Here is a 108,833-nt window from a genome sequence, read left to right on the forward strand (position 1 = left end):
CCGGCGCGACCGCCGCCCGTCAGGGGCGGTCCAGCACCACCCGGGCCAGCGAGTCCAGCGCGAACCCGATCAGGCCGATCACCACGATCACCGCCATCACCTGGTCGTAGGCGAGCTGGTCGCGGGCATTGAGGATCTGATAGCCGAGGCCGGACCGCACCCCGAGCATCTCGGCCGGGACCAGCACCACCCAGGCGATGCCGAGCCCGACGCGGAATCCGGTCTGCACCGGCCCGCGGATCGCGGGCAGGATCACCGAGGTCAACTGCTCGCGCCGGGTCGCACCGAACGACCGCGCCACCAACAGCAGACCCGGGTCGATGGATCGCACACCCGCGGCGGTGTTCAGCACGATGGGCCACACCGAGGCCGCGGCCACCAGGAAGATCACCGGCTGGTGCCCGATCCCGAACAGCGCCACCGCGATCGGCGCCCACGACAGCGGTGAGATCATGCGCAGGAACTGCACCACGGGCGCGACCGCGGCTTCGGTGGCGGCGTGCAGTCCGAGCAGCAGCCCCAGCGGAACACCGACGGTGACCGCGATCAGCAATCCCACCAGCAGCCGCCACATACTCACCGCGATATCGGGAAGCAGCACACCCCGATCGAGCAGTCCGGCAATGGCCCCGGGCACGTGCTGCGGCCCGAATTCGCGCAGCAGCGACTGCGGTCCGGCCACCAGATCGGTGAGCACCCACCACAGCAGGATCGCGGCGCCGAGGGCGGCCAGGCGTGGTAACCAGGCCGCGACGCGGCGACGTGGGCGGGCGGCGACGATAGTCACGATGGATCGATCTCCTCGATGCGAGTGAGCCCCGCGGGCAGTCCGAAGGCAGCGGGCCCGCCCGCGCGGTCCAGGGCGGAGCGGACGAAGCGGTCGTCGACGAGTTCGCCGTGCGCGCTCGCCGGATCCAAGCGGGACAGGAAGCGGGTGTCACCGTCGACGACGGTGTCGTGCATGGCGGTGGCGAGCGCGGCGGTGAAACTCGGAAAGGGGAAGGGCTGGAAGCCGATTCGCTGCGGATGCCAGCCGGGATGCCGGACCGGGATCCGGTCGGAATAGGTCAGTGCCTTCGTGATCGCGGGCAGCGGTTGCGGAAGATATCTTCCCGCGAGCTGTTTCGCCGCCGCGGGGCGGTCGGCGCCGATCCGCAGCTGCGCGGCGACCACCGCGTCCACCACCGCCTGCGCTACGGCGGGCCGGCTGTCCAGAAGGTCCTGATGCACCACCAGCGCGCAGCAGGCGTGGTCGCGCCACAGGTCGCCGAGGAAGCGGTGGATATGCCCGACGCCGCGCAGTTCCGCTCCCGCGTTGAACGGGTCGGCGACGGTGAAGGCGCTGATCGACCCGTTGGCCAGGGCCGGAATCATATCCGAGGGACTCATCACGATCAGCTCCACGGTGCCCGCCGAGCGCGAGGCCGAACTCCGGATCACCGGCCGTAAACCGTTGGCGCGCAACCACTGCTGGATCACGATGTTGTGGATCGACCACCAGAACGGGATCGCCACCTGCGTACCGGCCAGTTCGCCGGGTTCGGTGATGCCGGGAGCGACGGTCAGGGCGGAACCGTTGGTGTGGTTCCAGCCGAGAATCCGAGCCGGGGCACCCAGGCCGAACCGCAGCTGAATCGCCATCGGCATCAGCAGGTGCACGATATCGACCTGGCGGGTGAGAAACGCCTCCGCCAGCGCGGACCAGCTGCGAAACAGGACGGGCTGGGCGAATTCGGGGCCGCGCTCGGCGATCAGCAGCGGGGCCGCGTCGGTGATCGGCAGATATCCGATACGCAACCGGTCACCGCCGATGCCGCGGCGGTCGGCCGCGGCCACGCCCAGATCGGCCAATCCGGCCAGCCCACCGGCGGCGACGAGTCCGGCGCAGCCGCACAGCAGGCCACGCCGCGAGATCGAGGGCGGCCTCATACTGTCACCGACACATCACGATAGCGGTCGATGATGCTGTGCCGCAGCGTGTTCCGCTCGTCGTCGGAGCCAGGGCGCGGGAACTGGGCCCGCACGGTGCCGCCGTGGCCGATCAGGACGATCCGGTCGCCCAGTCGCAGCGCCTCGTCGACGTCGTGGGTGACCAGGACGGTGGTGCAGCCGAGGTCCGCGACCAGCGCGGCGAGCCAGTCCTGCAGGTCGGCGCGCACCGCCGGATCCAGGGCGCTGAAGGGTTCGTCGAGCAGCAACAGCTGTGGCCGCACCGCGACGGCACGCATCACCGCGACCCGCTGCGCCTGCCCACCGGAGAGCTCATCGGGCATCCGTCCGGACAGCCCGGCCAGGCCGAACCGCTCGAGCAGCGCATCCGTGCCCGCGGGATCGAAATCAGCACGGTGACGAGCGAACCGGCCGCCGAACCGCACGTTGTCGCGCACGGTCAACCACGGCATCAGCAGCGGCTGCTGGAATACCATGCCGGTCGCCGGATTCGGCTGCCCGTCGCCCCAGCCGATACTGCCGCCGTCGAGCCGGTCCAGCCCGGCGATGATGCGCAGCAGCGTCGATTTGCCGCTGCCGCTGGGGCCGAGGATCACCAGCAACTCACCCGCCGCGACCTCCAGATCGACGCCGTCGAGGACCGGTGTGCCGTGGTGGGCGTAGCTCTTGCGCGCGCCCGCTAGTCGTACTGCGACAGTTCCCATCGCAATTGGCCTTCCGAGGGAGATTGAACGGGCAGGAAGGCGGCCTCGCGGAACCGCCGATTGGTATCGCAGCCACGCGCGAATCCGGCGCCGCCGCGCAGCGTCGATTCCAGCCGGGTGGCATCCACCGCGATCCGGGACGCGTCGAGCCGCACCCGGATCAGATCGGCCGGCGCGACCCGGCCCGGATCGGTGGCGAAGTCGTAGAGCCGCGCGCGCACCGATTCCTGCCGGGCCGCCAGACCGGTGTGCTCGCCGCGGAATGGGGCGCCGAGGCCGTCGAGCAAGCCCGCGGCCTCGGCCACCGATCTGCCCGCGATGCCGCTGCAGAACGCGGTCTGCAGGAGCAGGAATATCGGCCGGACGGCGGCGCCGAAAAGAGGCAGATCCGTGGTCACGACCTGCTCGTCGGGCACCTCGACGTGGTCGAAGATCAGCGCGGTCGAACCGGTGGCGCCCAGTGCCAGTAGTTCCGGCGCGGGTCGCACCCGCACGCCGTCGGCATCGGCGGCGACGACGGCGACACACCCCGATCCCTCCCGATCGCGGTAGGGAAACACGATCAGCGCGTCATCGAAGACGTTGGAGGCCCAGGCGATCGGCCCCGAGACCGAGCGGGTGGCACCCTCGTCGGCCCGCAGCGGCAACTCGCCGAGGCCGGCGAGATGTTTGAGTGCCGCGGCCATCGCGGTGACGCCCACCCGGCGCCCGGACGCGAGGTCGTCCAGGTACCGCGCCTGCACCGATTCCGGTGCACGCCGGACGTATTCGAGGGTCATCCGCTGGGCCCACAGCGAGAATCCGGCGGCGAGGCTTTCGGCGGCGACCTCTTCGACCACGGCCGCGAACTCGCGAATATCGCTGTCGCCCAATCCGATCGAGAGCAGATCCCGGGCCCCGATCTCGGCGATATCGGCCCGCACGTCGGTGGTGGCGGCATCGAGCGCGGCGGCGCGATCGCGCACGAAGGCGGCCACCGCCGCCCGGGCCGGTGCGGTGACGGTCATGTCCGCGGATCCGCGAGCGTGTGCAGCCGGTCGACCGGGGTGCTGACCGCGGCGCGCGCCCGCCGCACCGCCGCCTCGTCGGGCGCGTCGTAGAAGCACAGGCATTTGGCCGTGTCCTCGCGCACGTAGGTGCGCAGGAAGCTGACCTCGGGGACGTCAGCGTATTTCGGCGCATTGGCCTTCTTGCGCGCCAGGTAGGTGTCCATGTCGATCTCGGCGGGAATATCCCATTCGACCAGGTATCCGGCGGCGGGACGGGCGGCTTTGACGGTGGCGAGGTCGGCGCCGACCAGCCGCACCTGGTGGGGACCGTCGATCGCGGCCGCGAACACCTGGTCCGCGGCCAGTGCGGGAGCGGCGCATCCGGCGAATTCGGCGATCGCGAAGATACGGCCCGCACCGGCGGTGACCTGCGCCTCGATGAGTTCACCGCCCGCCTTGTCGGCGTGCGCGCCGAATTCGCCGATGGTGCGACCGGGCTCGCCGGTGGGCACGAGTTCGTACAGATACAGGGACATCGACAGCCGCCTTTCGGGACAGGCTCGGGGAAGGGCTCGACGGCCGCGCGGACACGGCGGCCGGAGATGTGCGCGAACGTACGACGTCTCGCGGGAAACGCGGACGCCTCAGCGTCGCCGGCGACAGGCAGCGCCCGCCACGCGCACGAGATCCACGTGCAGTCGGCGGGTGAGGTTGCTGCGGGTCACGCATTCAGACTAAACATGTACAGAACGTTCTGTCTACTCCGAGGGGTGGTTATGGTGGAAGGCGTGGCCACAACAACGGAGCCGGCCGAGCGGCAGCAGTCGACCCGGCGCGGCAAACCCGCGCCGGCGCAGCGCCTCCTGGACACCGCGACCGACCTGTTCTCGCGCTACGGCATCCGCGCGGTCGGCATCGACCGGGTGCTGGCCGAGGCCGGAGTGGCGCGGGCGAGCCTGTATCAGAGTTACGGCTCCAAAGACGCTCTGGTGCAGGCTTATCTGGAACACCTCGACCGCCGCGACCGCAGCCGCTGGGACGAGGCGGTGGCAGCGGTGCGCGAACCGGTGGACAAGGTGCTGACATTCTTCGATCTCGCACTGGCCTCGGCGCCCACCAAGGGGTTCCGGGGCTGCCAATACGCCAACGCGGCCACCGAATTCCCCGATCAGGCACTGGAACCGGTTGTGGCCCACCGCCGCTGGATGTTCGACACCCTGACCACCCTGCTCCGCGAATGCGGCAGCACCGACCCCGAGGAACTGGCCGTGCGCCTCCAGCTCGTCTACGACGGCGCGCTGTCGGGATCGAAATTCGCTCACTCGCTCGAACCGCTGCGGACGGGCCGCAGCCTCGCCGCGCAATTGATCGCCCAATCACTGCCACGATGACGGCGCGCCGAATCCGGCACCCAGCGGTAACATAACGCTCGTACGGTTTGCACACCTTCGGCGAGTGGGAGCGGCCCATGTGGGATCCCGAGAAGTACCGCAGTTTCGGCGACCATCGCTCGCGGCCGTTCTTCGAGCTGGTCGCGCGCATCGACGCGGAGAAACCGCGCCGAGTCGTCGACCTGGGGTGCGGGCCCGGACAGCTCACCGGCGCGCTGGCCCAGCGATGGCCGGAGGCGCGGATCGACGCGTTCGATTCCTCACCCGAAATGGTCGCGGCGGCACGGGAATCCGGTATCGACGCCGAAGTGCGCTCCGCCGAGGAGTGGCAGCCCGCCCCCGATACCGACGTCGTGGTGACCAATGCGGTGCTGCAGTGGGTGCCGACACACACCGCGCTGCTGCCGCAGTGGGTGGCGGCGCTACCGTCCGGGGCGTGGCTGGCGTTGCAGGTGCCGGGCAACTTCGACGCACCCTCCCATGTCGCCATCCGCGAACTCGCCGCGCGCGACGAGTGGCGGCCGCGCTTGGAATCGAGCGGCATCCTGCAACCCCGCGACGTCCTCGATCCGAGCGGATACGCGACGCTGCTCACCGCGGCCGGAGGCACGGTCGACGCCTGGGAAACCACCTATCTGCAGCGGCTGACCGGCACGGATCCGGTCCTCGAATGGGTGAGCGGAACCGCACTGCGGCCGGTCCGAAGCGCACTCGACGACGAAGCGTGGGCGGAGTTCACCGCGCAGCTCGCCCCGCTCCTGCGCGCGGCCTATCCCCAGCGCGCGGACGGGACGACCTGGTTGCCGTTCCGGCGGGTCTTCGCCGTGGCGCACAAATCCGGCGACTGACACCGCCGAATGGCCTGTGCCGCAACGCATGCCGCACCGGACGGACAACCCGGGTAGCATCGGTGCGACGATTCCGAAGGGGGACATCATGTCGTCGAACAGTCACCCGGAGCAGGCCGACGATCCACGTGCCCGGTGGCGCCGCCTGCCCGCCGAACCCGCCTACTACGTCGAGGAAACCGACGTCGACGGGAGTTCGTCGAGCTACTCGGTGCCCGCCGTCGACCCGGCCCAGGACTTCGTCCGGCTCTACGGCGCCTGATCCCGCTACCTGCCGCACCGGACGGCACTAAGTCAGGTAGCGGCGTACCGCGTCGACTGCGCGCCGGGCGCTCTCGGCGGCGGATTCCATGGTGGAGGGCAGTTCGGTGCGCGTCCAATCACCGGCGAGGAACAGGCCCCGCACCGGGGTGGTCTGGTCCAGGCGCAGGGATTCGAAGCCCGGATGCGCCGAGAAGGTGGCCTGCGGTTGGTGAATCACCTTGGTGCGCAACACTCTCGCCCTGCGCGCCTCGGGGTAGTGGGTGCGCAGCGATTCGAGCGCGGCCGCGACGAACGCCTCCCCGGGCAGGTGCACGACTTCCCAGGACGCGCTGACCGCCAGCGAATAGCAGTAACCGTCGCGGTGGTCGCCGTCGTGCATCCCGCTGGTGTCGAACACCCACTCGATGGTGGTGTCGCGCAGATTCTCGGCCAGCCGCACCATCCGCAGCGGACTGTCCAACCAGACGTAGACGCTCGAGATCGGCGCGGGCTCGATCTTGCGCGCGGGTGCGAAGAATTCGTGGCTGCCGAGCGCGCTGCGGTCCAGCAGGGTGGTCAGCGACCAGGGCGGCAGCGTGAGAATCGCGGCGTCACAGTCGATTCGCCGCCCGTCGGCGAGCCGCAGCCCGGTCAGCCGATCCCCATTCGGGCCGGCGTCGAGTTCCACATCGACCAGTTGCGTCCCGGTCACGATGCGCGCGCCGCGCTCCCGCAGATACCGCTCGGCGGGAGCGACGAACAGCTCGTGCAGGCTGACTCGCGGCCACACCGCGTCGCCTGCGCGGATGTTGCCCGCCAGCGCCCGCCGTCCGATGAAATGCAATGCCTGCGCGAAGGTGAAAGCCGAGACCCGGTCGGGCTTTTCGTTGAGCAGACCGATCACCAGTTGGTCCAGGCTCAGCCGCCGCAGGGAATGCGGCACGTCGAGCTCCCGGAACCACCGGTCGACGGTCATCCGGTCCAGCTCCGGCGACGGATTCCAGGCGGCGGCACCGATTCGCAGCCAACTGCGCAGCGCCGGAAGGCGATCGCGCAGCGGGATCGGCGGCCAGGCCATCCACGCCAGGCCCACGGTATTGCGGACCAGGGCCGGCAACCAGCGCGGTCCCCGGGTGGTCAGCAACCGGCCGGGACCGGTTCGGATCGCGAAAGGTGGCGCGTCCCAGCGTAATTGATCGGCGGTGCCGATGGTGTCGACGTAGCGCAGCAGGGCGTCGTAGCAACCGGCGAACAGATGCTGACCGTTGTCGACCAACTCGCCGACCCCGGCGACGTCGAAGGAGAATGTCCGCCCGCCGAGCCGGCCCCGCTTCTCCACGAGGGTGATGTCGAATCCCTGCTCGGCCAGCCACACGGCGGCGGACAGCCCCGCCAGGCCGCCGCCCACCACCGCGACATGCCGCGCACCCGGTACCTGATCGACGAGAGACTGAGTATCTATTTCACTCATCCGCTCATGCTACGAGGAACCGCTACCGGGCGCCGGGTTATCGAGCCCCGCCCCGGAAGCACTACCGCCCGCGTCCCGGCACGAGGCGCGGCCGTAGCATCGAATGAGCTCCATCCCTGTCTGATAGCCCCGACCGAACCGGAGGACATCATGACCACACCGGGCGATTTCACGTTCGAGAACGCATACCAGGGCGAGAGCGGCCCCTTCTCCGGCGCCAAACCGCCCTGGAGTATCGGCGAGCCGCAACCGGAGCTGAAAGCGCTTGCCGAACAAGGCAAATTCCACGGCGACGTCCTCGACGTCGGCTGCGGCGAGGCCGCGATCTCGCTGTATCTGGCCGAGCGCGGCTTCACGACGGTCGGACTGGACTCCGCCCCGACCGCCATCGAACTGGCCCGCGCCGAGGCCGAGCGGCGCGGACTGACCACCGCCGGCTACGAGGTCGCCGACATCACCTCGTTCACCGGCTACGACGGCCGCTTCGGCACCATCGTCGACAGCACCCTCTTCCACTCGATCCCGGCCGACCAGCGCGACGCATACCAGCGAGCCATCGTTCGCGCCGCGGCGCCGGGCGCGTCCTACTTCGTGCTCGTCTTCGACCGTAAAGCGCTACCGAATCCCCCCGAGGGTTTCGGCCCCAGTCCGGTGACCGAAGACGAACTGCGCGACGTGGTGGCGAAATACTGGGTCATCGACGACATCCGCCCGGCACGCATCCACGGCAACGATCTCCCTCGCGACGAGCGGTCACCGGTCCGATTCGACAACATCCGCGACGAGCCCGGCGGCCGCGTCTCGGTTCCCGCCTGGTTGCTGCAAGCCCACCTGGCTCTGGCCTGACCGGCGCCGGCCTACCCGCCCTGCGGCACGAACTTCGGTTCGGCGAGGGCCTGGTAGTCCGGCAGCTGGGCCGCTTTGTCCAGGGAACCCTGCGATTTCGCCCAGCCGGCCAACGTCGTCAGGGTGGCGGCGAGATCGGGTCGCAGCTGCAGGCGGAAGTCGAACTCGGGCAGGATCTTCCGGATGAGGTCCGCCGACAGCTGAGTCGATGCGGCAACCGCGGCGATCGCCGGCTCGGCTCCGGAGGTCAGCTGGGTTCCCGCCTCGCCCAGGGCCGCGAAGAAGGCGGTCAGCGCATCGGGTTTGCCGCTGACGGCGTTGTCGGTGGCCAGGTACAAGCTGTGCTGGCTGTAGGTGCCGCCGGCCAGTTCCACCGCGTCACCGCCGAGCGCGTCGATCACCTGGGCCTGGTACGGCTGGAAGATCGCGACCGCGTCCACGTTGCGCTGTCCGGCCGCGGTCACCATCGCCTGCGGTGCCACCTGCACCAGCTTCGCGCCGACATTGCTGTGCGACAACGCGTTCGACGCGAAGTACGCCGCACTGGTACCCAGCGGCGTCCCGACGGATCGGCCGCCGAGATCCGACAGTGACGCGATTCCCGCGCTGCGCCGGGCGACGATTCGTGAACCCTCCCAGCGAGATCCGTCGCCGACGATGCGCAGCGCGGGCGAACGGGTCAGCGCCGCCGCGGCCGGGACGTCCGCGGCGGTGGCGATATCGAGTTGGCCGGCGGCGAGCGCCTGCAGCGCCTCGACCCCGGTGGAGAAGTTGACGACCTTCACCTTCACCCCGTGCCGGTCGAAATATCCGCCCTGCTGTGCCACCGGTATCTGCGCCCAGGAGGGATCGACGACGAAACCGACGGTCAGGGTATGCGGATCGGAGTCGTCGGCGCCGGTGCATGCCGCCAGCGGGACGATCAGCGCGACGAACGCGAGGACTGCGATCACGGCGCGGGACATCAGTGTTTTCACGGGCTTCTCTTCATCTGCGGAGGGACGTAAAACGTTGTGATACAGGGGTTTCGAGAATGCGTCAGGGAACCGAGCGCACGATTCCGAGTTCGTGGTGCAGGCTGCGCCGCAGACCGCTGTACCCGGGCTGGTCGGCGAGCGTATCGGCGGGCCGCGGGCGGGGCAGCGGATTCGAGATCAGGTCGACGATCCGCCCGTCGCGCAACACGCCGATGGTGTCGGCCAACCGGATGGCCTCGTCCACGTCGTGGGTGACGAAGACGACGGTGCGTTGCAGCCGGGTCCACACATCGATCAGCAGATCCTGCATGTTGAGCCGGGTGAGTGCGTCGAGGGCGGCGAACGGTTCGTCCATCAGCATGATCCCGGGTTCACCGGCGAGCATGCGCGCGATGCCGACGCGCTGACGCATACCGCCCGACAAGTGACTCGGCCGCAGTCCGCCGACATCGGCGGGCAGACCGACGAGGTCGAGCAGTTCCGCGATGCGGTCCCGCCGCTCCCGTGTGGCGACTCCGTGTGCGCGCAAGGCGAATTCGATATTCGCCGCGACGCTCATCCACGGGAACAGCACATCGCGCTGGAACGCCACGCCTCGACGCGGATCGGGACCGGTTACCCGCTCCCCCGCGTCGGTGACCGTGCCGGAGGTGGGTGGCAGCAGGCCCGCGAGGCAGTGCAGCAGAGTGGATTTGCCGCTGCCGGAGGCGCCGACGAGGACGGTGAACGAGCCGTCGGGCACCGTCAGATCGATACCGCGCAGCGTGGGTCGCTCCGCGTTCGGGAAGCGCACCACCAGATCGTGTGCGGCGATCGCCATCTCAGTTCGCCTCCTTCGCCCAGCGCACCACTGGAGCCGTCACCGCCGCGATCGCCAGATCACAGGCCGCGCCGAGGACACCGAGCACGATCAGGCAGAAGATCAGCCGGTCGGCCTGGGAGAACAGCTGCGCCTGATAGATCCGATAGCCGATTCCCGCTGTGGTTCCGGTCATTTCGGCGACGACGATCAGCACGAACGCCATGGCGGCACCGACCCGGATCCCGCCCACCACGTCCGGCGTCGCCTCGGGCAGCACGATCCGGGTGAGCGTATGCCATCGCCTCGCGCCGAGACAGCGCGCGGCCTGCAGATAGTGCTCCGGCGTGCCGGCGAATCCGGAGTGGCTGTTGATCCAGACCGGGACGAACACGCCCAACGCGATGACCAGCACCTTGCTGTTCTCGCCGAGCCCGAACCACAGAATGGCCAGCGGAACCAGCCCGATGGTCGGGATCGGTGAGAGCAGCCGCAGCACGGGCTGCAACACCGCGCGGCCGACCCGGGTGGTCGAGGTGGCGATCGCGGCGAGTACGCCCGCGGCCACGCCGACCACGAGACCGAACAGCGCGCGCTGCAGACTCGCGGCGATATCGGGCAGCAGCAGACCGTCGCTACACAGCGCCTGCCCCGCGCGGGCGATCTGCGGCACGGTCGGAAACAGCTGGCGCGGAAAGCTTCCCGATGCGGCCACCAGCGACCACACGAGTGCGGCCAGCACCAGCCCGGCCGCGGTGCCGCCGACGGTCCGCCAGTGCCGCGGCAGCCGTGCGAGACGGATGCGATCGCGGCGCGGCGATGCCGGGGCGGGTGGCCCGGCGGTGTCCGGTGTGGTGCGCAGACTCGATGTCATGGGTCGAACTTCCTCGAGTGGATGACCGGCGGCCCGGCCGGTGAGAACCGGACTAGGCGCCCGGAGGAACAGTGCCGCGCAGGTCGACGGCGACCGGGGCGGACCGCGGCGCGCCGATCGGCACCCAGTCGAACGGAACCGCCTGCGCCCGATAGACCATCGGCGTCGCACTGAGGCGGTCCACGCCCGGCACGCGGGGCTCCCGGACCTCCGGTTCGCCCGCGACGCCGAGCCCCTCGTAGGGCGAGACGTACTCCCAGACCACCTGGCCCTGCGGCGTCACCTGGAAGATGCGCCCCTGCATGCCCTCGGTGATCAAGGTGTTGCCGTTGGGCAGCCGCTGCGCGTTGCTGACGAACGAGCTGAAGAAGGTCCACGACGGCAGACCCGAATCCTCGGCGGTGTACTGCCAGACGATCTGGCGCGTCGACGGATCCACTTCCAGCACACGGGATCCCGCGTAGATGCCCAGCGGTACCGGCGGATAACCGGCCCCGCCCTGGTTGTCGAAGATCAGAATGTTCCCGGCGCCCGGCAGGCCGTCGGCGATGAGGTGCGGATTGTGCTGCCCGGAGATCTGATCCAGCGGCCGCGGCACCTTGTGTGCGTTGATCCGCTGGTGTTGCGCTCCGGGCTCGGCGTCGAAGTACGGGCCCAGCCGCCACACGACGGCTTTCGTGGTCTTGTCGATCAGGGCGACGACATTGGCCTTGCGGCAGCTGATGAGGATGTTGTCCGGGTGGAAGACCGTGTGCGGGTCCGCGCGGTGCCAGTGATTGGGGCCCAGCGATTTCGCGCTGTTGATCTCCAGGTAGCCCCACGGATCGTCCGGATCGCGAAGCACCGTGGCGCGCAGCGCATCCCATCCTGCCTCGGAGAACCCCAGTTCGTGCAGGTGGTCGCCGGCGCGCCACTCCCACACGATCGCCCCGTCGGGGTCCACCTCGTAGAGTCCTTGATCGCCGATCGGATCGGAACCCAGACCGGGCACGATACGTGGGATGGTGACCAGCAGCAGCCGGTTGCCGTTCGGCAGCAACTCCCAGTCGTGATTCTGCCGCGCGGCGCCGCCGGGCGCCTCCCGTCCCCATTCCCACACCTTCTCCCCCGACCAGTCCAGTTGTCCCACAGTGCGATTGGCGTAGATGCCGCCGCGCGGATCGTCACCGGGCTCGAGTTGCACTCCGACGTCGCCGAGCCGGCCGTTGTTGAGTCCGGGGTCGAGGATGCGCGGCGGCACCCCAGCGAACGGCCATTCCCGGTGCACGTCGCCAGTGAGATCGATCAGCCGGGTGACACCGTCGGCCCCGGTGAAGAGGATGTAACTGTCGTGCGCCGCCTCCGGGTCGTGGTAGGTGACGCCGGTGAGTCGTACGAAGGCCATGCAGTTCACTCCATCAGTCACAGGTTGAGCGGGCGTGTCGCCGATGTTACGAATCTAATCGATTTGCGCCGCAGATCAGCCGTCCGCAGACTGTAATGATCCGGATGATTTCAAGTCTGGCCGAGCGAGGACGAACCGTTGAGGATGGAGCGAATGTGACTGTCAAACGCGCGACTCTCGCCGATGTGGCCCGCCGTGCGGGCACCTCCACCGCTGTGGTCAGTTACGTGCTCAACGACGGCCCGCGGCCGGTCTCGGAGTCGACACGCGCCCGGGTGGTGGCCGCGTTGGACGCGCTCAACTATCGGCCGGATCGGGCCGCGCGTGCGCTGCGCCGGCCGCGACGGTGGCGCCATCTCGGACTGCTCGTGCCGGATGTGCGGATGCCGCTGTTCGCCACACTGGTCGGGCACATCGAGGCCGAGGCGCGCCGACGCGACCACCTGACCCTGATCGGCAATACCGGTTACGACCCGGAGCGGGAAATCGAATTCGCCTCCGCCTTCACCGATTCCGGCATCGAGGGGCTCATCGTGGTGGGCGGCGCCAACGGCCGTGCCACCGCGGACCTGTGCCGCCACGCGCGCATCCCGATCGTGTGGGTCCACAACAACCGTGACGAGGTCGAGCCCGACGTCGTGGGCGCCGACCACATCCGGGCCGGCGCGTCGGCGACCCGCCATCTGACCGACACCCATCGCCGCGGCGACGTCGTGTTCGTCGGCGGCTTCACCGCCGGCGAAGTGGCACACGGCGACCGCGAGACGGTCGCGCAACGATACGAGGGGTATCGATCGGTCGTCGGCTCCGAGCGGGCGCGGCGGATCGCCACCGATCTCACCCCCGCCGGCGCCTATCACGCCGTCGGGCGCTACCTGGCCGGCAACCCGGCCCCGGACGGGCTGGTGGTCGGCACCTACGCGCAGGCCGCCGCGACCCTGCGCGCCGTCGCCGACGCGGGGTTGCTCGTCCCCCGGGACCTCTCCGTGGTGGGCTACGACACCGATACGGCCGACACCTACGCGGCGGTCACACTCACCGCCGTACGGCAGCCGATCGACGTCATCGCACGCCTGGCGCTGTCGCGCGTCCTGGATTCGGATGAGACTTCGAATCGGACACAGCCACCGGGCCCACCGGAACCGATCGTGACCCACCTGGCGATCGGCGAAACCTGTGGCTGCGCAACCCGATAGGGCCGGGCCCGGTCCGGGCCCGGCTCACACCATCAGTGGTCAGCGTTCGTCCGGGTAGCGGCGATCGTCGTAGCGCCCCGGATCGGTGCCCTCGGTGTCGATGCGCTCCTTGCGCACGGTGTCGCCGACGGTCTCCTGTTCCTCGACGTCGTCGACGGCCAAGCGCACCCGCTCGACCGGCACCGTCTCCTTGTCCACGGTCACCCGGTCACGGTGCAGGGTGACTTCCCGTTCCTCGTCGCCCAGAGAGGTCTGCCCGTACGCACCGGCGTCGGTGACCGGTTCGCGTTCCACCCGGACCTCTTCGTGGCTGGTGGGCACCGTCACGGTCTGATCCTCGGTGACGACGTACTTGCGCAGGCGCGCGGTGCCGACCTCCTCACGCTGCGTATCGACGTTCAAGCGCTCCTCGGAACGGATCAGGCCCTGGTCGCCGGTGGGATCGGTGGCAGCGTGGCGTCCGGACGGGGCGGCATCGGGACGCGCGGTCCCCTGCCCGTCGCGCATGGCACGGCCGTAGGCGTCCCAGCCGGAGTGGTTCGGGTCGACGTGGTAGTGGCGGAACAGCTGTTCCTCGCCCTCGCGGCTGATGTGCCCGTCCTGTTCGACGGCGGGCGCGGATTTGACCATTTCCTTGTCCACATTCACCCGCAGCGCGTCGGACTGCGGATTGTGCTGCGCCCCGACCAGCGGGACCAGCGAATCGTGGCGGAACAGTCCCGTGGACACCGATGCCCAGGTCGGCGAACCGGTTTCGTTGTTGACGTAGATGTTCTTGACCTTGCCGATCTTGTCGTCGTGCGAGTCGTACACGGTGCTGTCCATCAGAGTGTCGAGCTGTCCGGTCATGGTTGCTCTCCTCTCGATCGGATGGGATGGATTCATCGGGGAATACGCCGGCGTGGGCCGGCTGTCGCCCCCGGCAGCCCAGCATGTTCGGCTACACCTCGGCAGGTACCCGGCAATCTTTCAGCGAAACCAGTCGGACAGCCATGAAATGCGATTCGACCACCCTCACGCGGGCCGATCGCGGACCGGCGCCGCCCTGGCCGCATACGACTTCGCGACCGAATCCGGCTTGTAGCACCGTCGGATCCGGTCGACCAGCCGCCGAACACAGGGTCAGAGCGTCCGGGGCCAGCGCCGGGTGCAGGCGCGTCGCCGCCGGAAAGACCGGGGCGCATGTCTGCACATTGGTGACCGCCCAGCTACCAGAGGGCGGGAGGTGGACGATATCGCTACCCTTGCGGCAACCAGTAGGAGTCGGGCGACTCGGCGACTTCGCGACAAGGGATACCGCACCACATATCCGTCGCCGTCACAATGCGAATCCCTTGGCCGCCAGCATTTTCCCTCCCGTGCCGCTGCTGCGGCCCTGGCGCGTCACATCCGCCGGCAGGTAACGACCCGAACCGCCTCCACCACCCCTCTCGATGGCGAATACTGATCGGTGCCCCGGTGGCGTCATCACCGGGACACCGATTGTGTGTGGAGTTGCGATGAGGCTGCGAGCTTCGACCCTGACCGTCCTCGCCGCCGTGGGCATCGCGGCCGCCGCCTTCGCTCCCGCCGCCGCGGGGCCACCGCTGCCGGGCACCGTGGACCTGCCCTGCGCGGCGGCGACCCTACACCAGGACGCCGCGTGGTATCGGCCCGCGGGCACGCCGCGCGGCATGGTCTGGCTACAGCACGGCTTCGCCCGCACCGAGGGCAACGTCGCCGCGCTCGCCGAAACACTGTCCGACGCAGGATATCTGGTCTTCTCACCCAGTCTGCCGTTCCTGAACCCGGACGGCTGCACCCTGCAGAACCTCGGCGACAACACCGCGTTCCTGGATCAGGTGGCCCGGCTGTTCGCCACCGCCGCCGATCCCACCGGCCCGCTGGCCACCTCCGCGGCCCGCGCCGGAGTCGGCCTGCCCGCGCTGCCGCGCCGGGTGGTGTTCATCGGCCATTCCGCCGGCGCCGAAGCCGTCGAATACGTCGCCCACCGCCTGCACGCCTCCTATCCGGACGCGTGGGCGAACCTGCGCGGACTCGTCGTGCTTGATCCGGTGAAATCCTTCCTCGGCACCAACACCGACACCGCACTCATCGATCTCGCCGCCACCGACCTTCCCGTCCTCACCGTCTCCGGTCCGCCCGCGCTGTGCAACAACTTCGGCAGCGGAACCGGCGCCCTGCGAACACATCTGCACCGGCCCTTCCTCGGCGTGCGCCTCACCACCGGCGAACACACCGATACCGAAGGCGCCTCTACCGATACGCTGGGCGAATTGTTGTGCGGCACACCGCAACCGGACAATGTGGCAGCACTCCAGCAACTCACCGTCCGCTGGACCGGCGACTACTTCGACGGCAGCACCGACTATCCGGCCGATGCCGCCGTGGCCGCCGCCGAACCTCTCACCGGAACCTGACCGCAACCGGCGAGCCGCCGCGGCCCGGACGGATTCCGCTCGGCGCCAACCGGTTCCGACGATGCGCCCGTCACCCAGTCGAGCGTCCAGATTATTCCTCACCTGCGAAGACATATGCGAGAACAAGACGGCCGTAAGGCGTTAACGGTATGATCACAGTGGGTTTACGGTCACGCCACAATGCCCTCGGTACTCTGAAACGGACTACAGCGACGTACGAATTCACGCTCACCGCAAAGCAATTCATGCTACAAGGGGACGCTACGTGTCGAATCCTGTGTACGCCCGCGTTCTGGGCCCTTTGACCCTCGCCCTCGACAATCGCAATGCGACGCCGACTGCTCAGAAGCAACGGCAATTGCTGGCGCTGTTGTTGATTCGGCATTCGACGGTGGTTCCGGTCACGACACTCATCGAAGAGCTGTGGAACGACGATCCGCCACGCAGCGCGATCACGGTCGTGCAGACCTATGTTCTGGGTATCCGAAAGAAGATGGCGCAATATCTGGAGGTCGATCAGGGCGAGATCGCGGACCGATATCTCCGCACCTGGAGCAAGGGATACATGTTCGACGCACAGGACTGTGTCCTGGATTTGCGCGACTATCGCACGATGACCGACGCCGCGCGGTGTGCGTTGAATGCCGGTGACGACGTGCGCGCGGTGGATCTGTTCACCGCGGCCGAAGCGCTGTGGACCGGTCCGGCGCTGCTGGACGTCGAGTGCGGCCTGCCCTTGTCGGCGGAGTTGTCGCATCTGGAACAGGTGCGGCTGACCGACCTCGAGCTGCGCATCGAAGCCCAGCTGCGGCTGGGCCGGCACCGGGAAGTCTGCCCCGACCTGGCCCGACTGACCGCGGAACAGCCTCTGCACGAACGACTTCAGGCGTACTACATGTACGCGCTGTGCCGTTCCGGCCGTCGCCATCGCGCCCTCGAGTCCTACCACGAATTCGCCCGTTCCCTGCAGCGGGAGCTCGGCCTGGATCCGTGCGTCAAATTGCGCCGATTACACAGCGACATCCTCAACGCCTCCGACGAATCGGTGACCCTGATGCTCGAAAGCCGGCACGCCGGATATCTGATCGGCTGGCAGGCGGGCGCGCAACGCTCGGCCACGCCCGCCTGATCCGGCACTCTCATTCCGGGGCGGTACCCTCGAACATTTCCTCCACCAGGGCGGTCGTATGGGTACCGGCTCGGAATTTCGGCTGATCGAGGACGTCCAGCAGGAATTCGCGCGTGGTGCACAATCTTTCGCCACCGACCCGGAATTCGGCCAGCGCCCGGTTCATCCGCGCTATCGCGGCATCGCGGTCGGGCGCCCACACGATAACCTTCGCGAGCAGTGAATCGTAGTCCGGCGGCACCGAATAACCCGCCCGGATATGCGTATCGACGCGCGTGAACGGACCGCCGGGCGCGGTGAATTCGGAAATCCTGGCGGGCGTCGGCGCGAATCCGGCCGCCGGATTCTCGGCATTGATCCGGCATTCGATCGCGGCGCCCTTCGGCTGAATCCGATCCTGGGTCCACGCCAGCGGTTCGCCGGCGGCGATCCGGATCTGCTCGGCGACCAGATCGATACCGGTGACCATTTCGGTGACCGGATGTTCCACCTGAATTCGGCAGTTCACTTCCATGAAGTAGTAGTTGCCGGCCGAGTCGAGCAGGAATTCGACGGTGCCGGCTCCGGTGTATCCGGCAGCGAGGACCCCGTCGACCGCCGACCGGCCGATCCGGGCGGCCAGCCCGTCCGGCAGCCGCGGCGCCGGCGACTCCTCCACCAGCTTCTGATGCCTGCGCTGCACCGAGCAATCCCGCTCGCCGAGATGCACACCCGCGCCGAAACTGTCGCACAGCACCTGCACCTCCACGTGCCGGGCGCGGTCGAGATACCTCTCGACATACACCCGGCTGTCACCGAAGAGCATGCGGGCCGTGGCCCGGGTATCCCGGTAGGCCCGGGCGAATTCGGCGCCGTCGTGCACCACCGCCATCCCGCGCCCGCCACCGCCGGCGACGGCCTTGATGATCACCGGATACCCGATCCGGTCCGCGAGAGCCTGCGCCTCGTCGAATTCCAGCGCGTCGAGGCTGCCCGGAAGCAGCGGCAGCCCGGCCTTGGCCATCAGCGTGCGGGCCGACTGCTTGTCACCCAGCTCGGCCATGACGTCGGCGGGCGGTCCGATCAGCGTGACCCCGGCGGCCCGGCAAGCGTCGGCGAAATCCGGTGACTCCGAAAGGAATCCGTAGCCGGGGTGGATGGCGTCGGCGCCGGTGATCTCGGCTGCCGCCAGAATCGCGGCCGCGTCGAGATAGCTGCGTTTGGCCGCGGCCGGACCGATCCGCACGGCCTCGTCGGCGAACTCCACGACCGCCGAATCGTAGTCGGCCGCCGAATAGACCGCCACCGTGGGCACGCCCATCTCCCGGCAGGTGCGGGCCACCCGCAGCGCGATCTCACCCCGGTTGGCGATCAGAATCTTGTCGAACATCGCGCCTCCCTCACGCCGCCGTGCGGGCGGCCACCGGAACACCGAAGCGACGGAACCGGGCTCGCCGCTCGGCCGCCAGCTCCTCGCCGCTGCGCCCGATCAAGGCCCGCAGCGTCTCGGCCAGGGCCCGGTGCAGCCGCTCGGCCGCCACGCGTGGCGCCGCGGCGGCGTCGTGGCCGGGCAGTACACCGTCGACGATGCCCAGCCGCAGCAACTCGCGAGCGGTGATGTGCAGTGCCGCAGCGGCTTCGGCCGCGGCGCTCGGATCGTTCCACACGATGGCCGCACATCCTTCGGGGCTGATCACCGAGTAGACCGAGTCGGCCAGCATCAGCACGCGGTTGGCGACCGCGAGCGCCAGCGCGCCGCCGCTGCCGCCCTCGCCGATCACCACACTGATCACCGGGACGCGCAAGGCCGACATCAGGCGAATGTTCTCGGCGATGGCCACGGCCTGGCCCTGCTCCTCGGCGGTCGCTCCCGGATAGGCGCCCGGGGTGTCGATGAGTGTGACGACCGGCAGCCCGAGCTTTTCGGCCAGGCGCATGAGCCGCGCGGCCTTGCGATATCCCGGCGGCGTGGGCATGCCGAAGTTGCGGGCCATGAGCTCCTTGGGGTCGTGGCCCTTCTGCTGGCCGATCACCATCACCGGCCGGTCGCCGAGCCAGGCCGGCCCGCCGACGACGGCGGGACAGTCGGCGCCGATGCGGTCGCCGCGCAGTTCGATGAATCCGTCGAACGCGAGGGCCACATAGTCCAAGGCGGTGGGCCGGGTGATCTCTCGCGCCCGCCGGACCTGGTCCCAGGCCTCGGTCTCGGGCAGCGAGTGCGGATCGGTGATGATCTCGGCCGCCGCACCCGGTGCGCCGGTCGGGTCGACCGGCCCCGCGATGCGCAACAGCGAACCCAGCGTCGCGCGCAGGCCCGAACGGGGCACGATCATATCGATGAGGCCGTGCTCGAGCAGGAATTCCGCGGTCTGGAACCGCGGTGGCAGTTCCTGGCGGATCGTCTGCTCGATGACCCGGCGCCCGGCGAAGCCGAGCCGCGCGCCGGGTTCGGCGATCAGCACGTCGGTCAGCGTCGCGAACGACGCGGCGACACCGCCGTAGGTCGGATCGGTGATCAGGCTGACGGTGAGGATGCCCGCGCGGTCGAGCTGCTCGAGCGCGGCACTGGTCTTGGCCATCTGCATCAGCGACAGCGGCCCCTCCTGCATGCGGGCGCCACCGGAGGCGGTGACCAGAAGCAGCGGAATACGTTCGGCCAGTGCGTATTCCGCCGCCACGGTGATCATCTCGCCGACCGCGGTGCCCAGGCTGCCGCCGAGGAAGCGGAAGTCCATCGCGACGACGACGACCGCGGCGCCCTCGATGCGCGTGGTCGCGCACACGACCGCGTCTCGCAGTCCGGTGCGCGCCCGCGCACCGGCCAGCCGGCCGGCATAGGGCACGACATCGTGGAAGTTCAGCGGATCGTCCTCGGTGCCGGCCATCGGCAGCGGCTCGAACCTGCCCTCGTCGGCCAGCTGGCGCAAACGCTGCTCGGCGGACAGGGTGGTGTGCCGGCCGCATTCACCGCAGACGCCCAGGTCGCGTTCGAAACGCTTGCGATACAGCGGAATCCGGCAGCCCGGGCACAGGACCCAGTCCGCGGTGTGGGAGCTTGGCGGCGTCTTCACGGGGTGTCTCCTGTGCTCGATCGGCCACGGTCAGCCGGACCGCAGCGTCCGGTGTGCTCAGGTTCGCCCCGCGCGCTCGAGGACAGCTCGATCGCGGTGCTCGAGCGGGGCTAGAGCGGCCCGCTTCACCCTGATCGTGATCTCGGGGACTTTCGGGACTCTTCGGCGAGAAGGGACAACAGCTGTGTACGCCAATGCATTCGGAGGTTCGTTATGAACCGTCGCGTCGTCGTGACCGGGCTCGGGGTGCGTGCGCCCGGCGGCAACGGCAAGGACGAATTCTGGAAGTTGCTGTCGGACGGGCGCACCGCCACCCGCCGGATCAGCTTCTTCGACGCCTCCCCCTATCGGTCCCAGGTGGCGGGCGAGGCCGATTTCGACGCGGTCCGGGAAGGGTTGTCGCCCAGGGAGATTCGGCGCATGGACCGCGCCGCGCAGTTCGCGGTGGTGTGTGCCCGCGAAGCGGTGGCCGACAGCGGTCTCGGCGTCGACACGCTCGATCCGCAGCGTATCGGCGTCAGCCTCGGCAGTGCCGTGGCCGCGGCGACCAGCCTGGAACAGGAATATCTGGTGCTGTCGGACTCCGGCCGCGACTGGGTGGTCGACGAGAAGCACGTCTCGCCCTACATGTTCGACTACATGGTGCCGAGTGTGATGCCGGCCGAGGTGGCATGGAGCGTGGGCGCCGAAGGGCCGGTGGCCATGGTGTCCAACGGGTGTACGTCGGGACTGGACTCGGTCGGGCACGCGGTGCAGTTGATCCGCGAGGGCTCCGCCGACATGGTGCTGGCCGGCGCCGCCGATACCCCGATCACGCCGATCGTGGTGGCCTGCTTCGACGCGATCAAGGCGACGACGCCGCGCAACGACGACGCCGAGCACGCCTCGCGGCCGTTCGACAACTCGCGCAACGGTTTCGTCCTCGCCGAAGGCGCGGCGATGTTCGTGCTCGAGGAGTACGAGAGCGCCCGCCGGCGCGGCGCGCACATCTACGCCGAGATCACCGGCTACGCGACGCGCTGCAACGCTTACCACATGACCGGTCTCAAGGCCGACGGGCGCGAGATGGCCGAGGCGATCCGGGTGGCCCTCGACGAATCGCGGGTCGATCCCACCGCCGTGGACTACGTCAACGCGCACGGCTCGGGCACCCGCCAGAACGACCGCCACGAAACCGCCGCGGTGAAGCGCAGTCTCGGCGAGCACGCCTACCGCACGCCCATGAGCTCGATCAAATCGATGGTGGGTCATTCGCTGGGCGCCATCGGTTCGGTGGAGATCGCGGCCTGCCTGCTCGCGCTGCAGCACCAGGTGGTGCCGCCGACGGCGAATCTGCACGAGCCGGATCCGGAATGCGATCTCGACTACGTCCCCCTCACCGCCCGCGACCACCGCATCGACACCGTACTGAGCGTCGGCAGCGGATTCGGCGGCTTCCAGAGCGCCATGGTGCTGCGCCGGCCGCAGGGGGTGCCGGCATGAGCGTCGTGACGGGAATGGGCGTGGTGGCGCCCAACGGGCTGGGCCTGGACCACTTCTGGGATGCCGTGCTGGCCGGCCGCGGCGCGATCGCACCGCTGACCCGCTTCGACACCACCGGATTCGGCGCCACGCTGGCCGGCCAGGTGGCCGAGTTCGACGCCGGCAAATACCTGCCGAGCCGGCTGCTACCGCAGACCGACGTCTCCACCCGCATGGCACTGGTGGCCGCGCAGTGGGCCCTCGACGACGCGAAGGTCGACACCACCGCACTCACCGACTACGGCATGGGTGTGGTCACCGGAAACGCTTCCGGCGGTTTCGAATTCACCCATCGCGAATTCCACAAACTGTGGTCGCGCGGCTCCGAACACGTGAGCGTGTACGAATCGTTCGCCTGGTTCTATGCGGTGAACACCGGCCAGATCTCGATCCGCCACGGCATGCGCGGACCGAGCAGCGCGCTGGTCGCCGATCAGGCCGGTGGCCTGGACGCGGTCGGGCACGCCCGGCGCACCGTGCGGCGCGGCACTCCCCTGGTGGTCACCGGTGGCGTCGATTCGGCGCTGGACCCGTGGGGCTGGGTCTCCCATATCGCGGCCGGAACCGTCAGTACCGCAACCGATCCCGCGCGCGCCTATCTGCCGTTCGACGCGCACGCGGCGGGGAACGTGCCCGGCGAGGGCGGGGCCATGCTGGTACTCGAGGACGCCGCGGCGGCCCAGGCTCGGGGTGTGCCCGACTGTTACGGCGAAATCGCCGGATACGCGCAGACTTTCGACCCGCCGCCGGGTTCGCCGCGCCCGCCGGGACTGCAGCGGGCCATCGAGCTGGCGCTCGCCGATGCCGGACTGCGCAGCGACGACATCGATGTCGTCTTCGCCGACGCCGCCGGTGTGCCCGAGGCCGACCGCGCCGAGGCCGCGGCCCTCGAGGCCGTCTTCGGTCCCGGCGGGGTTGCCGTGACCGCCACGAAACCGCTCACCGGGCGGCTGTTCTCCGGTGCGGGCCCGCTCGACATCGTCACCTGCCTGCTGGCCATGCGCGACGCGGTGATCCCGCCGACCGTGGCCACCACCGAACTCGCCGAAGGATGCCGGATCGACCTGGTCCGCGGCGAACCGCGCTCGGCCGACCTCGGCGCCGGGCTCGTCCTCGCCCGCGGGCGATGGGGTTTCAACTCCGCGGTGGTCGTTCGCGCGCACCCGCGCTGACCCCGCACAGCAATCGCAGTATCCCTCCGAACGCACTCAGGAGCACATCATGACCATCACCATCGACACCCTGCGCCGAATTCTGGTGGCCTGCGCCGGCGGCGACGAGGACGCCCCCGAACTCGCCGGTGACATCGCCGAGGTCGAGTTCGAGGAACTCGGCTACGACTCGCTGGCCCTGATCGAAACCGCCTCGCGCATCCAGCGCGAGTTCGGGGTGACGGTCCCCGAGGAACAGCTCATCGACGTCAAGACCCCGCAGGAGCTGATCGACATCGTCAACCAGCAGCTGGCGGGTGTGGCATGACGATCCGCACGACGCACACCCGGGTCGTCGACGCGCCCGCGGACGAGGTCTACGGGCTCGTCGCCGACGTCGGCCGCTGGCCGGTGATCTTCGAACCGTCCGTGCTGGTGCGGCATCTGCACCGCGGCGCCGACGAGGAGCGGTTCCGGCTGTGGGCGACGGTGAACGGTCAGGTCACCGACTGGACCTCGCACCGCACCCTGGACCCGGCCGGCCGGCGCATCACCTTCGAGCAGGAACGCAGCCGGGCGCCGATCGCCTCCATGGGCGGGCAGTGGAGTTTCGACGAAACCGGCCCGCGCACAACGACTGTCACACTCGATCACCACTTCACCGTGGCCGACGGTGTGGATCCGGAGGTGATCACCGGCGCGGTCGACCGCAACAGCGTCACCGAACTGGCGGCGCTGGCCCGCATCGCCGAGCTGGGGCATCCGGTCGACGACGTCATCGTCACGTTCGAGGACCGCGTGACGCTGGACGCGACGGCGGCCGAACTCTACGACTTCGTCTACCACAGCGACCGCTGGCCCGACCACGTTCCGCACGTCGGCCGGGTGGATCTGACCGAGGATGCGGACGGGGTGCAGCTGATGGAGATGGACACCGTCACCGAAGGCGGTATCCCGCACACCACCCGCTCGATCCGGATCTGCGTGCCGGCCGAACGCATCGACTACAAACAGCAGCTGCCGCCCGCGATGCTGTTCGGGCACAGCGGCGCATGGGAATTCGCCGACGATCCCGCCGGCGTGGTGGTCACCGCGCGGCACACGGTGGCGATCAACCCCGCCGCGGCGCGCGACGTCCTCGGCCCCGGCACCGGACTCGCCGAGGCCCGCGCCTATCTCGGTGACGCCCTGGGCGCCAACAGCCGCAACACCCTGCTGTGCGCGGCGCAATACATCGCCGCCCGCCGCGCCGAATCCGCGAAATCACCGTCATGACGGCGACCGGAACTCCACGGCTCGCCGAACCGGTCGTACAGGAAGTCGCCGACGGTGTCTTCGCCTACACCCACGGCCACGGCGGCTGGTGCGTCAGCAACGCCGGCGTCGTCGCCGGACCCGACGGTGCGCTGGTGATCGACACACTCGCCACCGAGGACCGCACCCGCGGCCTGATCGAGCACGTCGATCGGGTCGCCGGCGGACCGGCGCGCACCGTGGTCAACACCCATCACCACGGCGACCACAATTTCGGCAACCATCTGTTCGGCCCGTCCGCGGTCCTCATCGGACACGATCGGATCCGCGCCGAGATGATCGAGACCGGGCTGGCTCTGACGCAGCTGTGGCCGCAGGTCCGGTGGGGCGACGTCCGCGTCACGCCACCCACCGTCACCTTCTCCGACCGGCTGACCCTGCACGTCGGCGAGCGGCGGGTGGAACTGATCCATCTGGGCCCGGCAGCGCACACCACCAACGACGTGGTGGCGTGGCTGCCCGCGGAGAAGGTGCTGTTCGCCGGGGATCTGGTGATGTCGGGCGCGGCGCCGTTCTGCTTGTTCGGTTCGGTCGCCGGCACCCTCGCCGCGATCCGGACACTGGCCGGGCTGGGCGCGGAAACCGTTGTGGCGGGCCACGGCCCGGTCACCGGACCGGAGATCTTCGATCACACGATCCGGTATCTGGAATGGATCGACAGGTTGGCGCTCGACGGGCGGGCGTTGGGGCTGACGCCGCTGGGCATCGCACTCGAGGCCGATCCCGGCGAGTTCGCGGATCTGGTGGATGCCGAGCGGGTGGTCGGCAACCTCCATCGCGCCTATGCCGAGGCGGACGGCGCGGCACCGGGCGCGCCGCTGGATGTGCTCGCCATCTTCGACGAGATGGTCGGCTACAACGACGGCCGGGTACCGACGTGCCTGGCCTGAGCGAGCGAGAAGTGGACCCAGCCGAGCACGAACCCGGCAGGGCCGAGACCGTCGATGTGTGCGTGGTCGGCGGCGGGCCGGCGGGACTGGTCGCCGGTGTGCTGCTGGCCCGCTCCGGAGCGACGGTCATCGTGCTGGAAAAGCATCCGGACTTCCTGCGCGACTTCCGCGGTGACACCGTCCATCCGTCGACGCTGACGGTGATGGACGAACTCGGGCTCGCCGACGAATTCCTCGCGCTGCCGCATGTGCGGGCCCCGCGGCTGCCGATGGCGACCGCGCTGGGGCCGGTCGTGTTCGCCGACTTCGCCCGGCTGCCCGGCCGGTTCCCGTTCGTGGCGTTCATGCCGCAATGGGATGTGCTGAACTTCCTCGCCGAGGCCGGCCGCCGGTATCCGGGCTTCCGTCTGCTGCAGCGGGCGGAGGTCACCGCACTGCTCGAGTCCGGCGGCACCGTCACCGGCGTGCGCGCTGCCACCCCGGACGGTCCGCTCGAGGTGCGGGCCCGTCTCGTCATCGCCGCCGACGGACGAAATTCCTTGGTGCGCACCAGCGGTGCGCTCGCGGTGGCGGCCGGCCGGGCGCCGATGGACGTGTTGTGGTTCCGGGTGGGCAAACCCGACGGCGAGAGCCTGCCGACCGTGCGCAGCGGCAAGGGCTTCTTCATCGTCTGCATCGATCGCGGCGACTATCTGCAGGTCGCCTACATGATCCCCAAAGGCGGATTCGAGACGATCCGCGCCGCCGGGCTGGCCGCGTTCCGGGCGCAGCTCGCAGCCATCTATCCGGTGCTGGCGCCGGTGCTCGAGACCGCGATCCGCGACTGGGACGATGTGAAACCGCTCGACGTGCGGGTGGACCGGCTGCGACACTGGTGCCGGCCCGGCCTGCTGGCCATCGGCGATGCCGCGCACGCTATGTCACCGGCGGGCGGCGTCGGTATCAATCTGGCGGTCCAGGACGCGGTCGCCGCCGCGCGGCTGCTGGCGCCGACCCTGGCCGCGGGCGGTGTGCCGAGCCTCGCACAGTTGCGTGCGGTGCAGCGCCGCCGCGAATTCCCTATGCGCGTAGTGCAATTCGCGCAATTGCGTCTGCTCGCCGACCTGTATCCGAACGCGGGAGGACCCAGCACCGACAAGCCGTTGCTGGCCCGGCTGCTGCGTCGCTTCCCCGGACTCTCGCACGTGGTGGCACGGGTCATCGGCCTCGGGATCCGCCCCGAACACGTCCCGCCGGCCCACGGCGACCAACTCGTTTCCAGTACCTGATTCCCCATATCCAGGAGGACCTTGTCGTGTCGACCTATCTCCTCGTTCACGGCGCGTTTCACGGCGGCTGGGCCTGGCAGCGGGTGACCCCGTTGCTCACCGCGGCCGGTCACCGTGTCTTCGCGCCCTCACTCGCCGGCATGGGCGAACGCGCCGGCGAGCTCACTCCCGACGTGGGGCTCGACACCCACGTCGACGATCTCGCCGAGCTGATCCTCGCCGAGGATCTGCGGGAGCTGATCCTGGTGGGCCACAGCTACGCCGGAATCGTCGTCACCGCGCTCGCGGACCGGTTCCCGGACCGCGTCGCCGAGCTGATCTACGTGGATACCTTCGTGCCGCGAGACGGCGAGGCCGTCGCCGACATCATGCCGGAGATGGTCGAGGCGTTCACCACCGCGGCCGCGGCCGTCGGGCACGGCTGGCGCGTGCCCCCGCCCACCGAGCCGATGGGCGACAGCGGCATCAACGGCGTCACCGAGGAACCCGACCTGAGCTGGGTGGCCTCGATGCTGACGGCTCAGTCGCTGAAGACTTTCCATCAGCCGCTGACCCTGCGCAACCCGGACGATCTGGCGCTGGTTCCCGTCACCCACATCCACTGCAGCGAGGGCGGCGAGGCCTTCAAGGCGATGCGCGCGGCGATGCCGCGGACTCTGCCGCCCGCGGACCTGCCCGCCGAACGGCTCCATATTCTGCCGACCGGGCACGACTGCATGATCACCATGCCGCGCGAATTCGCCGGACTGCTATTGAAATTCGCGGCTCAGCCTTCGCCCGCGTCGTAGGCGGCGCGAGCCGCCAGCACCTGCGCCAGGTGCTCGTTCGACCACCGCGCGAGACCGTCGAACAACGGAGTCAGAGTGGCGGCCAGCGCGGTGGCCGCGTACTCGACGCGTGGCGGAACCTCGGGATGGTAGGTGCGCTGCACCAGACCGTCGCGTTCGAGCTGACGCAGCCGCTGGGTCAGCACCTTGGGCGTCACGCCCGGAATACGTTGCTGCACTTCGTTGAAACGCATCCGGCCGTCGTGGATCAGCACCCACAGCACCTGGGTGGACCAGCGGCCGAAGAACAGGTCGACCACCGGTGAGATGGGGCACGGATCCGCGACAGGGGGCGGCGTGACGGGCGTCATGATCACTCCTGGGCACTTTCCATTTGGTAACTACTATACTTTGGAAACTACTGTGTGACCAGAAGCCTTCACCGGCGCGAGAGGAGCACAGTGATGACCGCTACCGCACCCCACGGAGATCTGCGCCTGCCCCGGCGGCGGGGCGAACGCCCGCTCACCCGGCCACACAATCCGCATCAGCAGCTCACCCAGAATCCGGACGTCCGGCTCCAGGAGGCGCTGTGGGCGCGGATGGTCGCACTCGACGGCGTGCTGGCCGCCCGCAGCGCGGTCTCGCTGCCCGACACCCGCGCCCTGCATCTGCGCCCCGAACTCGCCCACGGACCCGAAGACGCCTTCCTGGCCGGCACCGAATTCGCGCATCTGCACGGGCACGCCGACGGCAGCCTGCATCTGCGCCTGCCGGAAACCGCTGCCGCCGAGGCCGTTTCGGCCGGCTGGGCCGAACAGCATCCGATGGCCCGCGCCGGCGTCCCGCCGGCGACGCTGCTGATGGTCTACGGCCCCCGCGATGCCGACGAACTGGAACAGGTCTGGCAGCTGGTGCGCGCCTCCTACGACTACGCCCGCGGGAACGCTCGAGCATGATTCGAGCGACGGCACGCATCGTGAGGCCCATGACTGCGACTGATCTCGTCGGCACCTGGGAACTGGTGTCCTACTACGACATCGACGACGCGGACGTGCGCAGCGAAGGGCCGCTCGGCCCGGCGCCGCGCGGTCTGCTGATCTACACCGCACAGGGCTCGGTCTCGGTGAGCATGATGCGCACCGGCGACACCACCGCGGCGCCCCCGTTCATGGGCTACGCCGGAACCTGGCGCACAACGGGAATGGCGGTGGTGCACGCGATCAGCGTGTGCTCGAATCCGGCCTGGGCCGGCACCGAGCAGGTACGCCAGCTGTCCCTCGACGGCGACGTGCTGACGCTGATCGGCGCCGCACAGGTGGACGGGCGGACCCAGCGCCGCATTCTCACCTGGCGCAGGTCCGCCCGCCCGTGATCACTCCGGCGAGTACGAGAACAGAGGTTCGTCGAATTGCACGGAATCACCGTCCTGTTTGAGGATCGCGGTGACGACCCCGCCCGCCTCGGCCGTCACCGGGATCATCAGCTTCATCGCCTCGACGATGCCGACCTGACGCCCCGGCGACACCCGGTCGCCGACCGCCACGAACGGCTCGGCACCGGGCTGCGGACTCCGATAGAACACGCCCACACTGGGTGCGCGGATCACCGGATCGGTCACCGGCACCTCGGTCGCGACGTCGGTTGCGGGTGCCGGTGCCGGTGCGGCGCCGGCACTCACGGCCGCCTCCCCCGGACCCTGCGGCCACTGCGCCTCCACGGTCACCTCACCGACCTGGATCCGCAGGCCGCTGGGCTGTGCGGGAAAGCCCGCCAGCAGCCGCAGCGCGCCCGACTGGATGGCGTCGAGTATCTGCAGGTAGTCGTGCTGGGCGGCATCGAGTTCCGGTGTGGGCGTGGCGTTTTCGTCCATTGTCGTCATGACGGCACTCCGCGGTCAGTAGTTGCCCAGGCCGCCACAGACATTCAATGCCTGTGCGGTCACGGCGGCGGCGGCCGGAGAGATCAGGTAGTCGACCATCGCGGCCACCTCGTCGACCTGGACGTAACGGCCGATCGGCACCCGGGCGCTCACCCGCGCGTGCACCTCGTCGGTGTCGACACCCCACAGACCCGAATACACTTCCCGAACCCGTTCGGCCATCGGGGTTTCCACGAAGCCGGGGCAGACCGCGTTGACCGTGATCCCGGTCTTGGCCAGCTCCAGCCCCAGCGCCTTGGTGAAGCCGACGACCCCGTGCTTGGAGGCCGAATACGGCGCGCCGTGGAGCACACCCTGCTTACCGCCGGTCGAGGCGATGTTGACGATCCGGCCGCTGCCGCGCTCGAGCATGCCGCCGGCGGTGAGCGCGGCCTTGGTGGCGTAGAAGACGCTGTTCAGGTTCGTCTCGATCACATCGAGCCACAGCTGGTCCTCGATCTGCGCGGTCACGCCGCCACCGCTGCGACCGGCGTTGTTGACCAGGATGTCGACCGGCCCGAACCGCCGCACCCCGGCGTCGACATACTCCCGGATCTGCGCGGCGTCGCGAACGTCGCAGCCCACCCCGTCGACCGCGAACCCGTCGTCCTGCAACTGCTTGGCCGTATCGGCCACCCGCTGCTCGTCGCGGGCGCAGATGAACACCGCAACACCCTGTGCCGCCAGGTTTTTCGTGATCTGCAAGCCCATTCCGCTGGTCGCTCCGCTGACCAGCGCCACGCGCTGACTGTCCGCCATATCTCCTCCATCGGTGCTGGATCCGGTTACGCCGGCCCGTCCGGCCACCAGCGTCGCGAAAGGCCCTATAAGACCGGTCAAACCGGTGCGGGCTCGACCGAACCTCGAGCGTCGTCGGCGACCGTGGAGCGCGATCGAGGTCCGCCCGGAATACCGGCGGCCACACCGTCTTCCGAGGAGCCGTCCATGACCACCGTCGCCAGCCGTGCCGAGCTGTACGCCGAGGTGCAGCAGTTCTACGCCGATCAGATGCAGCGCCTGGACAACCGCGACATCACCGGATACGCCGAAACCTTCACCGAGGACGCGGAATTCGAGCACACGCCGGGCCGCCCGCCCGCGCGCACCCGCGCCGGGATCGTGTCGGATCTGGTGGAGTTCCACAAGCGCTTCGACAGCGATCCGATGCAGCGCCGGCACTGGTTCAACATGATCAACCTCTCCCCGCGCGACGACGGAAGCATCGGCGCCACGATGTACTGCCTGGTGGTCAAGATCCGGCCCGGCGCGGCGCCGGAGATCGCGCCGAGCTGTGTGGTCCACGACGTGCTCGTCCGCGTCGACGGTGAACTGCGCACCCAGTCCCGACGAGTCACCCACGACTGACCGAAACCACCACCCCGACAAGGAGTTACGCTGTGAGCACCGCTCAGCCCACCACGCACCTGACCCTCGCGGCCGAAGCCCAGGACCTGCTGTTCCGCGAGGCCCGCACCGCCAACACCTTCACCGACGAACCGGTGAGCGACGAGCAGATCCGCGAGATCTACGACCTGGTCAAATACGCACCGACCTCGATGAATCAGCAGCCGCTGCGCATCGTGCTGGTTCGCGGCGCCGAGGCCCGCGCCGCCCTGGTCGAGCATATGCTCGACAACAACAAGCCCAAGACCGAAAAGGCGCCACTGACCGCGATTCTGGCCGCCGACCTCAATTTCCACGATCACCTGCCGAAGGTCTTCCCGCACGCCCCCGACGCCAAGGACTACTTCACCGACGACGACTACCGAGCCGAATCGGCCCGGTTCAACGCGCTGATCCAGATCGGCTACTTCATCCTCGGCATCCGCGCCGCGGGCCTGGCCGCCGGCCCGATGAACGGGTTCGACGCCGCCGGCGTCGACAAGGAATTCTTCCCCGAGGGCACCCACAGCGCGCTGGTCGTGGTCAACATCGGCAAACCCGGCCCCGACGCCTGGTACCCGCGCTCACCGCGGCTGGAATACGACGAGGTCGTCACAACCGTCTGATCCCCGCCCGCCCGAAGCCCGATCGGAATGTCCGATCGGGCATTTCGTGGTTCATCGATGGGACTTTCGACTCTTGGGCGCCACCATCCGCGTCGGCACAGTTGTCGTGCGTCGAAACGGTCGGGTGAGCGAAAGAGGGCGATCGGTGTTGCGGGAATCTCAGGCATGGTCGTCGGCAGCGTTCCCGGACATCGTCATCTTCACCCGCGGGCCGGTACCCGCACTCGAGGCCGAACGCGTGGCCGGGGCGGTGGGCCGGCTGCTGGCGCGCCACACCGTCACCGGCGGCGCCCGGGTGCGGGTGACCGCCGCTGCCGGCGAGTCCGAAACCCTGCTGGTCCAAGTGAATCTCGCCCGATCCGATCGCCCGGTCCGGATGCAGGTGCGCACCCGCGGGCCCAACGAGGTGCTGTCGGTGGTGGTCCGGCTGGAACGTCAACTCACCGGCGCAACCGTCCGGGACTGGCCGGATCCGGCGCGACCGGCACTGGCGAACCCCGGTGCCGGAAAGATCGTGCGCCGCAAGGTGTTCGCGCTCGACACGCTGCGCCCCAAGTCCGCCGCGGCGGTGATGGACGCGCTCGACTTCGACGTCCACCTGTTCGTCGACGCCGAAACCGGTGAGGACTCCGTCGTCTACCGGGCCGGCCCGTCCGGGTTACGGCTGGCACGCCGGTCCCGGATGCATCCCCCGTCCGATACCGGCGGCCGGATCTTCACCGTGCACTCGCGCCCCACCCCGGTCCTGCCCGAATCCGCCGCGGTGGAACGGCTGTGCGAGCACGGCCTGCCGTTCGTGTTCTACCTCGACGCCTTCACCGGGCGCGGACATCTGCTGTATCGCCGCTACGACGCGGACCTCACCCTCGTCACCCCCGGTGCCGAGGCCGAATTCGACACCGAAAGGTAGATCACCAGCGTGGCACGAGAGTTGACGCAACGGGAAATTCTCACCGAGCTCGAACCGGTCGCCGCCACGGCGCTGGACCGGCATCTGTCGATGGCCAAGGAGTGGCATCCGCACGACTACGTCCCCTGGGACGCCGGGCGCAACTTCGCGATGCTCGGCGGAACCGATTGGGAGCCCGGGCAATCCACGCTCAGCGACGTGGCGAAGGCGGCGCTGGTGACCAATCTGCTCACCGAGGACAACCTGCCCTCCTACCACCGTGAGATCGCCGAGAACTTCTCCCAGGACGGCGCCTGGGGGACGTGGGTGGGCCGCTGGACCGCCGAGGAGAACCGTCACTCCGTCGTGCTGCGCGACTATCTCGTGGTCACCCGCGGCGTCGACCCGGTCGCGCTCGAGAACACCCGCATGACCCATATGACCAACGGCTTCACCCCGGGGGTGGCCCGGCTCCTCGACGGCGAAGCGGGTTTCCTGTATTCGGTTGCGTACGTAAGCTTTCAGGAACTCGCCACCCGCGTCAGCCACCGCAACACCGCCAAGGTGTGCGACGATCCGATCGCCGACCGCATGCTGCAGCGCGTCGCGCTCGACGAGAACCTGCACATGATCTTCTACCGCACGATGTGCGCGGCGGCGTTGGATCTGGTTCCCGATCAAGCGATGACGGCCATCGACATCATCGTCGAGAACTTCAGGATGCCCGGCGCCGGAATGCCCGACTTCCGCCGCAACGGCGTGTTGATGGCCAAACACGGCGTCTACGATCTGCGCCAGCACTACGAGGACGTGCTCGAACCGGTGATCCGGCAATGGAACATCTTCGGCCGCACCGACTTCGGGCCCCGCGGCGAACAGGCCCGGGATCGATTGGGCGCGTTCCTGGAGAATATGGAACTGGTGCAGATCCCGCGCTTCGAGGAACACCGCGACCGAGCCCTGGCCCGCGAGCGCGCCCGCACCTGATTCAGCGGGGACGGCCCGGTATGCGGGTGTGAACGGTGAGCAGCAGATGGTCGAAGGCGGTGAGCGTCTGCGGCTCCGCATCCGGCAGGGTCGGCAGTTCGGCCATCAGCTGAGCGGCCAGGTCGCGCAGTTTGGTGTTGGTCTCCTGGGAGCGCCAGGACAGGATCTTGAACGCCTGCTCGGCACTGACCCGATACATCCGCATCAGCACACCCTTGGCCTGTTCGATCACCGCGCGATGCTCGATCACGTCGGGCAGGGCCGCCGACAAGGTTTCGCGTTCGCTCTCGGCGAGGGTCTCGGTCAGGTCGATGTAGAAGCCGGCGGTGCCGGTGACGGCTCCGGCCTCGTCGTAGAGACGGTCGGCGACCACCATCACGTTGTGCACACGCCCCGCGGTGTCGATGAACCGATGCCGGCTGGAGAACGATTCCCCCATGTCCGCCGCGCGGGCGATGCGCGCGGCCACATCGTCGCGGTCGTCGGGATGTTTGTGCGACAGCAGCAACTCGGTGGTCGGCACGACGCTGCCGGGGATGTAGCCGTGCATCCGGTACACCTCTTCCGACCACTCCCAGCGCCGCGTCGCGAACCAGAACCGGAAGGATCCGACCCGCGGCACGCTGCCCGGATCGGCCGGTGCCGTTTCTGCTGCCGGGTGATCGTGCTCGTTGTCCATGCCGTTGCGCCGCACGACACGATTATGGCCGGTCGAGACGGTACCGGTAGCGGAGTCCGGGACGGCAGTGCCGAAAACCGCGCGTCGTTGTGGGGGTGCGGCTCACATGAAGGGCCACAGGTCCGCGTCGCGGTGGCTGCACCGCGCCAAGCGGGGGTCGTCGGCGGGACGCAGCCACCGCACCGGCACCCGGATCGGCTCGATCGAGGGCAGGCACGCCACGCGGCCGGTGCGGTCCACGAGCGACCCCACGACGCGATATCCCTGTTTCGGGGCCAAGCCCAGCGCCGTGGCCTGGTCGTCGGTGAGCATGACATCGGTGTGCGAGCGTTCGATGAGTCGCAGTCCCTCGACCGTCACCGGATCGGTGTCGTAGTCGACGTTGGAGGCGGTGAGCCGGAAACGCGCACCCATCAACAGGCTCGCCACCCACATCGAGGTCCCCAGTCGCTCGCGATCGGGATAGCGGGCGACCGGCAGTCGATGCGGGACCAGCACCACATAGGTATGCCCGATCTCCACGTCACGGGCGCGCATGGCATCCAGGGTCGTCCTCCCGGCGGACCCGCGCAACGTTGCCGGTACAAGGTCGTCGCGCAGGCATAGGGTGTGGTGCATGACCGAGTCTGCCGCCCGGCGCGCGGGCGAGCGGGCCGCGCAGGCAGCCGAGCGGGCCGAGGAGCTGGCCGCGCGGCAGGTGGAGCTGAGCGCGGGACGACCGATCACTCGCAAGGACGTGGACATGGCGGCCGAGCGGGCCCGACAGGCACTCGAGCATGCGGAAAGCGCGCATCGGGCGGCCGCGGATCGGCACGAGGCCGCGGCCCGTGCCCACGAACGCGCCGCCGCCGCCTACGACAAGGCCGCCGCGTACGACGAGGCTTCTGGGCGCGGTAAGGGCTCGGCGTCCGGCAAGGGCTCAGCGTCCGGCAAGGGCTCGGTGTCCGGCACGGGTACCGGGTCCGGCAAGGGAACGGGGTCCGGCACAGGCGGGGAGTCCGGCACAACCCGGGCATCCGCAACCGACCGCGCGGACCGGTCCCGCCGGGACGCCGACTTCCACCGCGCGGCGGCGGCTCACGATCGCGCCGCCGCCCGCGAACAACGAATCGAGGCAGCGCGCGAGTTCGGGAACGACCCCACCGAATAGCCCGCCGACGCTGGTGGGTCACATCACACACCGGGAGGGAAATAGCGTGCCGGGTATCGCGGTTGAACCCCCTGTCGGCGTCCGAACAGCCCCGGGCCGCACCCTTCAGTCGCTACGAGCGACCACTCGCCGAGAGGCGCTTGTGGGACGTCGACCAGATACGGACGCCGCCGGGAACTCCACCCGGCGGCGTTCTGCTGTCAGCTCACAGGTATCGGCTCACCGAACACCCACACCGGCGCTGGACAGGTCGTCGTACACCGAGACCATCCGATCCAGGCCGGTGACCTGAATGACGCGTTTGGCCGCCCCCGATGCGACCACGCGCAACCGGCGGGGAGTCACCGTGGTGGCCGCCGCGTGCAGCACGCTCAGCCCGGCCGATCCCAGAAAACCCACTCCGGACAGATCGATCACCGGCGCGGCCTGATCGGCGTCTTCGAATGCCTCGCTCATCCGGTCCAGCACACTCTGCAGCTGGTCGGCCGTCATCGCGTCGACATCGCCGTGCGCCGATATGACGAGCGCGCCGCCGGTCCGGTCGACCTCGACGCTCAAGCCGTTGTCATCCACCAAGACACTCATCTCCTCGCCACCGCCGTACATCACACTCGTATACAACCCCCCTCACGCGGGCCCAAACCTCTTTTTTTCGCAGCGCCCGTCCGCGGTCTGTGTGCTGTTCCGACTTCGGCGGCCCATTTTCGTGATATTCACGCGAGTGGAGCCGGACGGCCGAACACTCGCGGGCGGGCCGGTAGCTTGGCCTCGCCTCGCCCCCGCACTCGGTCCGGCGCGGTGAGCGGCACGCGCCAGATCCGAACCGATGGAGGTCGAGCAGTGAGCAACCGGGTCCCCCACGGCCGTATCTCGCGCGGCAGCAAGATGGGCCGGCTCGCCGCGGGACAGGCGCTGCGCGGGGTCGGCACCCGGCTGTCGATGGTGGGCCGCACCGAAGAGGCGCGCCGCCGCTTGAGTGAACGCTCGGCGATGCAGGCCGCCCAGCAACTGGTCACCGTGCTCGGCGGCATGAAGGGCGCCGCGATGAAGCTCGGGCAGATGCTGTCGGTGCTCGACCTCGACCTGCTGCCGGAAGAACAACGCGAGATGTTCCGCACCAAACTCGCGCAACTGCGCGACCAGGCGCCGGCGTTCCCGTTCTCCGCCATGCGCACGGTGATCGAGAACGATCTCGGCCCGATGGCGCGTACCTTCGCCGACTTCGACGAGACCCCGATCGCCGCCGCCTCCATCGGACAGGTCTACCGCGCGCGGCTGCGCGACGGACGAGCGGTCGCGGTCAAGGTCAAATATCCCGGTGTCGACCGCGCGGTCGAAGCCGATATGCGCAATCTGATGTTGATCAGCCGCCTCTGGAAGGCGATCCTGCCCAGCGCCGCCGACGAGGAGGTGCTCGCCGAGATCGCCCGCAACATCGGCACCGAACTCGACTATCCGCGCGAGGCCCGCACCCAGCATCACGTGGCCACCCGCTACCGCGGCCATCCCTATATCAGCGTGCCCGACAGCATCGAATCCTGCTGCGGCCCCAACGTTCTGGTCACCGAACTGGTCGAGGGCGAGCCGTTCGGGCACATGCGCACCCTGCCCGACGCCGACCGCACCCGCCTCGGGGAGCTGATCTACCGCTTCTACATCACTTCCCTGTTCACCGACCACGAGTTCTGCGGCGACCCGCATCCGGGCAACATCATGCTCGCCTCCGACGGGCGACTGGCCTTCGTCGACTTCGGGCTCTACACCGCGATGAGTCCCGCCGACGTCGAGCTCGAACGCGACATCATCTGCGCCGCAGGCGAATACCGCGCCGAGGACATCTACCACGCCTGGGTGGCACAGGGCATCGTCGATCCCGACGCCGGAGTCACACCCGACGAATGCCTCGGCTACATCTGGGCCGCGACCGGCTGGCATCTGATCGACGAGGACATCACCGTCACACCCGAATTGGCCACCAGCGCAGTGGTACTCGCCGTCGACCCGCGCGCCGCCGAATTCAGCGGTATGCGCCACCAGCGCCTGCCACCCGAGCACGTGTTCTCCCGCCGCGCCGACCTGTTCACCTACGCCGTCCTCGGACAACTGCACACCACCAACAACTGGCACCGCCTCGCCCGCGAATGGCTCTACCACGAACCCCCGGCCACCGAGATCGGCGCCGAGATCGCACGGTGGCGGCTCACGGCACGATCGTCGTGATCGGCACCGCGCCGGGATAGCCCCGGTCGCGGGCATACCAGCACAGGAAGCCGTCGCTGTCGGCCGACAGGTCGGTCACCCACCAGCGTTCCATCCCGTCGCACAGATCCATGTAGGTGCAGCAGTCGCGCAACTCCGCGAACGAACCGCGTTGCCGCGCCGCGCATACGAGTGCGGCGACGATCCTCCTGGCCGGCGGATGCCCGTAGACGACCCAGCCGTATCCGTCCTCGAGCGGTTGCAGCCGGACGCCGTAGAAGTGGCGGCCGAACAACCGGCCGACCGCGGGATCGAGGGCGTAGCAGTGCAAGTCGGGCATGGGCACCTCCGGATTCGTCGTCGACACCGAACGCGTCGGCCGCGCGGTGCCGGGCATCGAGAGCCGAGATGCCCACCGGGTGGTGGTCGATCCACCCGGTGGGCACGGCCGCCGCGATGGGACGGCTGCGATGGGGAGTGTCGGTAACACCCACCGCGATCCCGCGGCGGAGGATGCTCGCCGGTGCGCGGGGAGGTCCACGACTCCTCCCACACACCGGCGAGCAAGCATCACGCGGTCAGAGCTTGCCGCCGCCACCCACCAGCCACGGGTTGAAACTGCAGGTCAGCGCCGGAGTCTGGGCCGGGTCGAGAGCATGCAGGATGATCGAGAGCACCCGCGGCGAGTACATCATCGTCAGGTGATCGGATACGTCCTGCTCACATCCGTCCTGCAGGGTGATGTTGTCGACCGTCGCACCCGGGCCGGGCTTCAGGAACGTCAGATCGTAAGGGTTGGTGATCTCGTCGTAGCGGCTGCCGACCACCGTGTAGTCCACGCCCGGCATCGTGTCGCCGCCGGCGTTGAGCTGGTTCACGAAATCCGAGCCGATCGTCTGCTGAATGCCCGCGTGGCCGACGAAGATCTCCACCAAACCCAGCACGTCGATACCGAGATTGTTGATCATCCGGCCCAGCGCGCCGATACCGTCCAGTGAGGTGCCGTGGTTGGTGGCGCCGAAGGTCATCATGTGGTGCACCTTCGCCGCGCCACCGTCGAACTTCAGATACCACCGCGACATCGCGCCGCCCTGGGAATGGCCGACCAGATTCACCTTCTGCGACCCGGTCGCCGCCAGCACACGATCGACGAACTGCGCCAACTGTTTCGACGAGTCCTGGATGTACCCGGTGCCGTTGGTGCCCGGCAGCACCGACCCGAGGCCGCCGCCCTGGATCAGGTTCGACTTGCCGTAATTGAAGGTGAACACGCAGTAGCCGGCGTCGTGGACCGGCTGGCTGATGTAGGAGAAGTTGTCGTAGGCGTTCTCCCACGTGCCGTGCACCAGCACCACCGGTTCCGGATGCGCCGCGGTGGGCTTGCAGTTCCAGTCGTTGGTCCCCGGCGGCGCGACATCGGGATTCAGCAGCCCGTAGCCGAAGGCGGCCAGGAACGAGCTCTGTGCCGGCCCGTAACCCACTGTGTCGCTGGAGGTTCCGCCGGAGGAGCCCGAACTGGAGCCCGAACCGCCGTAGCAGTCACCGGACCCGTTGCCCGAACCGGCGCCGCTGCCCGAGGTGCAGGCCGAACCGGTGCCGGAGCTACCGGAATCGGCGATCGCGTGCGCGGAGGGATTCTTCAACCCGTGCGTGATCATCTCCGCCAGCTGCTGCTCCTGCTGCTGATCGCCGACGGGATCGGCGCCGGCGCCGACGCCGGTGAGCCCTACCGTGAGTGCGGCGGCCGCCGCGACAATGGCCGCACTCGTACAACTGCGGCGAAAACTCTTTTTCATGCTGTTCCTGACATCGTCGAATTCGCTGCCCGGAAAGTCGCCGATCGACGTTTCCGGAATTCGCGAGCAAACGCTACGGAGACAATCGAGCGCGCGGCGGCCGTCGCGGCGATGTCTTCACGGGTTCACGAAACGAGTCCGGAAGCGCCATGACTCCGCACAGTCGGTTCTTTCTACGCCCGGATAACGCGCGGTGACAGGCCGACAATTCATCACTCACGGTCGCGAGACGTATTCTTTCCTGCTCGGTCACGCCTGTTGATTCGCCATCGGACGCGGGATTCGGACGGGCTTCGCAGGGCAGATCCCGGCGCGGCACACGGTCCCGGGACGGCAGGGGCGCCGCGTCGGCCGGATACCGGATCACGAGGGTTCATCGAACCGGCGCAAAAGTGAGCAGTGGGACAGTTATACGCGTTCGACACTCTCGATATCGAGCGCGGTACGACTATTTTCCCAGTTCAGAGCTGTCGTAGATACCAGCAGAACGGTCTGCGAATCCGAGTAGAAGGTGAGCTGGAACTCGCATTATCTTCGATTCCGGACGGCGGCAGCATGCCGGCGACCGGACACCACCCCGCAGCCGTGACGAGGAGGTCACCTGTGACGACCCGATCAGCGCCGCACGCCCCGATCGCGCACACCCCGAGCACCGGGCCCCTGACCACCGGTGACGCCGATCGCTTGGCCGAGCTCCTCCTGTCGCATCTGCGCACCGGAATCCATCCCTTCACCGCACTGCCCCGGCCCCTGCTCGACGGCGACGTGAAGGCCATGATCCGCGTGTGCATGCGGTGGGCGAGCGAGCGTGGCAGCGCGGCCGCCACCGCCGATCCCGCGGCGTTCCTGCAGGTCGCCGCCGCTCGGTGGGCGCGCGCCGACCTGCCGATCGAGAAGGTGCTGCACGCGATGCACGTCGGATTCGGCGAAGCCCTGGAGGTCGTCGTCGCCCGCTCGGGTGAGCCGAGTTGCGACCGCCTCATCGCGTGGACGAGCGCCGCGGTGGAGCTGTCGGACCTGTGCACCGGCGCCATCAGCAGGGCGTACGTGCGCGAACTGAAAGCCACCTCCGGCGACCACCACACCGCCGTCCATACCCTCACCTCGGCGCTGCTCGCCGGGCAGGCGAGCTCGAAAGTGGCTCGCGAGTGCGGCATTCCGATCGCCGAGGAGTACTACGTGCTCGCCGTCCACGTGGCCGCGCATCCGGACGAGAACCGCCCCGGCCTCGATCGGCACGTGGTCGCCGGCCGCAAGTTGCGCCGCATCCAATCGGCGCTGACCCGCCAGTTCCAGGACCGCGCACTGGCGATGCTGTCGGTCGACGGCGGCACGATCCTGCTACCCGCCGACCTCTGCGGCGAGCCCGAACTCGACCGCGCCGTCGAGGTGGTGGCCGACTATGCCGCGGCTCCGGTCACCGCGGTCATGACCCGATGCGCCACCGACGCCGTCCCCGCGGCCGCCCGGCGAACTCACGAACTTCTCGACACCGCCGAATCGATCGGAATCGGCCCCGGATTACACAAATTCGACGACCTCGCGCTGCAATACCAATTGACCCGCCCGGGAATCGGCCGCCGAATATTGGAAACGCGTATCGCTCCGCTCGACGATCACCCCGAACTTCTGCGAACGCTGCATATCTTCTTCCACACCGATATGAATCGCCGGCGTACCGCGCGGCAATTGAATATCCACCCGAATACCATCGATTACCGGCTCCGGCGCATCGGGCAATTGACCGGCTTCGACCCGTCCCGAAGCCAAGGGCTGTGGTATCTGCGCTCCGCGCTCATCGCTCGCGGCGGCACCTCCCTGATGACCCCCTCGCCGTTCCCGGATCGGGCGGGACAGTCACGCCGCTCCGCCTGAGCCGCGACGCGGCTCAGGCGCCGTGGTCGATGCGAAACCGGGCCAGATCTGCGACCACGGACGAATCGGCCCGGCGCACAACGACACCCGGATGTCGTAGTTCACCGTTTCGTGACGACTTCCGACCGGACCTGCGGTCACCGGCCGCCATCCCCGATCGGTCGCACCGAACACCGAAACCACCCTCTTGACCTCCGACCTACGACACCCGCACCTCCAGGACGCCGTGCGCGAGTTTCGCCAGCCCCGCGGCGATCTGCTCGGAGCCGAGCCCGCGCTCACGCTGATGCCGGTACACCTCGGCGGCGAGCGGCGCGAGCAGTGCGTCCACCAGTGAATCAGGTTCGGCCACACCGGCTTCGGTGAGCAGAGCGCGTACGTGCATCGCCCAGAATTGATAGGCCCCGGTGCGGAACCGCGCGCCGCCGGTCTCCGCGCCGAGGACCAGATGGGCGTGGGTGTCCAGCAATTCGACCATCGCAGCGTAGAACGCGGCCAGCCGTTCACCGGGCGGTGCGCCCGGCCCGAGCGGGGGCTCGCCGCGCAGCAGCCGCTCCTGCAGTGCCCGCTCATGCTCGTCGAGCAGGGCGACGGCAATGGATCCCACGTCCGGATAGCGCCGGTACAGCGTCCCCCGCCCGACCCCGGCAGCCTTGGCGATGTCGTCCATGGTGACCGTGCGCGGGTCGCGCCCGGCGAACAGCGCCGCTGCGGCGGCCAGCACCTTGGCCCGATTACGAGCGGCGTCGGCGCGCTCGGCGGGAGCGGACGCGTCGTTGAGCAGTGGGAGGCCGGAGCTGTCCATGCAGCTCACTGTAGCCCGGCAGATACAACTGGACAATCTGTCCAGTTAGGCCCTAGCATTGCCACAGCAAGTGGACATGCTGTCCAGTTGAACGGAGATTCCACAATGACCACCCTGCTGCACCTCGACGCCAGCCCCCGCCGCACCTCGATCAGCCGCGAACTGAGCGCCGCCTTCGCCGCCGCCTGGGGCGCCGAACACCCCGACGCCACCTACATCCACCGCGACCTGGCCGCCGATCCGATCCCGTTCATCGACGAGGGCTGGACCGAACTGTGCGACCGCGTGCTGGCCCACGGCGCCACCGACCTCGACCGGCTGGGCGAACTGGTGAATTCCCCTGCCCAGCAGCGGGCCTGGGCGATCGTCGAGCCACTGCTGGCCGAGCTTCGCGCCGCCGATATCGTGCTGATCGGCACGCCGATGTACAACTACTCGATCCCGGCCGGCCTCAAGGCGTGGCTGGATCAGATCACCTTCCCGCGAATGTCATTGGCCCCCACCCGCTTCGTGGTCGCCACCGCGTGCGGCGGCGCGTACTCGCCGGGCACGCCAAAGGCGATCTACGACTATCAGGAGCGCTATCTCCGCGACTTCTTCGCAGGCCATTTCGCCGTCGAGGACACAGTTTTCGTCCATTCCGAACTGGTGAACTCACGTCAGGACCCGGCGCTCGCCCAATTACGCGACAAGCACGACGCCTCCCACGCCGCCGCGCTCGCCACCGCCCGCACGCTGGGCAAGGAGTACTGAAATGAACTGGCTCGTCCTGAGTTTGGCCGGTGTGGTGGAAATCGCGTGGTCCCAGTCCATCAAGCCGACCCAGAATTTCACCAAGCCGCTGCCCACCCTGCTGTGCTTCGTACTCGCGGCGATCGCGGTGTACCTGCTGTCCCACGCCATGCAGTCACTGCCGGTGGGCACCGCGTACGCCATCTTCACCGGCATCGGCGCGGTGGGCGCGATCGCCCTCGGCATCGTCGTGCAGAAGGATCCGGTGAGCGCGGGCCGGATGCTGGCGCTGTCCCTGATCATCGGCGGCATCATCCTGGCTCGGCTCACCAATCCCGAGTGAATGTGGTTGCGCGCCTTCAGGCGCCGAAGACGGCACGGACGCCGGGTTCGGTGCCGTCGATTTCGACCGGGCCGAGTGCACGGGCGCCGCGCAGCCGCGGCCCGGTCAGCGTCTGACGTGGGCCGATCCATCCGCGATGAGGGCCTCGACCTCCGCGAGCGAGGCCATGGACGCATCCCCCGGTGTCGTCATGACGAGGGCTCCGTGAGCCGTGCCGTAGGCAAGAGCGCGCTCGACCGGGACGCCGGCGAGCAGACCGTAGATCAGGCCGGCGGCGAAGGCATCGCCGGAGCCGACGCGGTCCAGGACATGCAGTCCGTACATCCGGGGGCCGGTCACGAAACCGGTCTCGGCGGACCAAGCAGCCGAGGACCAGTCGTTGACATCGGCGGAGGAGACCTCGCGCAACGTCGTCGCCACGACCGATGCTTCGGGGACCCGGGACGCCGCCTCCCCCAGCGCGTCCGCCACCTCATCGGCACCGACACGCACATCACCCGGGTGCGTGCCGGCCAATGCGAGGGCACCCACGACGACATCGGCATGCCGGGCCAGGCGCAGATCGACCTCGCGGGCACCGGCCGGGCCACCCCTGTCCGCCCAGATACTGGGGCGGTAATTGGGGTCGTAGGAGACGGTGAGGCCATGGCGACGGGCGGCCACCATGGCCTCCTCGGCCACCTCGACAGTGGTTTCCGACAGGCCGGCGAAGATACCGCCGGTGTGGAACCACCGCGGGCCGGCTCCGAATATCGCGTCCCAGTCGAAATCACCCGGGCGCAGCTGACAGATCGCGGTGTGCGCGCGATCGCTGACACCGAGCGCGCCACGGATGCCGTAGCCGCGCTCGACGAAGTTCAGCCCGTTGCGAGCCGTGCGGCCGATGCCATCGCCCGGCACCCAGCGGATCAGCGAGGTGTCGACTCCCCCTTGAAGTATCAGATCCTCGACCAGTCTGCCGACGGGGTTGTCGGCCAAGGCGGTGGCGACGGCGGTCCGCAAACCGAAGCAGCGGCGCAGGCCTCGTACGACGTTGTACTCACCGCCGCCCTCCCAGACCTGGAAGGTGCGGGCGGTCCGGATGCGGCCCTCGCCCGGGTCGAAGCGCAGCATCACCTCGCCCAGGGCCACCACGTCGGTCACGGCGTGCTCCGATCGACGGCCTCGGCGGTCAGCCTGCGGATTTCCGCGTAGTCGCCCCGCTCCAGAAGCGTTGCGGTCGCCATCCAGCTGCCGCCGACGGCAACAACCGCCGGATCGGCGAGATACGAGGCCAGGTGGGAGTCCTGAATCCCACCGGTCGGAATGAAGCCGGCCTGCGGGAACGGCGCCGCGAGCGCCCTGAGAGTGCGCAATCCGCCGAGTGGTTCGGCGGGAAAGAGCTTGACCGTGTGGCAGCCGGCCCGCAACGCACGCATCAGCTCGGTGGCGGTGGCCACGCCCGGCACCACAGGCACCTCGAGCTCCCGGCACCTGGCCACGACCTCCTCGGCGTAGCCGGGTGAGACGACGAAGCGGGCCCCGGCGGCCACGGCGCGATCCACCTGCTCCCGGGTGAGCACTGTGCCCGCACCGACCGTCAGGGCGTCATGCGCCGCCATCGTCTCGAGTACCTGCTCAGCGCCCACGGTGCGGAAGGTGACCTCGGCGCAGCGCGCACCGCCTGACGCGAGGGCCTCGGCCAGGAGGTGGGCCGTGGCCGGGTCGGGCACGGTCAGCACCGGCAGGATCCGGGAACCCTGCAACACGGAGTCCATAGGACTCGTCATCGGCCGAACCGTCCGCCGTGCACGGCGTCAACCCTGGGCTTCGCCGCGACCGGGCCCGGCGCCGGGCGGTAGCTCGTTGACCGGGAATCGTGCCGGTTGCCCGGTCAGAACCCGTACGGCCTCTTCGGCGGCGATGGTCCGCACCGTTGCGATGGACTCCACGGAGTAGTAGGCGGAGTGTGGTGTGACGATGACGTTGGGCAGCTCGAGGAGGGGGTTGGTCGGGCGCCACACGCGCTGTTTCGCGGGTTCCTCCTCGAGGTCGTCCAGTGCCGCGCCGGCGATCCACCCTTCGGTGAGCGCCTGCTGGATCGCCGCGTCCTCGACGATGGGTCCGCGTGCGGTGTTGACCAGGATGGCGGTCGGCTTCATCCGGCGCAGCGTCGCGCGATCGAAGGCATGGTGTGTCTGCGGAGTGAGTGGCATTTGGATCACCACGCAGTCGGCACCCTCCACGAGGTCGTCGAACGACGTCGGCCGGACCTGGGCCGCTCGGATCTCGGACTGGTCGATGAACGGGTCGTGCGCCCAGACCTCGACGCCGAATCCTTTCGCACGTTCGGCGATGAGCTTCGCGATCGCGCCGAAAGACAGCAGACCCAGCACCTGACCGCGCAATCTGTGGATGGGCTCTCCGGTCTTCCAGTGCCATTCGCCCCGCCGGGTCGCCCGGTCGTACTGGCAGATCTTGCGCGCGGCCGCGAGCCAGAGCGCGATCGCATGGTCGGCGACCTCGTCGGCGCACCAATCGTTGGGTGCGTTGGTGACCTGAATTCCGTGCCTGGTCGCAGCCTCCACGTCGACGATGTCGACACCGGTGCCGTAGCGCGCGATCACCCGGCAGCGGGGCAACGCGCCGATGGCACGCGACCCCACCAGCGCGTACTGGGTCAGGATGCCGTCGGCCTCGAGTCCCGCCTCGATCACCTCGTCCTCGCTCTTGCACTGCGCGGCGAGGAGCCGCAATCCGGCGGCCTCGACGATCGCGCGTTCGATGTCGACATCGCCGAAGTCGTAGTCGGCGATCAGGATCGTGTCGCGTGTATCAGTGTGAGTCACGAGGAATCCCCTTGGTATGGACGAGATCCTGGTATGACACGGCGAGCTCCAGGCAGCCTCCGCTGTCCAGTTGACCGACCGTGGAACGGTAGATCTCCTGCCATGGTGTCTGGTGCTCGAGCGCCGGTGGTGTGTAGTCGGCCCACCGCGCCGCGATCTCCTCGGCGGTCAGCAGGGCATCGACGCGCGCATTGTCGATGTCGACGCGGATCCGGTCACCGGTGCGCAGAATGGCGAGATTTCCGCCGGCCGCGGCCTCGGGACTGGCGTTGAGGATGGACGGCGCGTCGGATGTGCCGCTCTGCCGGCCGTCCCCCAGCGTGGGCAGGGCCATGATGCCTTGCTGGATCAGCGTGGCGGGAAGCTCCATGTTCACCACCTCAGCGGAGCCCGGATATCCGATGGGCCCGGTGTAGCGGATGACCAGAATGCAGTCCTGATCGATGCCCAGCTCGGGGTCGTCGATGCGGGCGTGGTAGTCCTCGGGCCCGTCGAAGACGATGGCACGGTAGTCGAACGCGGGTGGCTTACCGGTGATGACCGATGTCTTCATGATCGCGGAGTCGAACAGGTTTCCGCTCATGACCAGCAGTCCGCCGTTTGCGGTGACGGGGTCGTGCACGGGTCGGATGACCGCCGGGTCGGCGGACGGGACATCCTCGAGGTTTTCCGCCACGGTTCGGCCCGAGACGGTGACGGCATCACCGTGCAGGTATCCCGCTTCCAGCAGCGACCGCATGACTGCGGGGACACCACCGGCGCGGTGGAAGTCCTCGCCGAGGAATTCGCCCGCCGGCGCGAGGTTCACCAGCACCGGGATGCCGTGTCCGACGCGCTGCCAGTCCTGGTTGGACAGTTCCACTCCGACATGGCGTGCGATGGCGTTGATGTGGATGGGCACGTTGGTCGAGGCCGCGATGGCGGAGGCGACCACGATCGAGTTCTCGAAAGCCCGCGTGGTCATGATCTTGCGGGGAGTCAGGTCCTCGCGGACCATGGACACCGCCCGGAGGCCGGTGGCGTAGGCCATTTGCGCACGCTCGTTGTAAGGGGCCGGAATCGACGCGCAACCGGGTAAGGACATGCCCAGCGCCTCGGCCAGGCTGTTCATCGACAGCGCCGTTCCCATGGTGTTGCAATGCCCGATGCTGGGCGCGGAGGCGGTCACCCGCGCCATGTATTCGTCGTAGTCGATCTCCCCCCTGGCCAGAAGCCGCTTGGACTGCCAGATCACCAACCCCGATCCCGTCCGCATACCCCTGTGATAGCCGTTGAGCATAGGCCCTCCGGACAGGACGATGGCCGGCATATTCACTGTCGCCGCCGCGGTCAGGCAGGCGGGTGTGGTCTTGTCACAGCCCGTCGTCAGCACCACTCCGTCGAGTGGATATCCATAGAGCACCTCGACCAGTCCGAGATAGGCGAGATTGCGGTCCAGCGCCGCGGTCGGACGCTTTCCGGTCTCCTGCAACGGATGGACCGGGAACTCGAAGGGAATACCGCCGCCGTCGCGGACCCCATCCTTGATCCGGTCGGCAAGGGCGAGATGGTGCCGATTACAGGGCACCAGATCATTACCGGTCTGAGCGATCCCGATGATCGGCCGGCCCGACTGAAGTTCGGCCCGGGTGAGCCCGTAGTTCAGGAACCGCTCGAGATACAGAGCGGTCATCTCGCGGTTTCCCGCGTTGTCCCACCATGCCTGGCTCCGCAGCTCCCCCGCGGCGCGCCCGGCCGATGGCGTATGTCGTGCGCCAGTTGGCGACGGCGAGTTCGGCTGGTTCATTGTCGGCGGTCTTTCCGGGTCGGGGTATGCGAGGTGCCGGGGCCCGCTGACCCCGCGGGATAGTCCTCGAGCGGGACCAGGTCACGCGACCAGGCCGAGATGATCGGGGTGACCACTCGCCACGACTCCTCCGCCTCGTCACCGCGGATGGACAGGGCCGGGTTGCCGAGCAACACGTCCAGCAGGAGCCGTCCGTAGGCGGGCAGGTCGGGCGGCGGGATCGCCGCATTCATGCTGAGCGGGACCAGAGTGCCCGCGGCGGCGCCGATGGCGGTGAGGGCGAGCGTGAGGTTTTCCGGCTCGAGGCCGAACCGGAGAACGTTCGGCGCTGCAGTCCCGTGATGGCCGAAAGGCATATGCGGGACCGGCCGGAAATGGATGGCGACTTCCTTGCGGTCGGCGGCGAGGGCTTTGCCGGTGCGCAGCACGAAATCGGTTCCGGCCCATCGCCAGTTGCCGATCGCCAGCCGGACTTCGGTGAAGGTTTCGGTCCGTCGTTGCGGGTCCACACCCGGCTCGTCGGTGTAGGAAGGGACGTGCCGGTCGCCGATCACGCCGGCGGTGTACCGGGCTCGACGGGTGCGGCGCGGGATATCGTCGTCGGTCAGGGTGCGGATCGACCGCAGTACGTCGACCTTGCGGTCACGCAGATCCCGTTCGGACAGGGTGATCGGCGGTTCCATGGCCACCAGGCAGAGCAGTTGGAGCAGATGGTTCTGCACCATGTCCTCGAGCGCCCCCACCTGGTCGTAGTACCCGGCCCGGTCCTCGAGGGTGAGAGTTTCCTCCCAGACGATCTCGACCTCGGCGATATGCGCGCTGTTCCACAGCGATTCGAGCACCCGGTTGGCCAATCGGCTACCGAGCAGGTTCTGCACGGTGGTCATCGCGAGGAAATGGTCCACCCGGAAGACGGCCTGTTCCGGAACCAGATCTGCCAGCAACGTGTTGAGTTCCTGCGCGCTCGTGAGATCCTCCCCGAACGGCTTTTCGAATACGAGCCGGCTACCGGAAGGAAGACGCGCGGCGTCCAGGGTCCGGATCGCGGTGGAGAACAACGCCGGTGGCAACGCCAGGTAGACGGCCACCGCTCCCGCACCGCCGATCGCCTCCGCCACCTGCGCCGGATCACCGATATCGGCCTGCCGGTATCGCGCAGCGTCGAGAATCGCCCGCCGGGTGTCGGCCGAGGCGGCCGGGGCGTACCGATCGAGCTGTGCCGCAGCCCATTCCCGGAACTGTTCGTCATCGCGGCCCTTGCGGTCGGCGCAGACGACCTCGAAACCTGGTTCGAGGCGGCCGGTTTCGTGGAGTGCGGCCAACCCCGGCAGCAGATAGCGTCCGGCCAGGTCGCCTGTGCCGCCGAAAATGACGAGTCGTCGGATCATCGTGTGGCCTCCTCTGCGCGTGCGAGGTTCACGCCACTGGCGATGACGCCGATGTGGCTGAACGCCTGCGGGAAATTGCCCGTGAACGCACCGGTGGACGGGTCGATCTGTTCGGAGAACAGCCCGAGGGTGCTGGCACGGGCGCAGAGGGATTCGTAACGCTGCGCGGCCTCCTCGATACGACCCTGCATGGTCAGGTTGTCGATCAGCCAGAAGCTGCACAGGACGAACGCGCCTTCGTCACCGGGCAGGCCGTCGGGCGATTCGTCATGCAGATACCGGTAGAGCAGCCCACCTCCGGCGTCCAGGCGGTCGGCGATCGCCGCGGTCGTCGCCACCATGCGCGGATGATCGGCCGGAACGACATGTCGCAGCGGCAGCGCCAGCAGACTGGCATCGAGTGCGGAACCTCCGTCGAGATGGGCACTCAACGTCTGGGCCCGTTCGTTCCAGGCGCTTTCCAGGATGGACTCGCGGATGTGCGCAGCGGTGGAGCGCCAGGTACCGACGGGGCCGGGTAGCCGGAAACGCTCGCCGATCGACGCGGCCCGGTCGAGCGCGACCTGGCACAGTCCCGCGCTGTAGGTGAACGCACGCCCCTCACTGCGAACCTCCCAGATCCCTTGATCGGGTTGCGCCCACGCGCGGCCGGCCATATCCGCCAAACCGGCCAGACCGGCCCACAGCACAGGCTGCAGATCGCCGCCGGCCCGCAGCCATTGGTCGGCGCAATCGAGAATCTCGCCATACAGGTCGTGCTGACGCTGATCGGCGGCCCCGTTGCCCCACCGGACGGGCGCCGAACGCCGGTAGCCCTCGAGCCCGGCGTCCACTATCTCGTCGGGAACCGGATCCCCGTCCAGGTCGTACATGATCCGCGGCCGCTCGCCACGTTCGACCGCGTCGAGGACCCAGCCGAGGAACGCATCCGCCTCACCGCGAAAGCCGATGCGGCGCAACGCGAAAACAGCGTAGGCGGCGTCGCGGATCCAGACATACCGGTAGTCCCAGTTGCGAACACCGCCGATCGGCGCCGGCAGCGAGGAGGTCGGTGCGGCGATCACCGACCCGCTCGCCCAGTGATCGCACATCTTGAGCGTGATCGCCGCCCGCCGGACGAGGTTCTGCTGCGGGCCCGCGTAGTCACAGCCGTCCAGCCACGACCGCCAGGCATTCGCCGTGTCCCGCAGCATCGCGCCCGCATCGAACCGATGGTGCCGATGAAATCGACCCCACGACAACGCCAGGTCCACATGCTCGCCCTGCGCCAAGTCGAAGACGGTCTGTAAACCCGACATCGGGCGGGTGCTGCGCAGATGCATCCGTAACCGCGGCTGCGACGCCGAGCGGATCTCGATTCCGCTCAGCAGCGGCCGCACCTCGGCCCCGCCTCTCGGCGACACCTCGACGGCCAACCGGACCCGGCCTTCGATGACGAGGGCGCTGCGAACGAGTTCCGCTCTGTCGGCGGCGGCGTCTTCGCCGAGGTCGGCACCCGAACGCAGAGCCATCGCATCGGTGACCCGCACGACTCCGGTGGCGCACCGCAGCTCGGTTTCCAGTACCCCTGTGTCCGGCCGATAGCGTTGCCGGCCCTCGCGCAGATCCGCCGGTGCGATGGTGAACGATCCGCCCCGAGCATGATCGAGAAGCCCGCAGAACAGAGGTGCGGCGTCGAACCGTGGAATGCACAACCAGGGAATCGAGCCGTCGACACCGACCAGAGCGGCCGTCGCGCCGTCTCCGATCAGGCCGTAATCCTCCAGAGACAGGTAGCCATCGACCCGGTGTATCGGGCGAAACGGTGGATCGGGATCGTGCATCACACCTCCTCCACGGCACACGCAGCTCGTCGTGATCGGATCACGGGTACAGCGGGTGATTCCCCCGGCAACCTCACAGACATGGCACTGATCGGGCCGGTGTCAGCCAGTTTCAAGAATTGCGGCTAGAGCTATGATGGTACAGCTAATTTTCCGCATCGGTGCTGGTGCGGCAATGGCGATCGGCTGGTAAGCCAGGAATCGGGCCCCGCTGATTCTCCATCCGACGGAAGGAGAGCCGGAAAGATGACAACCATGCGGTCTGTCGTCGCCGACACGATAGGCGAACCATCCGCGGTGTTGAATTTGCGGGTGCGCCCGCTTCCGGAGCCCGGTCCCGGCGAGGTCCGGATCCGGGTGATGGCCGCGCCGGTCCATGCCAGCGATCTGCACACCATCCGCGGCCGATATGGATTCACGCCGGAGTTTCCGGCGGTGCCCGGTATCGAATCGGTGGGGGTGATCGACGAACTCGGAAGCGGCACAACCGGTCTGCGCGTGGGGCAACGCGTCGTCACGATCGGAGTCACGGGCACCTGGCAGGAGTTCGTCGTCGCCGAAGCCGCTCGGGTACTGCCCGTGCCCGCCGGCATGAGCGATTCGACGGCGGCCCAGATCCTCACCAATCCGCTCACCGCCGTGGTCTTGACCGGTGATGAGCTCGACGTTCGATCGGGTGAATGGCTCCTGCAGACCGCTGCCGGTTCCACCGTGGGCCAGTTGGTCATCCAACTCGGAGCCCACATCGGTTTCAAGACCCTCAACGTCGTGCGCCGCCGATCGGCCGTCGACGAGATCCTCGCGCTGGGCGGCACCGCGGCGATCTGCACCGAGGACGAAGACCTGCGCGAACGGGTCGCGGACATCACCGGCCACACCGGCGTGTCCAAGGCGATCGACTGTGTCGCCGGCCAGGTGGGCGCCGAGGTTTCGCGGGCGCTCGCCCCGCATGGTGAGCTCGTCGTCTACGGTGCGCTGTCCACGCACCGCCACACCGAGCCCGGCAAACTCGCTATCCCGATCTTCGCGCGCTCACTGATCTACGAAACCAAGACGGTCCGCGGGTTCTGGCTGTTTCGCCGGCTCACCGAGACTCCGAGGGATCGGATGGCCGCGGCGATCGACCGGACGCTTCAGCTCGCCGACCGTGGTGTGCTGCGCGTGCCCGAGGGCCGGCCGATCTCCCTCGAGAAGTTCAGCGAAGCCGTCTACCTGGCAGAAGCTCCCGAACACGGCGGCAAACCGCTGCTGATATTCGACCGGTAGGAGGCAGATTCACCCTGACCTGCACGCAGGTGGACAGGCTGACCGCCCGATCGCGTGGTCGGCGGCCGTACTGGATTCGGTTCTCACTCCATCGAGGGAGAGTGATCATGGACCTGCATCTCGACGGAAAGATCGCGGTTGTCACCGGCGCCGGCAGAGGCATCGGGCTCGCGATCACCGAGCATCTCACCGACGCCGGTGCGCACGTGGTTGCGGGTGCACGCACCATGAGCGATCGCATCGCCGACCTTCACTCCGAAGGGAGCGTGACGTTCGTTCCGGGAGACCTCGCAGGCACCGACGCCCCTGCGGAGCTGGTCGCGGCCGCCTCCCGATTGGGAGGAACCGACATCCTGATCAACAACGCCGGTGCGGTCACGGCGAGACCCGGTGGATTCACGACCGTCACAGACGAAGACTGGCAATCCTCCTGGACCCTGGGAATGATGGCGGCCGTCCGCACCACCCGCGCGGCGATCCCCGAAATGCTCCGCCGGGGTGGTGGCGCGATCGTCACGATCGGGTCCGTCAACGCCTTCTTCCCCGACCCCGGCGTGGTCGACTACTGCGCGGTCAAGGCAGCTCTGACCAACCTCACCAAGGCACTGTCGAAGGAATTCGGCCCGCAAGGCATCCGCGCGAATTCGATCAGTCCCGGCCCGGTACTCACCGACCTGTGGCTCGGCAACGGAGGAATCGCCGAGACTGTCGCCCAAGCCAGCGGCAGCAACGCCCGGGAAGTCGCCGACCGAGCAGTAGCCGGCACACCGAGCGGACGATTCACCACCCCAGACGAGGTCGCAGACCTCGCACTGTTCCTGGCCTCGGACCGGGCCGCCAACATCACCGGCACCGACATGACGATCGACGGTGGATTCATCACCACCTTGTGAGTGTTGCCGACTCCACATTCATCACTGCGACATATCATCCGGACGGCGGAACGGTTTCACCACGCAGGAACTGCGCACTTCCCTGCAGATGATCCGAACGCACCGAAGTAGCGAAGCAGACCGGCCCGTCTCGCCGCGACCTGATTTCGTGTATGCCGCGCAGCGACATCCCTGGACCGCAACACGTCAACCAGAAACCGGCCAGTGTCGAGCCGCAGGATTGGCGACCAGCCGTCGCGGCGGATTCGTGACCGCAGGAGTGTCGAGAAATCGGTGGTCAGGGGGTCACACAGGCTTCGCCTATGTGCCGAGATCAGCAGTCATCGCCGGGAACGGTTCATCCGTGGTGGGTGATGCTCTGCCGTCGTTTCCCACGGTCTTGTGGTGGAGACACACACCGATGCGGTTGAAGGGGCAGGAGCGCTGATGGGACGGTATGAAGACTTGGCCGGCGCCGGGTTCGAGGGCGGGTTCGCCACCGATGACACCGTGCGGATCCTGCGGGACGAGCTGGTGTTCCAGCGCGCGGTGCAGGCGTATCTGTGGTCGCTGCCCGCGGTGAACATCTGGGCGATGAAAGAAGCCTCCGAGCGGCAGTTCGGCGGCGGCTATCACGTGCTGCCGGTGTGGCAGGACCGCATCGACGCCAAAACCCTGGTCACCACACCGAATTTCGACGTCGTCTACGCCATGGGCTATCTCGACCTCGACGCCTACGGGCCGCTCGTAGTCGAAGCCCCCGCCGGGGTGCAAGGCATCATCGACGACTTCTGGCAGCGCCCCATCCTCGGCCCGACCATCGACGGACACCAGCACAAGGGCGATGTCGGGCTGGTCGGCCCCGACGCCGGCCGGGGCGGCACCTATGTGCTGCTGCCACCGGACTACCAGGGCCCCGACCCCGACAACGGTTTCATCTACCGATCCCGCACCAACAATGTGTTCCTGTTCTGGCGGTCGTTCTTCACCGACCCCGACGACCTCACCGAGACCGTCGACCGGATCGAGGCCACCATCATCTACCCACTCGGCGGCAAGGACGCCGCGGCGCCGATGGAGTTCCCGCACGCATCCGGTGTCGAACTGGACATGCTGTTCCCCCGCGACGGCCGCTACTTCGACATGCTCGACCGGTTCATCCAAGCCGAGGCCGTCGACCCGCACGACATGGACATGCGCGGGTTCCTGCACACCCTCGGCATCGAGAAGGGCCGCCAGTTCACCCCCACCGCCCACGACCGCGAACTGCTCGACCGGGCCGCCCGCATCGCGTTCGCCATCAGCAAGATCACCATCACCAACCTGCTGCCCTTCGAACCCGGCGGCACCTACTTCCCGAATCAACCGTGGCTCAACGTCTTCGCCGGGCAGAACACCGAATTCCAAGCCAGCGGGACCTTCACCAACCTCGAACAGCGCGCCGGCTACTTCACCTCCGCCTACTCCGATTCACCCGGCATGGTGGTCAACCTGATCGACGAGGGCGCGAAATATCCGGTCACCATGCGCGACGGCAACGGCGACTGGCTCGACGGCGCCCGCTCCTACACCCTCACCCTGCCCGCGGGGATCCCTGCGAAACTGTTCTGGTCGGTCGCGGTCTACGACCCGATCACCGCATCCGGACTCGACAACGGCCAGCGCTTCCCCTCGATCAACGCCATGGACAAACCCGACGCCAACCCCGACGGCTCCCACACCATCCACTTCGGCCCCGACCAACCCGCCGACGCGGGTGAAAAGAACTGGCTGCGCACCGTTCCCGGCAAAGGCTTCTTCGTCATCGTCCGCCTCTACGGCCCCGGCAAGCCGTTCTTCGAACAAACCTGGATCCCCGGCAACCTCACACCCGCGTGACCGGGTGTTGTACATCGATCGTTTTCCGGCACCCACGCTCCGGAACCGAATCGCCAGGACGCGTGACTCGCGGCGGAAAGTGGCGGTTGTCACTTTGTGTCAGATCTGGAGGGTGTGGCGTGTCTGGAGGGCATGACTGATTTCAATGCCATCACCAAAGTGGTTGTGATCGGCGGCGGTTACGCCGGTGCCGTGGCTGCCAATCGGCTGCGGCTGCGCAGCGATGTCGAGATCACGCTGGTCAATCCGCGTCCGCAGTTCGTCGAGCGCATGCGGTTGCATCAGTTCGTGGCCGGTACCCATGAGGCTGCGATCGGCTACGACACACTGCTCGGCGCCGGGGTGCGGCTGGTCGTCGATCGTGCCGTCCGCATCGATACTGCCGCCCGCCGGGTGGAATTGGGTTCGGGGCGCGCGCTCGACTACGACTACGTGGTCTACGCGGTCGGCAGCACCGCCGCGGTGCCGGCGTCGGTGCCCGGTGCCACCGAATTCGCCTGTCCGATCGCCGAATTCGAACACGCTCAGCGGCTGCGCGCGGCGCTGGCGGACGTGCCGGCCCGGGCGCCGATTGTCGTCGTCGGAGGTGGGCTCACCGGCATCGAGACCGCCGCCGAACTCGTGGAGCAGGGCCTTGTCGTGACGTTGGTGAGTGGCGGTAAGTTGGCGGCGAACTTCTCGAATCCGGCCCGGCGGTCGGTGGCGAAGTGGTTGTCCGAGAACGGGGTCGAGGTGCGTGAGCAAGCGCGGGTGGGCGACGTTCGGCGCGAGGGGGTCGTCCTGACCGACGGAGAATGGGTGCCCGGTGCGATCACGATCTGGACCGCCGGATTCGGGGTGCCGGAACTGGCGGCACGCAGTGGGCTGCGCACCGACGGGCTCGGTCGGCTGCTGACCGACGAGACATTGACCAGTATCGATGATGAACGCATTGTCGCCGCCGGGGACGCGGTCGCTCCCTCGGGCCGCCCTTTGCGGATGAGCTGCTATGCCGCCCAGCCCTTGGGTGCGCAGGCCGCCGATAATGTTTTGGCCCGCATCGCCGGGGACGAGCCCGCTGTGCTGGACGTGGCCTTCACCGCCTGCACCGTGGGTTTGGGTAGCCGCGCGGGTGCGATGCAATTCAGCCGGCGTGACGACACACCCGTGCCGATGTATCTCGGCGGGCGTACGGCCGGGTGGATCAAGGAACGGGTGGGTCTCGCGGGCCCGATCGGGACCATTCGCAAGGAAGCCCGCAAACCCGGCGCGATTCCGACCTTCCTGGGCTTGGGCAGGCGTAAGGATCTGAGCGCGGCCGAGCCGCAGGGAGTTTCGAAGCCATGACGTCCACCGATGAGCACACCGAGCGTTTCGTCCACCTGCGGCCGCTGCTGTTCACCATCGCCTACGAAATCCTGGGTTCGGCAACCGAAGCCGACGACGTGCTGCAGGACAGCTATCTACGGTGGCGGCGGGTGGACCTGGCCACGGTCCGGGATACGAAATCCTATCTGGCCCAGCTCGTCACGCGGCAGGCACTGAATGCGTTGCGGGCCAGCGTCAGTCGCCGCGAGGAGTACGTCGGCCCGTGGCTGCCCGAGCCGCTGCTGCTCACCGACGGCGACGCCTCGAGCGATGTGGTACTCACCGAATCGGTCTCGATGGGGATGCTGATCGTGCTGGAAACGCTCACCCCCATCGAGCGGGCAGTTTTCGTGCTGCGTGAGGTCTTCGGTTTCGACTATGACGAAATTGCTTCCGCAACAGGAAAATCCGTCGGCGCCGTGCATCAGACCGCGCGCCGCGCCCGCAACCATGTCCATGCCCGGCGCAAGCGCTCCGGCCCGGTCGACACCGTCCGGACCGCCGCGGTCACCGAACGCTTCATCACGGCCGCGACCACCGGCGACATGGAAGGCTTGCTGTCGCTGCTCGCACCGGACATCACCTGGACCACCGACAGCGGCGGCAAGGTGACCGCACTGCCGGAGCTGGTCATGGTCGGCGCCGAACGAGTGGGTGCGATTCTCATGGCGGTCTTCAGATACGCGCTGCGGCGACCGGAAGTACGCATCGAGACGGTGAACTGCAACGGTCAACCGGCACTCGCGTGCTACATCGGCGACAAACTGGAAGCCGTCCTCGTATTCGACATCGCCGAGGACCGGATCGTCGGCGGCTACGGTATCCGCAACCCCGACAAACTGGCCGCCCTCGACATCCCGCGCGCCATCAGCCGCACTGAAACCCCCACCGTGTGATCCCGCCCGACCCGATGCATCCTGTCATGCCGCATACCAGGCTGTTCGGACCGTCCTGGGCGGCCGGCCGAGCTCACCCTCGTGCCGATACGAACATCCGGGAGTGAGCTCAACTCCCTTCGCGCCGAATATCAGTGCTGCGGTTCCTTCGATCGACGGACTCGGTAGCGGGGCAGGTCGTGCATGCCGCATGAGCCAGACTGGGACAATCGGCCCGCGCACCGCTCGGGTATGAATTGAAGGAACTGCCGTATGACCGAACTCCGGACCGACTCCGTCCCAGGCAATCGGCGATCACAAGTGGTGGTCGCGAGTTTGATCGGCACGTCGATCGAGTTCTACGACTTCTACATCTACGGCACGGCAGCGGTGCTCGTGTTCCCGAAGTTGTTCTTTCCACACGAAAGTCCGACCGCGGCACAGTTGTCGTCGTTCGTCACCTTCGCGCTCGCATTCTTCGCGCGCCCGATCGGTTCGGTCGTGTTCGGACACTTCGGCGACCGCATCGGACGCAAACGCACACTGGTCTCCTCGCTGCTGATCATGGGCACCGCGACCGTGCTGATCGGATGCCTGCCGACCTACGCCGTCGCCGGACTGTGGGCGCCCGTGCTGCTGGCGGTGCTGCGCTTCGTGCAGGGCGTCGGACTCGGTGGTGAATGGAGCGGCGCCACGTTGCTGGCCACGGAGAACGCACCGGCAGGAAGGCGGGGGCTGTTCGGAAGCCTGCCGCAACTGGGCGCACCCATCGGGTTCTTCCTCGCGAACGGGGTGTTCCTGCTGCTCACCGCGATCATGCCCGCGCACTCAGACGGAACGGGCACCATCGCCTTCGACAACGTCGGCTGGCGAATCCCGTTCCTACTCAGCGCGATCCTGGTCGTCGTCGGCCTCTACGTACGGTTGCAGATCGTGGAAAGCCGAGTCTTCACCGATGTCGCCGCCGCCGACAATATCGCGCGGGTGCCCGCCGCCCGCCTCGTACGCACCCACTGGCGCCATCTCGTCCTCGGCACCCTGCTGTGCGTGTCGACGTACGTGCTGTTCTATCTCATGACCACGTTCACCCTCACCTATGGCACCGCGGCCGCGCATCCGGCCTCGGACGCGAAGGCGGGCCTCGGGTTCAGCCGCACCGGATTCCTGACAATTCTGCTGATCGGCGTGGTGTTCTTCGCCCTGTTCACCACGGTGGCCGGTCTCCTGACCGACCGGATCGGCCGACGGCGGACACTGCTGGCGACCCTCGCCGCGGTCACGGTGTTCGGGTTGTTGTTCCAGCCGTGGTTCACCGTCGCGGGATCGGTTTCGCTCAGTGTCTCGTTCGTCATCGTGGGCCTAGCCCTGATGGGGCTGAGCTACGGGCCGATGGGATCGCTACTGCCGGAGCTGTTTCCCGCCGACGTCCGGTACACCGGGTCCGCGGTCGTGTACAACCTCGCGGGCGTACTCGGCGCCTCACTGGCGCCGATCATCGCGGTCGCGTTATGGCGGCCCGACGGCAACATCGCCACAGTCGGCCTGTATCTGTCGGCGGCCGGTCTGCTGTCACTGGTCGCACTGCTGGGCGTCCGCGAGACCCGCGACATGGACTATGCCGCTCAAACTCCGCATTCCGAGCATCCGCCGGTGCCCGCCGGCTGACGAACCCGCTCGCCATCGGACACCACGACAGCGCCGGTCGACCGGCCGTTCGCCGCAATTCGATCAGCACTGTCAACGCCCCCGCGCCGCGTCAATCGACAGGGCCTCGGGCAATCAAGACAGTCCTGAGCACGTGCTCGACCGCCGACTCGAACACCGCTCCCCGCAACTCATCTCGTGCGGCGAGGTTACGGGTCGCGAGGTCGAGCCTCTGGTCATCAGTCAGACGGCGCACCACGGCGGCGGCAACATCTTCCAGATCGAAGTCGCCGTTCCTGTTGTCCAACCTGGTCAGGGCGAACTCGACGACGATCTCCTCATCGGTCATACTTCGCCTCCACTGTCTGCTCGTGCGGCCACCGACTGCCTGACTCAACTCTACGGCGTTCGTCGATCGGCTCACCTTCCGATCGGTCACGGCCCGGCGCGATGTGCTCGAATCTCACACGAGCCGAAGATCTGCCTCGATGGCGTGACCGATACTCCTCGGAAACTGACGTTCGGCATGAACGTGGACGGCTACGTCGCCGCACCAGGCGAAGAACTCGGCTGGACCTGCCGTGGCGAGCACACTACTTCGCCGACCGGACGCCCGACCTGTGCTGTCAGAGATCACCCGAGTAGTCCTGGCTGATCCAGCGGTCGGGGCGGATGGTGAACAGTACGGAGTCGTTGCCGTCCATCCGGTCCGCGAAGACGCGGCCCTCCTCCGGACCGAGATAGCGGCTGGCGATACTCACCCGCGCGTCCCGGGGCGAGGGGGTCTCGGCATCGACGACCGTGCCCTCGACGATGACGTACTGATAGGGCAACTCTTCGCGCTGCACCGTCAGTGTCACCACGCCGGCTTCCCGCACCAGCCTGGCCTTGCGGCGTGCCGCGCCGGTGTTGATGCGAATATTGCCCCCCGGGGTGTAGTCGTACCAGATGGGTGCGGCGGCGGGCGGACGCCCGTCGGTAGCCGCGACCGACAGCACTCCGATGTGCTTGCCCGCCAGGAACTCTTGACGCTCGGCTTCCGAGAAAGGTTTCGGCATAAGACGTCGAACGGCGCGGGCTACGCCGTTATTCCGGTCGATCGCGCGAATCCCACTGGGCGAGGACGGTTCGCAAGGTCGCCACCAGGGCAAGCGGTTGATCCATCATCGGGTGATGACCGGCCTCGGCCAGTTCGACCACCGTCGCGGGTCGCCCGAACAAGCTCGCGATCTCCAGCGCCCGCTCCCGCGTCACCAACCCACGTTCGCATCGGATGTAGAGCACGGATGCGTCCACGGCCCGCAGCGAGCCGAGGGGCGGAATACGCCCGTCTTCGAGGCGCTTGCGCAACATCTCGGGATCGAACTTCCAGCCCCACCCGGCACCGGTGTCTCGCACCGATCCCTCCGCCACGTGCCGCGCGACGTAAGGAAGCAGAACCGCCTGGTCCGGGACGGTTCGAAACCGGCCACAGATCTCATCCCGCGTCGGGTACGTCTTCGGTCGGCGGAGCAACTGACGGACGATGGAGTCTTGCGACGGCTCCTGAAACGGAGAATCGATGACGACCAGACCCGCCATAGATTCCGGATGCCGAGCAGCCGCGACGGCGCTCACCCGCCCACCCATGCTGTGCCCGATGACGTACGCCCGTCCGGCTATCCCGCCGGCCTCGGCAGCGGCCATCACCTCGTCCGCCCAGCCCTCGATCGGATATCGGGATCGCACGGCGCTGTCACCGTGACCGGACAAATCCAGCGCCACCACACGGTGCGTACCCGCCAACAGCGGAGCGATGTGGTCCCACCAGCCCGAATGCGCCGATCCGCCGTGCACCAGCACCACACCGGCCGTCCCCTCCCGGCCCCAGCACCGCAGATGAACGACACCACCCGCGACGTCGACCTCACGATGTTCGGGCAGTTCCGCGATGGCCTGGGTGAACCATTCCGGTGCCGCGACACCCGTCTCCGCCGTCACAACCATCGCCGCCTCCTTCGCCCGGACCCGTCCTTCGGACCATATCGGCAGGCGCACGAAGCCGTGGAGCCACCGGTGGTGCAATCGATCGGCGCCGACATGCGGAAGCTGCGGGAGCGATCCCGAGCCGCGGAAACAGCAAACGCCGACAGGCGGCCCCGCAGAAGTCCTGGAACCCCGAGCGGCCCAACCTATTCGAGTGGCGATGAACTCTTCCGCCGATCCGGTCGAGCGCGTCGAAAACCCGTGTGCCCGTCGCTCTCCTGGCACCTTGACCGATGAGTGGTACATCGCTGGGGCCGAGCCGGAATGCGATTGCCGCGATGTACCACTCGTCGTATCGACGGCCGGGTCAGGCCATGACGGAGACGCGGTCCGCGTCGGTGAGGGGCCCGGTGCGAGAATCCGTGCGTGCGGCAAGCCGGACCGGCAGGCTGGTCAAGCCGTGAATCAACAGACTCTTTCGCCACGTCAGATCGGTGAATTCCCCGTCGAGCGACAGAGCTGGGAAGGTGGCCAGCAGCCTCGAGATCGCGGTCGTGGCCTCCATGCGTGCCAGGGCGGCACCGAGACAGTGATGGATGCCGTGTCCGAAGGCGATGTGCCGGCTCTCGGGTCGTTCGAGGTCGATCCGGTCCGGCTCGGCGAACCGGGCGGGATCGCGGTTGGCGGCGGCGAGCGAGATGAGGATGAATTCGTCCGCGTCGATGTCTCGATCGCCCAATGTGATCGGAGCGGTGGTGTAGCGAGCCGTGGCCAAGTGCAGCGACCCCTGGCAGCGCAGGATCTCCTCGATGTAGGCGGGTATGGCTTCGGGGTCTGTGCGCAACCGCTCCGCCATTGCGGGATCGCGCAGTAGCTCGAGTACCGAGTTGCCGATCAGATTGACCGTGGTCTCATGCCCCGCTATCAGCAGCAGGAGCAGCATGGCGATGAGTTCCTGCTGGTCCAGCCCGTCTTCGTGGTCTTTCGCGATGATCAGCTGGGAGAGCAGATCGTCACGAGGATCCTCGGTGCGTTCGGCGATCAACTTCGTCAGGTAGGTGAAGTATTCGACCCCGGCGGCGGCGCGTTCCTCGTTCGTGGCCGTGTCGCCGACCACGACGGCGGTCCACGAGCGGAAGTCTGCCTTGTCGTCGTCGGGCACTCCGAGCAGCTCGCAGATCACCGCGATCGGCAGCCGGAACGCGTAACTGTCGATGAGGTCGACAGTCGTTCGCGCGCTGATGTCGTCGAGCAGGGTGTCGGCGATCGAGGTGATTCTCGGTTGCAGATCGCGGATGGCCGGGCCCGCGAACGCCTTCGCCACCAGGCGGCGCAAACGCGTGTGCTGAGGCGGATCGGCGAACAACATGTTGTCGCTGATGGCGGTGTTGAACATCTCGGCCGCACCGTTTTTGGCCAGCACGGCCTGTCCTTCGGGCGACCCGATGCGCTTGCTGATGGTCGGCTCGGCCAAGGCTTGCTTGGCCACGTCGTGATCGACGATCAACCAGCCGACCACACCGTCCAATCGAATGCGATGGAGGGGACCGCGCTCGCGCAGCACCCGATAGGTCGCATGCGGATCCTGGTAGAACTCGTCTGTCAGTTCGAGGATCTCCATCTCGGCTGTCACCGGCCACCACCGGCCGACGAAACCATGGCCGAGCTCGAACATAGGTGATGCACTGTCCCTCAGTCCTTTCGACGAACATTCTGACTTGCGGCCGATGCGGTCCGGAGCGAGTAATCGATCAGGGGCGCATCAGTGAGAGGTCGAGCAGTTTCGATCGGGTGAAACAGGGAGAACCCGGGAACGGATTAGCCATGGCTACCGTCCAGTAAACATCGGAGTGCCCGAATAGCTTCCGCGTGAACATCGCATCGACATGCGCTGCTCCCACGCCAGTGCTGCTCGGAAGTCGTTGAAGCGGAGTCTTATTCGGAGCCGGAGAGCGAAACCGATGGTAGCTCAGCGCCATCGGCGAACGCGTCCTTGCCGCTACCTTCGATCAGCACGGTGTGATCACGGCTTCGTCGCGAAACATCACGACGCACGCAGTCCCCGGCGTTCGACACTGTGGACGACGGCGATATGCGGGCGTCGGCGATTTCGGCGGCGATAGGACTGTCGGACAGCTTGATTCGCTCGGCCGAGTTCTCCAGTGCCGCGACCGCTTCCTCGGTCAGGCGGCGGAAGCGCCCGCGCTGGGCAGGTCGTTGTGCAGAACGACGGCCTCGCAGGCGGCAAGATTCATGTGGCCGGCCACCGAATTCCAGGCGGCGGCATGGCGGATCGGGATGGTGATCATGCGCTGCACCGGGTAGGGCTGCATCTCGCTCTCGTGCCCATCCCAGACGTCGGTGAACCGGCTGCGCAGCCGGCGCACGTGCAGCCCGTCGAAACGGGGGTGCGCAGGGTCGAGGGGTCGACCTCGGTGCACGACTGGCGCAGGATGCCGCTACCGGAGCATGCGGTGCAAGCGTGCCGGGAGGCGATGAAGGACCTCGTGGTGACCGGTCAGCCGAACCCCCACGCGGTGCTGTTTCCGGCCCGCAATGGCTCGCTGCGCAACCCCAAAAACTTCGGGCGGGCCTGGCGGGCCGCACGGGGCGAGAATTACGCCTGGGTGACGCCACACACGTTCCGCCGGGTGGTCGCCACGGTGGTCGACAATGCCAACGGTGACCCCGAGCGGGCCGCGCGACAGCTCGGCAACACCGAGGCGGTGGCCAAAGCCCACTACATCGACATCCCCGCGACCGCGCCCGACAACCGGGAGGTTTTCGAGCGGTGGGCGCGCGGCGACGTCTCGAAAACGTGAGGTCGGGCTGACAGGGTTTGAACCTGCGACCACTTGACCCCACGACAGCTGCGCGGCCAAGGTGGAGGTAGACAGAGGGTTCCGGTTGCTGGGCTCGTCTGACGAGTCCAGGTCAGCGTGGCAGGAAATCGAACATGCCACGCAGGTCGCCGGAGACCCGGTCCGGAAACTGCGGATCCCGTTTGGCCAGAAAGGATTCGACGCCTTCCCGAACATCGTCGGATACACCGCGCACGTAGATTGCTTGCGATTCGGCTCGATGCGCGATCTCAGGATTGCCGGCTCCGAGCATGCGCCACATCAGCTGCCGAGTCAGCGCAACCGAGACCGGAGCGGTGCCGGCCACCAGGTCGCGGGCGAGCTCGATCGCTCGGTCCAGTACCTCCTCGGCACGCACCAGTTCGCGGACCAAGCCGGAGTCGAGGGCATGTTTCGCGCTCACCATGCGACCGTTCAGGGTCCACTCCAGTGCCGTGGAGATGCCGACGATGCGGGGCAGGAACCAGGTCGAGCAGGCCTCGGGAACCAGCCCGCGACGCGTGAATACGAATCCGAATTTAGCTGTGTCCGAGGCGATTCTGATATCGGCCGGCAGTGTCATCGTGACGCCGACACCGGCAGCGGGCCCGTTGATCGCGGCTATCACCGGCTTGAGGGACCGGTAGATCCGCAGTGTCACCCGGCCACCCTGGTCGGCCGGCGCGCCACCGGTATCGGGGTCGTCGCCCAGGACGAAGGTGTCCCCGCCGGCGGCGAGGTCGGCTCCGGCGCAGAACGCGCGGCCGCTGCCGGTGAGTACGACCGCGCGGATCGTATCGTCGGCGTCGGTTTCGTCGAATGCGGCGATGATGTGCTCGCACATCTCATCGGTGAACGCGTTGAGCCGGTCCGGACGATGCAGACGCACGATCGCGATTTCACCCCGTTGCTCGATCAGGACCGGATTGCCCTCGGCGGTCGCGGCTTCGGCGTTCACGCTCATCGCACCTTCTCGAATCGGTCTGCCACATCGCGGTACTCGGCGCGGATGGCGGTTTTGGACAGCTTGCCGCTGGGGAGCCTGGGCAACGGCTCGTCGCGGATCACGACATAGCGCGGGACCTTGTAATCGGCGACCAGCCCATCACAGTGCGCGACGATCGCGGCCGCATCGACGGCCCCCTTGACGGTGACGATCGCCGCGGGCGTCTCACCGAACCGTTCGTCCGCTGCGGCGATCACCGCGACCTCTTCCACTCCATCCAGATCGGCGATGACGCGCTCGATCTCCACCGGTGAGATATTGATACCTCCCGTGATGATCAGATCTTTCATCCGATCGACGAACTTCACCCGGCCGCGTTCGTCTCTGGTACCCAGATCGCCACTGTGCAGCCAGCCGTCGCGCAGCGCTTGGGCCGTGGTCTCCGCGTCGTTCCAGTAGCCCGGGGTGACGCCGGGCCCGCGGACCACGATCTCACCCTCTTCCCCCGGCGCGGCTTCGGTGCCGTCGGGGCGCACCACCTTCAATTCGGTGAAAATCGAACCGGTGCCGCACCTTTCGGGATGACTGAAGGCTTCGTCCCGCGTGGTCGCGGTCGCCACGCCACCCGCCTCGGTCATTCCGTAGATCTGCCGCAGGGCCACACCCTTGTCGGCCCAGGCCTGCAACAGAGCCGGCGCGACCGCCGCACCGCCGACGATCGCGGTACGCAGCGACGACAAATCGGTATCGGCGAACTCCGCACTGCGAGCGATGGATTCCCAGATCAGCGGAACCCCGAACAAGGCGTTGACCTGGTACCGCGCGATCAGCCCGACCGCTCGGCCGGGGCGGAATTCCTTTTCGACGACGAGCGTGTTGCCCAAGACCACCGACATCAGCAGACCCCATACCAGGCCCGGCGTGAACACCAGCGGCAGGAGCAGCAACGACGTACAGCCGGGCCGGAAGCCCTCCTCCGTGAGAGTGGCCTCGAAGACGATGCTCAGCAGGGTCCTGTTGGTGCAGATGACCCCCTTGGACAGCCCGGTGGAACCGCTGGTGAACAACAGCGCGACGGGCTCGTCCGGCTCGACGTCGATACGGAAATCGTCTCGTTCGCCCGCCCGCAGCTCGGTGAAGTCGTCGAAGGACAACGGCCGGAAGTCACGACCGAGGGCTCGCGTCTGCTCGATCCGTTCGGCGAACTCGGCCGGTGCGATGGTCAGCACGGCGCCCGAATCGTCGAGCACCTTGCGCAACTCCGCCGCGGTGAGCCGGGGGTTGAGCGGCACCAGCACCGCTCCCGCCTTCAGCACGCCGAGCGCGAGGACCGGCCAGGTGAGCGAGTTCGGACCCAGCACGCCCACCCGCTCGCCCTGCTGGATGCCGGATTCGGCGATGCGGCGCGCCACGCGGCTCGACCAGTCCTGCAGCTCTCGATAGGTGAGCGTCTCGTCTTCGACGATCAGGGCGGGCCGGTCCGGTGTGGTGTCGGCCCACCAGTACAGGGCGGAAGCGATTGTCGCAGCCATTGTGGTCCTTCTCGTTGTGAAATGGCCTCGGGCTCAGTGGTTTCGGAGCTTTACTCCGGGTGACTCACGAGCCGGGACAGCCGGTGATCCGGCGTCGGGATTCTGGATGATTCGCGATGGGCACCGAATACGGCGCGGAGTATTCGCCCCCGTCCGACGGTGTGACCCACACTACATTTACTTACATATTACGTCAATCGATATTTGTCACATGTTTCACCATGTGCTCCCTGTTATCGCCCGCTCCAGTTCGGCTTGCGTTTCGCAGCGAAAGCCCGCGGTCCCTCCTTGGCGTCCTCACTGCTCATCACCACCCGGGTGGCGGCGCGGCTGAGCCTCCAGTCCCCCTCGGCCCAGCCGTTGTGCGCCATAGCGCTCTCATGCAGGACGCGTTTGCTCTCCTGCACGGCCACCGGCGCGTTGGCGGCGACAACCTCGGCCAGCTCGAGCGCGGCAGCGAGGGCCCCGCCCGCCGGAGCCACGGCATTGACCAATCCGAGCTCGAACGCCCGGGCTGCCGAGATCGGGCGGCCGGTCAGCGCGATCTCGGCCGCGACCTTCGGCGGCACCTGCCGGTGAATGCGCAGAACGCCGCCGGCCGCGGCGATGAGTCCGCGGGTTACTTCGGGCAGCCCCAGCGAGGCGCCTTCGTCGATCACGGCCAGATCCGCCGACAGCACGATTTCGGTGCCGCCCCCGAGCGCGAAGCCGTTGACCGCGGCGATCACGGGTTTAGGAATCCAATGGCGCACGATTCCGGCGAAATCCCATTCCCGATGTTCGGGGTCGTAGACCTGATTGCCGGCCGCGAGCTCCTTGAGATCGGCCCCGGCGCAGAACGCCCGGCCGGCGCCGGTGATAACCACGACGCGGACCTGCGGGTCGTCGGCCGCTCGCTCGAGCGCCGTTCCGGCCGCTGCGGACAGGTCCGAGTTGACGGCGTTGAGCGCGTCGGGCCGATTCAAGGTCACCAGCGCGACGTGGCCGTTCACTTCGTAGCGCGCTGCGGGTTCCTGCTGGGACACGGATCATCTCCTGACATGTGGATTCGATAGCGGCGGAGGCGTTTTCAGAGATCTATGACGAGTCTCGGGGTGTGGCTTCGGGAGACGCAGATCATCATCGCGTCATCGGCGGCTTGCTCATCCTCGGTGAGAACGGAATCGCGATGATCGGGCCGCCCACGCAGCACCGCGACCTCGCACGTCCCGCAGGTGCCTTCCCGGCAGGAGAACTCGGCATCGACGCCGGAGCGTTCGAGCGCGGCGAGTACGGATTCATCGGCACCGACCGTGACCACCGCGCCGGTTCGCGCCAGTTCGACCTCGAACGAATCAGATGCCGCATTCGGATCCGCCGCCTTCGGCGCGAATCGCTCTACATGCAAGGTGAGGTGATCACGTGCACCACAAGCGGTTTCGACGGCCCGCAGCAGCGGCTCCGGCCCGCAGCAGTACACAGCCCCGCCCAGACCCAGGCCGTCGAGCGCGGTGTCGAGGTCCAGCAGGCCGCATTCGTCCTGCGGGCGCACGTCGACGCGATCCGGATGCGCTGCGGCCAGGTCGTCGGCGAAGGCCATACTCGTGCGCGTGCGGCCACCGTAGAGCAGCCGCCACGGCACGCCGCGGGCGTCGACCGAGCGCAGCATCGGCAGCAGCGGTGTAATGCCGATACCGCCCGCGATGAACAGGTAGGAGGCCGCCTCGGACAGTCCGAAAGCGTTGCGCGGGCCGGCAATCGTTATCACGTCGCCGACCTCGAGTTTGTCGTGCACATACGCCGAACCGCCGCGCCCCTCGGGCTCCAGCAGGACGGCGACCGTCAGCGATTCCCGATCGGACGGATCACCGCACAGCGAGTACTGCCGGGTCATGTCACCGAGGACGAGGTCGATATGAGCGCCGGGTTCCCACGCGGGCACCGGCCCACCGTCGGGGTCGGCCAGCGTCACGGCAACGACCCCGACGGCCGCCACTTCCTTGCCGATCACCCGCATTCTGCGGGGCACCCGATCTTCTCTCATCGACTCGATCCGCTCACTACAGCCATTCTCTAAATCTTAAGCCATTAGATTTAATGTACGCAACATCCAGCTAGAGGCCGCTTGCGTATCGCAAGGTACCCGTATAAACCTATAGATGATAGGAATCCGGGAACTCGACAGGAGAGCGCATGGACACGGCTGACCACTGCGGCGGATCGGTTCTCGACCTCTTCCGGCTCACCGACCGCGTCGCGGTGGTCACCGGGGCCGGCACCGGACTCGGAGCGGGTTTCGCGCGTGCGCTGGCCGAGGCGGGCGCAGATGTGGTCGTCGCCGCCCGCCGCCGCGACAAGCTCGAGAACGTCGCCGACTCCGTTACGGCACTGGGCAGGCGCTGCCTGGTGGTGCCGACGGACGTGACCGACCCCGACCAATGCGACGACCTGGCCCGGGCCGCGATCGATACATTCGGCCGGGTGGACATCCTGGTCAACAATGCCGGAGTCACCCATGCCGCACCAGCGACCCGCGAAGATCCCGACGACTATCGAAAGGTGCTGGAGGTCAACCTGTTCGGCGCGTACTGGGCAGCCCGCTCCTGCGCGCGTGTCATGCGGCCCGGATCGAGCATCGTGAATGTCTCGAGCATGCTCGGCCTGGTCAAATCGGTGCTGCCGCAGGCCGCCTACGCCTCCAGCAAGGCCGGTCTGATCGGGCTCACCCGCGACCTGTCCCACCAGTGGTCGGGACGCAAAGGAATCCGTGTCAACGCGATAGCCCCCGGCTTCGTGGACACCGACATGATCGGCGAGATGGCCGACGGCACCCTGTCGGAATTCCTGCGGAACTGTTCACTCGGGCGCACCGCAACCCAACGCGAGATCGACGCCGCGGTCGTCTTCCTGGCCGGGCCCGCATCGGGCTACATCACCGGGTCGACGCTCGCCGTCGACGGCGGAACCTCCGGGCACTGAACCACTCCCGTATCGCAACGAAGGAAACCGACACCCATGCCAGCTCCCGCCACCGTCGTCCGACTGCCGGGCGACGGCGTCACCCTCGTTGCCGACCACTGGCGCGCCGACGGCGACGCGCCGGGCACCGTGATGCTGCTGCACGGCGGTGGGCAGACCAGGCATTCGTGGCAGCGAACCGGTGCCCGGCTGGCCGAAAACGGCTGGCATGCACTGGCGGTCGATGCGCGCGGCCACGGCGACAGCGACTGGGCCGCGGACGGCGATTACGCGATCACCGCGCATGCGCGTGACGTGGTCGCCGCGGCAGGCTCGCTCGCCGGGCCGGTCGCGCTGGTCGGTGCGTCGATGGGTGGACTGGCCGCGCTCGTGGCGCAAGGCGACCATCCCCGGTTGGCCCGCGCCTTGGTGCTGGTCGATATCACGCCGAAGTCCGAACCGGCCGGCGTCGACCGGATCACCGCCTTCATGCGCGACGGGCTGGCCGGATTCGACTCGCTCGACGCGGCCGCGGACGCGGTCGCCGCCTACAACCCACACCGCCGCCGGCCGCCTCGCCCGGACGGTCTGCGCAAGAATCTGCGGCTGCGCGACAACCGCTGGTACTGGCACTGGGATCCGCGCATCCTCAGCGAGCGCGACAACGGCCCCGAACGCGCGGGTGCGCGCGAGCAGTGGGCGCGGGACGCCGCGCGCCGTATCTCGGTGCCCACGTTGCTGCTTCGCGGCGACCGGTCCGATGTGGTCGGCGACGACGGCGTCCGCGATCTGCTGGCGCTGATTCCCGGCGCCCGCCACATCGCCGTGGCCGGAGCCGGTCATATGGTCGGCGGGGACGACAACGACGTCCTGACCGGCGGTCTGCTCGAGTTCCTCACCGACACGGTGGCGAACCCCCGCCACCACACGGGCACCGGCTACCATCAAATTTAAAGGCGCTAGGTAACTGACCTGGTGCGAACCCGAGTGGAAAGCCGCAGATGCCCCGACCGTCGCAACCGTTGATCAGCCGCTCCGCAGTGATCGCGGCGTCCATCGAGATCATCGACTCGGAGGGCCTCGATGCGTTCAGCCTGCCGAAACTCGCCAAATACATCGGTGTGAGCGCGCCCTCGCTGTACCACCACTTCGCCGACCGATCGGCGATCCTGTCGGCGGTCGCCCGCCACATCGCCGGCGCGGGCCCGATCCCGCGCCGCAAACCCGGGCCGGATTGGCCGGAGTTCTTCGTACAGCTGGCACTCAACTTCCGCCGGTCCATTCTGCGCCACCCCAACGCCGCGCCGATTCTGCTGCAGTATCTGCCGCGTGATCTGCTCATCGGCACCTACGAGGAGACGGCGCGATTCCTCGAAGCCTCCGGTGTTCCGACGCACCTGCACGTGCAGATCCTCGACGGAATGGAGCGGCTGACCCTGGGCGCGGCCCTCACCGACGCCGTGCGCGGGGCCAGTACGCGCACCACGATTTTCCCCAACGTGGACCCCGAGTCCCAGCCGGTACTCGCCCGGGCGCTCGCGCAGAACACGCTCACCTCCAAGGGCCTGTACGAGGAGATGGTGCGCAGCTTCCTCTACGGAGTCATGCGCAACGAGAACGGCGCGGTGACCGAGGATTCGCAAACCTCGTCGGTTTCGGTATAGGCGGACCGCCGTCATACACTCGCCGGAGGCCCGGTCGGCAGACCGGGCCTCCGGTATCACGTTGTGGCCGAAGCCCGTTCGAGCTATTGCTGCGCGGCCGGCATGTGCACGGTCTTGGTCTCGAAGAACTCCTCGAGCCCTTCGACGCCGCCCTCCCGACCGATTCCGGACTGCTTGTACCCGCCGAAGGGCAGCGTGAAGTCGATGACCGAACCGTTCACACTGACCGTTCCGGTGCGAATTCGTTGCGCCAGAGCGTAACCGCGATCCAGATCCTCGGTGTAAATGGCACCCGACAGACCGTAGATCGAGTCGTTGGCGATTGCGACCGCGTCGTCCTCGTCCTCGTAGGTGATCACCGAGATCACCGGGCCGAACACTTCTTCCTGGGCAATGCGCATATCGTTGCGCACTCCATCGAGAAGCGTCGGTGCGACGAAGTATCCCTGGGTAACTCCCTCGGGTGCGCCTCCCCCGACCACGACCCGAGCCCCGTCGGCGACCGCGGAATCGATGTAGCCCTGCACCCGGTCGCGGTGGCGCGCCCCGGCGAGCGGGCCGAGGAAGTTCTGCGGCTCCCACGGGTTTCCCATCGGCAACGCCCCGTACGCCGCCGCCAGCGCACCGACCACCTCGTCGTGACGCCGGCGCGACACCAGCACCCGGGTGAGCGCGATACAAGCCTGCCCCGACTGCATGCATCCGCCCATCGGCAACGACTGCAAGACGTGATTCAGATCCGCGTCGTCGAGCACGATCGCGGCGGACTTCCCGCCCAATTCCAATGAGACGCGGGCGATCCGGTCGCCCGCGAGCGCCGCGATCCGGCGGCCGGCCGCCGTGGAACCGGTGAACGTGATGTGGTCGACGCCCGGGTCGGTCACCAGTTTCTCGGAGACCTCACGATCCGCCACGAGCACGCTGACCACGCCCTCGGGCAGCAAGCCCTCCTCGACCAGTTCGGCGATCACGTCCGCGAACACTGAAGGCGACAGCGGTGCGTCGGGTGCGGCCTTGAGGATCACCGAGCATCCGGCGGCCAGCGCCGGGGCAACCTTGAAGGCGATCGTGCCGATCGGCCCGTTCCACGGAATGATCGCGGCGACCACACCGGTGGGCTCGCGCAGAATCCGGGATACTCCGCCGTCGGCGCGTACTCGATCCTCGCGCTGCTCGAACCGGCGCGCCTCGGCGGCCACCGCGTGGAACAGTCCCGCGCTCATTTGCTGCGTCGGCCCGCTGACGCTGACAGGCACCCCGACCTCGAGCACGCCGATGGTGGTCAATTCCTCGATCCGCCGTTCGAGGCGGGTGCCGATCTCGTCGATCACGTCGGCCCGCTCGGCCATGGTCTTCGCCGACCAGACGCCGGAATCGAAACTGCGCCGGGCGGTTTCGACGGCTCGCGCGACGTCGTCGGCGGTGGCGCTGCGGATCCGGGCGGCGCGCTGCTCACTCCACGGGTCGATCAGGTCGATCCATTCGGCGCCGGCCGAGTCGACCCAGCGCCCTCCGATGAAGACCTGTTCCCGGTCGGCGACCGTCGGTGCGGCGACGGCGGTGTCGGTGGTGGTCATCGACATTCCTTTCTCAGCGGTTGTTGTAGCCGGCGTCGACGGGCAGGGTGACGCCGGTGATGTATCGGGCCTCGTCGGAGGCGAGGAAGGCCAGGGCATTGCTGACGTCGACCGCCTCGATCAGCTCGACCGGCATCGGGTTCTTGTAGGCCTCGTCGTTCATCACCTCGGGATGGGAATTCACGAAGGCGCCGTATTCGGCGTTGGCCACCATCGGCGTGTTCACACCGGTCGGATGGATCGTGTTCACCCGGATCGAGTGCTTGGCCAGCTGTTTGGAGTACAGCCGCATCAGCCCGACGACGCCGTGCTTGGCGGCTGAGTAACCCGCCTGCCCCGGAAAGGTGTTGAGTCCCATACTGGTCAGCCCGGCCGCGGAACTGGTGATCGTGATCGAGCCGCCTTTCCCGCGCTCGATCATCGGCGCGACGGCCGCCTCGAGGGTGTGCCACACCCCGGTAAGCATGGTGTCGACGGCATCGTGCCACGCCTGCGGTTCGACGCCCTGGTCGATCACCGGCATGATGCCGGCATTGGCGACGACGACGTCGACGAAGCCGAACTGTTCGACACCGGCGTCGTAGGCACGCTGGACGTCGACGCGGTTGCGGACGTCGCCGATCGAGGTGACGATCCGCCCGCCGGCCTCCTTCACCAGTCGGATGGTCTCGGCGAGATCTTCCTCGGTGGCCATCGGATAAGACACCGAATCGATCTGCGCGCAGATGTCCATACCGACGATCGCGGCACCCTCCTGCGCCAGCCGCACCGCGTGCGAGCGACCCTGCCCACGCGCGACACCGGTGATGAAAGCGACTTTGCCTTCGAGACGTCCCATGGAAATCCTTCTCTCACTGCATTTTCCGAATGCCGACCGGCGTCGGCGCGGGTGACTTCTCCGAGCGCCGAGATGCGCCCTCGCGTACCGACTTGCTGTGGTCACGGGTCAGTCGACTGAGGTGACCACCTGTGAATGGCGTCACATCACAGTAGCGTCGAAACCGACACACGTCAACAACGGACGCATTTTGTCATTTATATCGTCTCCCATCGACCTACCCGACTGAAACGGCATTTAACAGCACTAATGCGTCGCCGGACCGACAGTCCGTCGACGCATTAGCGGACACTACAGTCCGATTTAAACCTATGATTGATAGTTTTACTCAGGATCGAACCGCAGTCCGTTCCGGTTCACCGGATGGCAATTGCAGCACTCCCGCGCGCACCAGCTCGTCGATCTCCTCCGGCTCCAAGTCGAGCAGCTCCGAACAGATCTCGCGCGTATGCTGCCCCGGCAGCGGTGCGGGCCGCATCGGCGGATCGGCGATCTCGGCGAAACCGGCTGCCCGTGCAGCGGCCGGCAGGCGCGCAGGGAGCAACTCGTGCTCGACAAGCGTGTAGGTCTCACGGGCTGTGAGCTGCGGGTCGGTGAGCAGCTGCGGCAGCCGCAGCATCGGCCCAGCAGGTATCCCCGCCGCCTGCAGCGTCGCTGCCGCCTGCTGCGGATCGCGCTCGCGCAGCCACGCGGCCAGTAGTGCGTCGGCCGGTTCGCGATGGCGGACCCGTTGCGCGGCAATGGCGAACCGCTCGTCGTGTATCAGCTCGCTACGCCCGACGACCTCGCACAGCCGACGCCAGTCCTCGTTGTCGCGAACGGTCACCGCACACCATTCGTCGTCCCCCGCGCAGGCGTAGACGCCACCGGGCGCCCGGTGCGGATCCGCGTTGCCCGGCGCGGTCACCGATCCCGGATTCAGGCTCTCCGCCACGAGCTGGGTCCCGAGCTGGACGAGTGCGGTATCGGCCTGCGCCACTTGGATATCGGCGCCCCGGCCGGTCCGGGTGCGGGCGATCAGCGCGGCCAGCACCGCGCCGGCGGTGATGTGTGCGGCGATGTGGTCCGGGTAGACGGTCTGCCCGTCGCAGAGCAGTTCCTCGTTGCCGGGGTACCGCCACAGTGCCGACACTCCGCACGACGCGCGGACCAGCGGGCCGTAGCCCAGCCGGGTGCGCCACGGCCCGGTGGCACCGAATGCGCTGGATTCCGACACGACGATGCCGGGGTTGATCTCGGCGAGACTGTCGTAGGACAGGCCCATGGCCGCGAGCGTGCCGGGCTTGAAGTTGGCCAGCACCACATCAGCGTCGGCCACCAGTCTCCGGAAGATCGCCGCGCCCTCCGGGTTACGCAGGTCCAGGCCGAGGCTGCGTTTGTTGCGATGTCCCCAGGCGACCGACGCCGCCAGTGCCGCACCACGTTTCGACTGACGCAGGCCATCCGGAAAGTTCGCGTTCTCGATTTTGATCACATCGGCGCCGTAGTCGGCGAACTGCCTGCTGAGCTCCGCGCCGAAGACGATCACGCCGAGGTCGAGGACTCGGAGTCCGGCGAGTGGGGCCGCCGACGGATCCGCGGTGCCCGCCGCTGCGGTGTGGCGGCCTCGTGGCCGCACGAGGTCGTCGTGTTCTCCGGGTTGCGGTGCGCGCGTGCGGATTCCGGCCCGGTGCCCGTCGACGAGGACATAACCCGAAGGCGTCTTGGCCCGCACCCCCGGCACGATTTCGGTGTCGATCAGTGCGCCGGACTCCTGAAAATGCGGGGTGGTCAACACCTCGGCGAGGGTGTGCACGCCTCCGACGGGCACGCCCCGGCGCGCGCCCTCGGCCACCAGTTCCGCCTGCGTGTGGGTAGCGAAAAGGGCACCGATCAAAGGGTGCAGAGCGCTCGCCGCGGCGAACCTGGCGGGGATGGTGTCGTATTTCGGATCAGCGAATTCGGCTGGCGCGCTGAGCCATTCGTACATGGCGCGCCATTGGCGCTTGGCCAGCAGACAGATCCGGACGTGTCCGTCCTTGCAGGCGAAGACCGGATAGAAGTCGGCGGCGTTCGGCCTGCCGCGCGGGAAGTCCTCCGAGCGCCCGGCCGCCGCAGAGCCTTGGGTGCCGAAGCCGGGATCGAAACCGTGTACCACCGCTTCGAATGCCGACAGATCGATGGTCTCGCCGCGACCGGTCTCGAGCCGACGCCGATAGGCCAGCAAGGTAGCCCACACCGCGTGGGCGCCCACGGTCCCCTCCACCAGTCCCGCGGGTGGCAGCAGCGGCTCGGCGCCGGGAGCGCCGGAACGCGACAGCACTCCGGACATCGCGTAGAGAACCTCCTCGGTGGCCGCCCACCCCGAGTAGGGGCCGGTGCGGCCGAAAGGGCTGATCGATGTCCACACCAGACCCTGTGCAGCAGAACGTATCTCGGCCGCGTCGATGCCGCGCTCGGCCAGGTAGCCTGGCGGCGTCGATTCGACGACGATATCGGCATCCCGCGCCAGCGCCCGGAAGCGATCGACGCCCGCAGGCGTGGCAAGGTCGAGGGTAATGCCGAGTTTGTTGGCGTTGCGCAATGCGAACGCGATACTCGTACCGGCGGCGGTGGGCGCCTCCGAACGCGAGGACGCTCCGCCCGGAGGTTCGACGCGGATCACCTCCGCACCCAGGTCGGCCAGGTAGCGGCCGCAGGATTCCCCGAGCCCGTCGGTGAGGTCCAAGACGCGGATTCCGTCCAGGGGCAGAGTCATCGCCGGCTCCGTTCGGTCGATGCCGAGGTGCCGAAATACACCGACTTGGTACGCAGATACGGCGCGAGCCCCTCCGGCCCCAGCTCGCGTCCCAGGCCGGAGGACTTCACTCCACCGAACGGGGCGCCCAGATCCAGCAGATAGTGATTGACGCCGAACGTCCCGCTCTCGATCCGGTCGGCGATCGCCAGACCACGTTCCTCGTCGGTGGTCCAGACCGTGCCGCCGAGTCCGTAGGCGGAGTCGTTGGCGAGGGCGATCGCGTCCTGCTCGGTGTCGAACGGAGTGATGGTCAGGACCGGACCGAAGATCTCCTCCTGGGCGATGCGCGCGTTGTTGTCGACGCCGTCGAACACCGTCGGCTCGACGTACCAGCCCACCGGCTGGTCGTCGGGAGTGCCGCCGCCGGTGGTGATCCGGTAGCCGTCCGCGCGCCCGGATTCGATGTAGCCGAGTACCCGGTCACGTTGTGCGGCGCTGACGAGTGGTCCGATCTGGGTGGTTTTGTCCAGCGGGTCACCGATGCGCAGCGCACGCACGGTTTCGGTGACCGCCTCGACCACTTCGGTGTAGCGCGAGCGCGGCGCCAGGATGCGTGTGCTGGCGTGGCAGGTCTGGCCGTTGTTCACCAGCGACACCTCGAGCAGTTTCGCCGCGAATTCCGTCAGGTCGGCATCGGCGGTCACGATCGCCGCGGATTTTCCGCCGAGTTCGAGTGTCACCGGGCGTAGCAGCCGCCCGCATGCCTCCCCGATGGCCCGGCCGGCGGGTGTGGATCCGGTGAAGGCGACCTTGTCCACGCCCGGGTGTTCGACCAGATACGCTCCCGCCTCCCGGTCCGCGGGCACGATGTTCACCACACCGGAGGGCAAGCCCGCCTCCTCGGCCGCCTCGGCGAAGACGTAAGCGTCCAAGGCGGTTTCAGGTGCGGGCTTGAGAACGACGGTGCAGCCCGCGGCGAGTGCGGGCGCCAGTTTCATCGCGGCCAGCGACTGTGGGTAGTTCCACGGCGTGATGGCCGCGACCACCCCGACCGGCTCGCGCCGGACCACCGTGCGGCCCCCGAAAGCACTGGGGCGCAGCTCGTCTCGTTCCATGTCGCGGATCCGGCGGGCGTAGTACTCGATCATCAGTGCCGGTGCGTAGCCGTTGACATTGATCGACGTCGCGATCGGCATGCCGTTCTCGCGGCTGGCCAGCACGGCGGTCTGCTTGGCCCGCGCTTTCAGCGCCGCCGCGAAACGGTCGAGGTGATCGGCCCGCTCGGCGCCGTCGAGGGCACGCCAAGGAGCCAGTGCACCGCGGGCCGCCGCGACCGCCGCGTCGATATCGGCCGGTGCCGCGAGCGCGGCCGTGGCGAGCACCTTCTCGGTCGCGGCCTCGATCACCTCGACCGTCGCGCCACTCGCGGGTGCAGCCCACCGGCCGTCGACGAACAGGCTGGTTCGGTCCTGATTGGTGTCCATAGTCGGTCCTCGGGTAGGTCAGAGGGTGTCTTCGTGCCCGAACAGCGTCGAGCTGACCAGCGGCGCCATCGGGCCGCCGATGAACAGCGAAAGCCGCGCACCCGGTACGGGATTGGTGGAGGTACCGCGGATCTGCCGCACCGCCTCGACCGCCAGGCCCATGCCGTTGACGAAGGAGTCGGCGATATTTCCGCCGCTGGTGTTGACCGGAAGCTTCCCGATCCCGGCGGTCAGGTTGTCGACGGTGAGGATCTCCCCGGCCGCCGGGCCCGCGGGAGCGAACCCGTGGTCGATCAGCGCGGCGACCGCGGGGCCACTGAAATTCTCGTAGACCTGTACCACGTCGACGTCGTCGTGGGTCACACCGGCGGCCGCCCACAGCCGGTCGGCGACGCCGGGACGTCCGGGACGGCCGGCGAAACCCGCACTGGTGTAGAGATCGTCGTTGTCGATGATCGCGGAGTAGCCGCCCGGCGCGCCCTGCGCTCCGGCCAGCACATAGGCAGCGTCCGGGCGCAACGCGCGAGCGCGTTCACCGGAAACCAGCACCAGGGCCACCGCCCCGTCGCTCTCGCGTGAGCAGTCGAACAGATGGAACGGCTCGGTGATCAGTCGTGAGGAGTCGTAGGTCGCCTCGTCCAGCGGTTTGCCATATCCGGCGGCGGTGGGATTGTTCTGCGCGTGCCGATAGGCCGCCAGAACCAGCGCCCGCATCGCCTCGCGGGGCACACCGTCGTGCTCGAGCAATCGCTGGGTGCGCAGGGCGCAGACCTGGGCGGGAGAACCGACTCCGTGCGCCAGGTAGTGGGGTCCGTAGAAATATTTCGCATAACCCAGGCGGCCCGTATCCTCTTGTGCCATAGAGCGATAGACCACGACGGTCTCGGCCTGGCCGGTCGCGATCGCGACTGCGGCGTTGTTGATGGCCGCGGCGACCGTACCACCGCCACCGCCCCACATCATGGTGGACCAGCGCACGTCGCGGACGCCGAGCGCGCCGCCGAGCGTAGCGCCGTCGTGACCGCCGCCGGCGTAGGAGACGAATCCGTCGAGTTCGTGCGGCGAAATGCCGGCGTCGGCGCACGCCGCCACGATGGCTTCCAGCGTCATCCGCAATTCGCCGTGCGGGGCCTGGCCGCGCTTGTAGTGCAGTTCCGCTGTGCCGACAACCGCGGCGGCGCCGCGCAGCGTCGTCGTGCTCATGCTCGTACTCCTTCGATATCGACTCGACGCCACCGCAGCAGGGGCCATATCGCCCCCGGATCGAGTTCGATCCGGCCGACCACCGGATCACCGATGCGCACGGTGTCGGCGCCCTCGTCGACGAGAAGACCCAGGACCCTTCGGTTTCCGGCTCCGGGCAGTTCCACCAGGACCGTCACGTACGGCACCCGGTCGGCGAGTTCGGTGATGAAGGGGTAGTGGCTGCGAGCCCAGCTGTAGACGGTGCCGACCGGCTCGACCGGCTCCCAGCCCGGATCGAAGCTGTGACAGGAGGCGCAAATCCACTGCGGACCCCAGATCCATTCGCCACAGTGTCCGCAGCGCTGCAATCGCAATTCGCCCGCGACCAGGCCGTCCCAATAGGGTCGATCCAGTCCGTCGTCGGCAGGGCCCCACGGCAGGTCCAGTGCCGGTGTCTCGCTCATGCCGATTCTCCGGTCACGGAGAAGTTCTCCAGCCCCGCGGCCTTCCACGCCCCGTCGCGCAGCTCCCAGATCGAGCGCAAGCCGATTGTCCCCTCCGGGGTGTCGTAGACGGTTTCACCGATCCGCTTGTCGCCGTCGGCGCGCACGTCGTGGATGCGGAAACCGCGCACTTCACCGCGCGGCACAGTCACACCGTCGAAGACCGCGGGCAGATTCTCCTGCACCATATCGGCCAGGGCAGCTTTGAAATCACCCTTGGCCACGGCGCCGACATGACGTTCGTACAGTTCCCGAAAGTCCTGATCAGGCATTCGAATTCTCCTCGTTCCCCTGATGTGACGCCGGGCGCCACGATGATTTTTACCTTAAACCTTTAGGTTTAACGGGTCAATGCGCGGCCTGCGGAACCCGGGTTCGGATCGGCCGCCGAGAGGTCAGTCGCCACCGAATCGAAGGTCGCCGTCGGCACCGATCTCGACAACGGCCCCCGTCACCTCGGCGCTCACGAGATGCTCGACGTCGGCCGATCGGCGGGTGGAGGCCAGCGTGCGTCCGCCGTCGGGAGTTCGCGCCGCGACGAATCCGGCCTCTGGATTTCCGGTCCGGTCATAGACGACCGTCCACGCCTCGACCTCGCCGGGCCCGGCGTAGCCCGGATGCGCGCGTACCGTCGGCTCACGGTCGACGCGCTCCTGCACATCGACTCGCCGGAACCCCGCGCGCGGCGGTTCGCTGCTGTAGACGCCGAAGGCGTGCTTGGTCAGGTAGCCGCCGTTGGCGGTGAGCAAACCGTAGCTGCCCGGCGCACGTCGCAGCCTGGTCGCCAGCGTGGCGATGGCATGGGTGCTGTAGTTGTTCCACGGTCCGCCCGCGAAGGTCAGTCCCCCGGTGACGGTCAGCGGGCGGGCGGGGTCGTCGGTCGGTAGGCCGAGTTCACGCGCCGCCACCTGTACCGCGGAGGGAAAGCACGAGTACACATCGATGTGGGCGAGTTCGTCTACGCCGATTCCGGCCAGCTCCAGCACGTGCGCGCCCGCGTGCCGGATCGCAGGCGATCGGTCCAGGGCGCCGCGTTGGGCGATGTCGTAGGTGTCGTGCGCCTCTGTTCCGGCGTGCGGGAAGATCCAGTTCTCGCGCGGAATCCCTAGCCGGGCAGCCACTTCCACCGAACACAGCAGCAGCGCGGCGCCCTGCTCGACCATGTTGTTGGAGTTCATCAGCTTCGTATAGGGCCAGGCGATCCACCGGTTGGTTTCGCTGGGCGTGACGATCTCCACGGCGGTGTGCACGCGTTGGGTCCAGGCGTGCGGATTGCTCGCGGCGACCTCGCTGAAACGGGACCACAGGGCACCGATCGCTGCGCGATGGTCGTCCACGGAGCGCCCGGCGGACACGCGCAACGCCTGTTCGAACAGGGGGTAGATGTAGGCGGGGCGGTCGAGTCCGGCCCGTTTCTCGGTATCCGAACGCATCGGGACCTCGGGCACCAGCATCGGCGCCGCGGCTACCGTGTCGTCCTGGATGGTCCAATGGGGTCGAATCCCCTGCGCGCGCAGCTTCATTCGAGTGCGCCAGGATTCCGCACCGCCGACCAGAACCACATCGCAGCGGCCGGCGGCGATATCTTGCGCGGCCTGGTTGACCAGCACCTGCGGCGTGCTGCCACCGCTTCCGGTGTACCCGGTGTGGCGCGGCGTGGCACCGATTCGTTCGGCGACCAGCGCGCCGGGATCGCGGTAGCGCCACGACAGCAGGCCGACGATCCGCACGGAGTCGACCAGTTCCAGCAGGCGCGCCGTACCGGCCTCGGTCGCGGCGCGCGAGGCGGCGTAGACGATCAGGTCGACGGGCTCGCAGCCGCCCTCACGTTCGTTGATCTGGCCGCCGCCGACGAGAATCGGGGTGCGGGGGTCCAGTGTCATGAGCGCACCGCCTCGAGGATCCGTTCCCGGGATTCGGGTTTCGGCCACCCGCCGAGGATGACGGTGGTCAAACAGGTTGGCTTCCAACGATTCACGATGTCCTCACAGATCTTGTCGACCGGTCCGACGAGGGCGACGTCCTCCACCATCGCCGTCGGCACCGCTTGTGTGGCCAGGTCGGCCCGGCCGCCGAGATAGAGACGCTGAATTTCGGCGCAGACCTCACCCCAGCCCATGCGGGCGAACACATCGTTGTGAAAGTTCGCGCCCTGCGCGCCCATCCCGCCCGCGTAGAGAGCGACCACCGGTTTGAGCCGGGCCGCCGCGCGATCCACGTCGTCGTCCTCCGACAGCCAGCAGACGTTGGCGATCTCGAAGTCCTCGGCCGTGCGGCGGGCACCGTCGCGGGCGAACCCCTCGGACAGAGCGGTGCGATAGAACTCGTCGGACTTGGGTGAGAACCACAGGGGTGTCCAGCCGTCGGCGATCTCGGCGGCCAGCGCGACGTTCTTCGGCCCCTCCGCGCCGAGATAGACCGGAATGTCGCGGCGCAGCGGATGCACGATGGATTTCAGCGGCTTACCCAGCCCGGTGCCGCCGGGGTAGGGCAACTGATAATGCTTGCCCGCGAAGGTCACCGGTTCCGTCCGCTCCCACACCGCCCGCATGATCGCGACGTATTCGCGAGTCCGTTCCAGCGGCCGGGGGTAGGGGCGGCCGTACCAGCCTTCGACCACCTGCGGACCGGAGGCGCCGATACCGAGGATCAGTCGTCCGCCGCTGAGATGGTCGATGGTCTGCGCGGCCATCGCCAACGCTGTCGGGGTGCGTGCCGAGATCTGGCAGACCGATGTTCCCAGGGCGATCCGGTTGGTCTTGGCTCCCCACCAGGCCAGTGGCGTGAGCGCGTCCGAGCCGTAGGACTCGGCGGTCCAGAAGCTGTCGACGCCGAGCGCCTCGGCCTCGGCGATCGTCTGTTCCATCCGCCGGGGCGGTTGCGCGCCCCAGTATCCGGCCATCACGCCGACCTTCACCGCGCCCACCCGCTGTTCGATGCAGTCGTCAAAGCTGTTGTCCCGTCACTGGTTCCGATAGATGGGCACACGCTTGTCGAGGAAGGCATGCACCGCCTCGCGATGGTCGCGGGTCGTGGCGGCCAGGATCTGCGTCCGGTTCTCCAGGTCGATCGCCGCGTGCAGGCTCGGCGCCTCGAGGTTGGACCACATGACTTCTTTGGTCATCCAGACCCCGAACGGGCTGTTGCCGGCGATCGCCTCCGCCGTGTCGAGCGCGGTATCCAGCAGCCGGTCGGAGGGCTCTGTCGAGGACACCAGGCCGATCCGCTCGGCCTCCTCCGCGGCGACGGACCGTCCGGTGAGCAGAATCTGTGCGGCTCGGGCGAAGCCGATCATCCGCGGCAGCAGCCAGCTGACGCCGATATCGCAATTGGACAGGCCGCGGTTGATGAACGAGGCGTGCAGCGCGGCGTCAGTGGCGATGATCCGGATATCGGCCATCAGTGCCAGCGCCATACCACCGCCCGCCGCCGCACCGTTGATCGCCGCGATCACCGGGGCACGCACACCGCGAAAGGCCTCCACCAATCCGGCGATGTGCTGTTGCACGCGCAATCCCGCCTGCGCCCGCCCCTCCCCCTCGGCGGCGCCGGGCGGCGCGCCGTATCCGCGCAGATCGAGACCGGCACAGAAGGCGCGTCCGTTACCGGTCACGACGATTGCCCGTACCTCCGAGTTATGGCGCACCTCGGCCAGCACACCGTGCAGCGCCTCGATGAGTTCGGCGTTCATCGCGTTGAGTGCCTCCGGCCGGTTCATCCGGATCAGCAGGATGCCGGGCCGGGGCCACTCGGTCTGGATCACATCGGACATGTGTCGGACTTCCTCGAATCGTCGGCGACGGTCACGCGAGAAGGCGGTACCGCCACCCATAAAGCTAATACCTTTAGATTAATAACACAAGGTAGAGGGGCAATCGGAGGGGCTGAGATGTTGAGCCGAGTTGGCGGGTCCGGCGTGGTTGCCGCTCGCGCCCGCTGCGATGACTCAGATCCCGACGGGGCCGCCGAGCCAGACACCGATCTCCTCGCCGGAGACGTGCTGCCCCGCATCGCTCACCAGGAAGGAGACCGTGTCGGCGATCGCTTCGGCCGGTATCCGCGGCCAGTGGTCAGCCAGGGTCCGCGCCGCGTCCGATCCACCGGAGGCGATGATGTCGGTCTCGACGAAACCGGGCATGACCGCGTTGACCGTCACGCCACGCCGAGCGACTTCCTGCGCCATCACACGGGTCATTCCGGCAAGCCCCGCCTTGGCCGCCGCGTAGGCGCTCATTCCGGGTGAGGGCCGTCGTCCGCCGGACGGGCTGCTGACGAATAAGACTCTGCCCCAGCCATTTTCGTACATCGCGGGCAGCGCGGCATGTGTACAGTAGAACGCGCCATCGAGATTCACGCCGATCACCCGATCCCAGTGCTCGGGCGAGAGCTGCCGTGCCGAACCGAACAGGTTCATCCCGGCGTTGTTGATCAACACGGTCGGCGCGCCGAATTCGGCGGTGGCCTGTTCCATCAATTCGGCAGCCTGATCGGCGTCGGACACGTCGGCGCGGATGGCAGTAGCCTTGCCACCGGCGGCGGCGATCTCCTCGACCACCCGCCTCGCCGGTTCTTCGCTCGCGGAATAGTTGACCACCACGGAGAACCCGTCGGCGCCCAGGCGGCGTGCGATCGCCGCCCCGATCCCCCGGCCGCCGCCGGTGACCACCGCGACGCGCGCCGATTCGGCACTCATGCGGTGGCCGTGTTCGCGCGCACCGCGACGGCGTCGGCCGGCGCTTCGGGAAACCGTTGCCGCAGCAGCGGTTTGGCCATCTTGCCGGAGAACGTCCGGGGCAGCGGTTCGCTCAGCGCCACAGCGTGTCTGGGTCGCTTGAACTTCGCCAGATTCGCCGCTGCGAGAACCTCGATCTCGGCGATCACTTCGGCGGCCGGACGATCACTGTGGAACACGACCATCGGCACCTCGCCCCACCGGTCGTCCTTGACGCCGATCACCGCCAGATCCGCGACGCCGTCGATAACATGCAGTACCCGTTCGATCTCGGCTGGATAGACATTCAGGCCACCCGAGATCAGCATGTCCTTGCTACGGTCGACGATCTTGAGGAATCCGCCTTCGTCCTGCAGTCCGAGATCGCCGGTGCGCAACCAGCCGTCCACCAATGTCGCCGCGGTGGCCTCGGGCTTGTGCCAGTATTCGCGCATCACATGATCACCGCGCACGAGAATCTCGCCCACCTCCCCGGGCGGCGTGTCCACGTTCGGGTCGCCGATCGTGACCTGCGTACCCACCAGCGCCAATCCGGCATAGCCGGGACGAGCGGACGCATCCGCGTAGTTCAACGTCGAGACCATGCCCGACGCCTCGGTCAGCCCGTACACCTGCGTGAGCGGAATGCCGTGCGCGCAATAGAAGTCCACGAGATCCACACCGACCGGCGCGCCGCCGGTTCCGGCGAAGGTGAACTTCGCCAGTTTGCGCGCACCGAAATCGGGCAGGGTCGTCATCCGCTCCCAGATCACCGGCACCACCGTGGTCGCGGTGATCTGTTCACGCTCGAGGGTGTCGAGAGCGATCTGCGGATCGTATTCGCGCAACAGCACCATCGTCGCCCCGGGGACCACGACCAATTGCATGAAGATCGAGAGCACCGAGCCGGTGTAGACCAACGGCGCCGCACACAACACCCGGTCACGCGCACTGAAGCCGTGGCTGACGGTCTGCGCGATGCCCGGAGCCATCGCATTGCGGTGGGTCACCACCGCCCCCTTCTGCACACCCGTGGTGCCGGAGGTGTAGCAGATGAATGCCGCGTCGTCGCCGGCGATATCCACTCGGGGCGCGACACCGGGGGCGCTCAGGGTCTCGTACCGGCGATGCGCGCTGCCACCGATCGCGAAGATGTCGAGCGGAATCTGTTCGGCGGCGACCTCCAGCAACGAGGCGAACTCGTCCTCGACGATCACCACCCGAGGCCCCGAATCAACCACCATCGGCGCCAATTCCCGTGCGGTGAGCCGGAAGTTGAGCGGCACGCTGATGGCGCCGATCTTCAGGGTGGCCAGGATGACGTGCGCCAGCTCGGGCCGATTGAGCATCATGACCGCGACACGGTCGCCCTTGCCGACGCCCCGCGCGACCAAGCCGCGGGCGAGCGCATCGGTCACCGCGTCGAGTTCGGCCCACGTCTCGGCGTGATCACCGAAGACGATCGCCTGCTGATCGGGGCGGGTCTTACCCCAATAACGTGTCAGATCCGCCAGATTCATTCGAGTACCTCCTCGTTCGCCGACCATCCGGCCGCGAGCACGAGCGGATGTGACCGCCCTCACTACGTTGCCGCCAAACCTAACAGCTTTAGATTTCTTGCGCAATACCTCCGCAAGCCTTTGTGACCCTCCTTCTTGGGCACGAAAACAACACCCACACAATAATTTTCGTGTGGGTGTCGTTCCCGATCGCGCGATTCGATACCCTCTTCAGACGCCTTTCGCATACAGCTGGCGATCCGCCGCCGCCACAATGCGCGCGTCGTCGTATCCGGCCAACTCCCGCAGCACCCGCGCCGTGTCGGCTCCGGCCCGTGGCGGCAGGGCGGGAGCGAATTTCTCCCCGGCCACCCGTACCGGACTCACCAGGAATTCGAGCTCCCCCACCCCCGGGTAGTCGACGCGATAGGTGTTGTCCCTGGCCCGGAAATGCGGATCGTCGAACATGTCGGTCACGGTGTTGACCGGCCCGCCGGCGATACCGTGCGCGAGGAACAATTCCACCCATTCTTCACAGGTGCGCTGGGCGAAGATCTGCCGCAGCTCTCGCCACACGTGCTCCGCACGCTGCGGTGCCCCCTCGTCGGCGGTGGTCAGGTCGATGTCGGCCAGATCCTCGCGCCCGATCGCGACCAGGAAGTTGCGCCAGAACTTCTCCACGTGCGAACCGAACAGCACGGCCTTGCCGTCCTTGGTGCGATACGCCTCGAGCCGTGGCCAGTCCGGTAACCGCCCGTCCGGCAACCATGTCGGCCGCGGGATCGATCGATCCCGGTTCAATTCCGCGTCGGCCAGATCCGGCATCCATGCCGCGGCCACATCGATGCCGGAGACCTCGACCCTGCCACCGGCGCCGGTGACGTTCGCACGATGAAGTGCCGCCAGCAAGCCCATGGCCCCATACGCACCGAGGGCATACATCGCGATCGGCGGGGTGGTGGAACCGGCGATCCCGTCCACCGGCGGCTCGTCCGGCGTGGTGACCTCGCGCAGTCCGGCATAGGCATCGAAAACCGGGCCGCCGGTGCCGAGGCCCCGATAGGGACCGTCGGTGCCCATCCCGGTGACGGTGCACAGCACGATTTTCGGATTCACCTCCCGCAACCGGTCGAATCCGAGGTCGAGCCACTCCAGGTAACCACCGCGCATTCCTTCGATCACCGCATCGCACGAGCGCGCGAGATCGAGGAACGCCTGCTTGCCCGCAACCGACCGCAGATCGAGTGCGACCGACTCCTTCCCGCGATTCCACCGCAGATGCATGAAGGCCGGGCCGTCCGGATCGCCGACCGCGCGACTTCCACCGACACGCACCGGATCGCCGAGCGGTCCGGACTCGACCTTGATCACCTCGGCGCCGAGATCGGCCAGATGTCCGCCGAGCGAGGCCGGCGCCAACTGCGCGACTTCGAGGATCCGCACACCGTTCAGCAAGGAGAATCCGCTCAATTGCCGACCCCTTTCAATTGTTTCGAAAGATCATGTGTCTGTCCGGGTTTCAGTTCGATCCACAGTCCCTCGGCTTCCGCGACGAGCACCTCCCCGTGGTGCAATGTCCCGCGCAGGAACCGCTTTCTTCCCTGCTGCCCGACCAGCTGAGCGGTCACCGTGAGTTCGGTGTACAACGGGGCGGGCGCCCGGAAGTCGACTTGCAGCCGCGCCGTGCGCGCCCACGGACGGCGATGATTGGCCAGTCGCGCCAGGATCTCGTCGAAGATCAGCGGCGCCACACCGCCGTTCATCGCATAGCGGCCCGAATGGAACCGCCCGATCGTCACCCGCCCGACCGCAGTGATCTCTGTGATCCGATCCAGATGTATCGGCGGAGTCAGCGCCTGACCGTGACCGGCCGACTCCCAGCGCTTGCCTGCGATCTGCTCGTCCTCATCGACCTCGAAAGCCGCTAGGGCCGTGGCGATTTCACGCAATCGCGTGGCAGCGGCGGCGGCCACTCGCGGTGTCGGCCGGCTCCGGGTGACCGCCTCCTGGGCCGCGCGTAACGCTTCGACGAGCCGGGTGAACTCGTCGTCGGTGACGACAGTGGGAGCAAAAGGATCGTCCCAGGTCGGTTGCCAGATATCCGTACTCACGACACACCTCCCGGCGCCGCGGCCGGTCCGTTCGCGAAAAAGGCCGAGAACATGTCGGTGATCGATCGCTGTCCGAGGGTTGCCCGGGTGACCGAGTTCTCCCGGTCATAGCGCTCGCGCAGACCCTGCCCCGCTCCGTCGAGCAGCAGTTGCTTGATGTGGCGCAGCCCGTCCGGCGGCTGTGCCGCAATCTGTTCCGCGGTCCGCACCGCTTCCCCGGCCACGTCCGGCGTGTAGCGGGTGAGCAGCCCCATGTCGAAGGCCTCGTCTCCCGGCACCGCTCGTGCCGTCATCAGCAGATCTCGCGTGCGGGCACCACCGATGAGGGAGTCGAGCAGCCAGCTCAGGTTCACCCCGCCGTACCTGGCCGCACTGACCGCCATCGAGGTCCGCGGCCCGCCCACACGTAGATCGGAGCAGGCGGCGTACATCGTCCCCGCTCCGTAGGCCAGACCGTCGACCGCGGCTACGGTCGGTTTCGGGTAGTGCAGATAGCGCCAGAGCATGTCCTCCCGCTCGGCCGTGGACTCCCCCAGCGCCTGCGGCGTCATCTCGTCGAGCTCCTTCAGGTCGTAACCCGCACAGAATGCCCGGCCACCCGCACCGGTCACGATCACCACTCGGATCGCCTCGTCGGTCGCGGCTTCGGTCAGCGCGGTGTCCAGCCGCCGTTGCAGTGCGATCGACAACGCGTTGTGAGCGCGTGGCCGGTCGATGGTCAGCCGGAGCACACCTGAAGCCGGGCGGTCCTGGCGCAGTTCGTCGGCAGCCATCGCTGTGCTATCGCGCCGTGACCGGCGCAGCCGCCCGCTCGGTGTCGAGCGCGGCGACGTCGTCGGCGACCATCTTGTGGAACACCTGTCCCGGCAATTCGTTTCGCCCGTAGATCAGTTCATCGACCTGTCCGTGTGCCGCGTTGGCCGTGATCGTCTTGGTGACGAACCAGTCTTCGGCGTGCAGCGTCTCCATCAGCAGATCCCAGTTCTTCTGCAGCATCCGCTCCTCCCGTGGCGTCTGCGGTTTTCCGGGCGACAGCAGCCGGATGGTGCAGTAGCTGACGTTCGGATCCTGGGCATCGGGAACGATGGTCCAGATCTCGAAGTGGTTGGGCTCGGTGACCAGCATGGTGCCGGGATAGATCGTGTAGTTCGCGAGCGAGTAGTCGCGGACGTCGAAAGAGTCGGGATCGGCGTCACGCACCTCGGTGATGGACTTGCGCGCCACCACCAGCCGCCATGAACGGCCGACCGGATCGAAGGCGGTGATGTTGCCCTCGAGGTAGTTGCAGACCGTCTTGGTGTGCAACTGGCACAGATGGTAAGAGTCCTGGACTCCGTCGACCGCGATCTTCCAGTTCATGTCCAATCGCCAGGTCTCCTTGCGTACCTGGAAGGACTCGCCCATGCCGGTGTCCGTGACCTCGGCATCGTGCTTGTCGCCCAGAATCGCGGCGATATTCAGTTCGGCGCCGGCGGTCGGCACGACCCAGACCAGTCCATGGCGTACCTCGCACGGAAATTCGACCAGCCCGTACTCGGCGCGATCCATACCGTCGAACCCCTCGGCGTGCGGAATACCGCGCAACGACCCGTCCTTGCCGTAGGACCAGTTGTGATACGGACACGCGAACACGCGCTTACATCCGGTCTCGGCGAATTCGACGCGGGATCCGCGGTGACGGCAGACGTTGGCGAATGCCTTGACGCTGCCGTCGTTCTGCCGGACCACCAGCAGCGGTGTGCCGATCAGTTCGGTGGTCAGGAAATCACCGGCCTTCGCCAGCTCGTCGACGTGCGCCACGATGTGCGGAAAACGGCGCACCACATCGCGCTCCTTGACCGCGAGATCCGGATCGTCGAAGACTGAAAACGGTACGCGGAGAAGCTCTTCCGCGTAATCGGTGGTGTTGTTGTCCACATGGGCGATGAGCCTGCGCGTGAGGCTGATCTTCTCGTCGCGATCCATGCTCCGAGAGTGGCACACGAGACAATCATTGTCTAGTGTCTTATCTAAAGGTTTTCGATTCTCCGAGAACTTGGTACGGTGCTCACCGTGACTGGACGCGGCACCGACACCGAGCGCCCGGCCGATACCCGATCGGCCATCCTGGCCGCAGCCGAATCCTGTTTCGCCCGCCTCGGCATCGCGGGCACCACCATGGAGGATGTGGCGAAGGCCGCGTCGAGCTCCCGGGCGACGGTGTACCGCTATTTCGCCGATCGCGACGCCCTGGTGACCGAGTCGGTGGTCCGCCGCGCCCGCGCCAACATGGATTCCGCGCGTGCATTCATCGCTCGTCACCCGACCATCGAAGACAGCATCGTCGAGGGCATCTGCGAGGACGTCCGGCGCGGTCGCCGTGACCCGATGGTGCATCAGCTGGTCTCGCCGGCGGAGATGGTGCTCGCGGCGCGGTTACTCACCGAATCCGGGCGGGCCGTGGAGCTGACGTACGAATTATGGGAGCCCGTTCTCGCCCGGGCTCAGGCCGCCGGCGCTTTGCGCGCCGATCTCGACATCCGCCTGCTGTGCGAATGGATATCGGAATTGGAGATCTACTACATCAGCCGCGGTTCGACCGCAGACGCCGAAGATCTCGACCATATTCGCGCGCGGCTGCGCACCTTCCTGCTTCCGGCACTACTCCCCTGATTCGGCCGAGCGCAATACGGTCCGCAACCATCTGCCGGCACGTAGGTTCCTTACCTATGATCGATAGATTAATTCGGCGTCGTCACCGACGCCTGGCCGCGGTCGGCGCGCTGGTAGCAGGCGCGCTGGCCGTCGCGGCGACGTCGGCCGCAGGTACTCCTGATTACGGTCCGCCACAAACGAATTGGGAAGCGGCACTGGCCTATTCGGTGACGAATCCCGAAGCCCTGCCGACAGGTATGAACGATCCCGGCTGCCGACCCGCTCCGGCACACCCGCGACCGGTGATCTTGATCAATGGGGCGTTTCTCGACAGCTACGCGAACTGGGCGATGTATTCTCCTCGATTGCGGGCCGAAGGCTACTGCGTGTTCGGGCTGAACTACGGAGGCCCGGCCGCCGGCCCCTTCCATCAGATGGGCGATCTCCGTGAATCCGCGCGGGAAATCGGCGCATTCGTCGATCGGGTGCGCGCGGCGACCGGCAGCGATCGGGTCGATCTGGTGGGCTATTCGGAGGGAGGTCTGGTGCCGTTCTACTACCTCAACATGCTCGGCGGGGCACCGCGAGTGGATACCATGATCAGCCTCGACTCACCGGTCCGGGGCATGAGCGGCTACGGCGTGCTGGCCGAGATCTCGGCACTTCCAGGTGGTCCACAAGCACTCGGATCGGTCCTGCCTGCGGCCCGCGACGGGGCGGCCGGCTCGGCGTTCATCGACGAGATATCCGCCGGCGGGCAAACGCGTCCTGAAGTCCGGTACGTCACGATCACCTCGCGCGCAGATCTCGTCGTCGCGCCCGAGGAGGCCCGGTTGCCGTCGGCACCCAACGTTTCCGAGGTCGTCGTCCAGGACAACTGCCCGCAGGACCAGGTTTTCCACGGCTCGGTGATCTACGACGACATCACACTGCGACTGGTACTCAACGCGTTGGATCCGGCGAACGCTGTTGCTCCGGTTTGTCATCCGGTGCTGCCGGTCGTGAACTGAGTGATGACCACCGGTCCGGTGACCGCCTCCGCGACGTGCACCGGACCGGTTCTTCGTCACCGGGGAGCGTTCGCACCGCCCAGCGCGGACCCGACACCGCCGATATCGGTGATGGTCCAGTTGTGGTGACTGTCCAGGCTGAGCTGATAGGTCGCGGTGGACTGAATCCCCTCCGGCGCCTGGCTGTTCTTGGTCATCACGCTGACGAAACAATCCACGGCGTAGATGCCGTTGTCGTGCGAACGCATTTTGGCGGCAACGGGTTTCGCCGTCGACACCCATTGCAGCGGAGTGATGATCTGTTCCATCGACCCGGCGGCCTGGGTCAGACGGTTGGACAGTTCCGGGCTGGTGCCCTTGGTCAGACGGGTTCGCCACGCGGCGAGATCCTGGAAGTTCATCTCCGCCGCCGCAGTCGCGTAATCCAGCGCGACCTGTTCGGCGTGGGCGGTATCGGCGCGCTCGGCCCCGGCGGCGGCGATCTGATCGGTTTTGTCGTTCAGCTGCCAGCCCAGTACCGCGACCGCGGCCGCCAGCACGAGGACGAGCGCCGCGACAGCGACGGTTTTCAGCTTGATCGACGACTCTCCGGTCCGGCGCCCCCGGCGCAAGATCGACGACAGCGGGGTAGACCGTCGCTCGGCGACACCCTCCGGCTCGGCGGGCGTTGTGTTGGCGGTGTCGGTGGGCTCGGGGTCGGTCAGTACGGCAGTGGTATCGGTCATGATGCCTTCTTCGAACGGGGGTGGTCACTGAGTGCGTGGTCGGCGCGGGTTCAGGGGCTACCTCCCCGGTGGTCGGATGTGCACGGTGACGGCGTCGCCCGACTCGGTGGAGGCGAGCGCGTTGTCGAGGAACCGTCCGACATCGACGGTCGACATCGCCGCGGCTCCGGCGCGCACGCCGGGCAGTAGGTCGACACCGAGGGTGTGCAGATCGCCGGAACTCTTGTCCAGGAACGACTGCAGCGCGTCGATCAGCGGCGCCGCACCGTCCTCGATACTCGTCAGTGGTCCGAACGAGGCGGCGAAGTGCACACCGCCGAGCACATCGGTGAATCCTGACCCGAAGGCGGCGAGCGTGGGGGTGGCTCCGGCGAGATCGCCGGGGACGGTGTCGGTGCTCTGCAGCAGCGGCTGCAGCGCCGTGAGCAGCTGTGTCAGATCGCCCGCCCGCTGGGTGAGCGTCTTTGCGAGCAGCTCACCGGCCCGCGACAGATCGTTCAGGACCCACGGATCCTCCGGTAGCGCGACGTCGACGGTTTCGAAGATCTCCCGGATGCGTTCGGGCTCAACCTGTTCCAGCATCCGCGTGAGGCGGGCCGACAATTCCTGGAAGGTGGTCGGCACCACGACGTGCGCGGCGGGAACTCTCGCCCCGTCCTCGAGATAGGGGCCCCGCTCCGTGGCCGGTTGAACGGCCAGGTATGCCTCGCCCAGCGCCGACAGATTGTCCACCCGGAATCGGCTGTCCACCGGGATGCGATAGCCGTCGTCGTAATTCCAGGAAATTTCGGCACGGTCCGCCGAGGCAGTGACCGCGGTGACGTGCCCGATGGCGACGCCGCGCAACAGCACCCGCGAACCGACCACCAGCCCGTTGGTGTCAGGGACGGACATGCCGGCGGTTCGGATGTGCTGGAACGCTCCGGTTTCCAATCCGATGTGGTTCAGGTAGACGAACGAGGACGCGGCGATGGCTACCATACCCGCGACCGACGCGACGGTTTTCAGGTTCATTTCACTGCCCCCAGCATGCGCAGCAGATTCTCCACGTCCGCCACGATCCGGTCGCCGTGGTCGGTATCGATGGAGCGAATGTTCACCGACGGGTCCTGCACGAACGGCAGCAGGGTGGTGCGCAGGAACTCCGACAGCTTCGCTGAATCCGCGGGGGCTCGGTCCCAGATGTCGCGCCCGATGCCGCCGGTTTCGGCGAGCGAATTGAACAGCGGCACCAGCCACAAACCGCCTTCGTACACGCTGCCGACCGAGGGCAGAATCTGGCTGATGTAGGAGACGATGCTCACAGCGGTCCGCCGCCAATAGTGTTCGGTTTGTTGCCCGAACAATGTCGCCAAGGTTTGACCTTTCGCATCGATCGCACCGCCGGTGGCCTGAAAACCGTTGAGCATGCGGTCGATTTCGTGGGTGTCGCCGGCCAGATCACGCATATCGCCCGCGACCACGGAGGCCAATCGCTGCACGTCGCGAGGTTGCGGCATGACGGTGTTGATTCCGGTCATGGCATCCTCGATCTTCTGGATGCTGCCGCCGTTGACGAAGTAGGCGAGCACCGCCATGGTGTCCTCCAGTTGCGGCGGTGAGCTCGTGTGGTCGACGGTCACGGTCGCTCCCGGCCCCAGGTAGGGGCCTTGGACGACCGGTCCGTGATCGAGCGCGATATACGTGTCCCCCAGCAGCGTGTTCTGCCGGATTACCGCGCGTACGTCGGCGGGTACCTTCGTCCCGTCCTTGACGTGGGTGCTTACTTTCACGAATTTTCCTGATGCGGTGAGGTTTTCGACCTCGCCGACTCGTAGGCCGTCCATCATCACGTCGGCCCCGGTCGGCAGATTCATCGTGCTCACGAACTGGAGGTCGAGTTGGTAGCCCGCGCCGACGCCACCCCGCACCGAGGGCAAATCATCCGGCCCGACCGAGCAGGCGCTGGTGACCATCAGGCTGCAGCCGAGGGCAGCGGCGACCGCACCCGTCTTCCATTGTGTGGTCGTCTTCATCGCTGCCCTTTCGCGAGCACCATGTCCAACAGGTCGGCGATCGGTACCTGCACGTGGCCCTGGTCGGCCGAGCAGCTTCCGGGCGCCACCTGGTTCGCCGCCGCGCACAGCTCGGGCGCCGCGGGCGAATCGAGCTGCACCGTGGGCGGGCGATAGTCGATGGACATCCCGCCGTCGTTCGCCGCCTGCTGCCGCAGCATCGACGCCACCGGCGGAATAGAATCCAGCAGGCTCGCAATGTCTTTGGAGCGACTCGCGGCCAGGTGGATGACGTCGGCGACCGGGCCCTGCAGCAGCGGCCAGAGGTCCCCGCCGTAGTTGGTCTGGATGTCGTGGAGCAGGTTGACCAGCCAGCCGACGCCCACGCAGACGTCGACCACACCGGGCCACAGGTCGATGCCTGCATTCACCACTTCTGGCATCTGGTCCAGGATCGATCGGATCGCCGGCCACCGTTGCAATGCCTCGTCGGTGAGTGGCGCCATGTTCTGGATGATGGCGCCGATATCGGCGGTCAGCCGGTCCGGGCTCGCCGCCGCCGCGGAGGCGTGCAGCATCATCGACCGCGCATTATCGCCCTGGCCTCGCAGCGCCTGTTCGAACCCGGCGACGGCCTTCTCGAAACTGTCCTTGCTGTTGTTCGGGCTCAGCGCGTCGATGAAATCCGCTGCCGATCCGGCGATTTCGGAGATGCTCTTCGGGGTGAAGCTGTGGTCTTCGGGAATGCAGTGTCCCGCAGTCAGTTCCGGACCGGACCGGTAGTTGCCGACCAGTTCCACGCTGCGATCGGCGAGGATCGACTTCGACCGTGTCACCGCGCGCACGTCGGCCGGGAACCGGCGGCCACCGTCGAGCGAGAACGTCACCTCGACGTGATCGCCCGCCGGCCGGATCCGCTCTACCCGTCCGACCTGCAGACCCATCTGCGTTATCGGATTTCCAGGGTAGAGCCCGATCGCGTCCGGCATCTGCGCGCAGAAGCCCGATTGCGGTTGCGGGCCGGTCGGTTCGACGACGGTGAAGCCGACGCCGCCGATCAGTGCCAGCGATACGACCGCGCCGGTGCCGATCAGATATTTCCTACTCATCTTCATCTCAGCACGTCCGACCGGGGAGAGGAATACAGACATTCGATGCCAGGATCGTGCCTCCGGAGACCGTGGCGAGCCCCTGCGGGGTGAGCCAGGCCTCGAGCTGTGCGCGCAGGCCCTGCAACTTGTCGATCGCGGGTCCCATGGTGGTGTCGAGACTTTCGATCGACTTCTTCACCTGGTCGACGACGGCGCGCACCTGGTCCTTGTGATCGAGGTAGAACTTCATCTCCGGCTGCACCCGCATCAGCACATCGCCGAGCAGGCTGTAGGCCTCGTTGAATCCGACATGCGCGTTGTTGTAGGTGGAGACGACGATGTCTATTTGGCGGATGAGGTCGAAGACGAAGTCGCGGTTGGTATCGAACGACTTCAGATATTCCGAAGCCAGTCCGGTGATCTGCTCGATCTGGCTGCGCTGGCGGTCCATCACCGCGGCGATGCTGTTCATACCGGAGATCAGAGAACCCACCGAGGTCGAATTGTGTTGCAACGCTTGGGCGACCTGGTCGATATTGGCGTCGACGGTGGCACCGTCGACCTTGTCGGTCACGTGCGGCGCCGCTTGCAGCACATCGCCGATCGAGTAGGGCACTGTGACGTGATCGACGGGTATCACGCGCGACCCGAGCGGAGTGCGGCCGAGCGGAACGACGGTGACCGCGTATCCGCCGACCGGGGTCAGCATCCGCACCTCGACGTGTGAGTCGTCGCCGATGAAGGTGTCGTCGGAGACCTGCGCCTCCACCAGAACCGTATCCGGGCGGAACGAGACCTTGGTGACCTTGCCGACGGTGATGCCGGCCACCCGGACCTCCTGGCCGGTGGACAGCGCCGCGGCGTCGGTGGTCTCGAACGCCACGGTGCGCTGCCCGACCGGGTGGGTGTAGAAGAGTGTGGTCGCACCGAGGGCGACCACCGCGGTCGCGACGACGACCGTCCCGAGCAGGGTTTCACTCGCCACGATGCGGCGTATCACTTGGCGCATACCACGACCTCGCTCCCGTTCAGCAAAATCTTGACCTCCGTGGGCAATTGGGCGACGCCGTGTGTGCAGTTCATTGCCGCCGGCGCGGCCGACGTCTGCGGTAGTTGCAGGCCGGCGAACGCCACCGGCAGCAGTCGCAGCGCATCTGCGGCCTGCGGCAGGGAGGCGAAAGCCTGGGTCAGCAACTTGTCGACATCGACGTCGCGAGAGAACCCGAGTTCGGTGATCAACTGATGGACCGGGGTGAGGAATTCCGGTCCGAACTTCGCAGTTTTCGGGAATTCACTCAGCACGGTCATCGCCTTCGCGATGGGAAAGCTCAGTGATCGCATGAACTCGATGACCTGTGGCGACTTTCCGCCCATCGAATCCGATATCCGCGACAGATTCGTGACCAGTGCGGAGATGACTTGTTCGCGGTCGTGCGCCAGATCGGCGAGCTTCTGAACACTGTCCAGCATGGGCGCCAGACCGGAGCCGTCGCCCTGCAACAGCGTGATGGCGTTCTGCATGAAGGTGTTGATCTCGTCCGTGCTCATCGTGCTCAGCACGGGCTGCAAGCCGTTGAACAATTGGGTGATATCGAACGAGGGCCGGGTCCGGTCGGTGCCCAGATGTCCCACCGGACGGCCCGGTTGATCCGGTTCTTCGAGATCGACGTATCGAATTCCGGTGAGGTTCTGGTACTTCACGGCCAGGACTGTGTTGTCGAGTAGTCGATATGGTGCTTCCAGCGAAAACGTGACATCGGCGATGCTCGCCCCGTTCTTCCGGACGAGATCGATGGCCGAGATCTTGCCGATCCGAACTCCTTTGGTCCGGATGTCACCGTTGACGTGCAGCCCGGAAACATCGGTGAACTCGGCGGAGTAGCTACGCGTCTCACCATGCACCGGATTCTTGATCGCGCTGAGGATGATCGAGAACAACACCACCGCAAGCACCGCGGCGACACCGAGCTTCCCCAGCGTAACCACCAATTTCGTGCGCGGGCTCATCGGTGCCCCTCCCCGGTCGACGCGGTCCCGATGCCGGTGAGCGCCAAGGGCGTGGCGAACATCGGCAGATCGTCGACCACGATGCGCAGGTTCAGCGTCTTCTTGCCATCGCTACCGCTGAAGGCGGCGTTGTACCGGTCGATGAGTACCGACAGTTTGTCGGGTACCGCCCCGCCGCCGAGGATCTGCGGCACGGTATCGGTCATCGCCTGCACGAGTTGGGTTGCGGGCGCCAATTCCGTGCCGTGGGAGGCCAGCAGATGGCCGGCCTTGCCGAACAGACTGTTCGCGGCTAGTCCGAGGCCGCGGTCGGTCTTGTCCATGAAGGCATCGTCCACGCCGAACGAACCGTCCGGACGCTGGTTGTATCGGCTGTCGTAGACGTTGTAGAGCGCGTCGATCGCCTGCGTTCCGAAAGCCGGTAGGACTTCCAGAATGTCGTCGGCTCGGCGCATCAGTTCGGTCGGCAACGCGCGCTGCGTGGCGGCAACCCGGTCGGCGAAGACAATGCCGGATTGGATCAGTGGAGTCAGGCCGTCGGTGTAGCGCGCCACCTTGTTCAGCGTGGTCACCATCGACTGAGTGAGGGTGCCGTCGATCGCCAGCGATCCCTTCTCCAACATCGTCGACATGGTGAAGTCGCCGGTGGGCATCTTGTTCAGCGTGCTACCGGCCACCAAGCGATGTCCCTCGGGACGCGCGATGAAATCCACCGCGGTGATGCCGAAGTAGTTCTGCGGCCGGAAATCGAGATCGAAGGCGTCGGTGAGGCCTGAAACATCCGAGCGCAGTCGCACACTCATCCGCACGCTGCCCGGGTCGGTCTTCTCCAAGCGGGTGATCTCGCCGATCTCCGCACCGTGCAGGATGACCTTGGTGCCGGTGCCGACACCCGGGCCGACATAGGGCACCTGGATGTTCAGTGCCAGGCCCGCCGGCTCGTGCAGACGCGGGTAGATCCACAATGCGATCACGAGTACGACGGCGATCACCAGCGCGACCACGGCGGCCGCCATGTCGACCATGCGTTTCTGATGCCGGTCGGTGCCGCGCAGGAAGTCCTGGTTGCGTATCTTGGCCATCACCCTATCCTTTGAAAACCAGTAGCGGGGACAGTCCCCAGATCGCCACTGTCATCGCGAAATTCAGCACGACGATCGCGACGAGACTGGCGCGGATCGCCCTTCCCGATGCCGCACCGACGCCCGCGGGGCCGCCGGTCGCGAAATAGCCGTAGTAGCAATGGATCAGGGTCACCACGGCACAGAAGGTCACCGCCTTGATCACCGACGCCGTCAGATCGGGCCAGCTGAGAAACTGGGCGAAATAGTGGTCGTAGGTTCCGGACGGCTGATGGTGGAAGATCTTGACGATGATGCCGCCGGTGAAGAAGGCGATCACCAGCGCCATGAGATAGCCGGGTAACACGACGAGCATCCCGCCGACCAGCCGGGTGCCGACCACGAACGGAATCGCTCTCAGGCCCATCGATTCGGTGGCATCGATCTCCTCCGAGATGCGCATGGCCCCGATCTCGGCGGTCATGCGACAGCCCGCCTGGGCGGCGAATCCGATGCCGGTGATGATCGGCGCGATCACGCGAATATTGCCGAACGACCCGATGATTCCGGTCAGCGCACCGAATCCGAGCAGATTCAAGGCCATGAAGGCCTCGATCGCGACGACGGCGCCGACAGCGACGCCCAGAAAGAACATCAGGCTCACGACACCGCCGTCGACGATCAGCGAACCGCTGCCCCACGCCATGTTGTTCATCGTCTTCACGGTCTGTTTCCGATAGTGACGGATCGTCACCGGGAGCAGATAAAAGGTTTTCGTGATGAACAGCGCGACCTGGCCGATTTCGCCGACGAATTCGCTCACGCTCCGAACGAGTGCGCGAATCGGGCGGGCGGCGAATGCGGGCCCGAGAGAAAAGGATTGCGAAGGTGTACTCATGATTATGCCAATCGGGCCGGGAAGAACATCATCTGCAGCTGGCTGATGAGCAGATTCGTCATGAAGATGCAGAACACGCTCAGCACGACCGAGGCGTTGACGGCATTCGCCACACCCTTCGGGCCGCCCTTGGCCTCCAGCCCGCGCAGGCTCGCGATCAATACCACAATGGCGGCGAAGACCAGCGCCTTCAACACCGAGAACGCCAAGTCGGTGGGTGTGGCGAACGCACCGAACGACTGCCAGAAACTGCCCGGCACAACATGATTGACATTCGCCGAGATGATCAGGCCGGCGAAGACGCCCGCGGCGATGATGATGATGCACAACACCGGCGCGATCGCGATCATCGCCACGAAACGTGGCATCACCAGTCGTTCGACCGGGTCCACGCCCATGACGCGCATCGCGTCGATCTCCTCGCGAATCGCGCGGGCGCCGAGATCGGAGGCGATCGCCGAGGCCGCCGCGCCACTCATCAACAGACCGGCCGCCATCGGCGCGCCCTGTCCTACGACGCCGAGTCCACTCGCCGCGCCGGCCAGCGAATTCGCGCCGACCTGGTTCATGATGCCGCCGACCTGAACCGACACCTCGGCGCCGATCGGAATCGCCATGAGCAGGGCCGGCAAGGCAGTCACCTTCAGTAGCAACCACATCTGTTCGACGAGTTCGTACACCGGCATCCGCAGGCGAACGGTGTCGACGACCGAGTACCGCACGACCGCCGCGGTCAGGTGCGCGGACCGGCCCAGCGTTGCGAGGCTGTCGAGCGGCGCGCGCCGCAGGTGGGCTAGTACCCGGTGAGCACGTGACAGGACGGCCGCGGGTGGGGAGCCGGTCCGATGGCTCGGCATCGGACCGCTCGGGCCGGGTAGTGCGTGCGCGATCGACGGTGCCTGCGTAATACTCATCGGTGGCACCTCCCTCCGTGGATATCGGCGCATGCGACAACTGCGCCGGTTGTTGCCGGGTTATCGATGGATGATTGCGCGAAGCCTTTCCGCCTCCGGTGACAACAATCACCGAAGAGGAAATCGACTACCGCTCAAAGATTTTGCGTGCGATGCCGCCTGCGAGCACCGCACACAACGAACCGAATGCGCGTGTCCCAGCGAACGCCGGCGCGTCGACGACGGGGCGCAATTCCGTATACCGGATGCCGAGCAGTGGGGCGTCGGGAAAGTTCGTGCGCGGTCCCGTGTCGGACGACGTGGAGATCGGCGCGTTCCGTTCTCTCTCGCATCCGCCGGTGCCGTGTCCGGCACGCATTCGGGGACCGGAAAGAGGATCGCAGCATTCCAGATCGGTTCGGCGACATTGCCTTCGAGCGTCATTGTTCGATACTCCGATTCACGAGACCGCATTCGCCGCTGATGGGCGGGCAGTGGAGCCACACACGAATTCCGGGAATGGAAGTCGGACCACGCCGTTGTGACCCGCATCTCCGGGCGATGCATCACGTGTTGTGGCTCACAGCAAACATACTTCGCTTTACGCATTACGTCAATCGTCTTTTGTAAAACAGCTCGATTTATGTTTTGCCGACTCGGCCGGCGACACGGTCATCGAGCTGGGGCCGAGAGCGATGCCCGGTCCGCGAAACTCGCCTCGACAGCCGCCCGCGCCGCGGCCGGAAGCGTGGGCAGCATTTCGCGAACCCGGGCCTGGCGCCGCGCTACCGCACGACGCTCCGGCATTCCGGGCGTGGCCGTCATCTGAGCGACGATCCCTTCGATCTCGTCCACCCCGCCGATGTGATGCCCGGCGTCGGCCAACGCTCGCTCGCGCACGATCTGCGCCTCGTCCTTCTCCTCCGACATGCCGATCGGGCCGACCATGCGGCCGTTGATGAATTGCCGGACCACCGGTTCGTCGGAGGTGAGCAGCACCTCCCGTGGGCCGAACATGACCAGGTCGCGCCGGAACAGCATGCCGATGTTGTCCGGCACGGTCCGCGCGAGATTGATGTTGTGCGTGACGATCAGGAAGGTCGCGTCGATCTGGGCGTTGATATCCAGGAAGAGCTGGCTGATGTAGGTGGTGCGGACCGGGTCGAGCCCGGAATCCGGTTCGTCGACGAGGATGACCTCGGGATCGAGAACCAGCGCTCGCGCCAACCCCGCGCGCTTGCGCATACCGCCGGAGATCTCGCCAGGGAGTTTGTCCTCCGCACCGAGCAGGCCCGTCATCTCCAACTTCTCCATGACGATGCGCCGAATCTCCGACTCCCCCTTGCGGGTGTGCTCGCGCAACGGAAATGCCACGTTGTCGAACAGGTTCATCGAGCCGAACAAGGCGCCGTCCTGGAACAGGACGCCGAACAACTTCCGGATCTCGTAGAGCTGAGACGTCGAGCAGGTGGTGATGTCGGTGCCGTCGACGTGGATCGATCCGCGCTCGGGCCGAAGCAGGCCGATCAGCGATTTCAGGAACACCGATTTGCCGGTGCCCGAAGGGCCCAGCAGAACACTGACCTCACCGGCCGGCAGCGTCAATGTCACATCTCGCCAAATAGTCTGGGAACCAAAGCTTTTGGTGATTCCGGCAGTGCTGACTTCAACACCCATACCTACTCCTGAGCAGAAACCGGCGCGAGAGTGACACCGGTGGACAATCACAGACAGTTCGAGCTGTGATACATAGGACGTTCTTCGTCCAACGTTAGACGGATCACAATTTCTGTGCAAGGATAGCTGCTGCGCCTCAATCCACGAGGCGTTTCACAACAGCGGAGGGGCACCGCGGCCCGGGACGGCTCGACCGCTCGTCGCGGTGGCGAACAGCGAAATCCGCGAACCCAGGAGTTGCCCGATGCGGTCACATCGTCGTGCGCAATCGAGAAGTACGGATCGAAACCCGTGGGGATACAACCCCGCACTACTGTCGGCCATCGCGGTCACCGGAATGCTCGTCGCGGCATCGTCGGCCGCAGGCGGTGAACCCGCACCCCACTCACCCGGCCGGACCGCCCTTGCCACAGAAAGCTTTGCCGCCCAGCGTACTTCGGCTGAAACAGTGAGCGGACCGATGCTTGTTCCGGCCGCCGTCGCCACCTTTCGTCCCCACGCCGCACCGCCGGCGCCGGAACCCCCTCGAGGCACGGCCGCAGGAATCCCCGAACCGGTACTGGCCGCCTACCGCAACGCCGAGCTGATCCTCGCCCGGTCGCAACCGGACTGCGGTCTCACCTGGAACCTGCTGGCCGGCATCGGGCGTGTCGAATCCGGCCACGCTCGTTCCGGCGATGTCGACGACCGAGGCCGGACCCACTCTCCGATACTCGGACCGGCACTCGACGGAACGCTTCCGGGGAACGAAATCATCAGAAGCAGCAGCGGTTACGTCCGAGCCGTCGGCCCCATGCAGTTCCTGCCGAGTACATGGCAGCGCTGGGCCAGCGACGGTAATGGCGACGGAATCGCCGATCCCGACAACGTCTACGACGCGGCACTGGCGGCCGGGAGGTACCTGTGCGCGGGCGGTGCCGATCTGCGCGAACCGGAACAGCGCCTGCAGGCCGTGCTGCGGTACAACCACTCGATGTCGTATGCCTCGACTGTGCTCACCTGGTCACACATCTATGCCGGCGAGGCCGGGTCCGCTCCCGAACTCTCTGCGCCGCAGCCGGATACGTCATCCGATCCCGCAGCGACCGGCGATCCGGCCCCGTCGGAGAATGACGAATCCAGCACCGCGACGCTTCCCGAGGATGCACCGTCCACACCGGCACCGGCACCGGCACCGGCACCGGCACCGGCACCGATGATCTACATCCCCGGGCTACCACCGATTCCGTGCGGGATCTTCTGCCCGCCGCCACGGTAGACCCGCGGCCCGCCGTTTCGATGAGTGACGGCAGGCACTCGCTACCGTGCCGGAAAGGCCGGAACGTCGTGCCAATCCCCGATCTGATAGCAGGCGTGCGCCTCCTCCTGTTCGAAGGACAACAGCCGCAACAGACGGACCGCGCCATGATCGTCGGGGTCGATCCGCATCAACACCAACTGCGCTCCCACCGTCCTCAATTCGTCCAGCGTGCGGGTGAGCAGCGCCTCGCCGAGACCGCCACCACGAATCTCCGGCACTACGATAAGCGCACGCACCCACGCCGCCCGCAGTTCCAAATGCCGAATCGGGCGCGGATCGAACCAGACCAGGCCGGCCGGGCGCGCACACCCCGCCGACGCAAGCAGCATCCGGCCGCTACGTTCCGCGAATTCCGAACGGAACCGGTCGAATTGCGCCGCGGTCAGCCCCTGCCGCGCCAGCACCTCGCCGGCCGCCGCCACAACCGCGCCATCGGTGAGGTCGACCGGCCCGTCCACCGTCACACCGCCGGGCAGGGCGACCGGTTCCACCGGTACCGCAAAAGGACCCGCCAGATGACGCAGCATCGTCCACTGCCGGGCGATCGGCACGATGTCGAATCGCCGCGTCAGCCGCTCGGAGGCGGGATGGCTGCCGTAGGCCCAGCATCGCAGCGCCGTCGCTCCTCGGCCACACCACCCGTCGGGCGTACCGACGTCCAGACCCAACTCCTCCACCAGCAGCGTCGTCACCCCGCGCGAGCGGTAGTCGGGATGAACCGTGTAGGCGACCGTGCCCTGACCGTCCGCGTCGATCGTCAGGTTCAGATAGGCCACCATCACCATCGGCGCATCCGCCCGTGCACTCAGGTCTCGGCGCGCCTTGATCGGCAAATGCCAAACCGACCGCATCTCGTCAGAGACGGCAGCCACGACCTGCGGCGGGACAACCGAGAAACCGGCTTCCTGGTCGTAGCGCGCCGCGACTTCGACCAGCGCGGTGGCCTCGTCGCGGTCCTGTTCGCCGAGCTGCCGACACCAGGTGTAGTCGATCATCGTCCGCCCTTCTTTCCCTGCGCCGGTTTACACGTAAATCTACATGGGTTAGATTTAAGTTGCTATATAGACAGCTCAGGACTGTATCCGAAGCGCTCAAGTGACCATCCGAGCCAAGCTGCAGAACATTGGAGATACGCCATGACCGAGGTCGGGGCCCCCCGCGAAGAACGCATCCGTCGCGCATTGACCCATCTGCGCAACGACACCACCGACGAGTTCGGCCACGTCACCTGGTTCGAGCCGACGGAGTTCACCGACCCCGCAGTCGCCCAGCGCGAGCGCGATCTCATCTTCGGCCGGGTGCCGTCGATCGTCGCGCACGGGTCCGAGATCCCTCGTGCCGGCGACTTCTTCACCCTGCAGATGCCCCGCAACAACATCATCGTGGTGCGCCAGCGCGACGGCGGGGTGAAGGCGCTGGTCAACCTCTGCCGGCATCGTGGAGCACTGCTGGAGAAGGAGGAGAAGGGCCGGTGCCGGCTGTTCTCGTGCCCGTATCACCGCTGGTCCTACGACATGGACGGCAGCCTGCGAACCATCACCCGCGACAACACCTTCGGCGAGCCGGAACGCGCGACACTCGGACTGATCGAGCTACCGACCGAGGAACGTCACGGGTTCATCTGGGTGGTCGACGATGCCGACGCCGAGATCGACGTCGCGTCCTGGCTGGGTCCGGACATGGATGCCGTGCTCGCCTCCTATGACCTGCAATCGAAGGTGTGCGTCCAGGGCGAGGGCTTCGACGAGCCGGTCAACTGGAAGATCATGCAGGACGCGTTCCTCGACGGCTATCACATCCAGTACGCGCACCCCAATACCGCGGCCAAGCACATCCACACCAATGTGATGGCCTTCGACGATTTCGGCCGCCACTGCCGGTTCATCGCCCCGCGCAAATCGATCGACCGCTGGATCGAGGAGGATCCCGGCGACCGCAGCCTGGCCGGCGACATCACCGAAACCCACTTCCTGCTGCCCAACAGCACGCTCCTGCGCCAGCCCGATCATTTCCAGTTGCTGACCTTCCGGCCTCATCCGTCCGATCCGCAGCGCAGTCGGATGGAGATGCGGCTCATCGTTCCGCCGGTCGAGCAAACCGAGCTGACCGAGGAGAAGTGGACGCGGCTGTGGGACAAGAACTGGCAGATCCTGCTCGATGTCCTGCACGCCGAGGACTTCCCGCTCCTGCGCGATTCGCAGCGCGGCATGACCAGCGCCAGTGCCGGACGAATGGTGCTGGGACAGAACGAAGTCGCCAACCAAGTCTTCCGCCGCGAGACGCAGAAGCTGCTCACGCAGAAATGACCACAGCGCTGGGACACGAGCCCGGCACAGGAGGAGTGCAGTGAAAACAGATCTATTCGAGTCCGACCACGAACTCTTCGGCCGGACCGTGCGCGGCTTCGTGGAGCGACACGTCATCCACAAGATGGAGAAGTGGGACGCCGACCGACTCATCGACCGCGACACCTGGCGCGCGGCCGGGCAACAGGGTTTGCTCGGATTGGCGGTGCCCGAACAGTACGGCGGGGCCGGCGAAACGGACTACCGCTTCCGCGTGGTGATCCAGACCGAAATCGCCCGAGTGGGAGCCTCGGCGCTGCAGTCGGGGTTCTCCACCAACGACGACATCGTGCTGAATTACCTACTGCGGCACGCGAATTCCGAGCAGCGCGACCGCTGGCTGCCCGGATTCACCACCGGCGAGACAATCGGCGCCATTGCCATGACCGAGCCGGGCGCCGGCAGCGACCTGCGCTCGGTGCAGACCACTGCGGTCCGCGAAGGCGAGGAATGGGTGATCAACGGATCCAAGACGTTCATTACCAGCGGCATGCTCGCTGACCTGGTCATCGTGTTCGCGGTCACCGACCGCGATCTGGGCTCGCGCGGTTTCAGCCTGTTCGTGGTCGAGGACGGCACCCCTGGGTTCACCCGCGGCCGGAAACTCGACAAGGTCGGCCTGCACGCGCAGGATACGGCGGAACTGTTCTTCGACAATGTCCGTGTTCCAGATGCCAACCGGCTCGGCGACATCGGCGGCGGATTCGGCTACCTGATGCAGAGCCTGCCGCTCGAGCGGCTCGGAATCGGTATCGCCGCACAGGTTTCCGCGGAAGCCGTGCTCGGCTGGACCCTCGACTATGTGAAGGAGCGCCGCGCCTTCGGCAAACCCATCGGTGAATTCCAAGGGCTCGGTTTCACCCTGGCCGAACTGCAGACCGCCACCGAGGTATCGCGGGCCTACATCGATCGCTGTGTCCGCGAATACAACCGGGGCACCCTGACCGCGGTCGATGCCGCGAAGGCCAAACTGTGGGCCACCGAATTGCAGGGCAAGGTGATCGACGCCGGCGTGCAGTTGCACGGTGGCTACGGCTACATGATGGAGTATCCGGTCGCGAAGGCCTTCATCGATGCCCGCATCCAGCGCATCTACGGTGGCACCAACGAGATCATGAAGGAGATCATCCATCGCGATCTCATGCGTGCCTGACTCTACGGCCGGCGCGGATATCCGCGCCGGCCGTTGTCGTTGCGCCGGAAAGTGTTTCGAATCAGTGGGACGCCGCGCCGGCCGCCGACAGCATCTCGGCGATGTCGACGAACTTGATCCTCGGGCGACCGCCGGCACGGCCCGCGCGACGCTCCGCCGCATCGATCGACTTCCATCCGCTCGACCCGAGCCGCTCCGGGCGGCGGCGATCGAGCAGACCCTCCAGATCCTCACGCGTGTGCGCAGGCGTGCGCAGCCGACCGGCGGCGAAGTCCTCGACCAGCGCACGCACGGTCTCCTGGGAGCAGTACCGATTGGTGCCGATCACTCCCGACGGGCCCCGCTTGATCCAGCCCGCCACGTAGGACCCCGGAACCGGTTCGCCTCCGTCGGTCTCCGTCACACGCCCGCCTCGATGTGGAATCGTTCCGTCCGCATCACGAAATGGCACGCCCGGCACCGCGATTCCGCGATAGCCGACCGATCCGAACACCACGCCACAGTCGACCAGGACACGCGCGGCCGTCTCCCCTGCAGCACCGGGCTCGGTCCGCGCGAACTCGACCGCCTCGACGGCCGTCGTGCCGCGAAAACTCATCGGCGACAGGAAATATCGAAACACGATGCGGCGGTTGTTCGCATCGGCGGCCCGTTCGGCGAGCTGCCGCGCCACCTGGTTCTTGAGCCGAATTACCGGGTCCGGCCCGGCCGGCGAGCCGAATTCGTGACAGTGCACGTTCAGCCCCTCGACCTGGCTCAGACCGAGCAGCTCGGGAGTGGTGAAGGCAGCGTGCTCGGGCCCGCGCCGGCCCACGACGACGACTTCGCGAATCCGGCTCGCCGCCAACACTTCCAGCGCGTGATCGGCGATATCGGTGCGCGCCAGGACCGACACGTCGGTGACCAGGATGCGGGCCACATCGAGTGCGACATTGCCGTTTCCGATCACCACAGCGCGCTCGCCGGACAGATCGAATTCACGCTGCGCATGGTCGGGATGACCGTTGTACCAGCTGACGAATTCGGTCGCGGTATGGACGCCGGCCAGGTGTTCGCCGGGCAGTGCGAGCGAACGGCCCTGGGAGGCACCGGTCGCGTAGATGACCGCGTGGTGGTGTTCGAGCAGTTCGGCCGCGCTGATGTGGGTACCGACCTCGACGTTCAACTGCAGACGCACCTGCTTGCGGCTAAGCGTCCGAAGAAACGTGCCCGCCACCTGCTTCGTGTGCTGATGGTCGGGCGCCACTCCGTACCGAACGAGTCCCAGTGGCGTCGGCAAGCGCTCGAACATAGTGACCTCGACGTCGATGTCGCGGCGCGACACCAGCTCCTCCGCCGCATAGCACGCGGAGGGTCCAGACCCCACAATCGCGACCCGGAGCGGCCCGCGGTCGCTCACCTCGAGCCGCGGCATGTCCTCCACCGGGGGCGCCGGTTCCACCCCAGTGCTGAAGTACACCGCGTTGACCTCCCGATACGGCTCGGTCGCGGGCGTGAGGTCACCTTCCGGAACGATCGCGTCGACGGGACATTCATCGATGCAGGCACCGCAATCGATGCAGGTCTCCGGATCGATGTGCAGCAGTTCGGCGCGAGCGAAGCCCGGTTCGCCGGGGCGGGGACGAATGCAGTCAACGGGACAGACCGACACGCAGCCGGCGTCGTTGCAGCAGGGCTGGGTGATGACGTGCGCCATCTCTCCTCCGGATCCACGGCTCCTCGACCCACTCACAGGCAGAACACCGTACGACTGACGTAATTTGTATTTTGTTATACGCTGAGTGACGGGCGCCAGGCAATAGCCCGTTGACAAGCTCGGCGCCCGAAAGAGAGGAATCACCTATGACATCGGCAGTGATCGTGGACGCCGTCCGCACCCCGTCCGGCAAGGGCAAACCGGGCGGCCAACTGTCGGATCTCCATCCCGCCGAGTTGCTGTCGGCCGTGCTGCGCGGGCTGATCAACCGCACCGAACTGGACCCGGCCCTGGTGGACGACGTCATCGGCGGCTGTGTCGGGCAGGCAGGAGAACAGGCCCTCAACATCACGCGCAGCGCCGTTCTGGGCGCCGGATTTCCGGAGGAAGTCCCGGCGACGACCATCGACCGTCAGTGCGGATCGAGCCAGCAAGCCGCCCATTTCGCCGCCCAAGGCGTCATCGCCGGCGCCTACGACATCGCCATCGCCTGCGGCGTGGAATCGATGAGCCGGGTGCCTATGGGCACGGCTACACTCGGCAAAAACGCCTTCGGGCCCGGAATCTCCTCACGCTATCCCGAAGGCCTTGCCGGACAGGGGATTTCTGCGGAGCTGATCTCGGCGCGCTGGAAGCTCGACCGGACGGCGCTGGACGAGTTCTCCGCGCGATCGCACGCTCGTGCGGCGGCCGCGGACTTCTCCGCGGAAATCCTGCCCATCGCCATAGGCACCGACTCCCGTGCCACCGTCGACGAGACCGTGCGGCCGTCCACCGATGTGGCGGGGCTCGCCGGATTGAAGCCTTCGTTCTACGACGAGAGCCTCGCCGAACGCTTTCCGGAGATCGAATGGCGGATCACGCCGGGCAATTCCTCGCCATTGACCGACGGAGCATCGGCGGTGCTGATCATGAGCGAAGAGAAGGCGAACGCCCTGGGACTGCGGCCGCGCGCCCGGTTCCACAGTTTCGCCGTCACCGGCAGCGACCCGCTGCTGATGCTGACCGGAGTCGTGCCCGCCACCCGGAAGGTGCTCGACAACGCCGGCCTATCGCTCGACGCCATCGATACCTACGAGGTCAACGAGGCGTTCGCGCCGGTGCCACTGGTCTGGCAGTACGAGTTCGGCGCCGATCCCGAACGACTGAACCCGCGCGGCGGCGCGATCGCGCTAGGCCACCCGCTCGGCGCCTCCGGCACGCGTCTGCTCACCACCATGCTGAACCACCTCGAGCAGACCGGCGGACGCTACGGCCTGCAGACCATGTGCGAAGGCGGCGGAATGGCCAACGCCACGATCATCGAACGGCTGTAGGCCCGGACAGCCCCGCATAGACCAGCGCCCGAACCGTTTCGACACGGTTCGGGCGCTGTCGCGAATTCAGCGGGGCGCCATACGAATTGCGCCGTCGAGCCGGATGGTCTCGCCGTTGAGCATCGGGTTCTCCACGATGTGGCGAGCCAGGGCCGCATACTCGCCGGGCTGCCCCAGCCGCGACGGGTGCGGCACCTGAGCACCCAGCGAGGCGATGACCTCGTCGCCGACGGTCTCGAACAGCGGGG

The 108,833-nt window shown here is 67.3% G+C and carries 107 protein-coding genes and 1 pseudogene; 41 read left to right on the forward strand and 67 right to left on the reverse strand.

What is annotated here, in order from left to right; genetic code table 11:
* Window positions 1-19: 19 nt before the first annotated feature.
* The 6 genes from ON23_RS15465 to ON23_RS39800 form a co-directional block, all read right to left on the reverse strand.
* Complete coding sequence (locus ON23_RS15465) at window positions 20-781, reverse strand: ABC transporter permease (RefSeq protein WP_039779102.1); 762 nt, start codon at window positions 779-781, stop codon at window positions 20-22.
* Window positions 782-783: 2 nt separating this feature from the next.
* Window positions 784-1,929 carry an ABC transporter substrate-binding protein gene (locus ON23_RS15470; protein ID WP_039778981.1) on the reverse strand — a complete coding sequence of 382 codons (1,146 nt, stop codon included), beginning with the start codon at window positions 1,927-1,929 and terminating at the stop codon, window positions 784-786.
* On the reverse strand, window positions 1,926-2,654 hold the full coding sequence (locus ON23_RS15475) for an ABC transporter ATP-binding protein (RefSeq protein ID WP_039778983.1): 729 nt from the start codon (window positions 2,652-2,654) through the stop codon (window positions 1,926-1,928). Before ON23_RS15475 ends, ON23_RS15470 begins: the two co-directional genes overlap by 4 nt.
* Entirely contained in the window at window positions 2,630-3,661 is a 1,032-nt protein-coding gene (locus ON23_RS15480) for an acyl-CoA dehydrogenase family protein (RefSeq protein ID WP_039778984.1), read from the reverse strand. Before ON23_RS15480 ends, ON23_RS15475 begins: the two co-directional genes overlap by 25 nt.
* Window positions 3,658-4,179, reverse strand: coding sequence for a DUF4242 domain-containing protein (locus tag ON23_RS15485; protein ID WP_039778985.1), 522 nt, complete (start codon window positions 4,177-4,179; stop codon window positions 3,658-3,660). Before ON23_RS15485 ends, ON23_RS15480 begins: the two co-directional genes overlap by 4 nt.
* A 108-nt stretch (window positions 4,180-4,287) precedes the next feature.
* A complete protein-coding gene (locus ON23_RS39800; protein WP_373282192.1) occupies window positions 4,288-4,368 on the reverse strand; it encodes a putative leader peptide in 81 nt (26 codons plus the stop codon).
* Window positions 4,369-4,431: 63 nt separating this feature from the next.
* Here ON23_RS39800 and ON23_RS15490 point away from each other — a divergent pair, with 63 nt between their 5' ends.
* The 3 genes from ON23_RS15490 (at window position 4,432) to ON23_RS15500 (ending at window position 6,144) form a co-directional block, all read left to right on the forward strand.
* Window positions 4,432-5,034 (forward strand): TetR/AcrR family transcriptional regulator, encoded by a 603-nt coding sequence (locus ON23_RS15490; RefSeq protein ID WP_051042752.1) that lies wholly within the window; start codon window positions 4,432-4,434, stop codon window positions 5,032-5,034.
* Window positions 5,035-5,111: 77 nt separating this feature from the next.
* Complete coding sequence (locus tag ON23_RS15495; protein WP_039778986.1) at window positions 5,112-5,882, forward strand: trans-aconitate 2-methyltransferase; 771 nt, start codon at window positions 5,112-5,114, stop codon at window positions 5,880-5,882.
* Window positions 5,883-5,970: 88 nt separating this feature from the next.
* Complete coding sequence (locus tag ON23_RS15500) at window positions 5,971-6,144, forward strand: hypothetical protein (RefSeq protein ID WP_157170227.1); 174 nt, start codon at window positions 5,971-5,973, stop codon at window positions 6,142-6,144.
* A gap of 27 nt (window positions 6,145-6,171) precedes the next feature.
* Here ON23_RS15500 and hpnE read toward each other — a convergent pair whose 3' ends face one another.
* Window positions 6,172-7,596, reverse strand: a complete 1,425-nt coding sequence (gene hpnE, locus ON23_RS15505) for a hydroxysqualene dehydroxylase HpnE (RefSeq protein ID WP_063821276.1) — start codon at window positions 7,594-7,596, stop codon at window positions 6,172-6,174.
* A gap of 150 nt (window positions 7,597-7,746) precedes the next feature.
* On the opposite strand from hpnE, the gene ON23_RS15510 reads away from it, so the two are divergent.
* Window positions 7,747-8,442, forward strand: coding sequence for a class I SAM-dependent methyltransferase (locus ON23_RS15510; protein WP_039778988.1), 696 nt, complete (start codon window positions 7,747-7,749; stop codon window positions 8,440-8,442).
* Window positions 8,443-8,453: 11 nt separating this feature from the next.
* On the opposite strand, the gene ON23_RS15515 is transcribed toward ON23_RS15510, so the two are convergent.
* The 4 genes from ON23_RS15515 to ON23_RS15530 form a co-directional block, all read right to left on the reverse strand.
* Complete coding sequence (locus tag ON23_RS15515) at window positions 8,454-9,419, reverse strand: ABC transporter substrate-binding protein (RefSeq protein WP_039778989.1); 966 nt, start codon at window positions 9,417-9,419, stop codon at window positions 8,454-8,456.
* Between the two features lie 61 nt (window positions 9,420-9,480).
* Window positions 9,481-10,239: an ABC transporter ATP-binding protein gene (locus tag ON23_RS15520; RefSeq protein ID WP_039778990.1), complete on the reverse strand. Its 759-nt coding sequence runs from the start codon at window positions 10,237-10,239 to the stop codon at window positions 9,481-9,483.
* 1 nt (window position 10,240) lies between these two features.
* A complete protein-coding gene (locus ON23_RS15525) occupies window positions 10,241-11,092 on the reverse strand; it encodes an ABC transporter permease (RefSeq protein ID WP_039778991.1) in 852 nt (283 codons plus the stop codon).
* 52 nt (window positions 11,093-11,144) lie between these two features.
* The gene (locus ON23_RS15530; protein WP_039779105.1) at window positions 11,145-12,476 is read right to left on the reverse strand and encodes an aryl-sulfate sulfotransferase; all 1,332 of its coding nucleotides are present in this window, start codon (window positions 12,474-12,476) and stop codon (window positions 11,145-11,147) included.
* 155 nt (window positions 12,477-12,631) lie between these two features.
* Here ON23_RS15530 and ON23_RS15535 point away from each other — a divergent pair, with 155 nt between their 5' ends.
* A complete protein-coding gene (locus ON23_RS15535) occupies window positions 12,632-13,672 on the forward strand; it encodes a LacI family DNA-binding transcriptional regulator (RefSeq protein WP_039778992.1) in 1,041 nt (346 codons plus the stop codon).
* A gap of 39 nt (window positions 13,673-13,711) precedes the next feature.
* Here the strand turns inward: ON23_RS15535 and ON23_RS15540 are convergent, their stop codons facing one another.
* Complete coding sequence (locus ON23_RS15540) at window positions 13,712-14,521, reverse strand: DUF2382 domain-containing protein (RefSeq protein ID WP_039778993.1); 810 nt, start codon at window positions 14,519-14,521, stop codon at window positions 13,712-13,714.
* Between the two features lie 650 nt (window positions 14,522-15,171).
* Between ON23_RS15540 and ON23_RS15550 the strand changes: the two genes are divergently transcribed.
* Both ON23_RS15550 and ON23_RS15555 read left to right on the forward strand, forming a co-directional pair.
* Window positions 15,172-16,092, forward strand: coding sequence for an alpha/beta hydrolase (locus ON23_RS15550; RefSeq protein WP_051042730.1), 921 nt, complete (start codon window positions 15,172-15,174; stop codon window positions 16,090-16,092).
* A gap of 265 nt (window positions 16,093-16,357) precedes the next feature.
* Window positions 16,358-17,221 (forward strand): AfsR/SARP family transcriptional regulator, encoded by an 864-nt coding sequence (locus tag ON23_RS15555; protein WP_083903990.1) that lies wholly within the window; start codon window positions 16,358-16,360, stop codon window positions 17,219-17,221.
* 10 nt (window positions 17,222-17,231) lie between these two features.
* Here ON23_RS15555 and ON23_RS15560 read toward each other — a convergent pair whose 3' ends face one another.
* Window positions 17,232-18,590: an acetyl-CoA carboxylase biotin carboxylase subunit gene (locus tag ON23_RS15560; RefSeq protein ID WP_039779110.1), complete on the reverse strand. Its 1,359-nt coding sequence runs from the start codon at window positions 18,588-18,590 to the stop codon at window positions 17,232-17,234.
* A gap of 10 nt (window positions 18,591-18,600) precedes the next feature.
* Window positions 18,601-20,271 carry an acetyl-CoA carboxylase carboxyl transferase subunit gene (locus ON23_RS15565; RefSeq protein ID WP_039778995.1) on the reverse strand — a complete coding sequence of 557 codons (1,671 nt, stop codon included), beginning with the start codon at window positions 20,269-20,271 and terminating at the stop codon, window positions 18,601-18,603.
* A gap of 213 nt (window positions 20,272-20,484) precedes the next feature.
* Between ON23_RS15565 and ON23_RS15570 the strand changes: the two genes are divergently transcribed.
* From ON23_RS15570 to ON23_RS15600, 7 genes are read left to right on the forward strand one after another with little or no spacing between them, the layout of a single operon-like run.
* Window positions 20,485-21,753, forward strand: a complete 1,269-nt coding sequence (locus ON23_RS15570) for a beta-ketoacyl-[acyl-carrier-protein] synthase family protein (protein ID WP_039778997.1) — start codon at window positions 20,485-20,487, stop codon at window positions 21,751-21,753.
* A complete protein-coding gene (locus ON23_RS15575) occupies window positions 21,750-22,964 on the forward strand; it encodes a ketosynthase chain-length factor (RefSeq protein WP_039778998.1) in 1,215 nt (404 codons plus the stop codon). The genes ON23_RS15570 and ON23_RS15575 overlap by 4 nt, the downstream gene beginning before the upstream one ends.
* A 49-nt stretch (window positions 22,965-23,013) precedes the next feature.
* A complete protein-coding gene (locus ON23_RS15580; RefSeq protein ID WP_030515841.1) occupies window positions 23,014-23,271 on the forward strand; it encodes an acyl carrier protein in 258 nt (85 codons plus the stop codon).
* The gene (locus ON23_RS15585) at window positions 23,268-24,218 is read left to right on the forward strand and encodes an aromatase/cyclase (protein ID WP_039778999.1); all 951 of its coding nucleotides are present in this window, start codon (window positions 23,268-23,270) and stop codon (window positions 24,216-24,218) included. The genes ON23_RS15580 and ON23_RS15585 overlap by 4 nt, the downstream gene beginning before the upstream one ends.
* Window positions 24,215-25,147 (forward strand): MBL fold metallo-hydrolase, encoded by a 933-nt coding sequence (locus ON23_RS39255; RefSeq protein ID WP_039779000.1) that lies wholly within the window; start codon window positions 24,215-24,217, stop codon window positions 25,145-25,147. The genes ON23_RS15585 and ON23_RS39255 overlap by 4 nt, the downstream gene beginning before the upstream one ends.
* An 11-nt stretch (window positions 25,148-25,158) precedes the next feature.
* Window positions 25,159-26,415, forward strand: a complete 1,257-nt coding sequence (locus ON23_RS15595; RefSeq protein ID WP_039779002.1) for an FAD-dependent oxidoreductase — start codon at window positions 25,159-25,161, stop codon at window positions 26,413-26,415.
* A gap of 26 nt (window positions 26,416-26,441) precedes the next feature.
* Complete coding sequence (locus tag ON23_RS15600) at window positions 26,442-27,203, forward strand: alpha/beta fold hydrolase (RefSeq protein ID WP_039779004.1); 762 nt, start codon at window positions 26,442-26,444, stop codon at window positions 27,201-27,203.
* Here the strand turns inward: ON23_RS15600 and ON23_RS15605 are convergent.
* A complete protein-coding gene (locus ON23_RS15605; protein ID WP_039779111.1) occupies window positions 27,182-27,553 on the reverse strand; it encodes a winged helix-turn-helix transcriptional regulator in 372 nt (123 codons plus the stop codon). The genes ON23_RS15600 and ON23_RS15605 overlap by 22 nt on opposite strands.
* Window positions 27,554-27,646: 93 nt before the next feature.
* Here ON23_RS15605 and ON23_RS15610 point away from each other — a divergent pair, with 93 nt between their 5' ends.
* Both ON23_RS15610 and ON23_RS15615 read left to right on the forward strand, forming a co-directional pair.
* Window positions 27,647-28,141: a luciferase domain-containing protein gene (locus ON23_RS15610; protein ID WP_039779006.1), complete on the forward strand. Its 495-nt coding sequence runs from the start codon at window positions 27,647-27,649 to the stop codon at window positions 28,139-28,141.
* A gap of 29 nt (window positions 28,142-28,170) precedes the next feature.
* On the forward strand, window positions 28,171-28,557 hold the full coding sequence (locus ON23_RS15615) for a lipocalin-like domain-containing protein (protein WP_039779007.1): 387 nt from the start codon (window positions 28,171-28,173) through the stop codon (window positions 28,555-28,557).
* Here ON23_RS15615 and ON23_RS15620 read toward each other — a convergent pair whose 3' ends face one another.
* Both ON23_RS15620 and ON23_RS15625 read right to left on the reverse strand, forming a co-directional pair.
* A complete protein-coding gene (locus tag ON23_RS15620; protein ID WP_157170228.1) occupies window positions 28,558-29,064 on the reverse strand; it encodes an acetyl-CoA carboxylase biotin carboxyl carrier protein in 507 nt (168 codons plus the stop codon).
* Window positions 29,065-29,079: 15 nt separating this feature from the next.
* Complete coding sequence (locus ON23_RS15625; protein ID WP_039779008.1) at window positions 29,080-29,862, reverse strand: SDR family NAD(P)-dependent oxidoreductase; 783 nt, start codon at window positions 29,860-29,862, stop codon at window positions 29,080-29,082.
* Between the two features lie 186 nt (window positions 29,863-30,048).
* On the opposite strand from ON23_RS15625, the gene ON23_RS15630 reads away from it, so the two are divergent.
* The 4 genes from ON23_RS15630 (at window position 30,049) to ON23_RS15645 (ending at window position 32,988) form a co-directional block, all read left to right on the forward strand.
* The gene (locus ON23_RS15630; protein ID WP_039779009.1) at window positions 30,049-30,468 is read left to right on the forward strand and encodes a nuclear transport factor 2 family protein; all 420 of its coding nucleotides are present in this window, start codon (window positions 30,049-30,051) and stop codon (window positions 30,466-30,468) included.
* A gap of 32 nt (window positions 30,469-30,500) precedes the next feature.
* On the forward strand, window positions 30,501-31,112 hold the full coding sequence (locus ON23_RS15635; protein WP_051042735.1) for a malonic semialdehyde reductase: 612 nt from the start codon (window positions 30,501-30,503) through the stop codon (window positions 31,110-31,112).
* A gap of 145 nt (window positions 31,113-31,257) precedes the next feature.
* The gene (locus ON23_RS15640; protein WP_051042736.1) at window positions 31,258-32,022 is read left to right on the forward strand and encodes a sigma 54 modulation/S30EA ribosomal C-terminal domain-containing protein; all 765 of its coding nucleotides are present in this window, start codon (window positions 31,258-31,260) and stop codon (window positions 32,020-32,022) included.
* 9 nt (window positions 32,023-32,031) lie between these two features.
* Window positions 32,032-32,988 carry an acyl-ACP desaturase gene (locus ON23_RS15645; protein WP_039779011.1) on the forward strand — a complete coding sequence of 319 codons (957 nt, stop codon included), beginning with the start codon at window positions 32,032-32,034 and terminating at the stop codon, window positions 32,986-32,988.
* A 1-nt stretch (window position 32,989) separates the two neighbouring features.
* On the opposite strand, the gene ON23_RS15650 is transcribed toward ON23_RS15645, so the two are convergent.
* Window positions 32,990-33,667 carry a PAS and ANTAR domain-containing protein gene (locus tag ON23_RS15650; RefSeq protein ID WP_039779012.1) on the reverse strand — a complete coding sequence of 226 codons (678 nt, stop codon included), beginning with the start codon at window positions 33,665-33,667 and terminating at the stop codon, window positions 32,990-32,992.
* A 102-nt stretch (window positions 33,668-33,769) separates the two neighbouring features.
* On the reverse strand, window positions 33,770-34,204 hold the full coding sequence (locus ON23_RS15655; protein ID WP_039779013.1) for a hypothetical protein: 435 nt from the start codon (window positions 34,202-34,204) through the stop codon (window positions 33,770-33,772).
* A 79-nt stretch (window positions 34,205-34,283) separates the two neighbouring features.
* On the opposite strand from ON23_RS15655, the gene ON23_RS35980 reads away from it, so the two are divergent.
* Complete coding sequence (locus ON23_RS35980; RefSeq protein WP_051042737.1) at window positions 34,284-34,817, forward strand: hypothetical protein; 534 nt, start codon at window positions 34,284-34,286, stop codon at window positions 34,815-34,817.
* A 219-nt stretch (window positions 34,818-35,036) separates the two neighbouring features.
* Here ON23_RS35980 and ON23_RS15665 read toward each other — a convergent pair whose 3' ends face one another.
* Window positions 35,037-35,402, reverse strand: coding sequence for an STAS domain-containing protein (locus tag ON23_RS15665; RefSeq protein WP_039779115.1), 366 nt, complete (start codon window positions 35,400-35,402; stop codon window positions 35,037-35,039).
* A gap of 255 nt (window positions 35,403-35,657) precedes the next feature.
* Here ON23_RS15665 and ON23_RS15670 point away from each other — a divergent pair, with 255 nt between their 5' ends.
* Window positions 35,658-37,037, forward strand: coding sequence for an ABC1 kinase family protein (locus tag ON23_RS15670; protein WP_039779014.1), 1,380 nt, complete (start codon window positions 35,658-35,660; stop codon window positions 37,035-37,037).
* Here the strand turns inward: ON23_RS15670 and ON23_RS15675 are convergent.
* Together ON23_RS15675 and ON23_RS15680 are read right to left on the reverse strand one after the other, a co-directional pair.
* Window positions 37,018-37,356, reverse strand: coding sequence for a hypothetical protein (locus ON23_RS15675; RefSeq protein ID WP_143860240.1), 339 nt, complete (start codon window positions 37,354-37,356; stop codon window positions 37,018-37,020). The two genes, ON23_RS15670 and ON23_RS15675, sit on opposite strands and share 20 nt — an antisense overlap.
* A gap of 238 nt (window positions 37,357-37,594) precedes the next feature.
* A complete protein-coding gene (locus ON23_RS15680; RefSeq protein WP_039779016.1) occupies window positions 37,595-38,812 on the reverse strand; it encodes an esterase/lipase family protein in 1,218 nt (405 codons plus the stop codon).
* 399 nt (window positions 38,813-39,211) lie between these two features.
* Here ON23_RS15680 and ON23_RS15685 point away from each other — a divergent pair, with 399 nt between their 5' ends.
* The gene (locus ON23_RS15685; RefSeq protein WP_245555963.1) at window positions 39,212-40,687 is read left to right on the forward strand and encodes a PucR family transcriptional regulator; all 1,476 of its coding nucleotides are present in this window, start codon (window positions 39,212-39,214) and stop codon (window positions 40,685-40,687) included.
* Between the two features lie 199 nt (window positions 40,688-40,886).
* Here ON23_RS15685 and ON23_RS15695 read toward each other — a convergent pair whose 3' ends face one another.
* On the reverse strand, window positions 40,887-41,492 hold the full coding sequence (locus tag ON23_RS15695; RefSeq protein WP_051042739.1) for a TetR/AcrR family transcriptional regulator: 606 nt from the start codon (window positions 41,490-41,492) through the stop codon (window positions 40,887-40,889).
* 105 nt (window positions 41,493-41,597) lie between these two features.
* Here ON23_RS15695 and ON23_RS15700 point away from each other — a divergent pair, with 105 nt between their 5' ends.
* Both ON23_RS15700 and ON23_RS15705 read left to right on the forward strand, forming a co-directional pair.
* Entirely contained in the window at window positions 41,598-42,245 is a 648-nt protein-coding gene (locus ON23_RS15700; protein ID WP_039779018.1) for an FMN-dependent NADH-azoreductase, read from the forward strand.
* Between the two features lies 1 nt (window position 42,246).
* A complete protein-coding gene (locus ON23_RS15705; RefSeq protein ID WP_039779019.1) occupies window positions 42,247-42,567 on the forward strand; it encodes a DMT family transporter in 321 nt (106 codons plus the stop codon).
* A 105-nt stretch (window positions 42,568-42,672) separates the two neighbouring features.
* On the opposite strand, the gene ON23_RS15710 is transcribed toward ON23_RS15705, so the two are convergent.
* From ON23_RS15710 to ON23_RS15735, 6 genes are all read right to left on the reverse strand, one after another.
* Window positions 42,673-43,710: a sugar kinase gene (locus ON23_RS15710; protein WP_039779020.1), complete on the reverse strand. Its 1,038-nt coding sequence runs from the start codon at window positions 43,708-43,710 to the stop codon at window positions 42,673-42,675.
* On the reverse strand, window positions 43,707-44,336 hold the full coding sequence (locus ON23_RS15715) for a bifunctional 4-hydroxy-2-oxoglutarate aldolase/2-dehydro-3-deoxy-phosphogluconate aldolase (protein ID WP_039779023.1): 630 nt from the start codon (window positions 44,334-44,336) through the stop codon (window positions 43,707-43,709). Before ON23_RS15715 ends, ON23_RS15710 begins: the two co-directional genes overlap by 4 nt.
* 27 nt (window positions 44,337-44,363) lie before the next feature.
* Window positions 44,364-45,395, reverse strand: coding sequence for a C-terminal binding protein (locus ON23_RS15720; protein ID WP_039779025.1), 1,032 nt, complete (start codon window positions 45,393-45,395; stop codon window positions 44,364-44,366).
* Entirely contained in the window at window positions 45,382-47,067 is a 1,686-nt protein-coding gene (locus ON23_RS15725; protein WP_275942083.1) for an IlvD/Edd family dehydratase, read from the reverse strand. The genes ON23_RS15720 and ON23_RS15725 overlap by 14 nt, the downstream gene beginning before the upstream one ends.
* A gap of 110 nt (window positions 47,068-47,177) precedes the next feature.
* Entirely contained in the window at window positions 47,178-48,569 is a 1,392-nt protein-coding gene (locus ON23_RS15730) for a glucose-6-phosphate dehydrogenase (protein ID WP_039779027.1), read from the reverse strand.
* Window positions 48,566-50,392 (reverse strand): glycoside hydrolase family 15 protein, encoded by a 1,827-nt coding sequence (locus ON23_RS15735; RefSeq protein WP_039779120.1) that lies wholly within the window; start codon window positions 50,390-50,392, stop codon window positions 48,566-48,568. Before ON23_RS15735 ends, ON23_RS15730 begins: the two co-directional genes overlap by 4 nt.
* Before the next feature lie 246 nt (window positions 50,393-50,638).
* Between ON23_RS15735 and ON23_RS15740 the strand changes: the two genes are divergently transcribed.
* The 6 genes from ON23_RS15740 (at window position 50,639) to ON23_RS15765 (ending at window position 58,295) form a co-directional block, all read left to right on the forward strand.
* A complete protein-coding gene (locus tag ON23_RS15740; RefSeq protein WP_051042740.1) occupies window positions 50,639-51,658 on the forward strand; it encodes a zinc-dependent alcohol dehydrogenase family protein in 1,020 nt (339 codons plus the stop codon).
* Between the two features lie 107 nt (window positions 51,659-51,765).
* The gene (locus ON23_RS15745) at window positions 51,766-52,551 is read left to right on the forward strand and encodes an SDR family NAD(P)-dependent oxidoreductase (RefSeq protein ID WP_039779029.1); all 786 of its coding nucleotides are present in this window, start codon (window positions 51,766-51,768) and stop codon (window positions 52,549-52,551) included.
* Window positions 52,552-52,977: 426 nt separating this feature from the next.
* Complete coding sequence (locus tag ON23_RS15750) at window positions 52,978-54,408, forward strand: DUF1254 domain-containing protein (RefSeq protein WP_039779030.1); 1,431 nt, start codon at window positions 52,978-52,980, stop codon at window positions 54,406-54,408.
* A 132-nt stretch (window positions 54,409-54,540) separates the two neighbouring features.
* The gene (locus ON23_RS15755; protein ID WP_039779031.1) at window positions 54,541-55,734 is read left to right on the forward strand and encodes an NAD(P)/FAD-dependent oxidoreductase; all 1,194 of its coding nucleotides are present in this window, start codon (window positions 54,541-54,543) and stop codon (window positions 55,732-55,734) included.
* On the forward strand, window positions 55,731-56,651 hold the full coding sequence (gene sigJ / locus ON23_RS15760; protein ID WP_039779034.1) for an RNA polymerase sigma factor SigJ: 921 nt from the start codon (window positions 55,731-55,733) through the stop codon (window positions 56,649-56,651). Before ON23_RS15755 ends, sigJ begins: the two co-directional genes overlap by 4 nt.
* A 252-nt stretch (window positions 56,652-56,903) precedes the next feature.
* A complete protein-coding gene (locus tag ON23_RS15765) occupies window positions 56,904-58,295 on the forward strand; it encodes an MFS transporter (RefSeq protein WP_051042741.1) in 1,392 nt (463 codons plus the stop codon).
* 91 nt (window positions 58,296-58,386) lie between these two features.
* On the opposite strand, the gene ON23_RS15770 is transcribed toward ON23_RS15765, so the two are convergent.
* The 5 genes from ON23_RS15770 to ON23_RS15790 form a co-directional block, all read right to left on the reverse strand.
* The gene (locus ON23_RS15770) at window positions 58,387-58,623 is read right to left on the reverse strand and encodes a hypothetical protein (RefSeq protein ID WP_039779035.1); all 237 of its coding nucleotides are present in this window, start codon (window positions 58,621-58,623) and stop codon (window positions 58,387-58,389) included.
* A 277-nt stretch (window positions 58,624-58,900) separates the two neighbouring features.
* Window positions 58,901-59,332: a pyridoxamine 5'-phosphate oxidase family protein gene (locus ON23_RS15775; protein WP_039779037.1), complete on the reverse strand. Its 432-nt coding sequence runs from the start codon at window positions 59,330-59,332 to the stop codon at window positions 58,901-58,903.
* 28 nt (window positions 59,333-59,360) lie between these two features.
* Window positions 59,361-60,260, reverse strand: coding sequence for an alpha/beta fold hydrolase (locus ON23_RS15780; RefSeq protein WP_039779122.1), 900 nt, complete (start codon window positions 60,258-60,260; stop codon window positions 59,361-59,363).
* A gap of 346 nt (window positions 60,261-60,606) precedes the next feature.
* Window positions 60,607-61,872, reverse strand: coding sequence for a cytochrome P450 family protein (locus tag ON23_RS15785; RefSeq protein ID WP_157170229.1), 1,266 nt, complete (start codon window positions 61,870-61,872; stop codon window positions 60,607-60,609).
* A gap of 550 nt (window positions 61,873-62,422) precedes the next feature.
* Window positions 62,423-62,680, reverse strand: coding sequence for a hypothetical protein (locus ON23_RS15790; RefSeq protein WP_157170230.1), 258 nt, complete (start codon window positions 62,678-62,680; stop codon window positions 62,423-62,425).
* Here ON23_RS15790 and ON23_RS35985 point away from each other — a divergent pair.
* Entirely contained in the window at window positions 62,675-63,061 is a 387-nt protein-coding gene (locus ON23_RS35985) for a site-specific integrase (RefSeq protein ID WP_157170231.1), read from the forward strand. The genes ON23_RS15790 and ON23_RS35985 overlap by 6 nt on opposite strands.
* Before the next feature lie 112 nt (window positions 63,062-63,173).
* On the opposite strand, the gene ON23_RS15800 is transcribed toward ON23_RS35985, so the two are convergent.
* The 4 genes from ON23_RS15800 to ON23_RS15815 all read right to left on the reverse strand — a co-directional run bounded on the left by ON23_RS15800 (window position 63,174) and on the right by ON23_RS15815 (window position 67,580).
* The gene (locus tag ON23_RS15800; protein WP_051042744.1) at window positions 63,174-64,043 is read right to left on the reverse strand and encodes an enoyl-CoA hydratase-related protein; all 870 of its coding nucleotides are present in this window, start codon (window positions 64,041-64,043) and stop codon (window positions 63,174-63,176) included.
* Window positions 64,040-65,557: a class I adenylate-forming enzyme family protein gene (locus tag ON23_RS15805; RefSeq protein ID WP_039779041.1), complete on the reverse strand. Its 1,518-nt coding sequence runs from the start codon at window positions 65,555-65,557 to the stop codon at window positions 64,040-64,042. Before ON23_RS15805 ends, ON23_RS15800 begins: the two co-directional genes overlap by 4 nt.
* Before the next feature lie 233 nt (window positions 65,558-65,790).
* Window positions 65,791-66,582 (reverse strand): enoyl-CoA hydratase-related protein, encoded by a 792-nt coding sequence (locus tag ON23_RS15810; protein ID WP_039779042.1) that lies wholly within the window; start codon window positions 66,580-66,582, stop codon window positions 65,791-65,793.
* A 44-nt stretch (window positions 66,583-66,626) separates the two neighbouring features.
* On the reverse strand, window positions 66,627-67,580 hold the full coding sequence (locus tag ON23_RS15815) for a PDR/VanB family oxidoreductase (protein ID WP_039779043.1): 954 nt from the start codon (window positions 67,578-67,580) through the stop codon (window positions 66,627-66,629).
* 149 nt (window positions 67,581-67,729) lie between these two features.
* Here ON23_RS15815 and ON23_RS15820 point away from each other — a divergent pair, with 149 nt between their 5' ends.
* Genes ON23_RS15820 through ON23_RS15830 form a run of 3 tightly spaced genes read left to right on the forward strand, consistent with a single transcriptional unit; the run spans window position 67,730 to window position 70,158 of the window.
* A complete protein-coding gene (locus ON23_RS15820; RefSeq protein ID WP_039779044.1) occupies window positions 67,730-68,515 on the forward strand; it encodes an SDR family NAD(P)-dependent oxidoreductase in 786 nt (261 codons plus the stop codon).
* Between the two features lie 36 nt (window positions 68,516-68,551).
* A complete protein-coding gene (locus ON23_RS15825; protein ID WP_039779047.1) occupies window positions 68,552-69,448 on the forward strand; it encodes an alpha/beta fold hydrolase in 897 nt (298 codons plus the stop codon).
* Window positions 69,449-69,495: 47 nt separating this feature from the next.
* Window positions 69,496-70,158, forward strand: coding sequence for a TetR family transcriptional regulator (locus ON23_RS15830; RefSeq protein WP_039779049.1), 663 nt, complete (start codon window positions 69,496-69,498; stop codon window positions 70,156-70,158).
* A gap of 83 nt (window positions 70,159-70,241) precedes the next feature.
* Here the strand turns inward: ON23_RS15830 and ON23_RS15835 are convergent, their stop codons facing one another.
* From ON23_RS15835 to ON23_RS15910, 16 genes are all read right to left on the reverse strand, one after another.
* The gene (locus ON23_RS15835) at window positions 70,242-71,735 is read right to left on the reverse strand and encodes an aldehyde dehydrogenase (RefSeq protein WP_039779126.1); all 1,494 of its coding nucleotides are present in this window, start codon (window positions 71,733-71,735) and stop codon (window positions 70,242-70,244) included.
* A gap of 13 nt (window positions 71,736-71,748) precedes the next feature.
* Complete coding sequence (locus ON23_RS15840) at window positions 71,749-72,573, reverse strand: mycofactocin-coupled SDR family oxidoreductase (protein WP_039779050.1); 825 nt, start codon at window positions 72,571-72,573, stop codon at window positions 71,749-71,751.
* A 328-nt stretch (window positions 72,574-72,901) separates the two neighbouring features.
* On the reverse strand, window positions 72,902-75,310 hold the full coding sequence (locus ON23_RS15845) for a CaiB/BaiF CoA transferase family protein (RefSeq protein ID WP_039779052.1): 2,409 nt from the start codon (window positions 75,308-75,310) through the stop codon (window positions 72,902-72,904).
* Entirely contained in the window at window positions 75,307-76,776 is a 1,470-nt protein-coding gene (locus ON23_RS15850; protein WP_039779054.1) for an aldehyde dehydrogenase, read from the reverse strand. Before ON23_RS15850 ends, ON23_RS15845 begins: the two co-directional genes overlap by 4 nt.
* 18 nt (window positions 76,777-76,794) lie before the next feature.
* Window positions 76,795-77,979, reverse strand: a complete 1,185-nt coding sequence (locus tag ON23_RS15855; protein WP_039779055.1) for a thiolase C-terminal domain-containing protein — start codon at window positions 77,977-77,979, stop codon at window positions 76,795-76,797.
* Window positions 77,976-78,425 (reverse strand): Zn-ribbon domain-containing OB-fold protein, encoded by a 450-nt coding sequence (locus ON23_RS15860; RefSeq protein ID WP_039779056.1) that lies wholly within the window; start codon window positions 78,423-78,425, stop codon window positions 77,976-77,978. Before ON23_RS15860 ends, ON23_RS15855 begins: the two co-directional genes overlap by 4 nt.
* A complete protein-coding gene (locus tag ON23_RS15865; protein WP_039779057.1) occupies window positions 78,422-78,736 on the reverse strand; it encodes a hypothetical protein in 315 nt (104 codons plus the stop codon). The genes ON23_RS15860 and ON23_RS15865 overlap by 4 nt, the downstream gene beginning before the upstream one ends.
* Before the next feature lie 123 nt (window positions 78,737-78,859).
* Window positions 78,860-80,347 carry an acetyl-CoA acetyltransferase gene (locus tag ON23_RS15870; RefSeq protein ID WP_039779058.1) on the reverse strand — a complete coding sequence of 496 codons (1,488 nt, stop codon included), beginning with the start codon at window positions 80,345-80,347 and terminating at the stop codon, window positions 78,860-78,862.
* Window positions 80,344-81,381 carry an LLM class F420-dependent oxidoreductase gene (locus ON23_RS15875; RefSeq protein WP_039779128.1) on the reverse strand — a complete coding sequence of 346 codons (1,038 nt, stop codon included), beginning with the start codon at window positions 81,379-81,381 and terminating at the stop codon, window positions 80,344-80,346. The genes ON23_RS15870 and ON23_RS15875 overlap by 4 nt, the downstream gene beginning before the upstream one ends.
* A 45-nt stretch (window positions 81,382-81,426) precedes the next feature.
* A complete protein-coding gene (locus ON23_RS15880) occupies window positions 81,427-82,236 on the reverse strand; it encodes an enoyl-CoA hydratase-related protein (protein WP_039779059.1) in 810 nt (269 codons plus the stop codon).
* 174 nt (window positions 82,237-82,410) lie between these two features.
* A complete protein-coding gene (locus ON23_RS15885; protein ID WP_039779060.1) occupies window positions 82,411-83,157 on the reverse strand; it encodes an SDR family oxidoreductase in 747 nt (248 codons plus the stop codon).
* Window positions 83,154-84,695 carry a class I adenylate-forming enzyme family protein gene (locus tag ON23_RS15890; protein ID WP_039779063.1) on the reverse strand — a complete coding sequence of 514 codons (1,542 nt, stop codon included), beginning with the start codon at window positions 84,693-84,695 and terminating at the stop codon, window positions 83,154-83,156. The genes ON23_RS15885 and ON23_RS15890 overlap by 4 nt, the downstream gene beginning before the upstream one ends.
* Window positions 84,696-84,905: 210 nt before the next feature.
* The gene (locus ON23_RS15895) at window positions 84,906-86,144 is read right to left on the reverse strand and encodes a CaiB/BaiF CoA transferase family protein (protein WP_039779064.1); all 1,239 of its coding nucleotides are present in this window, start codon (window positions 86,142-86,144) and stop codon (window positions 84,906-84,908) included.
* Window positions 86,141-86,785, reverse strand: coding sequence for a PaaI family thioesterase (locus tag ON23_RS15900; protein ID WP_039779065.1), 645 nt, complete (start codon window positions 86,783-86,785; stop codon window positions 86,141-86,143). Before ON23_RS15900 ends, ON23_RS15895 begins: the two co-directional genes overlap by 4 nt.
* Window positions 86,782-87,558, reverse strand: a complete 777-nt coding sequence (locus tag ON23_RS15905; protein WP_039779066.1) for an enoyl-CoA hydratase/isomerase family protein — start codon at window positions 87,556-87,558, stop codon at window positions 86,782-86,784. The genes ON23_RS15900 and ON23_RS15905 overlap by 4 nt, the downstream gene beginning before the upstream one ends.
* 7 nt (window positions 87,559-87,565) lie before the next feature.
* The gene (locus ON23_RS15910; protein ID WP_039779067.1) at window positions 87,566-88,750 is read right to left on the reverse strand and encodes an aromatic ring-hydroxylating oxygenase subunit alpha; all 1,185 of its coding nucleotides are present in this window, start codon (window positions 88,748-88,750) and stop codon (window positions 87,566-87,568) included.
* Between the two features lie 87 nt (window positions 88,751-88,837).
* Here ON23_RS15910 and ON23_RS15915 point away from each other — a divergent pair, with 87 nt between their 5' ends.
* Both ON23_RS15915 and ON23_RS15920 read left to right on the forward strand, forming a co-directional pair.
* Window positions 88,838-89,437, forward strand: a complete 600-nt coding sequence (locus tag ON23_RS15915) for a TetR/AcrR family transcriptional regulator (RefSeq protein WP_039779130.1) — start codon at window positions 88,838-88,840, stop codon at window positions 89,435-89,437.
* 56 nt (window positions 89,438-89,493) lie between these two features.
* Window positions 89,494-90,429: an esterase/lipase family protein gene (locus ON23_RS15920; RefSeq protein ID WP_051042745.1), complete on the forward strand. Its 936-nt coding sequence runs from the start codon at window positions 89,494-89,496 to the stop codon at window positions 90,427-90,429.
* 56 nt (window positions 90,430-90,485) lie between these two features.
* On the opposite strand, the gene ON23_RS15925 is transcribed toward ON23_RS15920, so the two are convergent.
* The 10 genes from ON23_RS15925 to ON23_RS15975 all read right to left on the reverse strand — a co-directional run bounded on the left by ON23_RS15925 (window position 90,486) and on the right by ON23_RS15975 (window position 100,775).
* Window positions 90,486-91,154 (reverse strand): hypothetical protein, encoded by a 669-nt coding sequence (locus tag ON23_RS15925; RefSeq protein WP_039779068.1) that lies wholly within the window; start codon window positions 91,152-91,154, stop codon window positions 90,486-90,488.
* Window positions 91,155-91,211: 57 nt separating this feature from the next.
* Window positions 91,212-92,168, reverse strand: coding sequence for an MlaD family protein (locus ON23_RS15930; protein ID WP_039779069.1), 957 nt, complete (start codon window positions 92,166-92,168; stop codon window positions 91,212-91,214).
* On the reverse strand, window positions 92,165-93,169 hold the full coding sequence (locus ON23_RS15935; RefSeq protein ID WP_051042746.1) for an MlaD family protein: 1,005 nt from the start codon (window positions 93,167-93,169) through the stop codon (window positions 92,165-92,167). The genes ON23_RS15930 and ON23_RS15935 overlap by 4 nt, the downstream gene beginning before the upstream one ends.
* Window positions 93,166-94,263 carry an MlaD family protein gene (locus ON23_RS15940; RefSeq protein ID WP_039779070.1) on the reverse strand — a complete coding sequence of 366 codons (1,098 nt, stop codon included), beginning with the start codon at window positions 94,261-94,263 and terminating at the stop codon, window positions 93,166-93,168. Before ON23_RS15940 ends, ON23_RS15935 begins: the two co-directional genes overlap by 4 nt.
* A gap of 1 nt (window position 94,264) precedes the next feature.
* Window positions 94,265-95,248 carry an MlaD family protein gene (locus ON23_RS15945; protein ID WP_039779071.1) on the reverse strand — a complete coding sequence of 328 codons (984 nt, stop codon included), beginning with the start codon at window positions 95,246-95,248 and terminating at the stop codon, window positions 94,265-94,267.
* A complete protein-coding gene (locus tag ON23_RS15950) occupies window positions 95,236-96,246 on the reverse strand; it encodes an MlaD family protein (RefSeq protein WP_039779073.1) in 1,011 nt (336 codons plus the stop codon). Before ON23_RS15950 ends, ON23_RS15945 begins: the two co-directional genes overlap by 13 nt.
* Window positions 96,243-97,328: a hypothetical protein gene (locus ON23_RS15955; protein ID WP_039779133.1), complete on the reverse strand. Its 1,086-nt coding sequence runs from the start codon at window positions 97,326-97,328 to the stop codon at window positions 96,243-96,245. The genes ON23_RS15950 and ON23_RS15955 overlap by 4 nt, the downstream gene beginning before the upstream one ends.
* Window positions 97,329-97,332: 4 nt before the next feature.
* Window positions 97,333-98,130: an MlaE family ABC transporter permease gene (locus tag ON23_RS15960; RefSeq protein WP_039779074.1), complete on the reverse strand. Its 798-nt coding sequence runs from the start codon at window positions 98,128-98,130 to the stop codon at window positions 97,333-97,335.
* 77 nt (window positions 98,131-98,207) lie between these two features.
* Entirely contained in the window at window positions 98,208-99,119 is a 912-nt protein-coding gene (locus ON23_RS15965) for an MlaE family ABC transporter permease (protein WP_223273731.1), read from the reverse strand.
* Between the two features lie 651 nt (window positions 99,120-99,770).
* Window positions 99,771-100,775, reverse strand: coding sequence for an ABC transporter ATP-binding protein (locus ON23_RS15975; RefSeq protein WP_051042748.1), 1,005 nt, complete (start codon window positions 100,773-100,775; stop codon window positions 99,771-99,773).
* 448 nt (window positions 100,776-101,223) lie between these two features.
* Between ON23_RS15975 and ON23_RS15980 the strand changes: the two genes are divergently transcribed.
* Entirely contained in the window at window positions 101,224-102,033 is an 810-nt protein-coding gene (locus ON23_RS15980) for a lytic transglycosylase domain-containing protein (protein ID WP_245555964.1), read from the forward strand.
* A 41-nt stretch (window positions 102,034-102,074) separates the two neighbouring features.
* Here the strand turns inward: ON23_RS15980 and ON23_RS15985 are convergent, their stop codons facing one another.
* Window positions 102,075-103,070, reverse strand: coding sequence for a GNAT family N-acetyltransferase (locus ON23_RS15985; RefSeq protein ID WP_039779076.1), 996 nt, complete (start codon window positions 103,068-103,070; stop codon window positions 102,075-102,077).
* A 141-nt stretch (window positions 103,071-103,211) separates the two neighbouring features.
* Between ON23_RS15985 and ON23_RS15990 the strand changes: the two genes are divergently transcribed.
* Window positions 103,212-104,381, forward strand: coding sequence for an aromatic ring-hydroxylating oxygenase subunit alpha (locus tag ON23_RS15990; RefSeq protein WP_039779077.1), 1,170 nt, complete (start codon window positions 103,212-103,214; stop codon window positions 104,379-104,381).
* A gap of 40 nt (window positions 104,382-104,421) precedes the next feature.
* On the forward strand, window positions 104,422-105,573 hold the full coding sequence (locus ON23_RS15995; RefSeq protein WP_039779078.1) for an acyl-CoA dehydrogenase family protein: 1,152 nt from the start codon (window positions 104,422-104,424) through the stop codon (window positions 105,571-105,573).
* Between the two features lie 61 nt (window positions 105,574-105,634).
* On the opposite strand, the gene ON23_RS16000 is transcribed toward ON23_RS15995, so the two are convergent.
* Window positions 105,635-107,269 (reverse strand): FAD-dependent oxidoreductase, encoded by a 1,635-nt coding sequence (locus tag ON23_RS16000; RefSeq protein WP_039779079.1) that lies wholly within the window; start codon window positions 107,267-107,269, stop codon window positions 105,635-105,637.
* 146 nt (window positions 107,270-107,415) lie between these two features.
* On the opposite strand from ON23_RS16000, the gene ON23_RS16005 reads away from it, so the two are divergent.
* Window positions 107,416-108,585: a thiolase family protein gene (locus tag ON23_RS16005; protein ID WP_039779080.1), complete on the forward strand. Its 1,170-nt coding sequence runs from the start codon at window positions 107,416-107,418 to the stop codon at window positions 108,583-108,585.
* Window positions 108,586-108,651: 66 nt separating this feature from the next.
* Here ON23_RS16005 and ON23_RS16010 read toward each other — a convergent pair.
* Window positions 108,652-108,833, reverse strand: a pseudogene (locus ON23_RS16010) (3-hydroxyacyl-CoA dehydrogenase); the annotation flags it as partial.

Source organism: Nocardia cerradoensis NBRC 101014 (genome assembly GCF_000308535.1).
Taxonomy (GTDB): Bacteria; Actinomycetota; Actinomycetes; order Mycobacteriales; family Mycobacteriaceae; genus Nocardia; species Nocardia cerradoensis.

Bases quoted from the DNA above. Each gene is read 5' to 3' on its own strand.
- ON23_RS15530 (WP_039779105.1), bottom strand. From the start codon at position 12,476: ATGGCCTTCGTACGACTCACCGGCGTCACCTACCACGACCCGGAGGCG.
- ON23_RS15845 (WP_039779052.1), bottom strand. From the start codon at position 75,310: ATGACTCTGCCCCTGGACGGAATCCGCGTCTTGGACCTCACCGACGGG.
- ON23_RS15725 (WP_275942083.1), bottom strand. From the start codon at position 47,067: ATGACCGCTCTGTATCTCGAGCGGTTCCTGAACTACGGGCTCACCCGG.
- ON23_RS15935 (WP_051042746.1), bottom strand. From the start codon at position 93,169: ATGAAGACGACCACACAATGGAAGACGGGTGCGGTCGCCGCTGCCCTC.
- ON23_RS15560 (WP_039779110.1), bottom strand. From the start codon at position 18,590: ATGTTCGACAAGATTCTGATCGCCAACCGGGGTGAGATCGCGCTGCGG.
- ON23_RS15755 (WP_039779031.1), top strand. From the start codon at position 54,541: ATGACTGATTTCAATGCCATCACCAAAGTGGTTGTGATCGGCGGCGGT.
- ON23_RS15705 (WP_039779019.1), top strand. From the start codon at position 42,247: ATGAACTGGCTCGTCCTGAGTTTGGCCGGTGTGGTGGAAATCGCGTGG.
- ON23_RS15975 (WP_051042748.1), bottom strand. From the start codon at position 100,775: ATGGGTGTTGAAGTCAGCACTGCCGGAATCACCAAAAGCTTTGGTTCC.
- ON23_RS15750 (WP_039779030.1), top strand. From the start codon at position 52,978: ATGGGACGGTATGAAGACTTGGCCGGCGCCGGGTTCGAGGGCGGGTTC.
- ON23_RS15920 (WP_051042745.1), top strand. From the start codon at position 89,494: ATGATCGATAGATTAATTCGGCGTCGTCACCGACGCCTGGCCGCGGTC.
- ON23_RS15805 (WP_039779041.1), bottom strand. From the start codon at position 65,557: ATGGCTGCGACAATCGCTTCCGCCCTGTACTGGTGGGCCGACACCACA.
- ON23_RS15475 (WP_039778983.1), bottom strand. From the start codon at position 2,654: ATGGGAACTGTCGCAGTACGACTAGCGGGCGCGCGCAAGAGCTACGCC.
- ON23_RS15495 (WP_039778986.1), top strand. From the start codon at position 5,112: ATGTGGGATCCCGAGAAGTACCGCAGTTTCGGCGACCATCGCTCGCGG.
- ON23_RS15765 (WP_051042741.1), top strand. From the start codon at position 56,904: ATGACCGAACTCCGGACCGACTCCGTCCCAGGCAATCGGCGATCACAA.
- ON23_RS15630 (WP_039779009.1), top strand. From the start codon at position 30,049: ATGACCACCGTCGCCAGCCGTGCCGAGCTGTACGCCGAGGTGCAGCAG.
- ON23_RS15485 (WP_039778985.1), bottom strand. From the start codon at position 4,179: ATGTCCCTGTATCTGTACGAACTCGTGCCCACCGGCGAGCCCGGTCGC.
- ON23_RS15620 (WP_157170228.1), bottom strand. From the start codon at position 29,064: ATGACGACAATGGACGAAAACGCCACGCCCACACCGGAACTCGATGCC.
- ON23_RS15585 (WP_039778999.1), top strand. From the start codon at position 23,268: ATGACGATCCGCACGACGCACACCCGGGTCGTCGACGCGCCCGCGGAC.
- ON23_RS15965 (WP_223273731.1), bottom strand. From the start codon at position 99,119: ATGAGTATTACGCAGGCACCGTCGATCGCGCACGCACTACCCGGCCCG.
- ON23_RS15695 (WP_051042739.1), bottom strand. From the start codon at position 41,492: ATGGACAGCTCCGGCCTCCCACTGCTCAACGACGCGTCCGCTCCCGCC.
- ON23_RS15575 (WP_039778998.1), top strand. From the start codon at position 21,750: ATGAGCGTCGTGACGGGAATGGGCGTGGTGGCGCCCAACGGGCTGGGC.
- ON23_RS15855 (WP_039779055.1), bottom strand. From the start codon at position 77,979: ATGAGCACGACGACGCTGCGCGGCGCCGCCGCGGTTGTCGGCACAGCG.
- ON23_RS15860 (WP_039779056.1), bottom strand. From the start codon at position 78,425: ATGAGCGAGACACCGGCACTGGACCTGCCGTGGGGCCCTGCCGACGAC.
- ON23_RS15850 (WP_039779054.1), bottom strand. From the start codon at position 76,776: ATGGACACCAATCAGGACCGAACCAGCCTGTTCGTCGACGGCCGGTGG.
- ON23_RS15945 (WP_039779071.1), bottom strand. From the start codon at position 95,248: ATGCGCCAAGTGATACGCCGCATCGTGGCGAGTGAAACCCTGCTCGGG.
- ON23_RS15615 (WP_039779007.1), top strand. From the start codon at position 28,171: ATGACTGCGACTGATCTCGTCGGCACCTGGGAACTGGTGTCCTACTAC.
- ON23_RS15570 (WP_039778997.1), top strand. From the start codon at position 20,485: ATGAACCGTCGCGTCGTCGTGACCGGGCTCGGGGTGCGTGCGCCCGGC.
- ON23_RS15730 (WP_039779027.1), bottom strand. From the start codon at position 48,569: ATGATCCGACGACTCGTCATTTTCGGCGGCACAGGCGACCTGGCCGGA.
- ON23_RS15520 (WP_039778990.1), bottom strand. From the start codon at position 10,239: ATGGCGATCGCCGCACACGATCTGGTGGTGCGCTTCCCGAACGCGGAG.
- ON23_RS15770 (WP_039779035.1), bottom strand. From the start codon at position 58,623: ATGACCGATGAGGAGATCGTCGTCGAGTTCGCCCTGACCAGGTTGGAC.
- ON23_RS15940 (WP_039779070.1), bottom strand. From the start codon at position 94,263: ATGAAGATGAGTAGGAAATATCTGATCGGCACCGGCGCGGTCGTATCG.
- ON23_RS15905 (WP_039779066.1), bottom strand. From the start codon at position 87,558: ATGGCTGCCGACGAACTGCGCCAGGACCGCCCGGCTTCAGGTGTGCTC.
- ON23_RS15815 (WP_039779043.1), bottom strand. From the start codon at position 67,580: ATGAGAGAAGATCGGGTGCCCCGCAGAATGCGGGTGATCGGCAAGGAA.
- ON23_RS15625 (WP_039779008.1), bottom strand. From the start codon at position 29,862: ATGGCGGACAGTCAGCGCGTGGCGCTGGTCAGCGGAGCGACCAGCGGA.
- ON23_RS15500 (WP_157170227.1), top strand. From the start codon at position 5,971: ATGTCGTCGAACAGTCACCCGGAGCAGGCCGACGATCCACGTGCCCGG.
- ON23_RS15665 (WP_039779115.1), bottom strand. From the start codon at position 35,402: ATGAGTGTCTTGGTGGATGACAACGGCTTGAGCGTCGAGGTCGACCGG.
- ON23_RS15650 (WP_039779012.1), bottom strand. From the start codon at position 33,667: ATGGACAACGAGCACGATCACCCGGCAGCAGAAACGGCACCGGCCGAT.
- ON23_RS15480 (WP_039778984.1), bottom strand. From the start codon at position 3,661: ATGACCGTCACCGCACCGGCCCGGGCGGCGGTGGCCGCCTTCGTGCGC.
- ON23_RS15680 (WP_039779016.1), bottom strand. From the start codon at position 38,812: ATGAAAAAGAGTTTTCGCCGCAGTTGTACGAGTGCGGCCATTGTCGCG.
- ON23_RS39255 (WP_039779000.1), top strand. From the start codon at position 24,215: ATGACGGCGACCGGAACTCCACGGCTCGCCGAACCGGTCGTACAGGAA.
- ON23_RS15745 (WP_039779029.1), top strand. From the start codon at position 51,766: ATGGACCTGCATCTCGACGGAAAGATCGCGGTTGTCACCGGCGCCGGC.
- ON23_RS15700 (WP_039779018.1), top strand. From the start codon at position 41,598: ATGACCACCCTGCTGCACCTCGACGCCAGCCCCCGCCGCACCTCGATC.
- ON23_RS15605 (WP_039779111.1), bottom strand. From the start codon at position 27,553: ATGACGCCCGTCACGCCGCCCCCTGTCGCGGATCCGTGCCCCATCTCA.
- ON23_RS15735 (WP_039779120.1), bottom strand. From the start codon at position 50,392: ATGCACGATCCCGATCCACCGTTTCGCCCGATACACCGGGTCGATGGC.
- ON23_RS15840 (WP_039779050.1), bottom strand. From the start codon at position 72,573: ATGGGACGTCTCGAAGGCAAAGTCGCTTTCATCACCGGTGTCGCGCGT.
- ON23_RS15715 (WP_039779023.1), bottom strand. From the start codon at position 44,336: ATGACGAGTCCTATGGACTCCGTGTTGCAGGGTTCCCGGATCCTGCCG.
- ON23_RS15870 (WP_039779058.1), bottom strand. From the start codon at position 80,347: ATGACACTGGACCCCCGCACCCCGATTCTCGTCGGCGGCGGCCAGATC.
- ON23_RS15910 (WP_039779067.1), bottom strand. From the start codon at position 88,750: ATGGATCGCGACGAGAAGATCAGCCTCACGCGCAGGCTCATCGCCCAT.
- ON23_RS15930 (WP_039779069.1), bottom strand. From the start codon at position 92,168: ATGAACCTGAAAACCGTCGCGTCGGTCGCGGGTATGGTAGCCATCGCC.
- ON23_RS15800 (WP_051042744.1), bottom strand. From the start codon at position 64,043: ATGAGCGTGAACGCCGAAGCCGCGACCGCCGAGGGCAATCCGGTCCTG.
- ON23_RS15780 (WP_039779122.1), bottom strand. From the start codon at position 60,260: ATGGTTGTGACGGCGGAGACGGGTGTCGCGGCACCGGAATGGTTCACC.
- ON23_RS15950 (WP_039779073.1), bottom strand. From the start codon at position 96,246: ATGAGCCCGCGCACGAAATTGGTGGTTACGCTGGGGAAGCTCGGTGTC.
- ON23_RS15925 (WP_039779068.1), bottom strand. From the start codon at position 91,154: ATGACCGATACCACTGCCGTACTGACCGACCCCGAGCCCACCGACACC.
- ON23_RS16000 (WP_039779079.1), bottom strand. From the start codon at position 107,269: ATGGCGCACGTCATCACCCAGCCCTGCTGCAACGACGCCGGCTGCGTG.
- ON23_RS15610 (WP_039779006.1), top strand. From the start codon at position 27,647: ATGACCGCTACCGCACCCCACGGAGATCTGCGCCTGCCCCGGCGGCGG.
- ON23_RS15985 (WP_039779076.1), bottom strand. From the start codon at position 103,070: ATGATCGACTACACCTGGTGTCGGCAGCTCGGCGAACAGGACCGCGAC.
- ON23_RS15885 (WP_039779060.1), bottom strand. From the start codon at position 83,157: ATGAGTGCCGAATCGGCGCGCGTCGCGGTGGTCACCGGCGGCGGCCGG.
- ON23_RS15830 (WP_039779049.1), top strand. From the start codon at position 69,496: ATGCCCCGACCGTCGCAACCGTTGATCAGCCGCTCCGCAGTGATCGCG.
- hpnE (WP_063821276.1), bottom strand. From the start codon at position 7,596: ATGAGTGAAATAGATACTCAGTCTCTCGTCGATCAGGTACCGGGTGCG.
- ON23_RS35980 (WP_051042737.1), top strand. From the start codon at position 34,284: ATGACCGAGTCTGCCGCCCGGCGCGCGGGCGAGCGGGCCGCGCAGGCA.
- ON23_RS15820 (WP_039779044.1), top strand. From the start codon at position 67,730: ATGGACACGGCTGACCACTGCGGCGGATCGGTTCTCGACCTCTTCCGG.
- ON23_RS15655 (WP_039779013.1), bottom strand. From the start codon at position 34,204: ATGCGCGCCCGTGACGTGGAGATCGGGCATACCTATGTGGTGCTGGTC.
- ON23_RS15550 (WP_051042730.1), top strand. From the start codon at position 15,172: ATGAGGCTGCGAGCTTCGACCCTGACCGTCCTCGCCGCCGTGGGCATC.
- ON23_RS15825 (WP_039779047.1), top strand. From the start codon at position 68,552: ATGCCAGCTCCCGCCACCGTCGTCCGACTGCCGGGCGACGGCGTCACC.
- ON23_RS16005 (WP_039779080.1), top strand. From the start codon at position 107,416: ATGACATCGGCAGTGATCGTGGACGCCGTCCGCACCCCGTCCGGCAAG.
- ON23_RS15880 (WP_039779059.1), bottom strand. From the start codon at position 82,236: ATGTCCGATGTGATCCAGACCGAGTGGCCCCGGCCCGGCATCCTGCTG.
- ON23_RS15775 (WP_039779037.1), bottom strand. From the start codon at position 59,332: ATGCCGAAACCTTTCTCGGAAGCCGAGCGTCAAGAGTTCCTGGCGGGC.
- ON23_RS15675 (WP_143860240.1), bottom strand. From the start codon at position 37,356: ATGCCCGACTTGCACTGCTACGCCCTCGATCCCGCGGTCGGCCGGTTG.
- ON23_RS15540 (WP_039778993.1), bottom strand. From the start codon at position 14,521: ATGACCGGACAGCTCGACACTCTGATGGACAGCACCGTGTACGACTCG.
- ON23_RS15470 (WP_039778981.1), bottom strand. From the start codon at position 1,929: ATGAGGCCGCCCTCGATCTCGCGGCGTGGCCTGCTGTGCGGCTGCGCC.
- ON23_RS15955 (WP_039779133.1), bottom strand. From the start codon at position 97,328: ATGGCCAAGATACGCAACCAGGACTTCCTGCGCGGCACCGACCGGCAT.
- ON23_RS15865 (WP_039779057.1), bottom strand. From the start codon at position 78,736: ATGCCTGATCAGGACTTTCGGGAACTGTACGAACGTCATGTCGGCGCC.
- ON23_RS15835 (WP_039779126.1), bottom strand. From the start codon at position 71,735: ATGACCACCACCGACACCGCCGTCGCCGCACCGACGGTCGCCGACCGG.
- ON23_RS15990 (WP_039779077.1), top strand. From the start codon at position 103,212: ATGACCGAGGTCGGGGCCCCCCGCGAAGAACGCATCCGTCGCGCATTG.
- ON23_RS15890 (WP_039779063.1), bottom strand. From the start codon at position 84,695: ATGAATCTGGCGGATCTGACACGTTATTGGGGTAAGACCCGCCCCGAT.
- sigJ (WP_039779034.1), top strand. From the start codon at position 55,731: ATGACGTCCACCGATGAGCACACCGAGCGTTTCGTCCACCTGCGGCCG.
- ON23_RS15740 (WP_051042740.1), top strand. From the start codon at position 50,639: ATGACAACCATGCGGTCTGTCGTCGCCGACACGATAGGCGAACCATCC.
- ON23_RS15510 (WP_039778988.1), top strand. From the start codon at position 7,747: ATGACCACACCGGGCGATTTCACGTTCGAGAACGCATACCAGGGCGAG.
- ON23_RS15580 (WP_030515841.1), top strand. From the start codon at position 23,014: ATGACCATCACCATCGACACCCTGCGCCGAATTCTGGTGGCCTGCGCC.
- ON23_RS15525 (WP_039778991.1), bottom strand. From the start codon at position 11,092: ATGACATCGAGTCTGCGCACCACACCGGACACCGCCGGGCCACCCGCC.